Genomic DNA, 111,776 nt, shown 5'->3' with positions numbered 1-111,776 from the left:
TACGAAGTTCGATTACAGTAAATTTTAAAAAATACACTCTTTGAGCTTATTTGGTGTGCCCTCAATTTCTAAAATTTAACGTAATGTTTTTACAACTTATTGCTTGACTTTATATAGTTAGTCTTTCTAAATTAATTGAAGTCTTCATAAAGCCTTATCGATTCCCATTTCCTATACACGACCTCAAAGGGCCCAACATACTCAAAACAGATTCAACTAAGGATATGAAGCGGACCAGTTTTTTGTACGGTCTAAAAAAGACCTAAAGAACCTACGATCTCTCCTTCATAATCTACTATAAAAAAATAGTAGTGAGTAATCCACCGTCGTGGTTTACTCACTACTAATCTTAGTATGTTTTTTATATATGGTTTTATAATTTTTAAGTTGATTTAATAACTTTTGTACTACGCTCAGCTGATTGTTTTCCAAGGCGGAGGTCGCTTTTAAAGCCTCGCGGTTGTGAGGGCTTTTTCAGCTCAATCGGCTGGGCTCTGTCTATTTCGCTGTGCTCATAGTCAGAGCAAGCTACGCCGATTGCCCTATATACCGCTTTGGAAAATAATAAGCTGAGCTACGTTGAGTATTCCGACGAAAGTAAAGCAATATAATCAGGTTAAAACTGCTAAACGGAATTTAAAGACTTCGGAGTCGACCGAGGTTTTCTCATGACCAGTCAATCAATCGAACCCCCAAGTTGGTAAAAAATAGGAAACATCCCCCACTTTACTCCACTATTCAGAAACGTTGATTTATAAAGGATTACACGATGTTGGTGGTTAAGTTGAGGGATTTTTTGATGAAAAAAGGAAAAAAAGTGGTAGAAAGTGGTGGGGTGTGGTAGACTAAAGTTAACTTAGAAAGGGGAGGTCTCGGTCATGCTAATTGGAGAATTTCAACATAATATTGATACCAAAGGCAGACTGATTATGCCCGCTAAGTTTCGTTCAGAGTTAGGACAACAATTTGTCATAACTCGAGGTTTGGACGGATGCTTATTTGGTTATCCAATGGAAAGTTGGATAGCCCTACAAGAGAAATTAAAGCAATTACCGTTAGCCAAAAAAGATGCCCGTAAATTTACTCGATTTTTCTATTCGGCTGCCACTGAAGTAGAAATTGATAAGCAAGGGCGCGTAAATATACCACAGAATTTAATTGACTTTGCTAAGATCGATAAGGAATGTCGCGTGATCGGCGTATCGGACCGAATTGAGATTTGGAGTAGCGATCAATGGGATTCATTTGCAGAAGAAGCTGAAGAAGATTTTGAAGCAATTGCAGAAGAGATGATAGATTTTGGATTTTAATCAATGGGGTGAACAAGGTGCAATTTGAGCACGAAACAGTTTTGTTAAGAGAAACCATAGATGGACTAGAGATTAATCCTAATGGAGTTTATGTTGATTGCACGCTTGGTGGTGCAGGACATGCACAATATATACTTTCACAATTAAGTGACAAGGGAAAATTGTATGCATTTGACCAAGATATTAATGCTATTAATAACGCTAAAGAAGTTTTAAAAGAAGAGTATGCACAAGGAAAAGTTGTATTTATTCATAGTAACTTTAGAAATTTAAAAGAGGAATTGGCTAACTTGTCAATTCGTTATGTTGATGGAATTTACTATGATTTGGGTGTTTCATCACCTCAATTAGATCATGCAGATAGGGGATTTAGTTATCATCAAGAAGCAAAATTAGATATGAGAATGGATCAGTCGCAAGAATTGTCAGCTTACGAAGTGGTTAATTATTGGTCATATGAACAATTAGTTAAAATCATCTTCCGTTATGGAGAAGAAAAATTTGCTAAACGTATTGTAAGGTCGATTGAACAAACTCGTGAGAAGAAACCGATTGAATATACAACTGAACTTGCTGAAATAGTAAAATTAGCAATTCCAGCAGCTACAAGACGTACTGGTGGACACCCAGCTAAGAAAACTTTCCAAGCTATTAGAATTGCTGTAAATGACGAATTAGGTTCAATTGAAGAATCCTTAGAGCAGGCGTTAGACCTTTTAAAAGTTGGGGGTAGATTATCTGTTATTTCTTTCCACTCACTTGAAGACCGTTTGGTTAAACAAATGTTTAAGCAAGTAAGTACACCACCAGAAACGCCAAATAATTTACCGTTATTACCAGAGCAAATGAAACCAGCATATCGCTTAGTAAATCGCAAACCAATCCTAGCATCGAATGAGGAATTAGAGCATAATAATCGTTCGAGAAGTGCAAAATTAAGAATTATCGAAAGACAAATTATCAACGAATAAAGCAATCAGATTGAAATACATTGATTATATTAAAGTAATGAAATTAGACTATGATAGGGAGGGACAAATGTGGCCGAAAGAGTAAAAAACTTTGAAGTAGATTATTCTAAAAAGTACGACCAAGCAGTATCTGAACAAGTCGGTAAATATGAAACGAGTATTGCAACTCAAAGTTTACCTGCACAAGGGGGTCAACATTACCAGACAACCAGTCCAGATACATATGCCGCTTTGTCTCGTAACCAATCAAATCGTTTGGTATTAACTGCTTTAGAACAATGTTATTTAGTCGGGATTGCAGCGATTGTAATTTGTTTGACTATTTGTAATTTAGTGATACAGTATAAAGATAATCAGCTTGCTGCAGCAACTTATGAGTATCAAACTAAAACGTCAGAAGTTAGCAATCAAACAGATTTGCTCTTGACGGAATTAGCTGCTAAGTATGATTACAACACAATTAAACAAATTGCCATGGATAATGGTATGACATTGCAGAAATCACAAGTAAGGAATGTTGGTGAATGAGAAAGTTTAAAACGAATTCAGACACGCGTAAAAATGTGACAACATTAGCGTTTTTATCCCTAGCTGTGGGGGTTTTACTTATCTTAAGATTCGGCCAGTTAATGATTAATAAGACTGTAAATAATATTGACTTAGTTGAGTATGGTCAAAATAATGATATGGGAAGTAGTATTACAGAAGCAAGGCGTGGGACCATTTTTGATCAGAATGGGCAGCCGATTGCTATGGATACTACTTCTTATTCTATGTATGCAGTATTAAATAGTAGTTGGGACGATAATGAGGTAGTTGATACAGATTATACGGCAAGAGTCTTGTCAAACTATCTTGACTTAACTCAAGATGAAATTTTAACTATTTTATTAAATCCAGACGCAAATCAAGTTGAATTTGGTGAAGCAGGTAAGAATATTACACCGGACACTAAAACATTGATTGACAATGAGAATTTACCCGGTATAAAATTTGATAGTCAAGTTAAGCGACAATATGTAAATGATTATTTCGCCTCACACTTAATTGGTTATGCTGTTACAGAATTTGATGAGGAACTTAATACCACTGTCCTAAAAGGACAAATCGGGATTGAGAGTGGCTTAGATGGTAGATTAAGTGGCATTGATCAATATAAAACTAACTTAGATAATAATATACAAGCAGACTATTTATCAGGTGATGATGTTTATTTAACCCTTGATTCGAGATTGCAAAACTTTATGGAAGATTTGTTAGATATTAATTATAAACGTTATCAACCTGAAGAAGTTAGTGCATATCTAGTCGAAGTCGAAACGGGTCGCTTACTAACGGCAGCCCAGAGACCGAGCTTTAATCTCAATACACGAGAAGGGATTGAACAGAAGTGGACAAATATGCTGGTTGAAGAAGCTTTTGAACCAGGCTCCACTATCAAAATATTAACCCTCGCAACATCTTATGACTTAGGGCTTTATCAACCAGGCGAAACATTCATGTCGGGTGAAGTAGCGGTTTATGATCAAATTGTTCGAGATTATAACTTGTATGGATGGGGAGAAATTACGTTTGATGAAGGTCTCTCGCGTTCTAGTAACGTTGGCGTTGTTAAACTAGTTGAGAGAATGGGCGAAGACAAATGGGTTCAGGTATTAGAAGAACTTGGATTTGGAAAGTCGACTCAATCTGGTTTGCCTAACGAAACAGAGGGTAGTTTACAATTTGATAACCCAGTTTCGAAAATAATGTCGAGTTTTGGGCAAGGATTTGCTGCTAGCCCTATTCAATTGCTTCAAGCATATACAACTATTGGAAATGATGGTAAGCAAATGAAGATTCAATATATTGATCGAATGAAAAGTAGTCAGAATACTTTTGAAAGTGAAGTACTTGGTCAGCCAATAACAGAAGAAGCTGCTGATCACGTTTTAGGTCTAATGGTGAATACAGTAGAAGAGAGTTACGGTACGGCGCAAGACTTTAAAAATCAAACGGTTAATATTGCTGCTAAAACAGGTACCGCACAAATTGCCGATCCTAATGGAAATGGTTATTTAACTGGAGATTACGATTATTATTTCTCAGTTGTCGCTTTTTTCCCCGCGGAGGATCCGGAATTTATGTTATATATCAGTATGAAACAACCAAACAATCCACAAGGAAGAACAGGCTCGCAAATTTTATCGGAAATTTTCCATCCATTTGTTGAGAATGTCATGATTAATCAATAGAAAGAAGGCAAACAATGGAAGTAGGAGAATTACTCAGTGTGTTAGTGGACGTTCAAATTTTTGGAACAGATTATTCAACACTTGAATTATCATCCATTGTCAATGACACACGTAAAGTTACAGAAAACGGTAGTTTTATTGCAATTAAGGGTGAAAATTTTGACGGGCATGATGCATTAGATGATGTTATTAAAGCAGGAGCAAAGTTATTAATCGTTGAAAAACTTCCAGAAAATTGGAAAGAATTAGATGCGATGTTTGTAAAAGTAACGTCTACGTATCGTGCTCAAGCAGTTTTAGCAAGTAAGTTTTTTAATATGCCATCTGAAAGCTTGAACTTAGTTGCAGTAACGGGTACTAATGGAAAAACAACTACCAGCACAATGATTAGTGATTTACTGAATGCACTCGGTCATAAAACTGGACTAATCGGAACGATACATTATAAGGTCGATGAAACTTACTATCCAGCTGTAAACACAACACCAAATGCGTTGGAATTACAAAGACTGTATAATGAAATGCTTATAGCAGGATGTAAGGATGCTATTATTGAAGCCTCTTCCCATGCATTATCTTTAGGGAGAATTTGGTATAGTGATATTGATTGTGCAATCTTTACCAACTTAACTCGTGAGCATTTAGATTTCCACAAAACGATGGATAATTATGCTTATGCTAAGAGCTTATTATTTGCACAGTTAGGACAACAATTTCATAATGGTAAACCACGTTTAGCAATTATTAATTTAGACGATCCATATCATGAAGTGATGAGCCAAGCAACTGGAGCTAACATTGTTAACTATAGTTTAAAAAATTCGAATGCGACGGTTTTTGCAGATAATATTACAAATTACCGTGGTGCTACGAGTTTCCAATTATATTATAAAGGCCAAACATATTCAGTAACGCTACCAATGTTGGGAGAGTATAATGTTTCAAATTACTTAGCTGCCTTTTTATGTATGACCGTTTATTATGGATATGATGTCGCAGCTGTTTTAACAGCGACAGAACAATTTCACGGAGTAGCTGGACGTATGCAATCAATTAACGAAGGACAAAATTTTACCGCAATAGTAGATTTTGCGCATACACCCGATGCATTAGAACGTGTATTAAGTGAATTGTCTGAACGTAAACAAGGGAAATTAATTGTTTTAACAGGCCACAGTGGAGGGAATCGAGATAGTGGGGCACGACCAGAAATTGGCGACTTACTCTTTAAGTATGCCGATGAAATTGTGTTTACTGCGGACAATCCACGTTATGAATCAATAGATAAAATCGTAAGTGAATTAGTTCAGCAACATGACGAAAAAACGTTTATCACAATCGCTAAACGAGAAGAAGCAATCGCTTATGCTGTTGAAACTGCACAAACAGATGATATTATTCTTTTTGCTGGTAAAGGCGGCGAGGCTTACCAAGTGATTGAAGATCAATATGTTCCATATAATGAAGTTGAGGTTGTTAGAGAAGCAATAAAAAATTCTTTATCGAAATAGTGATTAGGTTAAAATAAGGAGAAGAAACATGGAGATATTAGTTCCTTTCTCAGTAAGTTTTGCACTTACTGTTACAATTATGCCATTTTTTATTGGCTACTTTAATTATAAAAAAATTGGCCAGACAACACGTGAAGAAGGCCCGTTATGGCACGAAGTTAAAACAGGTACACCTACAATGGGAGGAACAGTTTTTGTATTCTCAATTATTGTAACGCTGTTGTTATCTGCCTGGTTTATGAACATTTCAGACCCTAGTATTTGGATGATGTTATTAAGTTTCTTATTATTTGGTGGAATCGGATTTCTTGATGATTTTATCAGTATCTTTAAAAAACAAAATGAAGGTTTGACGTCTAAACAGAAATTTTTTGCTCAATTAGTTTTTTCTGTTGTCGTTATAGGCTTAGGTATTTTGTTAGGTGAACAATATGCGATTCCTTTATTTGGGATGAATATTACAAATCCAATCATCATTATTTTATTCGCATTATTCTGGATAACGGGTTTTTCAAATGCGGTAAACTTAACGGATGGATTAGATGGTTTAGCAGGTGGATTGAATATTATTGCATATGGTGCGTATTTCTATTTGGCCCTTCAGACTGGCCAAGAGGCAATTGCATTAATTTGTTTGATAGTAGTAGGTGCATTATTAGGATTTTTATTCTATAATAAGAAGCCTGCAAAAATTTTCATGGGTGATGTTGGTTCACTAGCACTAGGTGCTGGCTTGGCGGTTATATCTTTAATGATTAATAACCCTTGGAGTTTAGTCATAATCGGTTTAGTATTCGTACTTGAAACTGCTAGTGTGATGATCCAAGTTGCTGTCTTTAAAAAGACTGGTAAAAGAGTATTTAAAATGAGTCCAGTACATCATCATTTTGAAATGAGCGGATGGTCAGAAAGTAAAGTAGTATTCGTATTCTGGACTGTTGGTATCATAGCCGCATTACTATATTTTGCTTTAGCTGGCGTACTTTAGTAAAAAGAGGTCTTAATCATGCTAAAAAATATTGATTTAACAAACCAAAAAGTTCTTATTTTAGGTTATGCAATGACTGGTAAAAGTGTTGCAGAATTTCTATTAGAACAAGGTGCAAACATTACAATTAATGACCGAGGGGATCTTAGCAAAGACCCGTCGGTTACTTTACTTTTATCGCAAGGTGCAAAAATTGTCTCGAATGGACATCCAATCGAATTGTTAGATGAAGGATTTGACTTCATTGTTAAGAACCCTGGGATACCTTATTCGTTGCCAATTATTCAAAAGGCACTTGAAAGAAAACTACCAATATATACTGATGTCGAATTAGCTTCATGGTTCAGTGAGGCGCCAATTATTGGTGTAACAGGAAGTAATGGTAAGACGACTACTACGAGTCTAATCTACCAGTTACTTTCAAATCGTTCAAAAGGACAAGCTTATCTAGCGGGAAACATAGGTATACCTAGTCTAGAAGTAGCCAAAAAAGCTCAAATGGACGATGATGTGATTATTGAATTATCGAGCTTCCAATTAATGGGGATAGAGAAATTTAAAGCTAAGATTGCAGTTATATGTAATATCTTTGAAGCACACTTAGATTACCATGGTAGTCGAGAAGAATATATCAAAGCTAAATTAAATCTAGTCAAAAATCTAACTTCTGAAGATCAAATCGTATATAATTATGATCAGCAAGAGTTTCAAACCTGGTTAGCAAATACTGAAGCTGAGCGAGTGCCTTTTGCAGTAGATCAAGTTGATGAATTCGTTCAGAAGAATGGTGCTTATGTCATTGATAGTGCTATTTACTTTAAAGGTGAAAAAGTGGCGGAGGTAACGGATATTCAAATTCCGGGTAAACATAATGTTGAGAATGCCTTAGCAGCGATAGCGGTCGCAAAACTTAAAAATGTATCAAATGAATCGATTAAACAGAGCTTACATCAGTTCCAAGGAGTTGCGTATCGAATTCAGCCTATAGGCCAGTCGCAAGGTCGTAGCTTCTTTAATGACTCTAAAGCGACCAATATTACAGCTACAATTACAGCCTTAAAAAGCTTTAATCAATCCATTGTTTTTGTAGGTGGGGGCTTAGATAGAGGTAACGAATTTGATGAGTTAATACCCTATTTAAAACAGGTGAGAACTGCGTATTTATATGGCGAAACGAAACATAAAATGAAAAATGCGTTCGAGCTTGCTGGTGTGAGTCAAGTTGAATTATTTGATACTCTTGACGAAGCAACTACTGCGGCATACCGTGCAGCTGAAAGCGATGAAACGGTCTTACTATCACCAAGTTGCGCTAGTTGGGATCAGTTTAAAACCTTTGAAGAAAGAGGAAAAGTATTTACTGATCTTATTCAACGATTAATTATTGAAGAACCTTATCAAGAAAAATAAAGGGTGGAAATAATGAAAGAAATTAAAAGAATTGTACTTTCAGGTGGAGGTACAGGTGGACATATTTATCCTGCACTAGCTCTTTATCGTACAATTCAACAAAAGTATCCGAATGTTGAATGTTTATACATCGGAACAGAAAAGGGTTTAGAATCTACAATTGTTCCGAAAGCAGGTTTAAATTTCAATAGTATTGAAATTCAAGGTCTAAAGAGAAGTCTATCATTAGACAACTTTAAATCGTTATGGCTAATGTTGACAAGTACAAGTAAAGCTAAGAAAATACTTAAAGACTTCAAACCAGATGTCGTAGTAGGTACGGGAGGCTATGTGTGCGCACCAGTACTATATGCTGCTTCAAAATTAAATATTCCAACATTAATTCACGAACAAAATAGTGTGGCTGGAGTTACTAATAAATTTTTAAGTCGCTCGGTTGATGTTATTGCCACATGTTTCCCAGAAGTAGAGAAAGATTTTAGTAAGTTTGCAGACAAAGTACGTTATACGGGAAATCCTCGAGGACAAGAAGTTATTCAAAGCCAAGCGGATCCAGAAATTTTACGAACACAATTTGAATTGGATCCAACTAAAGCAACTGTATTGGTTTTTGGTGGTAGCCGAGGTGCGCCAGCTATAAACCAAGCAGCTTTAGAGGCGATGAAACTGTGGCAAGCGATTGATTACCAAATAATTGTCGCAACCGGAGAAATTCATTATCAAGAGTTTATTGATCAACTAAAAGCAAATTCGCAACAAATTCCAGCCAATATTAAAGTTGTTCCTTATATTGAGAATATGCCTGCTGTCTTCCAAGCGATTGATTTAGTGATTTGTCGAAGTGGTGCAACTACTTTAACGGAATTGACAGCACTAGGACTTCCTAGTATATTAATTCCTAGTCCGTTTGTAACAAATAATCACCAAGAGCATAATGCTTTGTCGTTAGTAAATAACGGAGCTGCTAAAATGATTAAACAAAATGAACTGACTGCAGAACACTTAGTTAAGCAAGTGAATGCAATCATTACAAATGCTGAGAAGTTATCAGCGATGAAAGAATCAGCACTTGAATTAGGAATTAGAGACGCGTCAGATCGAATCATTAATGAGTTGGAAGCAATTATTTAAGATTACTTCAACATAATCAGTGAGTGTTAAGGAGGTGACAACATGGGGAATTACCGAATTGATACAGAAATGCTTAAGAAAAATTACCAAAGGCAACATCGAACAATATCTGAAAGAAGCGAACAGCCATCCACTATACCGATGGGAAATTATCGGATTGATGCCAATGGAAAACCTATTATTCCATCAAATATTAATCTTTCAGAGGATTCTGATTTAGATAATAATGATTATTTTGATAATGTAGATAATGTGCATCAAACACATAGTGCTCAAAACGCCTCGAACATTTATCATCTTAATGATTATCAAACTTATACCAATTCGTCAGCAAGGTACTATGATGAACCTACAGAAAGCATTAGAAATTATGAACCAATGCAAGATTATGCTTCTCAAAGAAATTATCGAATGGATACGCGCACTAACTGGCAAAAATTTAATCAAAGATTACAAGCTACTGTCAGTCCTGTTGGTAATAATAAAAGTATTCAAAGATTACCAAGAGGGATTATAAAGTTAACGTCGATATTCTTTTTGATTTACATGGTCATGTTAATTTCTGGCTGGCAACTTTTACCCTTCAATAAGGTTAACCAAGTTGTCATCACTGGAAATAACTATGTAACGAGTGAGGCAATTGAAAATTCAGCGAGAATCCGTGCAGCAGACACAGTCGAAGATGTCATTAGCCAGAAGCGTGCAATCGAGGCAAAAATAATCGAAGAAAATCCAATCATTGAGAGTATCATTATAACGCGAGATAATTGGATGCGATTAGAGTTAAAAGTTACAGAGCATCAAGTTGTCGCCAAGGTTGAAAAAGACGGTCAGTATATACCCATTATGACTAATGGCGAATTACTAGATGATGAAACCACAGTCATCACGATGACAGAAGATGCGTTAAATACTTTACCGACTTTAAGTGGTTTTAGTCGTAAAGGTAAATTAATTGAATTAACAACCATTTTGAGACAAGTCGATCCAGAGATTCTTAGGAACATCTCGACGATTAGTTTGTCAAATGATCCTCAAAAGCCAAGCGGAATTATTGTTAATATGAAAGATGGAAACAAAGTTAGAGCCGTAATTTCAACATTTGCTCAAAAAGTCAACTTTTATCCTGAAATGGTTCAACAAATTGGCGATCAAATTGGTACAATAAATCTTGAAGTAGGAGCTTACTTCATACCAGAACAGAGTAATACTAATAGTGTGAACTTAAACATTAATTAAGATAAAAGCAAAATAGTAATTGATAAAGAAATATGATTTTTCTTCTTTTAAAATCAAGTTTATGCTACTATATTAGTTGAGACATAAGTAGAAATTAGAAAATGCTCCTTAAATTAGCAAATTAAGAAGGGGGTTAAAACCTGAATGAGAAACCAAGAAATTTTTGTGAGTTTAGATATCGGGACAACTTCCATTAAAGTCGTTGTAGCGGAATATATTAACGGAAATGTCAATATTATTGGTGTTGGAAATGAAAAGTCACGTGGATTAAGCCGCGGTGTAATTGTCGATATTGATGAGACAGTGTATTCAATTCAACAAGCCATATCTCAAGCTGAACGTAAAGCTGGGGTTAAAATCAATGAAGTGGTGGTAGGCATACCGAGTAATAAATTAGCGATTGAATCATGCCATGGTATGATTGCAGTTGCTAGTGAAAATAGAGAGATTACTGCAAGGGATGTTGATAATGTTATATCAGCAGCTAAAGTTCGTTCAGTTCCACCTGAACGCGAAGTAATTAGTATTATTCCAGAAGAATTTATCGTTGACGGTTTTACTGGTATTCGTGATCCTAGAGGTATGATTGGCGTAAGACTAGAGTTATATGCAAGTTTATTAACGGGTCCTCGTACAATTATCCATAACATTAAACGTTGTGTAGAAAAAGCGGGCTTAAAGATTAATGAACTTGTATTACAACCACAAGCGATTGCGACAGTAGCTTTATCGCCAGATGAGCGTGAATTTGGTACTGTAATTATCGATATGGGTGGAGGCCAAACAAGTGCTTCAATTATTTATGACAACCAATTGAAGTATTCATTTGTAGATCAAGAAGGTGGCGATTTCGTCACTAAAGATATTTCGGTTATTTTAAATACATCACTTGATAGTGCTGAAAGAATCAAACGTGAATACGGTTATGCTGTATCAAGCCAAACTTCTTCAGAAGAGTATTTCCCAGTTGAAACGGTGGGCCAGAAAGAACCAGTTCGTGTTGACGAGAAATATCTATCAGAAATTATTGAAGCACGTTTAGTTCAAATTTTTGAAACTATCCATGAAGACTTAGGAGCTGTTGATGCATTAGATTTACCAGGAGGCTTTGTTTTAACTGGTGGAGCAGCATCATTACCAGGTGTCCTAGAATTAGCACAACAGTATTTCGGTGAGCAAGTACGTGTTTACATTCCAACACAAATGGGCATGAGAAATCCAATCTATACAACTAGTATGGGAATGATTGAATATGTAGCTGGCTTAGACGATATTCATCGTATTGCACAAGGAACGTACAACCGTACAACACCTTTAACACAAGCGTCTACTGTTGTTTCAAGAGAACGTACTGAAGCGCCACGAGGTTTCGCCACAACACCTTATGGTGGAGACAATCGTGGTTCAAAAGCACGTAATGTGACTGAAAGACCTGTTAAACAGACAGAACAATACAATTACAGTTCATTTGAACAAGCTGGTTCATCAATGGAAGACGATTCAATGTATTTTGAAGATTATCAAGAAGATTCATACATACCTGAACAAATCGTTAAAGAAAAAGAACCTAAAGCGAATGGTTTGATTGCTAGAATACGAGCATTTTTTGCTACGTTTTTTGATTAAGAAAGATTAATCTTTACACAGGAGGAATTCACAGAATGGAATTATCATTTGATTCAAATACAAATGCACAAGGAGCCGTAATTAAAGTTATCGGTGTTGGTGGTGCAGGTGGTAACGCCGTAAACCGTATGATTGCTGAAGAAGTACAAGGTGTAGAATTCATTTCAGCGAACACTGATACACAAGCATTACATGGTTCAAACGCAGAAGTAAAAATTCAATTAGGACCAAAAGTTACTAAAGGTTTAGGAGCAGGATCATTACCAGAAATTGGTGAGAAAGCTGCGGAAGAAAGTGAAGAGCAAATTAGACAAGCTTTAGAAGGTGCTGATTTAATCTTTATCACTGCTGGTATGGGTGGCGGAACTGGTACAGGAGCTGCACCAGTTGTTGCAAAAATTGCTAAAGACTTAGGCGCGTTAACAATTGGTGTTGTGACACGTCCGTTTACTTTTGAAGGTCCAAAACGTGGACGTTTCGCAGCGGAAGGTTTACAAAAGTTAAAGGAAAATGTTGATACTTTAGTAACAATCGCCAACAACCGTTTATTAGAAATCGTTGATCGTAAGACGCCAATGTTAGAAGCTTTTAGCGAAGCTGATAATGTATTACGTCAAGGTGTTCAAGGTATTTCAGATTTAATAACTTCTCCTGGTTATGTAAACTTGGACTTTGCTGACGTTAAGACAGTTATGAAAGATCAAGGAACAGCTTTAATGGGTATCGGTACAGCGTCAGGTGAAAACCGTACAGCTGAAGCGACTAAGAAAGCTATCTCTTCACCATTACTTGAAGTATCAATCGATGGTGCAGAACAAATTATCTTAAACATCACTGGTGGGGCTGACTTAAGCTTATACGAAGCACAAGATGCAAGTGAAGTTATTGCTGCTGCTTCAAGCTCTGATGTGAACATTTTATTAGGTACATCTATTAATGAAAGCCTAGGCGATGAAGTGCATGTAACAGTTATTGCAACTGGAATTGCTTCAGAAAAAGCTGAAAGAGTTAAAACACCAGCTCGTCAACCACGTTCAAGCTTCAGTCAAGCATCAGAAACAAGTACTAAAGCTAATAATGTACAAGCTGAATCAGTACAAGAGCCAGTTCAACGCCAAACACGTGAACCAGAAAGAGATTTATTTAGTAACTGGGATATTAAACGTGAAGATAATCAACGTGATGTTTCAGAAACAGATAAACCTCAACGTACTTTCCAACGCTCGTCAAATGATGTACCAAGTCGTCAGTCTGATAGCGTAGAAAATGATGAGTTAGACACTCCGCCGTTTTTCCGTAAAAGAAATCGTAACTAATTAACTAGTAAAGTTAAGTGTTATTTATATTAAATCATTGTGAGGAAGCCATTTTTGGTTTCCTCTTTTTAGATATTTGTAGTAAAATAGTAGAGTGTAATGAAAGTTACAGAACTTAGAGATAAGATAGATTACAGTATAGGTGAGAAACCTTAAGATTGGAGTGACCAATGATTATTTTATTAATAAGGTTAGTCGATTCAGTATTCAATATTTACAGTATGGTTTTAGTTATCTATGCCTTACTTTCTTGGTTGCCTGGCGCATATGAAAGCCAGTTGGGCCAAATTATTATCAAAATTAGTAAACCCTATTTAGACTTTTTTGATCGATATATACCGCCGATAGGTGGAATTAGCATCAATGTCATGATTGCTATTTTCGTATTACAACTAATTCGTAACGGTGTAATGGGCTTATTGTTTAGACTTTTCTAAAAACGGGGTTTTAGGAGGTTGTATGATGAATGAAGAAGTGTATCAGCATTACCGTAAGGAAGAGCAGCCTTTTATAGATCAAGTTTATGGCTGGATGCAACAAGTCGAAAATCGTTACTCGCCTTATTTAAGTGTATTTTTAACGCCGAGGCAAGCAATGATTGTTGAGCAATTAATCGGTGACAGTGAAACGATTCTATTGCAATTGTTTGGTGGATATGAAGGCGCTGAAAGAAAACGGGCTTTACTTTATCCAGCATACTATGAACCTAATCATGATGATTATGAAACTTCTGCGTTACAAATTGTTTTTCCAGCTAAATTTGCCAATATCTCACATGGTAAGATATTAGGTACGCTAATTGGAGCGGGAATTGACCGCGAACGAATTGGCGATATTATAACAGATGGAGATTCATGGCATGTTATTGTAGATTTTGGAGTGAAAGAATACTTCAAACAAAACGTTACCAAAATAGGCAATGTAGGTGTTAGATTAGAGGACTTAGATTTCGCTGATTTGCTCGAATCAAGCGAAACATGGGAGACTCGAACAGTCATCGCGAGTTCATTACGACTTGACACACTGCTTGCAAAAGTCTATAATTTTTCAAGACAGCGTGCGAAAGATTCGGTCTCTTCAGGGATGGTTAAAGTTAATTTCATGGAAATGGACCGCAGTGATGTGACAATTGGAGAAAACGATATTGTTTCATTGCGCAAATCAGGCAGATTCTGGATTGAAAGTATTGACGGCACGACAAAAAAAGACAACTATCGATTAACAGTAAATGTATTACAAGTGTAATACGATTGAATACCAAACATGGTATGTTATTCATAAAGATAAATGGAAGGACGTGTAATTGTGGGCATCACACCAAATGAAATCCTGAGTAAAGAATTTGAATCTAAATTTAGAGGATATGACATCGATCAAGTTAATGATTTTCTTGATATTGTACGCGTAGATTACGAGAAAGCATTAGAGAAAAACGATGAATTTAAACGTAAATTAGCAGATTCTGAGGAGAAGTTAGAGTACTTCGCTCAATTACAAGATTCATTAAATAGTTCAATTATGGTAGCACAAGATGCTGCTGAAAGATTGAAACAAAATGCAAGAAAAGAAGCAGAACTTATTTTATTTGAAGCTGAAAGAGAAGCTGACCGTATTGTCAGTGATGCATCAGATCAAGCAAAACGTATTTACAATGAAAACGAAGAATTAAAACGCAATAGTGGTATTTACCGCCAACGTTTAACTCAAATTATCGAGTCTCATTTAGCAATGATTCAAGAAAAAGAGTTCGTAGAATTATTTGATAGTGAATTTGCTGATAATTTTGTCTATCCAAAAGCTATTGAAAAAGAAGAAACAGTTTTAGAAGAACTTGAAGAAGTTTTGGAAGAACCAACGGTAGATGAAGTTAATTTACAAGAAACATTAGAATTCAGAGATTCATTATTAGGCAATCAAGAAGACTTAGCACAGTCATTAACTAAAGAAGAAGCAGTTTCTGAAGTGAGTCCAGAAGAAATGCCGGTTGAACCAACTGAACCACCAATGGAAAGTGTCTTAGGACAAACAATTCGTATAGACTTACCGAAATAAGTAGCAGAACAACTTAATTTAACTATATTTATAGCGAATCAAGGGCGGTGAGAGCTTGATATTCCCTGGTTATGTTAAGATCATCTGTGTAATCGCGCAATGAATAAAGTAGTTGTGGCCGCTTAAAGAGCGTTATCATGAAAGAGTGATAGTTTTTTTTAAAACTATAAGCTGGGTGGTACCACGTTTAGACGTCCCTTCAATTTGAAGGGCGTTTTTTTATTTATATATATAATATTAATATGTAGGTTAAATAGAGATGGGAGAAAAACATGAAATTAAAAGATACACTTAATCTTGGTCAAACAGATTTCGCAATGCGCGCAAATTTACCGACTAAAGAAGCAACCATGCAAGCAGAATGGGAAGCAGCAGATTTATATAACAAAATTCAAGAAAAGAATGCAGGACGTCCGACTTATATTCTTCATGATGGACCACCGTACGCAAATGGTGCATTACATATGGGACATGCTTTAAATAAAGTAACAAAAGACTTTATTGTTCGTTACAAGTCAATGGCTGGGTTCCGTTCACCTTATGTCCCAGGTTGGGATACTCATGGTTTACCAATTGAATCAGCTTTAACTAAAAATGAAGGAGTTGACCGTAAACAATTCTCAATAGTTGAATTTAGACGTATGTGTGAAGAATATGCATTGAGACAAGTAGACGGTCAGAAAACGAGCTTTAAGCGTTTAGGCGTTACGGGTGAGTGGGATAATCCTTATTTAACATTAAAACCAGAATATGAAGCGGCACAAATTCGTGTCTTTGGACAAATGGCTGAAAAAGGTTATATCTATAAAGGTTTAAAACCAATTTATTGGTCACCATCTAGTGAATCATCGTTAGCTGAAGCTGAAGTAGAGTACCATGATATTACTTCTCCATCTATCTATGTAGCGTTTAAAGTAAAAGATGGTAAAGATGTTGTTCCAAATAATGTTGAATTTATTATCTGGACAACAACTCCTTGGACTTTAGCAGCTAACTTGGGTATTTCAGTTGATCCAAATGCAAAATATGTAGAAGTTGTGGCTAATGACCGTCATTTTATCGTAGCAGCGGATTTACTAGCAAACGTTGCGAAAGATGTAGAATGGGAAAGCTACGAAGTTGTAAATGAGTATCAAGGTGCTCAATTTGACCGTTTAACCGCGCAACATCCATTCTATGACCGTGAATCGTTATTAATGGTTGGCGACCACGTAACGATGGATACAGGTACAGGTTTAGTACATACGGCACCTGGTCATGGTGAGGATGACTACTTAATCGGGTTACAATACGGTTTAGATATTTTATCACCGCTTGATAACCGTGGACACTTTACTTCTGAAGCGCCTGGTCTTGAAGGAATGTTCTATTTAAAAGGTAACAAAGTCATTATTGAAATGTTAATTAATAGTGGTCACTTATTAGCTCAAGGTAAAATCAAACATAGCTACCCACATGACTGGAGAACGAAACAACCAGTTATTTATCGTGCAACACCACAATGGTTTGCATCAATTGATAAATTCCGTAAAGAGTTATTAGAATCAGTTGAAAACGATGTAGAGTGGTTCCATCCATCGGGTGAACGTCGTATTTACAATATGATTCGTGACCGTGGCGACTGGGTAATTTCTCGCCAAAGAGTTTGGGGTGTTCCATTACCAATTTTCTATGCAGAAAGTGGCGAACCAATTTTATCATCTGAAACAATTAATCACGTAGCTGATTTGTTTGAGGAACATGGTTCAAATATTTGGTTTGAGCGTGAACCTAAAGATTTATTACCAGAGGGCTATACTCATCCAGGAAGTCCAAATGGAGAGTTTACGAAAGAAAACGATATTATGGATGTTTGGTTCGATTCAGGTACATCACACGCTGGTGTCTTGAGAACGCGTGACGATTTATCGTTCCCAGCTGATTTATACTTAGAAGGATCAGACCAATACCGTGGTTGGTTTAACTCAAGTTTCACTACGTCAGTAGCTGTTAATGGAGAACCTCCATATAAAGGCGTACTTTCTCAAGGTTTCGTAATGGATGGAAAAGGCCAAAAGATGAGTAAATCAATTGGAAATGTTATTCTTCCCGAAGAAATTATGGAAGAACTTGGAGCAGATATTATTCGTTTATGGGTTTCAAGTGTAGACTATGAAAACGATGTTCGTGTATCAAAAGATATTTTGAAACAAGTATCTGAAACATACCGTAAAATCCGTAATACAATTCGTTTCATGTTATCGAACATTTCAGATATTAATCCTGCCACTGATTTAATTCCAGAAAATGAATTACGTTTAGTTGACCAATATATGTTGGCTAAGTTTAGAGTTTTAACCAATGATTTATTAGCTGCTTATGACGAATTTGATTATTCAACTATTTATAAAAAAGTTATTAACTTTATTACCGTTGACTTATCAGCATTCTATTTAGACTTTGCTAAAGACGTGGTTTATATCGAAGCAAAAGCTTCATACGAAAGACGTGCGATGCAAACAGTTATCTACGCAATTTTACGTGATTTAATTCCGTTATTAACGCCAATTCTATTGCATACAATGGAAGAAGCATGGAATGTATTACCGGGAGTTGAAGGTTATGTTCAATTAGCCGACATGCCAAAAGCTACAGATGTTACTGAAGCGAAAGCAACAATCGAGCAATGGCAACAATTCTTTGAAGTTAAAGATGTTGTGAATAAAGCATTGGAAGAAGCTAAGAATAATGAAGCTCAACCAATTAAGAAATCATTTGAAGCGAGTGTAACACTTTACGCACCAACAGAGGCTCAAGCAGCCTTAAACGCTTTATCTGACCATTTGGAGCAATTACTCATTGTGTCTAAATTTGAGATGAAAGATAATTCTGAAGTTCCAGCAGATGCACTAACAGTCAATGAATTTTCAGTAGTAGTAAATCCAGCACCAGGTCATGTATGTGATCGTTGTCGTGCTGTCAAAGAAGAAGTTGGCGCGATTGAAGCAGCGCCTGAGTTATGTAGTCGTTGCTATGAAATTGTAGCCGCCAATTTTCCAGAGTATTTTACTCAAGAAGACGCGTAAATGTTAAAATATCGTACATAGTAAAAGAACGGGTCATCACAATTAGTTGTGAGAAACCTGTTCTTTTTTAGTGTTAAATTGTTTTTTTAGTAGGGAAATATAAAAGTAATGAAGAGCTATCCTGTCAGAATATTGGTAGGATTTGCTTATTTATTGGAATTGAACATGATTTGGTAAGTTGATTATTCACGCTTTCTGAGCGATTAGCTCGTTTGTAACTAGATACTAATTTATTAATTAATTGTTACCGATATTGATGAAAGATGAAAAATTTATGGGTGCTATTCTGAGCGGTATACGTCTTGGATAGTTTAAAATAAAACGGATGCAATTAAATAACTACGTGATAATAATAATGAAAAAGAAACCAACTTGTGTTACCATTGCATTATAATGTTTCGGAACGCAATTGTTAGTCACATAATTATTTAACAAGGAGATCAAAAAATGGATTATAAAAAATGTTCGTTAAAATTGCTGCTTTCCATCTTTACATGTCTGTTTCTTTCTGTTTCTATTTATGGTACACATGTTTATGCAAATGAAGGTTTAGTAGAGTACAGTGTCACGATTTATGAAAATTCACCTTCGAGTGGACATGTTGTTTTGGATGAAAACGGGAAATTACTTAGCTATACTCATGAGAGTTTCGTAGATAAAGGTGAAAGCACGATAACACCTTTCGGTCAACAATTTTTCGCTTTTGGACATTGGACGTATGGTTCCGATAAAATAAACTATGGTTGGGGTAAAATAATGAGTTTTTCAAATTTCAAACATAATACAAAGACACATTCTGCCACCGCTCGAGTAGGAACTGCCCAAAAGGTTACTGTACAACCTGGTGGTTATTATGCTTATGCTGAAGTTGTAGGAGATGTAAATTATAAAGCAGAAGCTTTCTATAATTATTGGTAAAATAAACATTGTTCTTTCAGCAATAAAAACCTTGTATTAAATAGCAAACATTCTAATGCAATTAAAAACCGATTAAATAATTGCGTTTATTGTATTTTTTTAGTTACTCTGAACTTAATAATCTTTTTTAAGAGTGTACAGTTGCTTGAATGAATTGAAATTTCACGCAATGCACTACAATTATGTTTAACGTTGGAGGGGTCTATGGTTGGTAAGGTCGTTAAGAAACTAATACCGGTGTTATTTATTGTGATATCTTTTTTAGGTGGTTTAGTTTTAGAGCAAGAATATGTGAATGATAAATTGTTAGAGGCTTATGATTTGGCTGATAGTTTTACGCAATTATACTTTCCTGAAAGTATTTATCGTCAATCAGATCAAAAGGTTCTAGATAATTTAGTTGAATCTGCTAGAACGATGGATTTAAATCTAGTTTTTAGGACTTCAAATATGGGAGCTACAATCCTAAGTGGAGGTGTTGTTGATTACACTCAGAATATTGAACACGTTAAATTTTACCCAATGATAAATAATGGAACATCCAATTTTACTAGGCAGGCCGATTTATTACAGAATGCTAATGCGCTACAAGATGAATTAATCTTCTCAATAAATGAATTTAGTTTGCTTGATGATCTTTACACAACATCCATTTTTGTGGAACATTCGAACCAAGAAGAGCTTCAAAACTTTATAAATACATTCCTAAATTTAAGTGGGCATTCTTTTCAATCTATTCAGTACGATGACTATATCATAAATGAGTCTCAGAAAACTGAACCGCTCATCGGAAGAAGTGTCAACGAATTTAATATATTACTCTTGAGTTTTATTTTTGTTATTCTGTATACGTTGTTATGGTTATTAAATGCGTTAACAAAAATAAGGTTGTATATAGCCGAAGGTTTTTCTTCAATTCAATTGTTTTACTTGCTTTGTGTAAAACCCTTTTTTTCATCTTTCTGTATAATAACCCTGATAATGAGTATCCTTTTTAGGATTGTTTTATTTAAGTATTTATTGATAAACATTGGTATTGTGTGTGCCTATTATATTATTTCGTTTGCTTTCATAGTTGCGATATATTCTATTAGCTGGAAAAGAAAAAGAAGTCTTTATTTTGAAACGCGTTTTTTTCTTAGCGTCATTCACTGTCTGAAATTCATCGTTTTTGGAGTAGCTGTTACGATTTTTATTCCATTAGGTAACTATTTAGCCATGGATTTTCAAACTGCAAAGACGGATTCACTTTCCAATGAATATGGTGTATTCTTTCCGATGTATATAGGAAATGATTATCAGAATCTCGTTCTTAATGGTATTACTGCTCATATAGTAGAAGATACCGAACTTTATCGTAAACTTGAAAAGGAGGGAATGTTACTGATAGACAGTCAATCTTATCGGTATAATCCTGATTCAATCAATCAAATGATTACGGTTAATCCCAATTATTTGGAAAAATTTTCTATCGTAAGTAGCGAGGATAAACCGATTCAAATTGCTACCGAAGATACAAATAAGATATTATTAATTCCCGAAAGAAACTTGACTTACTTGCAGAGCTATCGTGATTACTACTCCGTGATATTTGAATCAAATGAAATTGACTTTTATATAATGAAAGATGGTCAGACTTTTCCTACACTTAATCCTATGGATCCACAAATTGATGACCCTAATTTAGTCATGATACAAACTCAAGGAAATAGTATATCTTACCAAAGGCAGTTTATTACTGGAGGAGGCTTTGAAGATCCAGTTAAGGTAAAAATTGATATAGATGTTGCACAGACTTACTCAGCACTAAAACCTTACTTGACAAAGAGCAAACTAGCCGATAACTTAACATCGTTAGCAACACTTTCCCAGGTAAAAAAGATGATGTTTGAGATAACGCTTGGCAATTTATTCTTTAATTTAGCAGCAGCTGTGACGGTAGGTTTGTTATTTGTGTTGATGATACTGTGCACTTTGATACTTTACTTCCAAATTCATTACAAAAAACTAATGTTATTAAGAATTGAAGGAACGTCGAAGTATCGAGTCTATCGTTCTTTATATGTATCACTTATTTGTCAATATACGCTTGGCAGTCTAATTCTATTAAAACTGTCACCTTCCATTACAACAATTATAATGCTGACTTTATTCTTGATGATTGAATTGACTTTACTACATATTATTCTTCGCATGCTTGAAACAAATTATCTCAGCAAATATTTAAAGGGGGAATGAAATGTTAGAGATAAATAATTTAGTTAAAAGTTTCCACAATAACGATATATTCAGTAATTTTAACTTCTTTGTAGAAAAAGGGGAGTTTGTTGTGATTAAAGGAAAGAGCGGATCAGGTAAATCGGTACTTTTAAATATTCTTGGTTTGTTAGATAGTTTTGAAGGTGGAAGTTATAAGTTAGATGGCATTGAGTCTAAGGCCCCCAATCACAAACAATCACTATTAATGAGAAGAAATCTTTTTTCGTATGTTTTTCAGGAAAGTGGATTATTAGTAGATGAATCGATCGAAAAAAATTTACAAATCCCGCTTATTTATAAGAAGTTATCGAAGAAATCGCAAAGAGAGTATATGGAGGATGTGATGGAAAAAGTTAATCTATCATGCTCCCTAGCAACCCCTATCTACCAATTGTCCGGTGGGGAGCGTCAGCGTGTAGCTATGGGGAAGGCACTCTTAAAAGATACACCTATTATATTAGCAGATGAACCGACGGGATCATTAGATTCAGAAAACAGCCTCATTATCAAAAAATTACTTGATAATGAACACTCTAATAAAAAAACGGTGATTCTTGTGACTCATGAGGAAGAACTCTTTGATGATAGAAATTATCGATTTGTGCAACTAGAAGAGAGTATCTTAACTTAAACTATTGAAAAATTAGCAAACAAAAAAATCATATATCCTGTGGCTCAATCTTATCAAAAGGGTGGTGCTATGTACTGCCTACTCGATTGCATTACCACAAAATAATATGGACATAGCAAATAGACAAGACCTCGCAATCGAATTGTCGCGAGGTCTTGTCTATTTGGATTGTTACTTGGACCATCAGTTCTTAAAGAGAAAGTTTAAGCGATGAACTTGCCGATCAGAATGCATCGCTCTTTGTTAATCGGAAATTTCCAGTAATTTATCACGCATATTTTCCAACTCTAATTGAGCAGTGGCACGTTTAGATGCCCCTTTAATTTGGAGGGCGTTTTTTATAGTATAAGGTTTTATAAGTTTTAAGTTGATTTATCAAGGTTTGTGCTTCGCTCAGCTTATTGTTTTCCAATGCGGTTGTCGCTTTCAAAGCCGTCACTGACGTTCGTGCTTTTCCAGTTCAATCGGCTAGGCTAAAATAAAGAATTCGCTATACTCATAGTCAGAGCAAGCGATTCTATTAGTAGCGATGGATTGTCCTTGATACCGCTTTGGAAAATAAGTCGCTGAGCTACGCATAGTATAGCTGTATTATCGAGCTAAAACAGCTAAAAGTAATTTAAAAAGCCTCGGACTAGTCCGAGGTTTTCTCAAAATTAAGATGTTTAACAGTTTCGCGTTCGATTAATTGATGTGGAATTACAATCCTCATTCCACTCACTGGTTGATCCTGATGTTTTAATTGATTAATTAAAGCTAATGTACCTCGTTGTCCAAGTTCATGAATCGCAATATCAATGCTCGTCAAATAAGGATGCATTAAAGTGGCAAAGATGGAATTATTGAAGCTGATTAATGAAATATCGTCAGGTACTTTATAACCATGTAATTCAGTCAACTGCAGGACACGCAATGCAAAGATATCATCAATGACTACGATAGCAGTAGCCTGACTCTCTTTTAAACTATCTCCAAATGTCATATAATCGTCTGGCCCAAGCAACTCAATTGCTGGAAAAGTTTTTAAGCCAGCTAACATTAAAGCCTTCTGATAACCGAAATATCTTTCGAAATACAAAATTTCATCAGCCGTGTTAGTCACGAATAATATTCTTTTATGTCCATTTTCAATCAAATGTTCAGTTGCTTGCTTCCCAAGTAACTGATTATCGTTATCTACATACGAAACAACTTCTTCTTGATCATAAGGTTGTCCGACAAGAATAAAGTTAATATTATGAGTCGTTAAATAATCAATAATTGGATCAGATCGATCCGAGTAAAGTAGGATAAAACCATCCACTTGTCTTTGTAAATGCATTTGCTTAACATTCTCAAGTAAATTATCAAAATTTCTGGCTGAGGCAATTGCAGTGGCCATTCCATGTTTTAAAGCCTCTTCATTGATTGCTTCAATAATTTCTAAATAGAAAGGATTTCCAATTTTTTCTTTTGAGTTAAGAGGGGGAAGGATAACACCAATCGCATTTGCGGAACCCTTGCCTAAATTTTGAGCGGTTTTATTGGGCACATAGCCCATTTCTTCCATAACTTTGCGAACTTTTCTTTTGGTATTCTCTGAAATACTATGGTGATCATTGATAACTCTTGAGACAGTTGAAGTAGCTACACCAGCTTTTTTAGCAACGTCTTTAACTGTGACCATATGCTTATTCCTCCTTGTTTTTACCTATATAAAATAATTTGTTCAATAAAATGCGCTTATTTGTATGATTATAACATAGTTCTTTTTAATGGTATGCAAAAACAGCAAATAAATGCGCAAGTGTTATTCTGATAATAAATGCAACCGGTTGCATGTCAATGGTGCTGATATTATGTACTCTACTAATTATACGTGTAATCACTGAAATGTTATTAAAAGGGTTTACAAAATATTATAGACAGACTATAATGTGATTTAGCGAAACCGATTGCGCAATTTTATGGAAATATAGGAGGAAGTATTTTGAAAAAGATATTTAATTTCGAATTTTGGCAAAAGTTTGGAAAGGCTTTAATGGTTGTTATTGCAGTAATGCCAGCAGCCGGCTTAATGATTAGTATCGGAAAGACAATTCCGTTAATTAATCAAGATTTAGCCATGTTAGCTACAACAGGTGGTGTTATTGAGAATATAGGTTGGGCAATTATTGGAAATTTGCATTTATTATTTGCTTTAGCTATTGGTGGAAGTTGGGCTAAAGAGCGTGCAGGAGGAGCTTTTGCCGCTGGGATTGCGTTTGTCTTAATTAACCGTATTACTGGTTCAGTGTTTGGTGTCACAAGTGAAATGTTAAGTGATGCAGAAGCATTTACTCATACGGTATTCGGAACGAAGATTATGGTGGATGGTTTCTTCACAAGTGTTTTAGAAGCGCCTGCACTTAACATGGGAGTATTTGTAGGGATTATCGCAGGTTTTGTTGGCGCAATGGCTTACAACAAGTATTATAATTTCCGTAAACTTCCAGACGCGCTTTCGTTTTTTAATGGTAAACGATTTGTACCATTCGTGGTAATTCTGTGGTCAACTGTTATCTCACTCTTATTAGCAGCATTCTGGCCTTATGTTCAAGCGGGAATTAATAATTTTGGATTATGGATAGCTCAATCGCAAGAAACAGCTCCAGTTTTAGCACCATTTCTTTATGGTACTTTAGAACGTCTGTTACTGCCATTTGGTTTACATCACATGTTAACCATCCCAATCAACTATACTCAATTAGGCGGAACTTATACAATTCTTTCTGGTGCACAGGCTGGCACACAAGTTTTTGGTCAAGATCCGTTATGGTTAGCTTGGGCTACTGATTTAGTTAACTTACGTGGTGTTGATTCGGCTCAATATGAATTTGTACTAAATAACTGGGTACCAGCACGTTTTAAAGTTGGACAAATGATTGGTGCCTCTGGAATTTTAATGGGTCTTGCTTACGCAATGTATAAAAATGTAGATAAAGATAAACTATCGGCTTACAAGTCAATGTATATTTCTGCAGCTTTAGCTGTATTCTTGACGGGTGTAACAGAACCACTAGAATTTATGTTTATGTTCGCGGCAGTGCCATTATACATTGTTTATGCTGTTATTCAAGGTCTTGCATTTGCGATGGCAGATATATTACCATTACGTTTACATTCTTTTGGTAATATTGAATTATTAACTCGAACGCCTATTACTGTGAAAGCTGGCTTAACAGCTGATTTGATTTATTTTGTGATTGTAGTCATTGTATTTGCAGTTTTAACTTATTTCATCGCTAACTTTATGATTCGCAAATTCAATTATGCAACCCCAGGACGTAATGGGAATTATGAGTCAGACACAACTACTGAAGTAAGTGCTACACCGGGTGTGACTAATTCACAAGCTGCAGCGATTATTGGCTTGTTAGGTGGTAAACAGAATATTGTAGATGTAGATGCGTGTATGACACGTTTACGTGTCACAGTCAAGGATAATTCAAGTGTTGCCTTAGAACAAGATTGGAAGCGCCAAGGCGCGATGGGTTTACTTGTTAAAGACAAAGGCGTTCAAGCAATTTATGGACCGAAGGCCGACGTCTTAAAGTCAGATATTCAAGATTTGCTAGATTCTGGAGTAGAATTACCAGCATACTCTGACTTAGAAGCAATCGAAGACATTCCAGTATCTAAGGTAACTACTTCAACTGATTTACTGTTAAGTGTTGCTGAGGGTGAAGTTATTTCAATTGAACAAGTAAACGATCCTGTTTTTGCAGGGAAAATGATGGGGGAGGGATTTGCAGTTGAACCAACGAGCAAATTTGTTTATTCACCAGTAGCAGGGGAAGTCGTATCGGTATTCCCATCAAAGCATGCGATTGGTTTAAAGACTACAGCAGGTGTTGAAGTACTTGTGCATATGGGCTTGAATACAGTAGAATTAAAAACAGAGGCCTTTAAATTGAACGTAAAAGAAGGTCAAAAAGTTAATGCAGGTGAATTACTTGCTGAGATGAACTTGTCGGCAGTAAAAGCAGAAGGTAAAGAAACGACAATTGTGGTTGTCATCACGAATAGCGATCAACTAAAATCATTTGAAGTATCGAACAAAGGTATCCAAGCTGCTAAAGCTGTAATCGGACAATTTGAAAGCTAAGAAACATTAAACAGGAAAGCTAGGATGAAGAATTCCTAGCTTTTTGAATTAGAAAGGAGAAAAAATGGCGAAAGTAATGACGTTAAATACACATAGTTGGATGGAAACAGAAACGGAACTTAAATTTGAACAATTAGTCAGCGCACTTGTTAAGGCAGATTATGATGTTATAGCGCTACAAGAAGTTAATCAATTACTCGATTCGAAACCAGCGGAACTTGATGAATACTTTCAGGCTTTGACTGATCAACGAGTGATTCACCAAGATAATTTCGCATATTGTTTGATTAAAGAATTAAAGGCTCATGGACTGAACTATTATTGGTCATGGACGGCTAGTCATATAGGTTATGATAAATACGCTGAAGGATCAGCAATATTTTCTAAAGCACCCATTAAGCCTCATTCCTTGCTGGTTTCATTGGAAAAAGATTTTTCAGACTACCATACACGTCAAATATTAATTGGTGAAACCAAACTAATGAATCAAACGGTTCGTGTTGTAAGTGGTCATTATTCATGGTGGGTAGAGGATAGGGCTTCTGGTTTCGCTTTTGAATGGGATAACACTTTAAAATATTTAGCAAAAGGTTCAACACCTATTATTTTGATGGGGGATTTGAATAACGCAGCTGACATCGAAGGCGAAGGGTATGCTTATGTTAAGCAGACAGCACCTGATTTGCAAGATGCATTTACAATAGCAGAAACTACTGACGGTCAATTTACCGTCGAGAACAGTATCGATGGCTGGGAAGGGAATAATCAACAATTAAGAATCGATTATATCTTGCTATCGAATGAGTTTAAGGTCAAACGTTACCGTGTTATCTTTGATGGACGGTTAAGTCCCGTTATTAGTGACCATTTTGGTGTAGAAGCTGAAATTTATTAGAATAAACTTGAATATATGATTAAAAGAGTCGGTTTTATGGGATAATCATAAAACCGACTCTTTATTAATATATGACTACTTTTCCATTTGCATCGCTTTTTGTTGGTCTGATATTTCTAATAATTTATCACGCAATTGATTTTCCATGCTCTCCAATTCTAACTGAGCAGCAGCACGTTGTTGACGTCCTTCTTGCTGAATTTTTAATGTTTCTTCAATTGTTTGAATTAAATTAGATTGAGTTTTCTGCAATGTCACTAAGTCAATCACACCACGTTCAGATTCACGAGCTGTATCGATAGCGCTTTGTTTCAACATTTCTGAGTTTTTTGTTAAAAGGTTATTCGTTGTTTCAGATACTTGTCTTTGCGAAATGGCAGCATTTTGTTGACGTAGTAAAGTTAAAGCAATTGTAATCTGATTCTCCCAAAGGGGAATGGCAGTGTGTACAGATACTTGTATCTTCTCAGCTAAGGCTTGGTTCGTATTCTGAATCATTCTTATTTGAGGAGCTTGTTGGATAGTCATTTGACGAGTTAAACGTAGGTCGTGCGTCCGTTTGTCTAAACGATCTAAAAATTGATTTAAGTCACTTACAACTTGTACATCCATCTGGCTATTAGTTTCCCTTGCTTTTTCAATTGCTTTAGGAATAATATCTGATTGCATTTCTTGCATTTTTAATTCACCTGCTGCAATGTAGATATTCAAAGCCTCGAAATAATCTTTGTTTTTTTGATAAAGTTGCTCTAACATCATATTATCGTTCAACAATTCGTTTTTCTCTCTTTCCAAACGAATCACAACTTTATCCATTTGGCTACCGATTTGTTGATATTTCATTTGAGTTTCAGTAATTGAAGATTTTACTTTGCCAAATAGCCGCTTGAATACATTAGGTTCAGCAGATAAATCTTTAGGATTTGAACTCTCCAGCATCTGCATTAAATCAGTTAATACATCACCGATTTCTCCAGTATCTTTTAATTGTACGGTCGCTAGCATATTATGCGAAAACTCACTCAATTTCTTTTGAGCATTAGATCCATAGGCAATAACTGCAGACATTTTAGTTTCATCAATTTGATTCGCTAAGTCACGAGCTTGTTTTTGACGATGTTCTGGTAATCGGTCGATTAACTTTTCCGTAGTGACTGCACGTTGAGCTAAGATTGCAGCATCAGCTAAATCTGATTGCAAGGTATTTGTCTCATTGTTAATTTGCTCATCAAAAGGATTTGAGAGCAGCTCATTGAATTCAGGACTCATCCGAGCATCTAATTCAGCGAAAATATCTAGCGAAGTATCTTTGTTATCAGTCATAATGTCCTCCTTGTTAAATGTCATTATTATCGTCCAACCAATCATTACTTTCCTTAAGTATATCACTTACAGTATCCGCTATGGAATCAGAATCCTGTCCTTGGTTCATATTCTGACGGGCAGCTTTACGTGAAAGATTACGATTAGCTAATTTAATCTCATCTTGCATCTCTTTATACGTTTCTTCATGGAATAATACATATTCATCCGTGATTTGTTCGCAGATTTGTTCAATGGTTTGAGCACTGCGTTCCAAAATCAAGTAAGTTTGTTTGTTTTTGGCGACATGACCATTAATTTCATTATATTTTTGAATCAAATCTTCTAACGAAGGTAAGAATTTATACAGAAATTGACTTGCTTGAGTGAAACGAGTAGGCTCTTCAACAATGTCTTTAAAGAAGTTTTGTAAGACTTCAATTGTATTGTAACGAACTTCAATTGCACGGAGTTTAGCAGTCTGGTTAACTCCTGATTCAATGGATTTGATTTGATCGCGTGCAACGGCCATTTGAGAACGGAAGTATTCAATCTCTGAGTCGTTTAATCCTTGATCGTAATAATGTTGGATTTTATCTTTATTAGTAAAAGCTTGAGGGAAATTGTTAAATGTAACATTTCCACTGCGCAGGTTTTTATACGCTTTGAAAAATAACATCATCACACCAACGGCAATTGACGAAGCAATTACTAAGATTGCAGTTACTATAGTGGGTTCAAATGATAAACCATAACCACCTTGGTAAATAGTAAAAGATGTTAAAAAGATAAAAGTGATGCCAATATAATAGATTATTTTTAGCAATGGGTAATGAAACGACTCTTGTAACTTATTAAAAATCAACGTTAATAAGAAGCTATTTAATATGATGCTTAAGACGATTGATATGACATAAGTTGGTAAAAATGTAATATGTAAAAAGTCAATTCCAAAAATTAACAGAGCCACCGCAATAAAAATTAAAACGCCGAGACTTAATTGGATTTTCTTTTTATATTTAGGTGTTAGGTTTTTACCGTTGATTAAACGGTGGGCATAAATGCCGCTAATAATTAAAACTAGTATGCAAAAAAATGCATATCCAAAAGATAACATAAGTATTTCCTCCTTAAAATTGAGTTTATTGCTTTACAATAATAGATTACCATAAGTTAGAATCTATCATATCGGACTTGAGGCTTATCTCTGATTTTTCTTTTTGATAACAATTTTATAAAAGAATCGAGACTAAAGACGGATTAAGTTATAATGAAGATGCTTATACAATAGAATTGATACATAAATGATAAATAAGAGGAGTATAATAAGATGAATGTTGAGAATAAAGATATAAATTTTTTACAAGATGATAGAATGGTTTCGAGTGAATTAATTTTTGACGGCGCAATTTTGAGACTCTATCATAATCAACTCAAGTTAGATAGTGGTCAGATTGTTTCTAGAGAATTATTACACCATCAACCAGCAGCTGCAATACTTGCTGTAACATCAGAGAATAAAATCTTACTCGTTAAACAGTACCGTCCAGCCATTGTTGAAGAAATTTATGAAGTGCCAGCTGGAATTTTAGATTACCATGATTCAGCAACTGAAGTAGCCGAAGTCGGCGCGCTTCGAGAGCTAGAAGAAGAGACGGGTTATCAAGCAAAACGTATTGAAAAAATTGCGAGCTTTTATGTAACGCCAGGTTATCTTAATGAAGAAATTACGTTGTTTCATGCGTCAGAGTTGGTGAAAGTTGACAATCCATTACCTCAGGATGCAGATGAAGATGTAACTGTATATGAATTCACGAAAGCAGAAATTAAAACGATGATGGCAAAAGGTGAGATTAAGGATTTAAAAACACTTTATGCTTTACAAATCTGGTTAAACCAGTAAACTTGCTAAAGTAATATCGGAAAGGAGTAAATATAAAATGGATTTCCGAACAAAAAAGCTAAAAAAACAAAGTGACTATAATCAATATTTGGATTATGAACACGAAACAACAAGAGAGAACTCTATTGAAAATAGTGGAATAGAAAATTATTCAGAAGAGTATAATCAAAATGGGATGGATAATGATAATTGGAATGAATCTCCTGAATATATCCAAGATAATCAAGAATATACAGTAGGGTACCAAGAGTTCGACCAACCGTCAAACTACTATGATGAGGAAAACTATTATAGTCACCCTTCAAGTGATGATCATTTACAAGACGAATTGAATGATACTTATTCATATGAAGACAAAGAAGAAATTTATCCATCAAGAAGTGAATACTTTAAACAGCAATCAGATGAGATGATTACAGAAAATGAAAGTGAAATGTTTGATGAATTGGAAAAAGCCCCAATAGATGGTAAACGAGCAAAGTATAGTGCAAAAATCGACCGTTTTTTAACAAACGGAATCATTGTCGTGGGTGTATTATTAATAGCAATTTTATTGATTGCGTTTTTGGTATAAATAATTTAAAAGATTTAAGGAGAGAAGTATGAAAATTGGAATTATTGGAGCGATGGAAGAAGAGATTCGCTATTTAAAAGAGGTTATCCAAAACCAAGAAGTACAAAACTTTTATGGTTATGAATTCACGAGTGGAAGCCTGGGTGTCCACGATGTAGTGCTTGTATTATCAGGGATTGGTAAAGTAAATGCCACAGTTAGTGCAATGCTCTTAAAAGAGAAGTTTGAAGTAGAAGCAATGATTAATACGGGATCAGCTGGCGCAATTGATTCAGCATTAAAAGTAGGAGACTTAGTGATTGCTCATTCTTTAGTACATCACGATGTGGATGTAACAGGATTTGGATATGAACCAGGTCAAATGGCTGGTATGCCTAATGTTTATTACCCGAATACAGAATTATTAAGAATTGCACAAGCAGCTTGTCGAGAAATCGATATTGAACCGATTGTAGGACAAATTGCTAGTGGTGATCAGTTCATTAATTCGAAAGAGAAAATTAATGAAATTGCCACAACTTTCCCAACGGTAAGAGCTGCGGAAATGGAATCTGCAGCAATTGCGCAAACGGCCTACGTGTTAGGTGTTCCATTTGTTATTATTCGCGCTATTTCAGATAGTGCAGATTCAGAAGCAAGTATTTCATTTGATCAATTCATTTTATTTGCGGGTAAGATGTCGGCTTCATTAGTTACGAAGTTTATTGAAGCAATTCCAGCGGACTTAAAACTATAATTATTAAAATATGATTAAAAAGGTTGACAAAAAACACTTGATATCTTATTATTATCTTAAATAAAAAAGTGATTAATGTTTTGAGATAATTTAAGACAAAGAGATAGGGCACTATTTTGACAGAGAGTTTGCGTTAGCTGAAAAGCAAATCTAAATAGCCTATGAAGACACAGCTTAAAGATAAACTATTTTTCACCGTTTGCCACGTTATCGCTACAGTTATTAATAGTAACTGATTGAGATAGTCTTTGTGAAAAGACTATGAATAAAGGTGGAACCACGTTTAAGCGTCCTTTAATCCTAATTGGATTGAAGGACGCCTTTTTTGGTTTTATCTAAGTAGGTCGACTGATGTTGTTGTTAGGCAAATAAGAATAAAAATTATTAAAGTGAGGGAATTGTTATGAAAAAAATGGTAAAATTCTTAGTAAGTTTAATGGTATTGTTAATGGTCGCTCCAAACACTGTAAATGCTCAAGCTAATCAAGTAATTGATCGTGAGAAAGAAGTTGTTATTGGGTTTGATGATACCTTTGCACCGTTTGGGTTTAAAAACGAAGAAGGCGAACACGTTGGTTTTGATTTGGACTTAGCAGCTGAAATTTTTGAACGCATGGATGTTGAGTTTAAATTTCAACCAATTGATTGGAGTATGAAAGAAACAGAATTAAACACAGGGAATATTGATATGATTTGGAATGGTTACTCAATTACTCCTGAAAGAGAAGAAGTTGTTTTATTCTCAGCACCGTATATTGAAAACCGTCAAATTATTATTGTTCCTGTAGATAGCGAAGTCGTAAGTAAAGTAGATTTAGCTGGTAAAGTATTAGCTACTCAAGAACAATCTGCTTCATTAGAGGCTATCTTAGCAGATGAAGAGTTTGTTCAAACATTAGGTAGTGATCCAGTAACTTATGCGACATTTATTGAAGTATTTAGTGATTTGAACAATGGTCGCGTTGATGCAATTGTTGTAGATGAAACATTAGCTAGCTATTTCTTAGAACAAAATGGATCAGCAGCAGACTACAGAATTTTAGAAGATAATTTTGGCGAAGAAGAATATGGCGTTGGGTTCCGTAAAGTTGATGAGGAATTTGTAAAAGAATTCAATGAAACATTAGCTGAAATCATCGAAGATGGAACATTTAAAGAAATTAAAGCAAACTGGTTCACTGAAATCGAATCAGAAGAAGAATAATAATCGCAAAAAAGGAAGTGCAACATGATGGAATCACTGACAATGCTGGAGCCACTATTGGAAGGATTTAAGACAACAATTTTATTTTTTATACTTACTTTAGTTGGAAGTATACCTTTAGGGCTTATATTAGCTTTGATCGAGCAAAAGTTACCCAAATGGTTAGGGAGCATTATCAGAGTGTATGTCTATCTGTTTAGAGGCACACCATTATTATTACAAATGATGTTTGTCTTTTTCGGTTTGCCCTTTGTCGGAATTGTGTTAGGACGATTTGAATCAGCATTATTTACATTAATTATTAATTATGCTGCTTATTTCGTTGAAATTTTCCGAGGTGGTTTAAATGCTATACCCAATGCTCAATATGAGGCTTTGAAAGTATTGTCAATTGATCGTTTTACTGGCTTACGCAAAGTGATTTTACCCCAACTGTGGAAAATTGTGATGCCATCAGTCGGAAACGAAGTCATTAGTTTAATTAAAGACACGTCATTAATTTATATTCTAGGTTTAGACGAGCTATTAAAAACTGGTCGTACATTGGCTAATCAAAGCGCTAGCTTATTGCCGTTTGTGTACGTTGGTGTGATCTATCTAGTATTTACGGGAATTACTACATTTATTCTGAATAAAATTGAACAAAAGATTGAAGATTAGGAGGAGACCTGATGAGTTTAAAAGTAGAAGGTATATCAAAAAAATTTGGGTCAAATTTAATCATTGATAATTATGATTTCGAAGTGACCCCGGAACAAATTACGATTGTTTTAGGAGAGTCAGGTAGTGGTAAAACAACACTGCTTAGAATGATTAATAATTTAGAAAAAGTCGATCAAGGTTCAATTTCAATAGATGGTGTTCTTTTAGTAGAAGATGGTGTATATAAATCGTCTAATGATGTTAAAGCATACCAACACAGAATTGGTTTAGTATTTCAAGATTATCAGTTGTTTCCTAATTTAAGTGTTTTAGAAAATTTATTATTAGCACCATTATCAAATAAAATGGGAAGTCGTGAGGAGCTGATTGTTAAAGCTAAAGAATTGCTTAATCAAATGGGCTTACCGGATAAAGAGTTAATGAAGCCTAGACAATTATCTGGGGGGCAAAAACAAAGAGTATCCATTGCAAGAGCAATGATGATGAATCCGAGTATTCTATGTTTTGATGAACCAACTTCAGCTTTAGACGAACAAACCGTGGCTAAAGTTGCAGATTTAATTTTGCAGTTGCAAGCTCAAGGTATGATGATTTTAATTATTACACATGACAGAACATTAGTGGAGTTATTAGGCAGTCGAGCCCAAGTAATTGAATCAACAAGTTTCTTAAATTAGTATCAAATAATACACCTCTTACTTGCTATGTCGGTATGAGGTGTATTTATTTATAAAATGATAAAAATAACACTTGAAATACTAGCAGGTTTCGTTATAATAGTAGGAGTGTAAAATAATGCAGCGAAAAAAAAGAAAGCGCGTCAACAGTCTAACGCCTTATGAAAAGGTCAATCAGTAACTGCGGCTGCAAAAGCGAAAGTTGAAGTTAAACTGCACGCATTCGGTTTTTTTAACTATTATTTTACTCCATAAAACATATTATTGGAGGAATCTTAATGTCAAGATATACAGGTCCATCATGGAAATTATCACGTCGTCTAGGTATTTCATTAACAGAAACAGGTAAGGAATTAGCAAAACGCCCATTCCCACCAGGACAACATGGTAACCAACGTAAAAAACTTTCTGAGTATGCTTTACAATTACAAGAAAAACAAAAATTACGTCACATGTACGGAATGAACGAACGTCAATTCGCTACTTTGTTTAATAAAGCTGGTAAAATTAAAGAAGGTAAACACGGTGAGAACTTCATGGTTATTCTAGAAACTCGTTTAGATAACTTAGTTTACCGTTTAGGTTTTGCGACTACTCGTCGTCAAGCTCGTCAATTAGTTAACCACGGTCACATTACTGTCGATGGTAAACGTGTTGATATTCCATCTTATTTAGTTCAACCTGAACAAGTAATTGGTTTACGTGAATCTTCTCGTGACATTGCTATCGTTAAAGAAGCATTAGAAAACATGGTAACTCGTTTAGAGTTCGTTTCTTACGATGAAACAGCAATGGAAGGAAAAATGACTCGCTTACCTCAAAGAAGTGAATTAAACGCAGAAGTAGATGAAGCTCTAGTCGTTGAATACTACAACAAATTAGGCTAATCACTAAATTAATGCTATCGCAACAGGTAGGAATCTCTAGGTTCTTACCTGTTTTCTTATGACTTAATCATAAGTGAATTAGTATTAAAAATAGTGATAAGTCAAATTGCTCATCGTTGTTGGATGGATGGAATCCTTATAAAATAAAGAAAAATAATGTTAATAATACACTGTTTCGCTTTAATTAAACCACTTGTAATGCTATAATATAGAGTGATTAATTACGGATTAAATTCATCTACTGCCAATTAAGATAATTACGATGGAACAGAGGAGCGAACTAGAATGCAATTGAGATTTACTGACATACTATTTATTATAGTCGTCATTGTTCTGGTTATTTACGGAGTAATTTATTATTTCAAAACCCAGCGCAATAAAGACATTAGAGAATTGGAAGAACGCAAAGACAAAATGATGGCAATTTCAATTGCTGATCAATTATATACGTTGAAGAACATGAATTTATCAGGTCAAACTAAGCGTAGATATGAAAGTTTAGTTGCGACTTGGCAGACCATTACAAACTTTCAATTCACTGAAATCGAATCTGCTTTAGTTGGTTCAGAACAATTCCTTGAGCAAATGAACTTAGTCAAAGCTCAAAAAGCTGTCCATCAAGCAAGAGAAATTCTTGATGAAACAGAGGTTCAAGTGAATGAGTTACACGAACAACTAACAGAATTATTATCTGTGGATGAAGCAAACCAAGAGCGTAATGAACAATTATTAGAGAGATACAATACAGCCCGTAAAAGCATTATGAACCAAAGTTTTGATTATGGTCCTGCTATTGAAACTTTAGAGAAAAACATTCAGTATTTAGAGTTGAACTTTACGAAGTATAACGAATATACAACGAATGGAGATCACCTTGAAGCGCAAGACATGTTAGATACAATTGAATCTGATATGACGAGCCTAGAGGAAATTCTTGAAAAGATTCCAAACATGTATGACAAAATCAAAAATGATTATGAAGATTCATTAGCTGACTTGCGTGAAGGCTACCAACGTATGTTAGAGAGCCGTTATAATTTTGAGAATATTAATGTGCCTGAAGAGATTGATGAAATTCAGGAACAATTAAATAATGCTAAACAAGAAATTAAAAACGCAGACTTAGCTGATGCAAAAACTTTAATGGATAAAGCTGATCGAGAAATTAATTCTTTATATGATTTATTAGAATCAGAAGTTGCAGCTAAAGAATTTGTTAATAAAAACGTAAGTCAATTACGCGATCAAATAAAAAAAGTTGAAGAAAATAATCGTTATGCGGGAATTGAAGTTGATCGTATTGCACAGAGTTATATTCTACACAATAGTGAGTTAGATCAAGTTAAAGAATTAACAGATCAGATTCGTATTGAAGCAAATAAATTCCGTGATTTATCAACAGAAATTAACGAACATAATGCCATCTATACTAAAATTGAATCAGTAATCAAGAAACTACAAAAACGATTTGATGAGATTGATGATAAACAACGTAAGTTAGTTGAGAATTTGTCTGATTTAACAGTTAGAGAAAAAGAAATCAAAAGTAACTTAGATTTATATGAATTAGATTTAAGAAACATCAAACGTAAAGTTGAGAAATATCACTTACCAGGTTTAAGTGAAGATTACTACGCTAAGTTCTACCAAGTGACGGATGAAATTGAAAGCTTATCGAAACAATTAAACCGTGTTAGAATTGACATGAGTGAAATTGAACATACAGCAGAGCAATTAGAAACTCATTTAGATCAACTTGAAACTTTAACAGAAGATATTATTGATAGTGCTATGTTAACAGAATATATGATTCAACATAGTAATCGATTCCGTTATGATTACCCTGAAATGGATCAAGCGATTAAGGAAGCGCAATATTTATTCCATCGCGAATTCCGCTATCAAGAAAGTTTAGCTATAATTGAGAAAGCATTACGTCGTGTTGACCAAGATGGTCCTACACAAGTAAGACGTATGTATCATCAAGAAAAACAAGCTAGAATTTATTAATATTTATAGATAGAAGACAGAAGCGGCTTAGCCTTTCTGTCTTTTGTTCTGTAAATAGGAACTAAGACATTAGGTAATAAAGACACATCAATTAACAGTAAAGACAAGGTGAGTAGGGAGATTTTCAAGTTACTCTACATGAGTGAATTCAACTCTAGAATAGTTTAATTCACTTCGCTATAATGACTAAGCAGATAGATTGAGTTTTTAAAATAAAGGAGTCCAATCATGTTTTATTTCGATAATAGTGCAACAACACAACCCTCTGAAACAGTAATGAAAGTAGTGCAAGAAGTTGCTATAAATTATTTTGCTAACCCGTCAAGTATTCATTTTATGGGTGAAAAATCTAAAGCTTTATTAAACAGTGCAAGACAACAAGTAGCAGAACTTTTAGATTATAAAGAAAGTGAAATTTATTTTACTTCTAGTGGAACTGAAGCAAATAATTGGGTTTTTCAAGCTGTTTTACCTGCTTTAGGATCACTGCATTCTGAAAGGAAAAAAGTTATTATTTCAAGTATTGAGCATCCTTCAATTACTGCTCAAATTGAAATGATTGAACGTATGGGCTATATCGTTGAATTAGCTCCAGTTGATGAAGATGGAGTGTTAGACTTAAAATCATTAGCACAATTAATAACCAAAGATGTATTAATCCTTTCAACAATGTCCGTTAATAATGAAGTGGGAAGTATTCAACCCCTCGATGCGATCGCGGAACTACTTAAAGACTTTCCACAAATAGTGTGGCACGTCGATGGTATTCAAAGTGTCACAACACAATTCGAGAATATGTTAAATAAACGAATTGATTTGTTAAGTTTATCTAGTCATAAATTTCATTCTGTTCGAGGTGTTGGTATACTAGCTAAGCGCCAGAAAGTTGATTCAGAACCTATGTTGTATGGTGGAGGTCAAGAAGCAGGTCTAAGAAGTAGTACTGAAAACTTACCAGCTATTGTAGCAACTGCCAAAGCATTACGTTTATCGAAAGAATCGCAAGAGATTGTTAAACCTAAACTAAAATTGTACCGTGAAAAAATTTGTCAGTCATTAACTAGTCAAAAATGGCAGGTTTACGCAGAACAAACAGGAAGCGAACATATTATTTGTGCAGCACTAGAAAGAGTTCCTGGAGAAGTGTTAGTGCATGCTTTAGCAGAAAAATCCGTTATTGTTTCGACAACAAGTGCTTGCTCAAGTCGCAAACATCAAGCGCACCATACTTTAAAAGCAATGAATATTCCAGAAGCAATATCTACCTCAGCTATAAGAATTAGTATGTCGCATACTACAACCGATGAAGATGTTACAGCTTTAATAAATGCAATCGAAGTTGTGTCGCAAAAATTTAATAAGTAATTAAGGAGAAAACTATGTCTCAAAAACAAATATTAATTCACTATGGTGAATTATCTACTAAGGGTAAAAATCGAAAAATGTTTCAAAATAAGATGGCAGATCAAATCCGTCATAAAACGAAAGACATTGAAAAAGTTAAAGTTTTACCTCATCACGACTTTATGCATGTGAAATGGGATCATGCAAGTTACGAAACGATCATCGATGTATTGAAGGATGTACCAGGTATTGCACGTTTTGAACCTACTTATCGTGTTGAGAAAACAATGGAAGCAATTTATGCAAAAGGTATTGAATTGTTTGAAGCACAAACATTTGAAGAAAATGCTTCTTTTAAAGTAGTAGCAAAACGATCTGATCGTACATTTGAATTAGATTCGATGATGATTCAAAGAGAAGTTGGTCATGTAATCGGTGAACGCTTCCCTGAGTTGCACGTCGAAATGAAAAAAGCTACCTATAAATTAACAGTAAGTATTCAACGTGATGCTGCCTATTTGAGTCTAATTTCTGTTCAAGGTATGGGTGGATTACCTTATGGATCAAGTGGTAAAGGAATGTTAATGTTATCAGGAGGCTTTGATTCTCCAATCGCAGGCTATCAAATGATTAAACGCGGTTTAGAAATAGAAGCAGTGCACTTTAGTAGTCCACCCTATACGAGCCCACAAGCATTAGAAAAGGCCAAAAAATTAACGGCAGTACTATCGCGTTATGGAACACCAATTAAATTCCATAATGTTCCTTTTGCAAAAATCCAAGAAGAAATTAAAGAGCACATACATGAAGATTTCTCAATGACTGTGATGCGTCGTATAATGTTACGTATTATGGATCAATTATTGGTAAAAAATAAAGCAATGGCAATTGTTAACGGAGAATCATTAGGTCAAGTAGCTTCCCAAACACTACAGAGCATGAGTGTTATTAATGAAGTGACGACTACTCCAATTTTAAGACCATTAATAGCAGTAGATAAAAATGAAATTATTGCAATCGCAGAGAAAATTGGAACGTATGATATTTCGAATGAACCTTATGAAGATTGTTGTACAGTGTTTGCTCCGAAGAAACCAAAAACGAAACCTAAGTTACATACAATTCAAGAAATGGAAGCAGCTTTAAATATTGAGGATTTAGTAGCTGATGCAGTCATGAATACAGAAATCATGACAATCGATGAATTTTATTTAAAAGAACAACTAGCGGAATTTGACAGTTTACTGTAATTAATTATTTATCAGTAAGCATTCAATTATGTGTTCGAATCTTTCAATGTTATACTATACTTAATAAGTAGAAAGATGAAGGGAAGATGCATAATGCAAGTAAAATTTGATGGTAATCCATTAGAAGTTCAAGGTGTTCAACCAAAAGTTGGAGAAAAAGCACCTAATGCCAAATTAGTTAACGCCAAAGGAGAAACAGTTGAATTAGCTGACTTCTTAGGTAAAGTTACAATTATTAGTGTAATTCCTAACGTTTTGACTCGTACATGTGAATTACAAACAAAACGCTTTGATGAAGTAACAAGTGATAAAGATATTCAATATGTAACTGTAGGTAGAAATACTGTTGAAGAGTTTAATCAGTGGAATTCAGATAACGAATTAAATGTTACAACATTAACGGATGCTGAGGGAGAATTTGGTAAGGCTTATGGCTTAGATATTGATTTAGACGGTAATGCCTTATTAACTCGTGCTGTATTTGTAGTTGATTCTGAAGGAACAATTCAGTATGTTGAAATTGTCGATGAAGTTGTTAACGAACCAGACTATAAACCAGCATTGGAAATAGCTGAAAAACTATAAGACACGTAGAATAATTTTAAGTAGCGATGGTACCAATTTACGGTATTATCGCTACTTTTTCATAGTATATAGAATTATAAATTTTATGTTGGTTTACCAAGCTTTGTAATTCACTTAGCTTATTGCCTTTTCAAGGAGTGGGTCACCTTCAAAGCCTCATTTGTGATCGTGAAGTTCGTGCTTTTTCAGATCAATCGACTAGGCTCTGTCTACTTCGCTGTGCTCAGATTAAGAGCAAGCTACGCCGCTTACCCTTTGTACCGCTCTGGAAAACAAGTCGCTGAACTATGCGTAGCTATTCAAAGAAAGTATCGCTGTAATATCAAATTAAAACTACTAAATGAAAATTAATGGCCTCGGATTCGACCGAGGCTTTATGATAGTATAAGGGTTTATTGCTTTAGAGATACTTAAACTATTTGCTACTATTACCTTATTTATTTTCAAGGGCAGTGTTCAAACCTAAATGGATTAAGAAGATAGATAACAATTAACTATAAATGTTTTATTCAGTAAATAAAACAAAGTTGTCTCGAAATTATCTTGAAGTTATCCGATTATGATACATGGAAGTTAAAGTTGAGATTTTTTGTTGTTAGTCTGTTTTCATTATATAATAAAATATGGAAGAAAATGAGGAGGGAAGACGATGGAAGAAAAAATCAAGCTGTTTCGTGAACAATTAGCTGACAGTCAAAAGATTGCATTCTTTGGTGGGGCTGGAGTATCTACAGCAAGCGGTATACCGGATTTTCGTTCGGCTACAGGACTTTACATGGAAGATACTCATCGTAAATATTCTGCGGAGGAGATTATTTCAAATCATTTTTTTGTGAAACATCCTAAAGAATTTTTTGAATTTTATTCAGAAAAGCTAATTTATCCAGAAGCCGAACCGAACTTGGCCCATAATTTTCTAGTTAATATTGAACAAGAAGGAAAAGAAGTAACAGTTATTACACAGAATATAGATGGGTTACATCAAACTGCAGGAAGTACAATCGTTCATGAATTACACGGAACGGTTTTAGATAATTATTGTTTAGAATGTCATCGTGTGTATTCGTTGGATGATCTAAAAATTGACGAAGAAGGTATTCCTCGTTGTCCTTTTGATCAAGGAGTAGTCAGACCTGATATTGTCTTATATGGAGAAAATTTAAAAAATGAGACAATTGAATCCTCAATTAAAGCAATAGAAGAAGCTGACATGCTAATTGTCGCTGGAACATCTCTCATAGTATACCCAGCAGCAGGGCTTATTAATTATTTCAAAGGAAAGTATTTGGTTGTTGTGAATAAAACAAGGCTACATACATATTTACCTAATGCCTTGATTTTCGAAGCTGAAATGAATGAAGTGTTCTCACAGGTAAGGTGATGAAACTATAATGATTAATTTATTGGAATACTATCAAGGAAGCGGTGAAAATTACACCACAGAAGAAATTGCCCAAGCATTATTAGGCAGCGTCTTAGTAAACGAAACACCAGAAGGTCTAACAAGTGGCATCATTGTTGAGACAGAAGCATATCTTGGGCTTGAGGACGAAGCTGCTCATAGCTACAATGGGCGTAATACGCCTCGTATCCAAGCTATGTTTGGTAAGCCAGGCACTTTATATGTGCATCAAATGCATCGACATATATTAGTTAACATTGTGACACAACCTAAAGGTGTTCCACAAGGGGTATTGATTCGTGCATTAGAACCACTAGAGGGTCTTGAGTTAATGACGGAGCGACGTAAAAAAACAGGACATGAGTTATCGAATGGTCCGGGAAAACTCAGCCAAGCCATGGGCATTTCGATGGACTACAATTTAGAACATATATTAGATTCCAGATTATCTATTGAACCAAACAAGAGAGTAATTCCAATTAAAATCCAAAGTTCGCCAAGAATTGGCATTAAAAACAAAGGAAAATGGACAGATGCAGCACTTAGATTTTATGTAAAAGGTAATCCATTTGTTTCTCGTTTCAAAGGTGAAATATCAGAAACATTCGGTTGGAAAAGCTGCCGATTATAATTGTAAATTTTTTTTGTAGCTACTTGTTTAAAAGGCAATGATTTGCTAAACTGAGATTAATCTATCAAGGATAACTTGATATAATAATATGCGATGAAGAGAAGAGTAGTTAATAATATACAGAGAGAAAGTATTTGGTGAAAGCTTTCATAATTAACGAAAGTAACTCGGAGCTTGAAGTGTGAAATTTAGTAATGCTTCACGGAGTAAAACTTCGTTAACAATGTATGAGAAGAAAATAATACTTTCTAAAATTAGGTGGTACCACGTTGATGAAACGTCCTATGTTAAGCATAGGGCGTTTTATTTTGGTGAAAATCACTTAATTGCTTAATAAAACTACTAGGAATCGCAATGAAAGGAAGCGAGAATATGAAGAGAGAAGAAATGCCTACGAAATATAATCCGCAGGCAGTTGAAGCAGGTCGTTACGAAAAATGGTTAGATGATGGTGTGTTCAAACCATCAGGCAATCCAGAAGCAGAACCTTATTCGATTGTAATTCCACCACCAAACGTAACTGGTAAATTACACTTAGGACATGCTTGGGACGTAACCTTGCAAGATATGATTATTAGACAAAAACGTATGCAAGGATTCGATACGCTATGGTTACCAGGTATGGACCATGCGGGAATTGCGACACAAGCAAAAGTTGAGGAGAAATTAGCAACCCAAGGAATTAGTCGTTATGACTTAGGTCGCGAAAAATTTGTTCAACAAGTTTGGGATTGGAAAGAAGAGTATGCAAGTACAATACGTGAACAATGGTCAAAAATGGGTGTTTCCGTTGACTATTCTCGCGAACGTTTTACGCTGGATACTGGTTTAAATAAAGCAGTTAATAAAGTCTTTGTTGATCTATATAACAAAGGTTTAATCTATCGTGGAGAATATATTATTAACTGGGATCCTAAAGCTCAAACAGCATTATCGGATATCGAAGTTATTCATAAAGATGTTAAAGGTGCGTTTTATCATATTAATTACCCTGTAGTTGGAAGTGATGAAGTAGTCGAAATTGCGACCACTCGTCCTGAAACAATGCTAGGTGATACTGCAATAGCTGTTCATCCAGAAGATGAAAGATATCAACACTTAATTGGTAAAACGGTTATGTTACCATTAATGAATCGTGAAATTCCGGTCGTTGCAGATGAATATGTTGATCGTGAATTTGGAACAGGTGTTGTGAAAATCACGCCGGCGCATGATCCTAATGACTTTGAAGTGGGGAATCGTCATGACTTACCTCGATTAAACGTTATGAACTTAGATGGATCAATGAATAAAAATGCAGGCAAATACGCTGATTTAGACCGATTTGAAGCTAGAAAACAAGTGATTGCTGATCTGAAAGAAATTGACTTATTAGTTAAAATTGAAGAGATGGATCATAGTGTTGGTCATTCTGAAAGAAGTGGCGCTGTAGTAGAGCCTTTTTTATCTACTCAATGGTTTGTTAAAATGCAACCACTAGCTGAGAAGACAATTAATAACCAATCTAGTGAAGATGCTGTTGAATTTTTCCCGCCACGTTTCAATAATACTTTCTTAACTTGGATGGAGAATATTCATGACTGGGTTATCTCGCGTCAATTATGGTGGGGACATCAAATTCCAGCTTGGTATCATAAAGAAACAGGCGAAGTTTATGTTGGTGAAACTGCTCCAGAAAACGAAGAAGACTGGCAAAGAGATCCAGATGTTTTAGACACATGGTTTTCATCTGCTTTATGGCCTTTTTCAACAATGGGTTGGCCTGAAGAATCTGCAGATTTTGATCGCTACTTCCCAACAAGCACTTTAGTAACAGGTTACGACATATTAACGTTCTGGGTAAGTCGCATGATTTTCCAAAGTTTAGAATTTACTGGTAAACGTCCATTCCAAAACGTTTTAATTCACGGATTGATACGTGATGCTGAGGGGCGTAAGATGAGCAAATCATTAGGTAACGGCATTGACCCAATGGATGTTATCGATGAATTCGGAGTAGACGCTTTAAGATGGTTCTTAGCAAATGGTTCTGCACCAGGCCAAGACGTTCGATATAGTGAAGAAAAACTAAGTTCAGCTTGGAATTTCATTAACAAAATATGGAATGCAAGTCGCTATGTTTTAATGAATGTAGGAGACTTAACGATTGATCAAATCGAGATAGGCGAAGACCAAACGATTGCTGACCAATGGATTCTTGCTCGTTTACAAACTACAATTGAATCGGTAACACGTTTATTTGATAAGTTTGAATTTGGTGAAGCCGGACGTATTCTATATCACTTTATTTGGGATGATTACTGTGACTGGTATATTGAAATGACTAAAGAAAGTCTACAAGATGAGACATCAGACAATAAGACTACTAAAAGTATTTTGATTTATGTATTGGATCAATTCTTGCGCTTGTTGCACCCAATTATGCCATTTGTTACGGAAGAAATTTGGCAACAATTACTTAGCGAAAAATCTTCATTAGTTATTGCTGACTACCCTGTAGTAAATGATGCGTACATCAAGCCTGAAGCTGTCACAGCAATGAATCAATTGATTGAAGTTATTCGTGGCGTACGTACGATTCGTAATGAAATGAATACACCGTTGTCAAAAGCGGTTGATTTATTCATCAAAGCAAATAACGAGGAAGTTGTGGAGTTATTAAAAGCTAACCAAGCTTATATTGAACGTTTCTGTAACCCAGAAAACCTCGTAATTTCAATGGATCCAGAGACACCTCAAGAAGTAGTTTCTCAAACATTATCATTCGCACAAATTTTAATGCCTCTAGAAGGATTAATTAAAATTGAAGATGAGATTAAACGATTAGAACAAGAACAAATAAAATTAAATAAAGAAGTAGACCGGATCGATAAGAAGCTTGCGAATCAAGGATTTGTTAGCAAGGCTCCTGAAAAAGTTGTGGAGGAAGAACGCGCTAAACGTGAAGACTATGTTAGTCAGTTGAACGCAGTAACTGAAAGAATCGCACAGCTCGAAACGCTGCTATAATATTTTAAAATTTGACCTCAAGTAATTTTTTACTTGAGGTTTGCAATGGAAACTTTTTGCATTAAACACACTAAGTGTATTATATCTGTGGCAACACGAAGGAGAACGAAAGCAGTTGAAATTTATAAATGTTAACGAAGCCATTGAATGGCTAAACGCTCAAAGAAGTACGGGTCAAGGAAATAGTGTTGAGAGAGTTAAGGTAGCATTAGCTTTTATTGACAATCCACACATTGGTCTCCCTGCTATCCATATTACTGGAACAAATGGAAAAGGGTCGACGACTGCCTTTTTAAGAGAATTATTACTAAGTCAAGGTTTACAAGTAGGAACCTTTACATCACCTCATATTATGACCTTTAAAGAACGTTTTACATTTAATGGTGAACTTATTTCAGATGAAGATTTATTGTTTGTAATTGAAGAAATGGTTCAAATTAATGATTATATGGAACAAACAGAATTTGGACGTTTAGTTTTCTTTGAGTTATATACTGTTATGATGGCGATTTATTTTAATATGAAGAAGCCTGATGTATGTTTAGTAGAAGTAGGTATTGGTGGTCGAAGAGATTGTACGAGTGTAGTGAATGCACAGTTAGCAATTATTACAACCATAGGTTTAGATCATGGTGATAAACTAGGCAATACAGTTGAAGAAGTAGCTGAAGAAAAATCAGGTCTTATTAAGCCAAATAGTTTAGTTGTAACAGGTTTGATAGACGAAGGGCCATTGACAGTAATTGAGAATTATGCGAAAGAAATGAATTCAGAAATTTACCGTTATCAAATTGAGTATGGTATGTCAGATATTCTAAACCATTTAGATCAAGGTTCAACATTTAACTTTTGGCAAACTTCAACTGAAGCTGAAGAAACGCAACAAAATAATTTTGCGATAGGTATGTTAGGTTTACACCAAGTCCAAAATGCTACGGTAGCTTTACAAGCATTTGAACTATGGATGCGCCATATTGAACAACCAATTGACTGGGTTATTGCTAAACCTGCTCTTCAGAAAACAAATTGGATAGCTCGCATGGAAAGAATTCATGAAGAGCCATTTGTTTATATTGATGGGGCACATAATGTTGCAGGTTTAAATGCACTTAAACAGCTAGTGACAGAATATTTCCCTCATAAAGAAATACATATCTTATATGCAGGACTAGATTCTAAAAATCAAGCTGCTCAATTACCTTTGTTGTCTACATTCGAGAGTAGTAGTTTAGCTGTAACAGAATTTGAGCATCCTAATGCTATGTCACTTGAACAATTCAAAGAATTAGTATTAAGTGAAGCGACTCATCTGCAACAACCTGTTCAATTCGTTGAAAATTGGCCAGAATATATTACAGACTTTATTTTCACAAAGAATGCAGATCAGATGTTACTAGTAACGGGTTCTCTATACTTTGTTTCGGCTATTCGTCAACATATTGTTAAAGAATTTCAAAAGATTTCAAATTAAAAAGTGATTTTTGCCTCTTTTTTACGTATTTATATATGAATACAAAAAGGAGGCTATTTTTATGTCAAAAATTCAACAATCATTTATTCGTGAGGTACCAAAAGATGCTCAGCCTAGAGAACGCTTATTAAATTATGGTGAAAAAGCATTGGCAACACACGAGCTATTGGCCATTATTTTAAGAACAGGCACAAAAGAAGAGAATGTTTTACAACTAGCATCTCGATTTATACAATCTTTTGAGAGTTTGTACGAACTTAAGCAGGCAAGTATTGATGAGTTGCAAAAGATTAAAGGCATTGGTCCTATAAAGTCACTCGAATTAAAAGCGGCAATAGAATTAGGGGCGCGCATTAATGCCAGTGATTTACCTAAATTTGGTCATATCACATCCACTCGGTCAGCAGGTCAAAGACTTCTACAAGAAATGTCTGATTTGCAGCAAGAGCATTTAATTGTTCTATTCTTAAACACTAAAAATGAGGTAATAAAGCAGAAAACCATTTTTATGGGAACGGTTAACAGTAGTGTTGCCCATCCTAGAGAGATTTTTAAAGAGGCTGTCAAGTATCCGACAGCGCGTTTGATTATCGCACACAATCATCCATCAGGAGATACAGAGCCGTCGTCTGCTGATTTGTTTTTCACGAAGCGCATGATTGCGTGTGGAGAATTAATGGGAATCGAAATCTTGGATCATTTGATAATTGGCCAAAATAAATATTTAAGTTTACGAGAAAGTTCTAAAATCTTTGATGAATAATAATGTAAAATATACCTTGCAATTTAATGGGAGTTAATCAGTTTTATTAAAATTAGATTACAAGATATGAGCTGTGCGAAGCGGTTTCTTAGGAAATGTGAAGACCGCTTGTGAAAGGATGCACTTAAACTAACGGGGCAGGATAGTTGAGGAATGATTATAATTATACGTAAATACTTCACTTAGCGAGTGCTATTGTTCGAATTAGCAGTCGCTTTTTTATTATAAAAATAAAAATATAATAAGAACTCATTCCACCAATGGAGGAGATCAGTATTACAAAGGTAGCTTCAATAAATAATGTAAATTATACATTGAAATATGTAATAGATATATTGAATTATGTAATTTATATGTTACAATAAGTGTAGGAGGTGTTCGAAAGGAGTGAAAAACAATCTTAAAGTCGCTCGGGTTCAAGTGGACTTAACACAGCAACAGTTAGCCGAAAAAGTAGGTGTTACTCGGCAAACTATCAGCTTAATTGAAAAAGGGAACTATAATCCAACTTTAAAGCTTTGTCTTAAAATTTGTTATGCAGTCAACAAAACATTAAACGATGTATTTTGGATAGAAAGGGGCGAATTTAGCAATGAAGATACAAAGAATAAATGATGAACGGCTTGCGATTAAAAATTTAAAAATTATGCGTACTGGCTATACGCTTCAAACACTCGGAATCATTGCCATTCTCGGATATAACTTTATTACGAATGGAATAGATGGTGTCTTTGAGAATCCATTATGGATTGTATTTATCGCTTCAACAATCGTATTAGCATTTATGTCCTTCGGCAAAGATGATGAACGTCTAACATTGAGAAATCTGCAAATAACGCGGATTGCATACGCTATTCAGGTCATTGGATTCGTGATTATATTAGGAAATGAGTATGCTGCTGGAGGTATAGAGCAGGCACGTGAAAATCCGATATGGATTCTCTTTACAGTTGCAACGATGATATTGATTTTCATGCGAATGAATATCGATGTCGCCTACGAAACTGACCAAAAATCAGAATCAGCAAAGAAGGGGTTAGTGACTTCACTTATCGCAGTAACGCTAATTAGTATTACAATAGGAGTTATCACAGCTATCAGTGATGGACACACTGCAATGGACGGCGTTATAACAGCGTTAGTTTTCTTAGTATGTGGCTTTTTTCCATTCTTTTTCTTATACACTTTGAGGAAAGAAAAAAATGAAGGTTAGTGAATGTAATGTTTAAATATAGAGGTTGTGCAGAAAGTAAATCTAAAAAACTGTTCGTTCTGCTCTTCAACAAAAGGGTGCTTTAGTTAAATAACAATGAATAAAAATCAGCCTGTATCTTATGTTACTATTAAGTAATTTAAGATACAGGTTTTACTATTTTTGAAATAATTACCTTTCACTTCAAATACATGTATTCAAAGTGAAAGTATTGATTTAAATGATTCTTTTGTAATTTACTCTTGATAAAATGTAGAGCCGTCGTCTGCTGATTTGTTTTTCACGAAGCGCATGATTGCGTGTGGAGAATTAATGGGAATCGAAATCTTGGATCATTTGATAATTGGCCAAAATGAATATTTAAGTTTACGAGAAAGTTCTAAAATCTTTGATGAATAATAATGTAAAATATACCTTGCAATTTAATGGGAGTTAATCAGTTTTATTAAAATTAGATTACAAGATATGAGCTGTGCGAAGCGGTTTCTTAGGAAATGTGAAGACCGCTTACATCGTGGCTAATAAAGTATAAAAGCGTTATTATATTTAAATAGAAGTTAAGAAAGTGGTTGCAATTTTAATAGAGTATGTTATTATATAATTATGTTTTTGTAAGAGGTAAGAAAGATTGTTTTTGTAACATCCGCTTCGTACCAGTTAGCAAGAATATAAAATTAAAAAGTGCTTTTGGGCACGAGGAGGATTTCTATTCATGGAACAAGGAACAGTAAAATGGTTTAACTCAGAAAAAGGTTTTGGATTTATCGAGCGTGAAGGCGAAGCAGACGTGTTTGTACACTTCTCAGCTATTCAAGGCGACGGCTTCAAAACTTTAGAAGAAGGTCAAGCAGTTACATTTGAAGTTGAAGATGGCGCACGTGGCCCTCAAGCAGCTAACGTAGAAAAAGCTTAATCTTATTTTATGAAATTCAACCGGAGATTATTCTTCGGTTTTTTTTTATTTTTAGAATAATTATTAAAAGAAATCCTATAGAACAACACATCATGAAACCAATGAATGTTGGAATTTCATTAAGAACCATTCTACAGGTAGCTTTTTGCTATCTACTTTTGCTATAATATTTTAACGAGTGTTAAACACACAATATAAATAAGTAAGGAGATCGAAGTGTAGTGGGATTGTTTAGTAAGCAACGATTAGGAATAGATTTAGGAACTGCTAATACAATTATCTATATAGATAATAAGGGAATTGCACTTCGAGAACCATCGATAGTTGCTAGGAATATTAAGACAGGTGAAGTAGTAGCATATGGGAAAGAGGCGGCTAAATTAGTTGGCCGAACATCAGATACTTATGAAACGATTCGACCGATTAGAGATGGTGTTATTGCAGATTTTTCCTTAACGAAACAAATGTTAGCTCATTTTATCAAACAAGCTGTTTTGAGATCTTTATCAAGACCAGAAGTAGTTATTTGCGTACCGAGTAGTATTTCGAAAGTTGAAAGACGTGCTGTTATTGATGCGATCAAAGATTTAGGTATTCATCGTGCAATGATTGTTGAAGAACCTTTTGCAGCAGCTTTAGGCGCAAATTTAGCGATTGAAGAACCTAGAGGTAAAATGGTTGTTGACATCGGAGGCGGAACAACAGATATTGCAACAATTTCTTATGGTGAAATTGTCAATGGTAGCAGTTCGCGTGCCGGAGGAAGTTTAATGAATGAAACGATAATGGCGTATGTACGCAATCATTATCAATTAGCGGTGGGAGATTACACAGCTGAAACAATAAAAATAGTATTGGGTAATGCTATGTTTACCGAACAGGATACCTCGGATAAACTAAAAGTCAGAGGACGTAATATTGCGACGGGTGTTCCAGATGAAAAGTATGTTGAAGCGAGCATTGTTGCAGAAGCGGTTGATGAAGTCATTCAAATGATCGTGACGAGTATCAAGCAAGTGTTGGAACAAACACCACCCGAATTATCAGCTGATATCATCGAAAATGGTATAGTCTTAACCGGTGGTGGATCTTTACTGAAGCGTCTTCCAGAGCGTCTTCATGACGAAATAGGGATTCCAGTCAATCTAGCGAGTGTTCCGCTTGATAGTGCGGCGATTGGCGCTGGAAAGATGTTAAAGCAGTTAGACATCCAATCAAAAATTGCAGAAAAAAAAGCTCGTTAGTAGAAAGAGGATCGTGAATGTTTAATAATAAAAAATTAATTGGAATTTTAATAGCGAGTATCGCCATCGTTTCGTTAGTCTCATACTCGTTATTCAGTAGTACATCTAATCTTGTAACGACATCAGTCAATGAGGCGTCATCTTGGGCTGGGAGAATTTTTTCTGAACCAGTCAATATGGTTGTGAGATTTGTTAATTCAGTCGATAACTTAGTGAATACTTTTGAAGAAAATCAATATTTGAAACAACGTATTGATCAAGTCAATGAAATGCAAGTAAGAATCGCAGATTTAGAAGTTGAAAATGAGAAAATGAGACAAGAACTAAATCTAACCGAAACTTTAAGTGAATTTGAGCCATTAAGTGCAACCGTCATTTCTCGTAGCCCAGATCAATGGATGGAGACATTAGTGATTAATGTTGGATCAAATGATGGTGTACGTAAAGATTTAGCGGTTATGTCAGGCAACGGATTAATTGGTCGTGTTATTGAGGTAACACCTAATAGTTCCAAAGTGTTACTCTTAACTTCAGAACAGTCGAATGAAGGTGTTGTTTCGGCACGTGTACAAACAGAATCTGGAACATCAGCAAACGGAATTGTGAGCAGTTATGATCCGAAAACTAAAAATTATATTATGACACAAGTTGACCCTGATGCTGAAATTAAAGCTGGAGACATGGTCATAACATCAGGTTTAGGTGGCGTGACACCAAGTACGTTATTAATCGGTGAAGTAGCTTCGGCGCAAATGGATGATTATGGATTGTTCCAAACGGTTAATATTCTACCAGCAGGCGAAATGACGGATATTCGTTTTGTCACAGTAATTCTTGTAGGAGAACGGAGTGAAGTGAGTGAAGATTAGTCGAGATCGTAAAGCAAGATGGCTAATCCCGCTTCTTTTATTCATTGGAATAATTGTGGATGCTGCTTTACCCGCAATTTTCCCTGGAGCTTTTATCGGTTCTAGCCAGATTATTATCTCCCATTTAACATTATTTTATATTGTGACGTTTAGTTTTTATTTAAGAGACACGCATATTTTATTTTATGCTTTTATCTTTGGTTTAGTATATGAATCATATATCGGCACAGTACTAGGTGTTTATGCAACGATATATTTACTGATTGCCTATTTCGTTATTAAAATAAGAAAATACTTTCCTAAGAAAGCTTTTGTTAATTTTATGTTGTTCGTTGTAGCTGTATCATTAGTAGATTTTTTTGTTTATGTATTTTACTTTGAATTAGGTTTTACTAATGTATATTTAACGACATTCCTTGTGAATCGCTTAGGACCTACCTTAATTTTTAATGTAGTGCTTGCTTTCTTACTTTACTTACCAACGAAACAAATACTTAGTTGGCTAGGATTTGATGAATATATCATTTTCTAAAAGTAAGAGATATATGAGAGGGAAGTTGCTAAAAAAATATTTTCTAATCTTTTTCTTAAAAAACTATTGACAGATGATTTGGATTTGGTGTAAACTCATATCAAGTTAATAAATCAAGTCGAAGATTAAGAAAGTAAATTATTTATTTGCTCACAGCGAGGTAGGACAGAGTGGAAGCCTACTGAGGAATAATAATTGAAACGCACTTAGGAGACTAGTTGGTGAATGGAGTAGCCGACTTCGCTGTCTGAGCGTTAACAAAAAGAGGGAATGAAGCCATTAATAGTGGTGGAGTTAACTAGAGTGGTACCGCGGAATAACCCGTCTCTATGTTCAGTGAACATAGAGACGGGTTTTTTTATCACAATTTTTTGTTGAAAGTACAGGTAGTTTTTAACGAATGACATGTCACAGTAAACTTAATAGAAAATTAAATTTTTTTGGAGGATTAATTATGAGATTATATCAAAAAGTTTTATTGGCAGGAATGGCTTTATTATCGTTAAATGTTGCAGCACAAACAACTTCAGCAAAAACTTTAGATGAGATTAAAGAAGCAGGAAAAATCGTTTTAGGGACGAATGCGGAGTATCCACCGTTTGAATGGGTAGAAATGGTCGATGGTGAACAAGAATATTTAGGTATTGATCTTGATTTAGCCCGTATGATTGCTGATGAAATTGGTGTTGAATTAGTTGTTAGCGACCAAGCGTTTAATGCATTAATACCTGCTATACAAGCAGGGAAAATTGATATGGCAATTGCAAGTATGTCATATACAGAAGAACGAGCAGAGCAAGTAGATTTTTCAGAAGTTTATTTTGAAACGAAAAACTTATTCGCGGTACCAGTTGATAAAGTTGGTAACTATACGTCGCTTGAAGATTTTGCTAGTGTAAAAATTGGCGTATTAAAAGCTTCGGTTCAAGAACAGATGATTAAAGAGCAATACCCGGATACTGAAATAGTGTCAATGAATAAAAATGGTGATTTAATTGAAAGTTTAAAATCAGGTCGAATTGATGCAGTCTTGATGGATAATGTTGTTATTTATCAATATGAAACTTTAAATTCAGATAGCATTGCAGTAGTTGGTGAATTAGCTTTAGAAGATGGTTCATTTGGGAACGCAGTAGCTCTTGAAAAAGGCAATGCTGAATTAAAAGCGATTATTGATCAAATCATACTAGAAGCTATTGAAACCGACGAGTTAAGTAAGATTGTTGATAAAAACATTGAGTTATCAACTAAATCACAAGACTAAGGCAAAGTAGAGGAGAAATATAATGAAAAAATTTCTAAAATTAGTCTTCGTTTTAAGCACTTTATTATTCGTAGCGTTGCCACTTGAAAATGTATCAGCAAAAACTTTAGAAGAAATTAAAGAATCAGGCAAAATAGTAATGGGAACTAATGCCGAGTATCCACCTTTCGAGTGGGTGAAAATGAAAGATGGCGAACAAGATTTTGTTGGAATTGATTTTGATTTAGCTCAACTGATTGCTGATGAAATTGGTGTTGAATTAGAAATTAGTGAACATGCTTTTAACGCTCTTATACCTACTGTTCAAAGTGGCAAAATAGATATGGTGATTGCAGGCATGTCTTATACGGATGAGAGAGCTGAACAAGTAGATTTCTCATCAACTTACTACTCAACTGTGAACCAATTTGTAGTCGCAAGCGATCAAGTAGAGCAATACAAAGAATTAGCTGATTTTTCAGATGTTAAAATAGGTGTGCTAAAGGCATCGGTCCAAGAGCAATTAATCGCGAAGCAATTTCCGGATTCTGATTATGTAGCAATGAATAAGAATGGAGACTTAATTGAAGCTCTCAAAGCTGGAAAAGTTGAGGCAGTTTTCATGGACAATATTGTCATTGCGGATTTTGTTTATCAAAACGAAGGCTTAATCGAAGCAGTCCAAGGTGTTGAAATTGAAGGTGGATCTTTTGATAAGGCAATTGCTTTATCAAAAGGGAACGAAGAATTACTTGAAGTAATTAACAAAGTGGTTGAAGAAGCCGTAAAGTCAGGAAAAATGGAAGAGATTGTTCAAAAAAATATTGAGTTAGTTAGACAAGAAAATTAAAATAATAATTGCTTGTTTTTTCTAAATTCGCTATGATAACAATTAGAAATGTATGAAAAAGAAAGAGGTAATAATATGAAAAAAATGATGACAAAGTTAGCGGTAATCTTTGCTTTAATTCTAATGGTCGTACCAATGAATTTAGCATCTGCTAAAACATTAGAGCAAATTAAAGAAGAAGGTAAATTAGTAGTGGGTACAAGTGCTGACTATCCTCCTTTTGAATGGGTAATTCTAGATGAGAACGGCGACTCTAAAATTGTTGGGATTGATGTTGATATAGCTCAATTAATTGCTGATGAAATCGGAGTAGAATTAGTTATGGAAGATATGCCATTTGATTCTTTAATCCCATCTGTAATTTCTGGAAGAATTGATATGACAATTGCAGGTATGACTTATACTGAAGAACGTGCAAAACAAATCGACTTCTCAGAACAATATCACCAATCTGTAAGTAACTTTGTTGTGCTTGCTGGTGAAGAAGGTAAATATACTAAAGTTGAAGACTTTGATGGTTTAAAAATTGGTGTTCAAAAAGGAACTGTTCAAGAGCAAATGGTAACTGAAAACTTACCAAATGCAGAAGTAGTTTCAATGCAAAAAACGGGACTTTTAATTGAAGCGTTAAAAACTAACAAAGTTGATGCAATCTTCATTGATGACATTGTAACAATTGAATTTGTTGCAGTGAATGAAGGACAAATTGCAGTTGTTGCGGATGTTGTATTTGAAAACCCTGAACAAGGTAAAGCAATCGCATTAGCTAAAGACAACAAAGAATTACTAGAGTTAGTCAATAAAGTTGTTTTAGAAGCTATTGAATCTGGTAAAATCACAGAATTTATCGAAGCAAATGTTTCTTTACAAGCTTCATCTAATGAAGAATCTGACGAAGAAGGTTCAGATGAAGAAACAGCTGAGGAATCTGAAGAAGATTCAGAATAATCATACTGAACTAAAGAAATCTGATTGGTTGTCACGACTGATCAGATTTTTTTATAGTTTAAGGGGTTATAAGTTTTATGTTGAATTATCAAGCTTTATACTACGTTCAGCTGATTGTTTTCCAAGGCGGAGGTCGCTTTCAAAGCCTCACTGACGTTCGTGCTTTTCCAGCTCAATCGGCTAGGGTGTGTCTAATTCGCTGCGCTCAAAGTCACACCAAGCTACGCCGATTGCCCTTTGTACCGCTATGGAAAACAATTAGCTGATCTACGTTAAATATTCCAACAAAAGTAAAACGATATAATCAATTTATGTTGCTAAACAGAATTTAAAATCCTTGGACTTGTCCGAGGTTTTTTTATTTTTATATTATTTCGTAAAAAATGATTGACTCATGTTTAGCGATTTGGTAATATATTAGTGTTGTATTTGTGTAGCACCACGACTACAACCGCACATCTTAAGTTAATAAGTATTGGAGACAATCACTTAAAGTGGCGAGTCTAAGTGTAGAGTTCATAAGAACTTGAAAAATCTAAAATAGGAGGTGCTTGAATGTACGCAATTATTAAAACTGGCGGAAAACAAGTAAAAGTTGAAGTAGGTCAAACAATCTTTGTTGAGAAACTTGACGTTGAAGAAGGCGCAAAAGTTACTTTTGATGAGGTTGTTTTAGTAGGTGGCGAGGAAACTAAAGTGGGAACACCATTAGTAGAAGGCGCAACTGTTGAAGCTACTGTAGAAAAACAAGGTCGCGATAAGAAAGTTGTAACGTTTAGATATAGACGTCGTAAAGACTCTCATCGCAAACAAGGACACCGTCAACCATATACTAAATTAACAATCGATGCTATCAACGCATAATCATGATTAAAATAAAAGTATTTAAAGACGAGAAAAATTTGATTAAACAAATTGAATTAACAGGACATGCTGGTTATGCAGACTCAGGCTATGATATAGTTTGTGCAGCAGTTTCTAGCCAAGTTATTTCAGTTGAAAATTCTTTACATCAATTACTTAATATAGCTGTTGAGACCGAAGTTAATGAAGTCGAAGGCGGTTATTTAAAATTGACGATGCCAGTGGTATCAGATGAGAAATTGAGCGAAAATGGTCAACTATTGTTGAATCACTTAGTCTTTGCATTACAAGTTCTATCACAGAACTATTCTGAATTTATAAAAATTCAAGAAAAAACATTTAATTAAACCTTAAGGAGGTGCTTGTCAATGTTGAAATTAAGTTTACAATTATTCGCTACTAAAAAAGGTGGAGGTTCGACTCAAAACGGTCGTGACTCAATCGCTAAACGTTTAGGCGCGAAAGCAGCAGACGGCCAAACAATTCACTCAGGTACAATTATTTACCGCCAACGTGGTACTAAAATCCATGCTGGAAATAACGTAGGTCGCGGTGGCGACGATACATTATTCGCTTTAGTGGATGGTGTTGTACGTTTTGAACGTAAAGGTAAAAATAAAAAACAAGTGAGTGTCTACCCAGTAGCGCAAGAAGCTTAATTTGTTATTATTTTAAAAAGAAAAGCAGTGTTAAACAATTTTTGTTTAACGCTGTTTTTTTGCATTATAAGGGATTATAAGTTTTATGTTGATTTACCAACTAATACTTCATTCAGCTCATTGTTTATCCAAGGAGGTGGTTGCTTTCGAGCTTCATTGGTGATCGCGACATTCGTGTTATTCTAGATCGGTAGGCTGAACTCTAACTAAATCGATGTGTTCAAAATCATAGTAAGTTATATCGAAAGTCTATTTAGGAAGAGTTTAAGTATTGTTATAACTTTTTATATTATATATACAAAGTTAAATGTTCTCATAATTTGAAATTTCAAGCGAAATAATTTTACAATACGCATTTAACTTGATACTCTAAAGGTAGTATATTAAGAAAGGGGTTTCAAAATGATAAAATTAAATGCCTTTCCAACTATAGAGTTGGAGAAAGACGATCAGATTTTTATAACAATCGCACTAGAACTACATTCGACTTCTGTAAGTTCGGATCAAGATAAGATTCAGTTAAACAATTTGCTAGATGATGCCAAGAAACGTGTCAAAGAAGAATTAGATAAAGACTTAGCCAAAAAATTACTATTACAAATTGATGAAGCGAGAAAACATGATATTGAGCTCATAACATATCGTGGTGGTTTAGCGTTATATATTACACAGGATGAAATTTATTATTATCATTTAGGAATACCGGTATCAAACTTGCTTAATGTTTCAAAGGCGCCAAACCTAACGCCTTTAATTGAAAACTATCAATACTCTAATCAGTATTTCGTTTTGGTATTAAACCGTGAGAATATTCGTTTGTTTGAAGGGGATACAACTTCAGTTAAAGAAATTTCTTTAGATGATGATGCGCCTAAGACTTTAGAAATTGCACTAGGAACTGAAAAAACTGGTGGGAATTCAGCCAGCGTGTCAGCTGGTGGTGGTGAAAGTGCAATGCATGGACATACTGAAACGAGTAAGGAAAAAGAAATTGATCGCGAGAATTACTTTAGAATTGTTGATAAGTTTATTCATGAAAATTACACTGCAGTAAGGGACTTGCCTTTAATTCTATTTGCATTAGTTGACAATCAAGCCGTATTTAGAAAAATTTCTAAGAGTAAATTTTTATTACCAGAGGGAATTGAAGAGTCTGGAGCAAATGTAAATTTAAATCAAGTGCAGGATAAAGCGATTAAGAAAAATGCAGAGATAATCGCTAAGCAAAAAGAAGTTGTGTTTAGCCGCTTTAGAGAAACAACTACTAAATATCGAATTGATAATCAATTAAATGATTTAGCTATGAGTGCGACTGAAGGACGAATTGATGAATTGATTGTGAACAAAGGTTATCGTCAAAGAGGAATTATTACTGACCAAGGAGAGTATGAAGAAGTTGACCATGATTTTGTTAAGCGTTTAATTACGAAGGTCATTGCTGCTAAAGGAAAAGTATTTATTGTAGATCAGGACGAGATGCCAGTAGGTATTAATTTATCTGCCAGATTGAGATATTAATTTGATTAAAGCTCTAACCATTTAATCTGGTTAGGGCTTTTTCACGAAAACTATAACCTATGATTATAGTATCAGTTGTTTTTTTTATGGACTTCGAAGAGATAATAGCGTTTAGATATTAATAAAACATAAAAATCATGTTATACTAGGGGTATTAACTAATATAAATGAAATGGGGAAATGGATTAATGTCTAAGATTATGGCGATCAACGCTGGTAGTTCAAGTTTAAAATTCCAAATTATCGTAATGCCGGAGGAAGAAGTTCTTTCAATTGGTTTAGTGGAGCGTATTGGATTACCAGGCTCACGTTTGGAAATTGAATACGGTGATGATCAAGAATTTGAATTAGTAGAAGATATTCCAACACACGACCGTGCAGTTGAGTTATTATTCGAACATTTAGGTTCATTAAAAGTTATCGAAAACTTCGATGAAATTGCAGGTGTAGGACATCGTGTAGTTGCTGGTGGGGAAATCTTTAAAGATTCTGCATTAGTTACTGACGAAGTAATCCAACAAGTAGACGATTTAGGTGAATTTGCACCATTACATAACTATGCTGAAGCTACAGTTATGCGTGCGTTTAAAGAACGTTTACCTGAAGTGCCAATGGCAGCAATTTTCGATACTTCATTCCATACAACGATGCCGGCTGTGAACTATGTATACAGCTTACCATATGAGTACTATGAAGATTTTGCAGCACGTAAATATGGCGCACACGGAACAAGCCACCGTTATGTTGCTAATCGTGCAGCTGAAATGTTAGGTAAACCAGTTGAAGAATTAAAAATCATTACTTGTCACTTAGGTAATGGTGGTTCAATTACTGCTGTTGAATACGGTAAATCAATTGACACTTCAATGGGCTTCACTCCTTTAGCAGGAATCACAATGGGAACTCGTACTGGTGATATCGATGCATCATTAATTCCATTCTTGATGAAAAAATTAAACATTACAAATGTTCAAGAAATTATTGATATCTTCAACAAGAAATCAGGATTATTAGGAATTTCAGGCGTATCAAGTGATATGCGTGACGTTGAATCTGCAGCAGAAGAAGGTAATGAACGTGCTCAATTAGCATTAGATATCTTCTACAACCGTGTTCAAAAATACATTGGTCAGTACGTTGCTTTAATGAACGGTGTTGACGCTATTGTATTTACAGCTGGTATCGGTGAAAACTCTGCCATTACTCGTAAAATCATCATGGATGGTTTAACATTCTTTGGTGGTACAATCGACGAAGTGAAAAACGATACACGTAAAGAAGCAATTGTTTCGACTGATGATTCTACAGTTGCAATTCTTAACGTTCCAACTAACGAAGAAGTTGAGATTGCACGTGAAGTAATCCGTTTATCTAAATAATTTCTTTCTAAATGCCTACATATAGAATATGTAGGTTTTTTTTTGTATACTTATTATGATAGTAGTTACAGAAGGGAAGCGGTCTAATGAATAGAACGATAATGGACGATCAAGCAATTGCGCGTACTTTAAAACGAATTGCACATGAAATTTTAGAGCGAAACGAGGAAATTGACAAAGTTGTTTTAGTAGGGATTAAAACACGTGGGGAGTTTCTAGCTGAACGAATCTCTGAGAAAATTCAAGAGATTGAAGGTTTAACGGTCCCTACTGAAGTCTTAGACATTACATTCTATCGTGATGATTTAACAATCAAGGAACAATTACTGGATCCAAAAGTTGAAAAACCAAATTTTAAATTAGATTTGGATAAAAAAACAGTTATCATCGTTGATGATGTTTTTTATACTGGCAGAACAGTCAGGGCAGCAATGGATGCTATTTTAACAGAAGCACGACCTGATAGTATTCAATTGGCTATTTTGATTGATAGGGGACATCGTGAATTGCCAATTAGAGCGGACTACGTTGGGAAAAATATACCAACAGCTAAATCAGAAAGAATTGCAGTAAATATTCAAGAAGTAGATAACAAAGAAATGGTAGAAATATTAAACTAAAATAAGCGGGTTAGCCCTAGCAAGAGAAAAATCTCTTGTTGGAGTCTAACCCGTTTAGTTTATAGTTATTTTAATAGAGAATACATCATAAAAGAAAGAATCCCCGTTAAGAGTAACGAGACTATCATCCATATGTATATAAATGTCATGACGCCAATCAAATTTAAAACAAAGCCAAGCAGTCCCATCAATAAGAATGTTAAAGAGAAGAGTTTAATCAAGCGTGGATTATTTAAATTTAATAATTCTATTAAACTATTTCTGTAAATATAGAGGTATGCTGAGATGATAATCATCATGGAAGGAAAAGCATACATTAGTACTTGTAATATCATAATAGTCCTCCCGAATTTTATTTTTCTTAAGGATATCATAACATAATTTTAATTAATTATGGATTAAATAGGATTACTTTCTGGTAACATTATTATTATTTGTTTTAAGACACAAAAAAATGCTGGCGTAAAGCCAGCAAAAAAAGATATCCGATGGTGCCGTCTGAGTATATATTTTGTTTGAACCCGCATTAAAAGCAGGTGGGCTCCACAAAAGTATTTTCTGACTTCCAAATGAAAAGGCATGCCATAGTTACTCATGACAGGATCCCGATATATAAATAAAAATGTTCGGTCAACACAGTGCATATACAACGCACACCCCAGATATATTTTCCTTATACAAAGTATAGCATATCTTTCATTGAATGCAAGTATTTGAACTTTTATTATTGTTTAAAAGTTGCCAGTAAAAGGTTGGTAAGGCTACCAAGTAGTATGGAATGTTAAGATTGTTGGCGAATATTCTGATAGAATTGGTTTAAAGCAGCTTCGTACTTGCCAGTTGGTTCTGCTTGAAAATATTCTCGGTTTTTTAAGTTATCGGGTAGATATTGTTGTTTAACCCAATGGCCAGGATAACTATGTGGGTATTGGTAACCTACACTACGATTTAGTTTCTTTGCGCCTAGGTAGTGACCATCTTTGATATGATCTGGAACCGGCCCGCCTTTTCCAGATCGTACATCTTGCATTGCATCATTAAAAGCGCGATAAGTTGTATTAGATTTAGGGCTGAGTGCTAATTCTGAAACAGCATAGGCTAGCGGAATTGCCGCTTCTGGTAAGCCTACTTTTTCGGCGGCTTGAACAGCAGCCACAGTTCTTTCAGTAGCGGCTGGATTACCTAAGCCAATGTCTTCGTATGCAATAATTAATAATCGACGACAAGCGATGATTAGTTCGCCGGCTTCCATTAAAATTGCTAAATAATATAAAGCGGCATTAACATCACTTCCACGAATTGACTTCTGTAGGGCAGAAATTACATCATAGTGTGCATCACCATCTTTGTCGTGGGTTAACCTCTTTCTTTGCAAACATTCTTCAGCAATCTCTTTGGTGATGACAATCTTGCCTTCATCATTTGCTGCAGTAGATAGAATTGCTAATTCTAAAGCGTTAAGAGCACTTCGTATATCACCATTTGTTACACTGGCAAAATGAGTTAAGACGTCTTGTGGGATTTCTATACTGAGTTTGCCTAGTCCGTTTGTTTCATCCTTAATGGCTCTTTCTAAACCTAGTAGCATATCTTCTTGAATTAAAGGTTTCACTTCAAATATTTGAACACGACTTCGAATGGCTGGGCTGATTGAAATATATGGGTTTTCTGTTGTAGCTCCAATTAAAATAATGCGTCCATTCTCTAAATGGGGTAATAAGAAGTCTTGTTTTACTTTATTTAAACGATGCACCTCATCTAATAATAAAATAACTGTGCCAGACATTTTGGCTTCTTCTACAACTATTTCTAGATCTTTTTTCGAATCTGTTGCAGCATTTAATATGCGAAATGCATATTTTGTGCTTCCGGCTATGGCGCTTGCAATACTTGTTTTTCCAGTACCAGGTGGGCCGTATAAGATCATTGATGCTAAACGTTTAGCATCAACCATACGTCTGATTATTTTTCCAGGACCAACAAGATGTTGTTGACCTAATACGTTATCTATATTTGTAGGGCGCATTCTATAAGCTAAAGGTTGTTGCAATTTTACACCTCCAAGTTTCAAATATGTAATCACATAATACTAAAGAAATCTTATTAAAACAAATCGCTTAAAGAATTTAGAACACTATGATAAATTAAGTGTAAATAAAATTATTTTGATAAAAAAGTAAACGTTCTATGAAATCAGTACAAGCTTTAAAAATACTAAATTTCAATAAAAATCTGTATTTCAAATACAGAATAAAGTATAATGTAATATAATAAATATTTTTGTAGAATAATGTGTATTAAATTTAATGCAATTTTATATAGGTGCATGCCTAAGTTATTCAATAGAAGGGAGAGAATGTTATCGGACAAACGAAAGAATTTAGCATTGATGCTTGGTTTAGGAAATACTTAATCTTACTGTTAAGTGTGGCCACATTAATATATGCGCTATTTATGCCGGATGTCTCAAGTATGCTGTCAGATTATTGGAGATTGTTAACGCATCAAACATATTTGATGCACGATTTTTTTGAAATTGGAGGTATTTCTGCGACATTTTTAAATGTGAGTTTTCATTTTTTGATTGCTTTTTTACTTATGAAAGAGCGTGAAACATTCCGTTATAATGGTTTACAAATAGCGGCTATCGGGATATTTGTTGGACATGCGTTTTTCGGCTCACATCCTTTAAATTTTTTACCGATTATTTTTGGAATTTGGCTCTATGTAAGATATACAGAGCAAAATTTTTCTCGAAATGCTTCAATTTGTTTATTCTCTGCCTCTAATGGACCCATTGTTTCGTTTATTTTATTTAATAATGGCTTCAGTTTCAAATCGTTCATGCTTGCCATGGTATTTGCAATTACAATTGGTTTTATTGCGGTCCCATTAGCGGAACATATGATTAAATTTCACCAAGGTTTTACACTTTATAACTTTGGATTCACTGCAGGTATCATTGCGATGTTCGCAGTCCTTTTCTTTCCTATGTTGAATTATGAAGTTAAAGCAGTGACTTATATAAGTGATCATGCACACACTTATGCTTTAATATATGTTATGTTGATTTTAATGCTGTTAATAGTTCTGGCGGTAGTTGGTCATAAAAGCACGCCGCATTATCGGGAAGAATACTCGCGTTTAATCGATAGTGCAGGGCGTGTACCAGCGGATTTCGTCACACGTTTTGGTTATGGTGTATCAGCGATGAACATGTTTTTAAATGGTAGTATTTATTTGGCTTTAATTTTATTAACTAATTTTCCAATCAATGGATCGGTAATTGGAGGATTAATCTCTGTAATTGCCTTTAGTGCATTTGGTAAGCATCCACGTAACGCTCTTCCGATTGCGGTAGGAGTTGCTTTAGCAATCTTATTAAGTGGGGGAGATTTTCAATCCCAAACGTTTTTACTACCACTATTATTCGGCACGAGTTTAGCACCAATTGCGGGGCAATTTGGATTTGTGTATGGGATTCTAGCTGGATTCTTGCATTATCATTTAGTTAATAGCGTTTTTGTGCTACACTTAGGTATGAACTTATACAATAATGGGTTTTCTAGCGGCTTTGTAGCAGCATTTTTAGTTCCACTTTTGGAATTATTACCTGATTCATGGGTTCGTAAGTGATTATTTTAAAGGAGTCTTATAAATGAAAATAATTGACGAGCAAGATAAAGCAAAACGTATCTTGAAGGAATTAGCTGGTTATTATTTTGATAATGGTATCTGTAATTTTGATATCAATGTAGAATTTAATTCAAAGGCTTTAACAATCACCATAGCTGGTGATATTGAAGAGGAACCTAAATCGTTTAAATCATTAATGAAAGATTTGTCTTTACCCCGTCAGATTGATATTGATGAATATTACAATGCTTTGTTAGGAAGTCATACTCATTATCATGATGATTATAGTTTATTGGGTGAAGCGATTGATGAAGTAGAAGGTAAATTTGAAGGCCAACGCTTAACCATCAAACTTGTAAGAAAGCAATAATCTTGAAACTAAGCTCCTATATAGGAGCTTTTTTGAAATAGATAAATCAGACAGCACTTGCTAAAGGCGTCGTTACCCAAATCTACAAATACCAGTATAGGTAATTGATTTTCGTTCATAACACTTTAATTGTGTAAGCAATAAACGAATCTAACGATTGAATGGATAAGATTCACTCATTGATCACTCTTTTTTTTAAAATATCATTTATGTCTTTCAAGTTGTTCAAATGAATGTTATAATGAATGAGTTAGATTTTTGAAATCTTAAAATTGAATTATTTTAGGAAAAGTTTAGATACAATTATAAGTAAATCATGTATAATATATCAGTGTGATTATGTAATAAAGGAGGATTTAAATGATATATTTAGATTATGCAGCGACAACCCCGGTAAGAGATGAAGTTGTCCAGACGATTCAAGAAGCATTAATCGAGTCATTTGGCAATCCTTCCAGTACTTATCGAATCGGTAAGTCAACTAAATATTTATTAACACAAGCTAGAAAAAGCCTAGCCAATTTATTAAATGTAAGTGAACACGATATATTCTTTACGAGTGGGGCAACCGAAAGTAATAATTGGGCGATTCGTTCACAAGCTGAATTAGCTCGCAAGTTAGGCAAAGGAAACCACATTATCGTGAGTGCGATTGAGCATCCGTCAGTTATGGAAACACTTGTCTTTCTTGAACAAGAAGGCTTTGAAATAACGTATATACACCCTAATTCAGATGGAGAAGTGACTGCCGCAGCCTTTGTAAAAGCAACTAAAGACCAAACAATTGGTTGGATAGCAATGGCAGTCAATAATGAAGTAGGTTCAATTCTACCAGTCTTTGAACTAGGAGAATTAGCTCGAGAGAAATCATTATGGTTTCATGTTGATGCAGTCCAAGCTTTAGGACACTTAGATTGGGATTATTCTGAATTAGCGTGTACAAGTTTTGTTGGGTCTGGTCATAAGTTTTATGCTCCTAAAGGAATTGGCTTTATGGTCTATCAACCTTGGGATAAACAAATGAAACTTACTCCTCTAATTTTCGGTGGAGGGCAAGAAGCAAATAAACGCTCCGGAACTGAAAATGTTCCTTATGTTCTTGGGATGGTTAGAGCGTTAGAGCTGCTAGCGGAAGAAAAAAATAGTATTCTCGAACATCACAATGATTTACAGAATTATCTATATGATCAATTCAATCAGCATCAGATTGTCTTTGAAAGAAATGGTAATCCCAAAGCCAAGGTGCCTTATATCCACAATATTTGGTTAAAAGACCTTATGGCCAGTCAGTTATTAATTTTAATGGACTTAGCTGGGATTTACATTTCAGCAGGGAGTGCTTGTTCAGCAGGTAGTCTTACTGATAGCAAAATACTTAAAGCATATTATCCAGAAACACCAGAACGTTGGAGCCAAAGCATTAGACTTTCTTTTGGTAAGGAATCAACAAAGGCGGATATTGATAAATTTATTATTCAAATTAAAAAGTTTATTGAGAGGAAATGATTTAAATGGCATTTGCAAAAACAGCAGTTTTAAAAGGATTCGACAGAACATTTAGTGTTAGCCCTGAATGTAAACCGTATACTCTAAGAGATAATGGTTTTTCTGAAACAAAAGGTGGCAATTTCCAATATAAACGCTCATTAGATACTGAGCACCGTAACGGTTTAGTTTTAAAAGTAACTGTAGATAAAGAATTGACTGGCGTGAAAATTTCAACAGTTAACAATAAAGGATTATCGGCAGTTGATGTGACTAAATTGGAAAACAATGCAATGGTTTTAGAAAAAATCAACTTTATTTTTGATGGTTTCGTTGATAGAAGCGTCTTATTAGAAGTGAAATAGTGTGAGTTTAACGGAAAACGGACAATGCTAAATCAGAGTGCTTAAGCTGGTTTAGACTGTTCGTTTTTCAAATGTTAACCGTAAGTATTAAAGGAAAGGAAACAAAATGACAGATAATAGCAATATTAGAGTAGTAATTGGTATGAGTGGTGGCGTTGATTCGTCCGTAGCAGCATTACTCTTAAAAGAACAAGGATATGATGTAGTAGGTCTTTTTATGAAAAATTGGGATGACACGGATGAGAATGGCTATTGTACAGCAACAGAAGACTATAAGGATGTGGCTTTAGTTGCGGAACAGATTGGCATTCCATACTATTCTGTCAATTTTGAAAAAGAATATTGGAACCGAGTGTTTGAATATTTCTTAGAAGAATATCGTAAAGGGCGTACGCCTAATCCAGACGTGATGTGTAATAAAGAAGTTAAATTTAAAGCCTTTTTAGATTATGCAATGGACTTAGGTGCGGATTATGTCGCAATGGGTCACTATGCACAAGTGACTAAAGACGAAGATGGTACAGTCCATTTATTGAGAGGTGTCGACAATAATAAAGACCAAACTTACTTCTTAAACCAATTATCACAAGAACAATTACAGAAAAGTCTTTTCCCATTGGGACATATGGAAAAAAGCGAAGTGCGTGCAATTGCTGAAAAAGCAGGCTTAGCGACAGCGAAGAAAAAAGATTCAACAGGCATTTGTTTTATTGGTGAAAGAAATTTCAATGAATTTCTTTCAAATTATTTACCAAACCGTCCAGGCCGTATGATGACTTTAGATGGTGAGGACAAAGGTGCGCATGCAGGTTTAATGTATTACACAATTGGACAACGCCAAGGTTTAGGTATTGGTGGCGGAGGCGAATCAAATGATCCATGGTTTGTTATTGGTAAAGATATTGAAACACAAACTTTATATGTAGGACAAGGATTCCATCATCCAGATTTATATGCTGATTACTTAGAAGCTTCAGATATTCATTTTACAAGTGACGTACCAAAAGCTAAAGAATTTACATGTACCGCGAAATTCCGCTATCGTCAAAAAGACACAGAAGTTAAGGTTGTCTTAGATGAAACTGGCACAAAAGCTACAGTATACTTTGCTGAACCAGTACGTGCAATTACACCAGGCCAAGCGGTCGTTTTCTATGATGGCGAAGAATGTTTAGGTGGCGGTTTAATTGACGCTGCATACTCAGGAGAAATTAAACGTCAGTACGTATAATTTATTCTCAAATAACCTAGTCTAAGAACTTAAACTTCTTAGGCTAGGTTATTTATTTGATTAGAGTCATTGTTTATGATGTTTGAAAATACTAGTTATACGATGTTCAGTGGCGTTTTTAATTTTAGATTCAGCTAATTTTAGAACTTTAATTGTTTTGGTTAATTGAACATGAGCGGGGTGGCCAGGTTTAAATCTTACGACGGCTTTCTCGGATTTAGTAAGTAGTGTTGTAACTTGCTCCAAACTTGTAGTTAATTGTTCTTTACTATACTTGATATGATTTTCATCGTTTAGAAGTACTGCTTTTGCAATATTGAGTGCTTCAATACGATTAATTAATAAAGAGTATTGCGAACTATCTTTCAGAAATTTTGGAAGCACTTGTACACATAAATTAATCTGAGTATCCATCAGCTCAGTTATTTCATCGGGGTTAGGCTGCGTAAACATAACTGATCCTCCTTTATATAAAAAAACTTTGTTTTTATATTATGCCATAGATTTCGATTTTGTCTAAATGTTTCAGGTTAATTGGTGATATGCTATAATTGAATTTAGCAAAAATGGAGGTGGAAGTGATCGAACGAAATCAACAAGCTGAGGAAGTCATCGTTGGTGAAGTCTCAGCAATATTCTTTGAAAACCCCTCAAACTTTTATAAAGTCATGTTAGTGCAAGTTGACTCTGATGAGACGAGTTTATTACTTAGTGATGAGATTGTGTGTACGGGTCAATTTATGTCTATCCACTTAGATACTCCGTATGAATTTTTCGGTAAATTAACAACTCATCCGAAATATGGCGAACAATTTACAGTTACTCGCTATCAACAAAAAGCACCTACGAGTGAGAATGGTTTGATAGAGTATCTATCGAGTGACCGTTTTTCAGGAATTGGTAAAGTATTAGCGCAAAGAATTGTCGAAAAATTAGGGCTAAATGCAATAGATGTTATTATTACAGATGAGAATAGTTTGAAGAATATTACAGGAATGACTAAGGCGAAACGCACAAGTTTACGTAATGCTTTACTACAACATCAAGGAACCGAACGCGTCATTATGCAATTAACTGACTGGGGCTTTGGACCTAAAATTGCCGAAAAAATTTATAACATTTATCGTAGTGACGCTATTGAAAGAATTAAAGAAAATCCTTATGAACTGATTGAAAAAGTAGAAGGCATAGGATTTCAAAAAGCTGACCAATTAGCTGAACAATTAGGCTTTGAAGCCTTGGCAGTCGAACGTTTAGCAGCGGGGATTGTAACAGCAGTTACAGAAACCTGTATGAGTAATGGTGATACGTATGTTAGTGAAGAGGATGCCTTGCAACAAGCCCAAAGACTGTTGGAAAGTAGTAGACGTCAATTAATTGAAACAGATTTAATGCAAGAGGCATTGGATAAAACAATTCTAGACCAAATGCTGTATCGAGTTGATTCAGGATTGATGGTTCCGAGTCTTTATCAAGCTGAATTCGGAATAGTTGCGCGTGTTAAGCAATATTTATCTACTGAAATGGTTGAACGATTTGAAGAATCTTTAATTGATGAGAAAATTCAAGAAGTCGTTGAAATAACCGGTATCAGTTATGACGCAACGCAACGTGAAGCTCTTAAATTGGCGATATCCTCGCCGATGTCGATTGTAACAGGTGGACCAGGAACGGGGAAAACGACACTGGTTAAAGGCGTTATTCAATTACATGCTTTACTTCATGACTATCAAATTGAGGATGTTAAAAAGAATTCAGACTTAGATCCAATCGCTCTAGCAGCTCCAACAGGACGAGCAGCTAAACGTATGCAAGAAATGACAGGCCTAGATGCTTCTACCATTCACCGTTTGATTGGCTACACACGTGAAAGTTCAGTGGAAGAATTTTATGCCAATCAAATAGAAGCCAATCTTTTAATTGTAGATGAGATGTCGATGGTTGATACTTGGTTAATGAATTGGTTGATGCAATCGATTCCGAGTCATACCCAAGTAGTCTTCGTAGGTGATAAAGATCAGTTGCCATCGGTGGGTCCAGGTAAAGTTTTTAGTGATTTAATTGAATCAACGGCAATTCCTACCATTTCACTTACCAAAATATATCGACAAGGACAAGATAGTTCCATTATTCAGTTAGCCCATGAAATACGTGAAGGGCAATTACCAGCTAATTTCTTGGAAAAACAAACAGACCGTTCATTTATTCAGTGTTCAGCTAATCAAGTAGCTGATGTTGTCCATCAAATTGTTGGGAATGCAATCAAAAAAGGTTTTGATGCGAACAACTTACAAGTATTGGCACCCATGTATAAAGGTCCCGCTGGAATAAATGCCTTAAATCAGATGTTGCAAGAATTGATGAATCCTCCTTCAAGTAAAAAAAGAGAAATCATACATTTTGAAAAAAAACTACGTGTGGGAGACAAAGTTTTACAGTTAGTGAATAACGCTGAAGAAGGCGTATATAATGGAGATATTGGAAAAATTGAGGGGATATATTTTGGAAAAGAAACTGAATCGCGTTCGGACGAAATTGTGATTAGTTTTGAAGATGATAAGGAATTGATATACAAAAAAAGTGATCTAGATCAAGTCACATTAGCTTACTGTTGTTCGATTCATAAATCACAAGGTAGTGAGTATCCGCTTGTGATATTACCTTTGGTAGATACTTATTCACGTATGTTGCGGAAAGATTTATTATATACCGCGATTACTCGTGCGCAGAAAAGTTTGGTAATGGTGGGGAACCCGCAAAGTTTTAACCTTGCTGTGACTCAGAAGCAGACGCCACGCCAAACGTTTTTAAGCGACACCTTAAGATTGGTTTTAGCTAATTCAACAAAAGCAACTGAAAGACTAGAACAATCAAATCCAGTTGAAGAATCATTAGAAATAACTAATTCTGAATCAATCACAAATGAAACTAAAATTCTAGAGGATGATGTAGCATCTAGTGAATTGTTAGAAAATCAAGCAATTGAAAATGAAACAATGATTGAAATAGATTTACCTAAAAAAACCATTTTAACTATGGAAAATATTTGGGAAATTGATCCAATGATCGGCATGGAAAATTTATCTCCCTATGACTTTATGAAATAAAAGCACACCTCTCGGCGTAAGCTGAGAGTTTTTTTTCGTAATATAAGGGTTTATAAGATTTATCAAGCTTTGTACTACTCTCAGCATATTGTTTATCCAAGGCGGTGGTCGCTTTCAAAGCCTCACTGACGTTCGTGCTTTTCCAGCTCAATCGGCTAGGCTCTGTCTACTTCGTTTTCTTTATTAATAGTCAGAGCAAGCTACGCCGATTGCCCAGTATCTGTATCGATACCGCTTTGGAAAACAAGTCGCTGAGCTACGTTAAGTATTCCAGCAAAAGTAAAGCGATATAATCAAGTTAAAACTGCTAAAAGGAATTTAAAGTCCTCGGAATCGTCCGAGGTTCTCTTATAGAATGGAAGGAATTTAGTTCTAATGTGTCGACTCAAAATCTGAGTTAGCACATTAGCATGCATGCGAATCAAGAAAGTGATAGAGTTGGTAAATAAAATGATAGGAATTGGAGATGTTCTTAAATTTACCTACTAACGGCAATTTGGAAAAAATGCTTCCTATCGAAAAAATTTAAAAAGTTGGCTTCTTTTTCCAAAGAAGTTATTCTATTTCAGAGCACTATAAGGTAATTTAATAATAGAAAAGTTAATTTTCTTAACAATTCCTGAAAAATCTTGGTTGAAAAATCAAACTTTGTTACTACAGAGTACTCCTAACTCATTTTGATAATATATATTCAAACCAAAGCAGTTGAGCGATTATTAATTGCAGTTTTATTTCAACCATCATTTTGAATACAAAGCAAATAGCCCCGAACTCACATGACTGGGTTCAGGGGCTATTATAAACTTATCCAATATATATAGTCCAACTAGTCTCTAACTATCTGCTCACCATTATACCCCAAGCGTTTGTAAACATCGAGGTGGTCCTTCATAATTCGGATGAATTGTTTCAGCTTTCTTTATTGAACCGTTGCAAGAGGACGAGCACCTTAATCGCGATAGCAGACTTCCCCTGGCGTCGTGCACAGGCGCCGCAATTGAATAATTCCTTTTAGAAAGATCCTCAATACTGATTGCTTAACGAGCTACCACGCAATAACAAGCCTCTTCTTGCATTAAAGGTAGAAATAAAATTCACTTAGACCTAAAGTCAAATCAGCTTCAATTGAAGTTAAATCTTCGCCGTCTACTTGGCCTCGGATCGACTTATTTAGTCTGATTTGAATATTTTGCCCAGTGTAGCGACTTGTATAAGGCGACTCATGTTGAGTTTGAGTTACTAAGATGCGTGGAAGCAAATCGATCACACCTTTAGCTGTGATGTCATGGACAGCTAAAATGGAAATTTCAGCTTTGTCAGGTTCGCATAAATTATCCAAGCGAATGCCGCCACCGAAAAAGGGGTTGTTCATAATAGATAATAGATTACAATTTTGAATTTGAATCGGTTTATTATCTACTAGTAATTCCACATCAAAGCTTTTGATTTTGTTTAAGGTTGTAAATATTGCAAAGAAATAGGTCAAGCTACCCAAGCCCAATTTTTTAAGGAAATTGCCAAAGGGTAATCTTGAAGCCGCATAATTAGTTTCAGCATCAAAGCCAAAGCCCATACTATTTAATATGACCCCAGAGGACTGGGTGACACTTTCCTCATAAGTAAAGATGGGGATTTTTACTGCTGTTCGTGCATAAATCATTGTTTCGATAATTTCGCGAATAGACTTATTATTCTGCCATGCGCGATTAAAGTCGTTACCTGTTCCTGCTGGTATATAGGTAAGGGGGATATTCAAATTACTTTGATGGAGTGCATTCACCACTTCATGCAACGTTCCATCTCCACCAATTACTAATAATTTATGTGTGTAAGGTTTGTGTCCGCGCATCACGATACTTTGTGCTAATGAATAAGCATGCGTGGCGTAATCCGTGTAGTAGGTCAAATAATCGACATTAAAACCCGTCAGAATTTGTTGAGCTTCAAATAATACTTTCTTTCCTTTTCCACCACCAGATTCTCGATGGCAAATGATATGTACTCTTCCCGTCATAATATTCCTCAATCTTTTTCTCTTGTCTTTGTATCTATTATACTGAAATAATCTCAGATACGAAAGCCTCGATAGTTTTTTGAATAGGCATAATAGCTAATTAATTGTTTTAACAGGCAACCTCTTTATTAATTCGTATTCTGACTTTAATAGATAATTGCTAAATATGCTCACGTTGCCTATAATAACAAATAAGACATTTTAAAGGGGACTAAAAATTAATGACATATAAAATGCTTGTATTAGATATTGATGATACATTATTAAACAGTCAGCACGAAATTTCGCCTAAAACGTTTAAACGTTTAATTGAGTTTCAAGAAGCAGGGAATTACTTGGTTTTAGCAAGTGGTCGACCAACAGCATCTATGTTTGAAACTGCCGATTTGTTGAAATTAAACCATTTTAATTCACATATTATTTCGTTTAATGGTGCGGTTGTCAGTGCTGTAGCTAGTCGCACTGAAATATTTAGTCAAAGAATGGATGTAGATGAGCAACAAGAAGTCATTGATTTTATACAAGCCAATGACTTAGCGGTAATTGCATATACTGAAGATGGTATTAAGGTAGATCGTGAAAATGAATATAGCCATATTGAAGGTGAATTAACAGGCTTACCGTGGGAATATGATGAAGCGTACTTTAAATCGATTACACAACCTCAACTAAAATTTATTGGGGTGGGAGATCCAACAATTTGTAAACAACTGGAGCAAGATTTAGGTGGACGTTATGGCAAGCAAACAAACGCAGTCACATCGAAACCTTATTTCTTGGAGTTCATGCATGAAGCTTCATCGAAAGGTAGTTCCTTAGAACGATTATGTGAACATTTAGGTATTGATATTTCACAAACAATTGCTTGTGGTGATGGCAACAATGATCTGACAATGATTGAAACTGCTGGATTAGGTGTTGCGATGGGCAATGCTACTGAAACATTAAAAAAAGCAGCGGATTACATCACAGCTAGTAATGATGAAGATGGTATTGTGCAAGTCATTGATAAATTCTTTTAGAATTTAGTCAGGTACAGCCATGAAATTAATATGGTCAGTAAGTCACTTACAATATTGACAACACTATTATCAAAACCAGGGAGCCCCTTGATGCGCTTAAATTGTGAAGCAGTTGCGCTATCAGGTAGGGCTTCTGTTTCTTTGTTCGTTTCTAAGTCTAAATAGACAACTTGTACAGTTAGGCCTAATATACTGTCGATTAATGAACAAAGCCCACCTAACAACAATAAAGGCAACCACATATTTAGTGTCACTTCATCTGTAAACAATACAGCTAAAGTGACAATAAAAGCAGACCCCCAAAAGCTTGCAAACAAACCTAAAGGTGTGACACCGCCTGATTTACCTGTGGCCATTTGTTTACCAGTTATGAGTGAGCGAGGTTTCTTAGAGCTTAAAACGCCAATTTCTGATGCCCAGGTATCAGCGGTTGAACCAGCGATAGCTACAACAAGCAAATAATAATAGACTGAATTAGTTGAGTTGCTATAAACTATCAAACAAAGCAAAGCTAAAAGACTATTCGCTAATACTTGATAAGCAGAACGTCCAGAATGCTCACTAGTAGGTGAAGATATTTGGTTAGGGCTTTTCAATTTCATCAACAAACTGCCTTTTTCAATAACAGTAGAGGAAACTAATAACATTATAAGTAAAATCCAGCTAGCAAATCCGCCCAAATACATAAATAGAAAGCCAACAATACAAGCTGTTGTGGCTCCGTATTTGGTTAAACTTTTAAACTTAAAGGCCGAATAAGTGGCAAGCGCATTAATTAATAAACTGATGAATAACATAGGACACCTCGTAATTTGAATTCTTAAGCATTATATCAAAAAGAATGATAATACAAAATAGTACAAAAACTGCCATGGTATATTGACTTTTAGGTTCAATATTCTATATAATGTACAGTGATTGAGGCCATATCTAAACGATTTAGAGACGATTTCATAAGGTGAAAGAAATCGATGTTCAAGATGCTCCCTCAAGTTGAAAACTATTCGAAAGATTAGCGTATCATCGGCGTTAACGATATGATAAGAAATAAGGACAAGAGTCGTTATATGTAAGGTGGTACCGCGAAAATCGCCCTTACTTATAACGGCTCTTTTAATTTTTTTATGATTTAAAATAAGAGGAGAAGATAGAATGAAGCAATTAAATAGTGCACAAGTAAGACAAATGTGGTTAGACTTTTTTGAAGAGAAAGAACATTTAATTTTACCGAGTGCATCTTTAGTACCTGTCAATGACCCAACTTTATTATGGATTAACTCAGGTGTAGCAACTTTAAAGAAATATTTCGACGGTACTGAGGTGCCCGAAAATCCTCGTTTAGCTAACTCTCAAAAGAGTATTCGAACGAACGATATTGAGAATGTTGGTTATACAGCGCGTCACCATACGATGTTTGAAATGTTAGGGAACTTTTCAATTGGTGATTATAATAAAGTTGAGGCTATTCCAATGGCTTGGGAATTTTTAACAGGTGAAAAATGGTTAAATTTTGATCCGGAATTGCTTTATGTAACGTACTATCCTGAAGATAATGAAACTAAAGAAATTTGGGAGAATATTGATGGTTTTGATCCTACACACTTAGTAGCTGAAGAAGGAAACTTCTGGGATATCGGTGCTGGCCCTTGTGGACCTAACACAGAAATCTTTTACGATCGTGGAGAAGCTTATAACGATCTGCCAGAAGGTGATCCAGAAAACTATCCTGGAGGGGAAAACGAGCGTTGGTTAGAAATTTGGAACTTAGTGTTCTCTGAATTTAACCACTTACCAGATGGTACTTATCAACCACTACCAAACAAGAACGTTGATACGGGTATGGGTCTTGAACGTGTAGTATCAGTTATTCAAGATACACCGACTAACTTCGAAACAGACTTGTTCATGCCAATTATTAAAGCGATTGAAACTTATGCTAACGGAGTAGAATTCGAAACAGCAGAAGCATTAAAAGTGAGTTTTAAAGTAATTGCTGACCATGTGCGTGCCGTATCTTTTGCGATTAGTGACGGTGCTTTGCCATCTAATGAAGGTCGCGGCTATATCCTAAGACGTTTAATTCGTCGTAGCGTGATGCATGGACGTAAATTAGGCATTAAAGGTGCTTTCATGAGTAAATTGGTTCCGGTAATTGCAGAGATTATGGGCGACTTCTATCACGAATTAAGACAGAATATGGCGTTCGTTCAACAAGTAATTTTAAATGAAGAAGATCGTTTCCATGAAACAATTGAAGCTGGCGAAACGCATTTAATGGATATCATTGCTGAATTAAAGTCAGCGGGCAAAAATGAAATCACTGGACCACAAGCTTTCCAACTATATGATACGTTTGGCTTCCCATTAGAATTAACTGAAGAAATTGCTCAAGACAATAACTTTACGGTTGATGCGGCTGGTTTTGATGTTGAAATGGAAGCGCAAAGAGAAAGAGCGCGCTCTGCACGTTCACAAGAAGAAAGTATGTCTGTTCAATCAGCGGTATTACAGACAATTGATTTTGATTTCGAATTTGTTGGTTATGAACAATTATCAACTAATGGCACAATTAAAGCGATTGTTATCAATGATGAATTACACGACCAATTACCAGCACGTTCTGAAGGATGGGTATTCTTTAACCGTTCACCATTTTATGCTGAAATGGGTGGGCAAGTTGCAGATAACGGCGCGATATTTGACGGACCAGATATGTTGGCTGAAGTATTAGATGTTAAGAAAGCACCTAATGGTCAATTTATGCATAAATTGAGAACATTAGAGATGCCATTGAACATTAATCAGTCTTATACACTAACAGTTGATCGTCAGGCGCGTATTAAAACAAATCAAAACCATACGGCAACTCACTTATTACATAAAGCATTGAAAGTTGTCTTGGGTGATCATGCTAATCAAGCAGGGTCATATGTTGGGCCAGATCGTCTACGTTTTGACTTCTCGCACTTTGGTAAAGTGACGGATGAAGAATTAAAACAAATCGCAAGTATTGTCAATTACTATATTGAGAACGCGGTGGATGTAGATATTACTGAAATGTCGATTGATGATGCGAAAGCTTTAGGCGCTATGGCATTGTTTGGTGAAAAATATGGCGATGTTGTACGTGTTGTCAATATTGCGAATGAATCCATTGAGCTATGTGGTGGGACTCACGTTACCAACACAAATGAAATCGGTACATTTAAGTTAATTAGTGAATCAGGTATAGGTGCAGGTATCCGTCGTATTGAAGCGTTAACGGGTCAAGCAGCAATAGCTGATTACCAAGCTAAAGAACAATTACTGACAGATGTTCAAGCTCAACTAAAAGTTCAACAGTTAGATCAATTAGCACATCGAATTGAATTGATGCAAGAAGAATTGAAAGCAACTCATTCTAAAGTAGAATCTTTATCAGCAAAAATAATGCAACAAGAATCAGACAATCTATTTAATGATGTTCAAACTGCATCAGACATTACATTTATCGGTCTGAAATTAGATAACCAGAATATGGATGGTTTACGTAATCTAGGTGATGTTTGGCGTCAAAAAGCAGCGTCGAATGTATTAGTTTTAGCAGCTGCTCAAGATGATAAAGCAAACTTAATGGTATTGGTTGATGATGAAACAGTGGCTAAAGGGCTAAAAGCAGGAGATTTAATTAAACCACTGGCTAAACAAATTGGTGGTGGCGGTGGTGGTCGTCCACAAATGGCTCAAGCCGGAGGTAAAAATCCAGCGGGTATCGATCAAATGTTAAGTGAAATTGCGACAGAAATTACAAACTTAATGAATTAATTCTCAGAATAAGAGTTTTAAATCAATAAAAGTTTCATTTCTTGGTCAACTAATGTAAAATGTGACTATAAGAAAGGGTCGGTGAAAGACATGCAATCATTAGATGAAACAATATTATTCAAATTAGATGATTTAAATAAACGCACCGTGCGAGAAACTTTAGAAATAGTTTATACTGCACTGGAAGAAAAAGGTTATGAGCCAATCAACCAAATAGTTGGTTACTTATTATCTGGTGATCCAGCTTATATTCCGCGTCACAATGATGCACGTAATTTAATTCGTCGTCATGAACGTGATGAAATAGTAGAAAAATTAGTCGAATTTTATTTGACTCAGAAAGAGAGCTAACATTGAATTATCAAAGAACAATGGGATTGGATGTAGGTTCGAGAACTGTTGGTGTAGCCGTCAGTGACTTGATGGGTTGGACTGCTCAAGGCGTTGAAACTATCCGCATCAATGAAGATGAAGGAGATTTCGGATTTGATCGCTTGTTAGTATTAATCAAAGAACAGTCAGTTAATAAGGTAATTATTGGCTTGCCTAAAAATATGAATAATTCTATTGGACCGCGAGCAGAAGCGTCACTGGCTTATGGTGAGAAATTACAAGAATTATTACCAGAAATTGAGATTGCCTATCAAGACGAGCGTTTAACAACTGCTCAAGCTGAGAAGATGTTAATTACAGAAGGCGATGTTTCACGTAAGAAACGTAAGCAAGTTATTGATAAACTTGCCGCAGTAATTATTTTACAAAATTATTTAAATACTAAAAATTAAACAATAGGAGGCTATATTATGGTTCACAATCACGACCACGATCACAATCATGACCACGATCACGAATATATTACAATTTTAGACGAAGAGGGGAACGAGTCTTTATATGAGATTCTATTCACTTTTGAATCTGAAGATTTTAACAAGAGTTATGTATTAGTTTATCCAGCAGGTACAGTTGAAGATGAAGATGTAGAATTACAAGCTTTTTCATACATAGAGACTGAAGAAGGTAATGCTGGTGCTTTACAACCAATTGAAACCGAAGAAGAATGGGATATGGTTGAAGAAGTATTGAATACATTCCTAGCAGACGAAGACTAATAAAAAAGATAGTATCTATCGGACAATCACACTTTTGCGATTAACGCGAAAGTGTGATGTTTTTGTAACATGCAATATGTAGCCAACATAGATGAAGTCTGATATAATGCTAGCATTATTAGTCTTGTTAGTTAAAGGAGGAGTTATGGCTAAATTTGATTGGAAAAAAATTCGTGAACAAGCGAAAACGAAAGAGACTTACCAAGTCAAAGAAAAAATGTGGACGAACCGTATCGTCAAAATCATAATTATCACCTTTCTGACAATCGTAATCGTTGGGAGCTTAGGCAGTTATTTTTATATTAATCATGCGTTAGGACCTGTTGATGATAAAAATGAACAAACTGTTGAGGTAACTGTGCCAATTGGTAGTACGACAGACGATATTGCGGCAATTTTAAAAGAAAATGCTTTAGTTAATAATCAATTTATTTTTGAAGTGTATATGAAATTGCAGAATGTGGGTGAACTTCAAGCCGGTCATTATGAATTTTCAAAAGCGATGAACGTAGATGGGATTATTGCTCAACTTAAAGCAGGTGGGGAACCAATTTTCGAAGATGTTGATACAACAATTACTGTTATTGAAGGAACAACTTTAGAACAGATTGGTGAATTAATTGAAGAAAAAACACCTTATACATCAGAAGAATTTATGACTTTGGTTAATGATGAAACATTTATCAAAGGCTTATCAGAGAAGTTTCCAACATTGTTAGCTGGCTTACTCGATATTGAAGGATTGAAATATCCACTTGAAGGCTACTTATTCCCAGCAACTTATGATTATTTAGCGGGTATGACTTTGGAAGATTTAGTTACCCAGATGGTATCAACGATGAACTTGGAGTTCCAAGCGATTCGAGAAGATTTAGATAATACTTGGTTATCATTCCATCAGGTCTTAACGTTAGCATCCATAGTTGAACGTGAAGGTATTACTAATGAAGATAGAGCGCTCATAGCCGGTGTTTTCTTAAACCGTATTGATGTGGGCATGCCACTTCAAAGTGATATCACAGTGCTTTATGCATTGGGAGAACACAAAGAGTTAGTTACGCTAGAAGATTTAGAAGTTGATTCACCATATAATCTTTATATGTATACAGGGCTAGCACCTGGTCCATATAATAGTCCAAGTATGTCTTCGATAATGGCAACAATTTATCCAACATACTCAGAGTATTACTATTTTGTCGCTGATTTAGATACACAGGAAATTTATTATTCATCTAATATTGATGATCATAATGCTTTAGTTGAGCAATATGTAAATCCATATTTCGAGAGTGATGAATCACAAGCAGAAAGTGAAGAACCTGTGGACGAAGTAACAGAATAAACATTTAATATATGATAAGTTGGCTTAAAAGCAAGTCCCTCCTAAGAAGTGACTGTTGCTAAGCCAACTTCGATTTGTGTAAAGAAACAATTAAACAAGATATAGTATAGGAAGTGTAAAAGTGTCAAAAAAACCGATTATCATTGGAGTAACTGGTGGCTCAGGTAGTGGGAAAACTAGTGTCAGCAATAAAATTTTAAAGCATTTCGGTAACATGAATGTCATGTTACTACAACAAGATTATTACTATAAAGATCAATCACATTTAACATTCGAAGAACGTTTGAATACTAACTATGATCATCCATTAGCGTTTGATACAGAGTTATTCTACCAACATATAAATGACCTTTTAGAAGGTAAATCCATTGAAAAACCTGTTTATGATTATGCTAAACATACAAGAAGCGATGAAGTTGTTATAGAGCATTCACGAGAAGTTATTATCATTGAAGGAATTTTAATTCTAGAAGATAAACGTTTACGTGATTTAATGGATATCAAAGTTTATGTTGACACCGACGATGATATTCGCTTGGCACGAAGAATTCAACGTGATGTTATTGAACGCGGACGCTCAGTTGAATCTGTCATTGAGCAATACGTTAACGTTGTAAAACCAATGTTCCACCAGTTTATTGAGCCTACAAAGCGCTATGCAGACATCATCGTACCTGAGGGTGGTTATAATCAAGTCGCAATTGACTTACTAACCACTAAAATTGGAACGATCATCGGTTTGGAAAAATAGACTACATTTTATATAAATATAAAATATTATATTGAAATCCTTGCAATAAAATGATATCTTAATTTTGTTGTTTTACGAAAAGGGGGTTAGGAGAAAATTATGGAAGAAAAAGTTTATCCAATGACTTTAGAGGGAAAAGCTAAATTAGAAGCTGAACTCGAAGATTTAAAAGTTAACAAAAGAAAAGAAATTGTAGAACGTATTAAAGTTGCTCGTAGTTTTGGTGATTTATCTGAAAACTCAGAATATGAATCAGCAAAAGATGAGCAAGCATTCGTTGAAGGTCGTATTTCGACTTTAGAAACAATGATTCGTTTTGCGGAAATTATTAACGATTCTGATGTTGATGAAAACATTGTTTCATTAGGTCGTAAGATTACTTTTGTGGAATTACCAGATGGTGATGAGGAAACTTACAAAATTGTTGGTAGTGCAGAAGCTGATCCATTAGATGCTAAAATTTCTAATGACTCACCAATCGCTAAAGCTTTATTAAATAAATCAGTTGGCGATGTTGTTTCAATCGAAACGCCTGGTGGAGCCTTTGATGTTAAGATTACAAAAGTAGAAAAAGCATAATGTTAGTTAAACGTTCTTGTTCTTGGGGTAACCTAAGGTCAAGAGCGTTTTTTTGTATTTTAAGAAGTTAGAAAATTTTTAGTTGAGTTACCAAGCTTTGTACTTCGCTCAGCTAATTGTTTATCCAAGGCGATGGTCGCTTTCAAAGCCTCACGGTTGTTCGTGCTTTTCCAGCTCAATCGGCTAGGATGTGTCTAATTCGCTGCGCTCAAAGTCGCACCAAGCTACGCCGATTACCCTTTGTACCGCTCTGGAAAACAAGTCATTGAGCTACGTTAAATATTTTAACAAAAGTAAAGCGATATACTCAAGTTAATACTGCTAAACGGAATTTAAAGGCTTCGGACAAAGTACGAGGTTTTTTTATAATATAAGGTCTATGAGTTTTATGCTGATTTATCAAGCTTTGTACTTCGCTCATCTTGTTGTTTATCCAAGACGGTGGTCGCCCTCAAAGCCTCAGATTCTTCTGAGAGTTACTTAAGCTCATTTGAAGAAGCAAATCTAAATGCAATGTGAAACAAACAACAATCTAGCTATTGGAAATTAAGGTAAATAACACGATTTTAAGAGCAGAATGTATATCAATGGCTACTTATTCTAATTTCTCTTATGTAGCATTTACAACCAGTATATTTTTTGATTTTAGAGATAATGAATTGAAAGTCATAAAATAAGGATAATGTATCATATTTTGATAGGATTATGATAAAATTAAAGCAAGGACTTAATAAAATTTTAACTTTGGTACTTTAGGCGGATGCTCTTAGAACTAGAGCTTGGCATGATAGAGTAAAATGTATATAGAGTGAAAAGAGGCGTCAGATGATTAATTTTTTGAAGAATAATATATTTATTGTAATTGGTGTCAGTTTGACTTTGATTGCATTTGAAATATTCACAACAATGCAAAATGTTGCGATTCTAGGAATTGGTATTCTATTTCTTGTCTCAACATCGTGGGTGAAACAGTCGTTTGTTAAACGATTTCTTTTCATTATTGGCTTTTTTTTCATACTATTATCGCTATTATTAACGAAATCAATTTGGTTATTGTTAGTAGCAATCTTGTTAATTATACTGTTATATCGAACACCAGAGGGAAATGAATTTTTCTTTTTCGGTGAATCTGTCTTACATCCGTTTCAAACAAAAGAACAGTATCATGGTATCCAACTGGTTCAACCTCAAAGTGGGCAACGTTCTTTACTTAAAAATCAGTCACTATTTGACTCTAGGGAAGAGAATAAAAATGTTTATGAATGGGATGATATCAACTTAGCTTATATTGGAGGTAACTCGATTATCGATCTCGGTAACACCATCTTACCAGCAGGAGAAAATATTGTTATGATTCGGAAACTTTTTGGACGAACACGTGTGATTATTCCCAAAGATATTGGTTTGCGGTTAAATATTAGCGCAGTTTCTGGACAAGTTGTGTTTGAATCGCAACAATATTTATTGAGAGGCGATAATTTTCAGTGGACGAGTCCTGCTTATTCAGATTCAGATCGCAAATTAAAAGTGATCATTTCAATTGTTACCGGAGATATCGAGGTGATTTTACTGTGAATTTACGTTTGTGGTTTCGTTTATTTTTAAACCAAGTCTTTATAAGTATTTCTTTCGTAGTCGTTATCATATTAATTATTGTCAGGCCATTAGCTATCTTACCTCTGGATGAGTTATTATTTAGGACAGTTTTCAGACTACCATTTATACTTGTTTTATTAGCTTTTATAGTAGCAAGCTCAGCGGTCTATGCAGTTTATATTGCGTTTTCTTTAAATGAACCTTATGAACAAATACGCGCTAAAATTAATTGGCTCTTACTCGGAAAGTATAAACACAGTATATTCAACCAAGAAGTAAATCAACGTAGTTGGTATGATAATGACAAAATATTATCCAACGACATCAATCGTATACGCGAAAGATTAGTGCAATTATCCGCTGATTTACAAGAATTTACCGCTGCACCTGTTTTTGTTGGCGAAGACACCAAAGAAGAGATTATCGAAAAAGAACGCTCGAGAATTGCACGCGAACTCCATGATTCAGTTAGTCAGCAATTGTTTGCGGCCATGATGATGTTATCAGCGATTAACGAAACAATCGATGGTCAATTATCAGAACCAGTCAAAAAACAATTGATTAAAGTTGAAGAAGTTATCGGTAATGCGCAAACGGAAATGCGTGCATTACTGTTACACTTAAGACCAGTGGCATTAGAAGACCGCTCCTTAAAACAAGGCATTACCAATCTGTTGGAAGAGTTGTATTCGAAAGTGTCATTAGAATTAAAATGGGAATTGATGGAAACGACTTTAGACAGTGGGATTGAGGACCATTTATTTAGAATTGTTCAAGAAGCAGTTTCCAATACGCTAAGACACGCCAAAGCAAATAAATTAGAAGTTTACCTCAATCAAACTCAAGATAGTGTGACACTCAAAATTGTTGATGATGGCGTAGGCTTTGAAAGTAACCAACCAGATAAAGTGGGGAGTTACGGCTTAAGAAACATGCGAGAACGTGTCGTGGGTCTGGGCGGCACATTTAAGATTGTCAGCATTAAACAGCAAGGAACGATCGTAGATATAAGTATTCCAGTATAAACTTAAAAGATAGGATGTCGATTATGATAAAAGTATTACTAGTAGATGATCATGAAATGGTAAGATTGGGTGTTTCATCCTATTTGATGGTTCAACCTGATATTGAAGTAGTAGGTGAAGCTGAAAATGGTTTGCAAGGCTACACTAAAGCGTTGGAATTACAGCCTGACATTATATTAATGGACTTGGTAATGGATGTAATGGATGGTATTGAAGCGACACAAAAGATAATGACAGACTGGCCAGAAGCCAAAATAATTATCGTCACTTCGTTTTTAGATGACGAGAAAGTATACCCAGCGATTGAAGCGGGCGCATCCAGTTACATTCTTAAAACATCATCAGCAAAAGAAATAGCCGATGCAATTCGTTCGACTCATGCGGGGAATAATGTGATAGAAGCAGAAGTAACGAACAAAATATTAGAACGTGATGCAAAAGAAAAAGAGCATCATTTACATGATGATTTAACTAGCCGTGAGCTAGAGGTATTATTATTGATTGCCAAAGGTTATGCTAACCAAGAAATAGCGGATGAATTGTTTATTACATTAAAAACGGTTAAAACGCATGTTTCAAATATTCTGTCTAAATTAGAAGTCGTTGACCGAACTCAAGCAACAATCTATGCTTTTCAAAACGAACTAATGAAATAGTGGGACATATTTTGAAAGGGTATAATAATTATTCATGTTTTCTATGACTTTGACGGACTATCTTTTTAATAAGTTTAATGTATAATATGTTAGAAACCTTTATTGAGAGGAGAACAAAAATGAAATTAACTGTAGATAAGCAAGCTGCTGCATGGTTTAAAGAAGAAGTTGGTATCCGAGAGGGTGCAGGTATTCGAATTAAAGCTAAAATTTATGGTGGTAGTCCAGTACGTGAGGGCTTCGGTTTAGCAATTGATCCAATTGAACCGCTTAATCCAATCGTAACTTATAAAGCAGATAATGGTGTTTTATTCTTTATTGAGGATACAGATGAGTGGTTTTTTGATGGACATGATTTGAATATTACATTGAATGAACATGCTGAACCACATTATGTTTATCTTAAAGATGGGGTTGCAATTAACTAAATGTAACGAGGTTCGGAGGAAATATTATGACAAGTTATTCTAACAATAAAACAAAAGATTTGGTAAGGATTAGTCTGTTTATGGCGATCATTATCCTTCAATCTTGGGTACCTTTTTTAGGTAACATCACGATTCCGCTATATCCATTGGCTATTACATTTATACATGTAACGGTCATTGTAGCTACTTTGTACCTAGGCACTAAGGCTGGTGTTATTGTAGGTGGAGTATGGGGTGTGAATAGTTTAATACGTGCTTACGTGATGCCGACATCGCCAATGTACATTTATGTATTTAACTCACCTTTTGTGACGATATTACCGAGAATGTTGATGCCATTAATTGTTGGCTTTATTTCTCACAAAATACTAAGCAAATCGGTTTCGTTTAAAGTCAATGCAGCCATTTCTGGTGTGTTAGGCAGCTTATTAAATACGGTGCTAGTTCTAGGTTCTATTGTTGTATTTAGAAGAGAACAATACTTATCTATTCAAGATGCTTCGATGGAAACATTATGGAGTATTCTAAGTGGTATTGTGATTGCGAATGGTATACCCGAAATGATTTTAGCAGGTATCTTAGTTCCCGTTATTTTAATTGCGCTTAAGGGCGTTAATGGTGAAAGAAAATAATCAAATTAAAAAGCACAAGCTTGAGTAAAAACTCGAGCCTGTGCTTTTTTCTTATACTAGGTTATTTTTTACTAATGCTTCTGCAATTTGAACGGAGTTTGTGGCAGCACCTTTTCGGATGTTATCTGCTACAACATAAATATTAATTCCATTCTCAAGTGACTCATCACGGCGTATACGTCCAACAAAGACTTCGTCCTTTCCAGTAGCTTCTGATTGAAGCGGGTACTTCTGATTGGCGTTATCATCGACTACGACAATTCCAGGATATTTAGCAAAATCTTCTCTTACAGTGTCTAAATCAAATTCTTTTTCCAATTCAATATTGATGCTGACACCATGCGAGTTTTTAATTGGGACACGTACTGTTGTTGCCGTTACTCTTAATTCAGGCATTTCAAGTATTTTGCGTGTTTCTTCAATCATTTTGATTTCTTCTTTTGTATAGCCATTATCTAAGAAAACATCAATTTGTGGAATAACCGTATCATTAATCGGATAAGGGAAATTATTCGTTGTGTTGTTCTCTAAGTCAGCTAGACCTTTTTGACCAGCGCCTGAAACAGCTTGATAAGTACTATAAACAACACGTTTAATTCCGTATGGTTTTAGTGCTGCTAAAGGTACAACAGATTGAATTGTCGAACAGTTTGGATTCGCAATAATTTTAGAACCATTGGCCAAAGCATTTGAATTCACTTCTGGCACTACTAATGGTACCTTTGGATCCATACGCCAAGCTGAACTGTTATCAATCACAATAACGCCATTGTCAGCAGCGAAAGGAGCATAGTGTGTAGAAGTTTCGCCACCAGCAGAGAAAATCGCAATATCGATTGGGGCTTTTAATGAATCCTCTTTTAATTCTTGAATGGTGATGGCTTCACCTTTAAAATCGATAGTTTGACCTGCTGAACGAGCAGAAGCAAAAAGACTTAAGTTTTCAATTGGAAAATCTCTTTCCTCGAGAACTTGAATAATTTTACGACCTACAACACCAGTTGCGCCACAAACGGCTAAGTTATATTGTTTTGACATTGGATATAAAACTCCTTTCGATAAATCTTATTATCGTTAACCCTAAAGATTTCAGTTGGAAATGTCAAGTGATTATTTCATTAAAAATTAATAATGTTTTGTAAAATTAGTAATAAATGTTATTAATTCAGTGTTTTTAAATGGGAATAATATTAGAAAAAAATTCAGTTGATTGACAAAGCGAAAAATGATTGTTATGCTAGTTCCAGATTGAAAAAATAAATAAATGGTTTTTGGGCGAGGCGCGATTGACAAGAGTACAAACTAGGTTTGGAAAGGGGATATCGCCGAAACGAGCAATCGTTGGGGGCTGATCATAATAGGTCTGTCACTGTTGTAATTAACTGCCCTGTTAATTACGAAGAGCAAGCAAATACCGGGCAAAGAATTTTACACTTGATGATAAATTGACAGCTATTGGAGCTAGTCTTTTAAGAAGTGAGACCCCGGACCCTTTGTTCGAGGTCTCTTTTTGTATATTTTGGAAAGAAAGAATACTATATTGAGGAGCAACAAGATGCGCTTAGAAAAATATCAAAACGTTCAAGATGGACGATTAAAACATGCTGGTCATGATTACTTAGAATTGGCAGAAACTTATGGCACACCCTTATATATTTTTGATGAAGCGAGTTTCCGCGAACGCGTCAAAGGTTACCAACAAGCAATGGAGACTCCATATTTCGAGACAGAAGTTCTATATGCATCAAAAGCTCTTTTGACTAAAGCGATTGCTCGTTTAATTTCAGAATTAGGCATCGGGCAAGACGTTGTGAGTGCTGGGGAAATTTTTACTGGCATTCATAATGGTGTCAATCCAGAAAAGATGTATTTCCATGGTAATAATAAATTGAATCAAGAAATTCGTTATGCGATTGAGAATAATGTTGGAACAATTGTGATTGATAATCGTATGGAAGTAGAACGTGTGAATCAAATCGCTGGAGAAATAGGCAAGAAACAACGCGTTTTACTACGATTGAATCCAGGAGTTGAAGCTCATACGCATGAGTATATTATGACGGCGAATTTAGATTCAAAATTTGGTGAGAGTGTCTTCGATGAAGCCATTGACACGGTTATTCAACGTTTAGCAACGGCTGAGAACTTAAATTTCGCAGGTTTCCATAGTCACATCGGAAGTCAAATATTTGAAGAAGCTTCTTTCTACAAAGCTGCTACTGAACTATTAACTTTTTCGGCAGCGGTGCAGAATAAGTTGGGAATAAAGATTGAGGAAATAAACTTTGGTGGTGGATTCGGTGTTTATTATACTGAAACAGATCAACCATTTAATGTTGTGGATTTCTTACCAAATTTCATTGAACATGTTCATGCAGAAGCAGTTAAGCTTGAAATTAATTTAAAGAAAGTGACGATTGAGCCGGGACGTTCATTAGTTAATGCTTCAGGTAGCACTTTGTATGAAATTGGTGACTTGAAACATACAGCAGGTGGAAAAGATTATGCCTTTATCGATGGTAGTATGAATGACAATATTCGACCAGCCTTGTATCAGGCAGAGTATGAAGCAATGGTAGTGAATAAAGCGGAATTTCCTGCAGAAAAAACCTATACGATTGCTGGAAAAGCTTGTGAGAGTGGCGATAAAATTATTGAAAATATTGAGTTGCCAGAATTGACTACCGGAGATTTATTGTTAGTTAATGGAACTGGTGCTTATAATTATTCAATGGCAAGCAACTATAATCGCATCCCACGACCGGCAATGATTCATGTTAATGAGGATAAACATTATATAACGGTTAAACGCGAAAGTTTCGAAGAAATGATGATGAGAGAAATTTAAGGATATAAAATTAGGAGGAAAATTATTATGCATATTTATGAAGGATCAGCGGTTGCGCTAGTAACACCATTTGATGAAAGAACGAATGAAATAGATTGGACAGCATTTGAAGAGTTACTTGATTTTCATTTAGATAATTTAACCGATGCTTTGGTTATTACGGGAACAACAGGTGAAAGTTCAACTTTAACTGATGGGGAACAAATAGAATTAATTAAATTTGCGGTAGACTATGTTGATGGCCGAGTACCGATTATTGCAGGAACAGGTATTAACGATACTGCTCACTCAATTAAATTAAGCCAACAGGCAGAAATGGTCGGAGCAGATGCCTTATTAATTGTTACACCTTATTATAATAAAACCTCAACACGTGGTATGTTGATTCATTTTAAAACAATTGCTGACTCAGTGAATATCCCAATCATTCTATACCATGTTCCAGGCCGAACCGGGGCTGTATTAACAGTTGATCAAGTGGTTGAATTAGCAAATCACCCAAATATCGTCGCAATTAAAGATGCGACTGGAGATTTAGAGTATACGCGTGAATTACGCGAGCGACTACCAGAAGAATTCGCGATTTATTCAGGGAATGATGATATCAACTTAGAAATGCTTAAATTAGGCGTTAATGGTTTTATTTCTGTGACGGCCAATGTTTTACCACGTGAACTACATCAACAATATGAATTATTCGCGAATGGTCAATTGGATGAAGCAGAGGCTTTAACAGAAAGATTAGCAGGTATTAATGAAGCATTGTTCTTAGAAACAAATCCAATTCCTGTAAAATATTTGGTTCATGAAATGGGTTATATCCAGAATAGTTACCGACTACCACTAATTGAACCAAGTGAAGAAGTAAAAACAGAATTGGCTCAATACGACACATTAGTGAGTGACTATAAAAAAGCTTAAGCTTTTTAATAAAGGGGGAGATAAGCTTGAGAATACTATTAGTAGGTGCAAGCGGTGCGATGGGTCAATCAGTCGTTCGATTTGTTGAACAAACGACTGATCAAGTAACGGTTGCATTACAGGACAAAGAGAGTAACGAAGAGAGTTATGAGGTTTTTACTACGTTTGAAGCAATGAGCCAATATTTAACAGAAAATCCTGAAGCAGCAGATGTTATCATTGATTTTTCTTCACCGAAAATTACCGATGACGTTTTAAAAATTGCTGAAAAACACCAAACTCCTTTGATGTTGGCGACAACCGGTCAAACTGAAGAACAGGAACAACTGATTAAAGCTGCAGCAAAAAATATTGCGATTGTCGATACTCATAACACGAGCATTGGTGTTAATGTGATGCAAGCGCTCGTAGCGCAAATGACAAAAATGTTGTATCCATTAGGATACGATATTGAAGTAATTGAAAAACATCACCGTTATAAGAAAGATTCACCAAGTGGAACAGCTAAGATGATTTTAAAAGCTGCACAAGATAGTATCGATGAGACGACGACTGTCTTAAATGGTAGAGACGGAGTTGACTACGAACGCCCTCATAGTGAGATTGGTGTACATGCGATTAGAGGCGGCGATATTGTAGGGGAACATACGATTTTATTTGCGAATAATCAAGAAACACTAGAGTTAACTCATCGTGCTGGTACAAAAGATTTATTTGTTCGTGGCGCTTTACAAGCAGCGCGTTTTCTAGTAAATGCGGAGCCAGGTTTATATGACATGCATGATGTAATAGGTTAATCATAAAAAATTCCCCTACAAATTGAAGTAGGGGATTGTTTTTTTATAATATTAGAGATTATAAGTTTAGTAGTATTTGTGTTTCACTCACCGTAGTGACAGCTTAACTAAAGTAGCGAAATATAGTAAACAACACGGCTAAACAAAATTTGAAGTATTCTCAGATTTGTGTAAATAAATTAATCGACACCTTTAATATCCCGAACTATAGATTATAACCTAAAAGATAATATGGTTTATAAAATTCATTAAATGAAAATTCAAGCGCAAAAATAATTAAAACAAGGATAAGATTATTTGACCTTATTTGATATTATAATCAAAACGTGTTATAATAAAAGTCCTACGGGGATGTCATGGTTTCGACAGGTATTGTCGAGCTGTTGATGCGCCAGCAAGGCAGCGACTTGCTAAAAACGCTACAGTTAAATATAACTGCAAACAAAACAAACAACAATTTCGCTTTAGCAGCCTAAGAACTGCGGGTGAAGATCAGTCTGGCATCACCCATGTGCTCAGGTCCTGGTCTCAAATTAAGTGGGTTACGATTTAACTTTCCGTCTGCAAGTTAGATAAGAGATTACCAGACTCGCGACAATCGATGCCCGTTGGTCGGCTAGATTAGAGCTAAACTTTAAATGGACTCAACTATTGGCGTAGATTTGATAGTGGCGAGATATTTGGACAGGGGTTCGACTCCCCTCATCTCCATAATATAAAACACAGAAGGCTCTATAAGCTCCCAAAGCTTATAGAGCCTTTTTTATTTTGTCTAAATGGTAGTCATGGCATTCAATTTGGCATTCATTTTATGAACTAGTAAATTGTTTAACCGAGTTTGAAAGGCACTTCGTTTTTGATTCCATAAATAAAGCAAAATCTTCAGCAGTTTCAAGTTTTCTTTTTTTGGTGACGTGTGTGTAAATGTTCATGGTGGTTTGAATATCCGAATGACCTAAACGGTCTTTTACCACTTCCATAGGCACAACAGCTTCAAATAATAAAGAGGTGCTAGTGTGTCTTAGATCATGTACGGTTATTTGTAGCAAACCAGCTTTAATTTGAACTTGTCGCATGTTGTTTCTTAATTGGCTGGAAGTTATATGTTTATTAGTTGAATCAGCAGGGAACACTAATTGCTTGCTCTCTCTAAATCCATTAAAGAAGCATAGATAATTAAGTTTACCTAAAGTATAATAAAAGTAAGAAATTAATAAAACAGAGGTGAATCTGTGAAAGTAAAGAAGTTTTATCGGACTCAACGTGAAGTTGCATCTGTAATTAATGAAATTGTTGATGACTATTGGGTAGATAATCTAACAGATGAAGAGTTAGAAAAAAATGTAACAATGATTTACCAAAATAATCAAGATAAGATTATAAAAAATAACGATTATACTACCATAATAAAACAGCAATGCGGTAAAAATCGCTTAGCTATCGTATCTAAAATTATTGACGTTAATACTGAGGAGATAACCACACCATGACAGATAAAGTATATTCAACATCTTTAACAGGTGCTGGCTTTAGATTTTTTGAATTTAAATTAATAGTTAATCTAGTAGAAGAAGGATTAACGGATGAAGAAATAAGGGAAAAAGTCTTTGAAGAAAACTTATTTCAACAAAAAGCATCGAGTACGACTAGAAGTTTTCCATATATATTAAAACGAGCAAGAACATTAGACGATCAATTACGAAAATATGTCTTAGAAGAATCAAATCAAATGGCTAAACAAATTAACTTTTATGCCATTATGAAAACAGACTTATTGTTCTATGAATTTATAGATGAAATTATAAAAATCAAACTTCAGAATAGCGATTTGATTTATGAGAAAAAAGATATCAATATTTTTTTTAATGAAAAGGCAGATCACAATGAGAAGCTAGCTAATTGGAGTGAGTCAACGCTTAAACGCTTAAAAAGCTCATACAATCGTCTTTTGTTAGAAATAGGTTATTTAAGTAAGTTAAGCTCAACAGATTTAATTCTAATTCAACTGGATGATTTGTTGCGAGATTATCTAGTGAAAATTGGTGACAAAAAATATGTTGAAGCTATGGAAGGATAGACTTTATGAAAAACATAGATAGAAGATTAGATCTAATCAAAGATAAAATTCATGAAGAGACTTTCATTGACGGTCGAGGGCTTGGAAATGAACTTAGCTTTTATATCTTTGATTACGATCCAAAAGATGAGTTAAAAGTAAGGGATCATGTGAACTATCTTATCAAAGATTACTTCAAGGCACCGCATCATAATCGACGGATTATTGAATTTAATCTGTACGACATGTTTTTAGAAATTGCAAAAGAAAAAAACATCTACGATCAAATTTTTAAAATGGAAGAAAAAGAAGGCAAAGAATTTCTCTATCGGGCATTAACCACTTTCGCAAGGCCCGAAATATTTTTAGATAAAATTAAAAATGAAATTGGTGATTATAACGTTCTGTTTATAACAGGAGTTGGTCAAATCTATCCAATTGTTCGAACACATAACATCTTAAACAATCTTCAAGACATATTGGAAGATAAAACACCTGTTATCTTATTTTACCCAGGTCAATATAGTGAACAAGATTTACAATTATTTGATAGATTAGAACCAGAAAATTACTATCGTGCATTTCGATTAATCGATGACTTTAAGGAGGAATTGTTTTGATAATAAAAGATATGTTTTTAAAGGATATAAATCGTGATATTCGTGGTGTCGTTAAAGTACAACAAAGAGATGAAGAGATTGTCTACCAAGAATTGGATGAATATGTAGTAACTAAAGAATTGATAAAGCATTTTTCACGTTTTTATGAAAATTACGCACGAAGTGTCGATCAACCAACAGATAAAATGGGTGTTTGGATTAGTGGATTCTTCGGTTCCGGTAAATCTCACTTCCTGAAAATTTTGTCATATTTATTAAATAATCAACCCGTACTTGGTAAAAAACCTGTTGACTTTTTTGAAGAGAAAATAAATGATCCAATGGTTTATGCTTTAATGGAAAAAGCAGCGTCTGTGGAGGCAGACACCATTTTATTTAATATTGATGCAAAGAGTAATACGAGCTATACAAGTAGAGATGCAATTCTACGTGTTTTCAAAAAAGTATTTGACGAGCATAGAGGCTATTATGGTGATAACACAGCTATTTCAAGAATGGAAAAATTCTTGGATGATGAAGGGAACTTTGAAGCATTCAAGGAAAAATATGAAGGACTGGCTAATGAATCTTGGGTAGGAAATCAAAGTAACTTCTATTTTAGAGGAGAAGAGATTATTCAATCTCTTGCTCATGCCTCGAATATGTCAGTAGACGGTGCTAGAAATTGGTACGAGAGAGTGGATCAAGCAGATGACCTTACCATCGAATCATTTGCGCAGGAAGTGAAAGAATTCGTTGATAGCAAAGATAATAATTTCCATCTAGTATTTTTAGTTGACGAAATTGGTCAATACATAGGCGACAATCGAAGCTTAATGTTGAACTTGCAAACTGTTGTGGAAAGTTTAGGCGCAACTTCATTAGGTAAAGTTTGGGTTCTTGTGACGTCACAAGAAAGTATCGATGATGTTATCAAAGTAAAAGGGGATGACTTTTCGAGAATTCAAGGTCGATTTGATACAAGACTTTCTTTATCATCGACTTCCGCAGATGAAGTCATTAAGAAAAGAATTTTAGATAAAAAACCAGCAGTTACTGAACGACTACAAGCAGTATATCCGGAACAAGGTCCAATTTTAAATAATCTAATTAGTTTCAGAGACACGCCAGGAAATTATAGAGGATATAATGATGGAGTAGAGTTTGCACAAGATTATCCATTTGTACCCTACCAATTTAAGTTATTACAAAATATCTTTGAGCAAGTAAGAAAACATGGTTCTTCAGGAAAGCATCTTTCTGAAGGGGAGCGTTCACTTTTATCGGCTTATCAAGAAGCAGCACAGCAATATGGAAATGAACAAGAAGGGGCACTCATTCCACTTTACGCATTCTATAATACGATGAGTGAATTTTTAAATCCTACAATCACTCGAGTGATTAATAGTGCAGCAAACAATCCAAACTTAGCTGACGATGAATTCCACTTGAATCTTCTAAAAGTACTCTTTATGATTAAATATATCGAAGAAATTCCTGGAAACATTGATAATATAGCTACTTTAATGCTAACGAATGTGAACGAAGATAAAACAGTACTTAAACAAAAGCTGACGGAATCTTTAAACAAACTTCGACAAGAACGCTTAATTCAAAAGAATGGTGAAAATTTTATCTTCTTAACCGATGAGGAACAAGACATTAACCGTGAAATCCAAAGCATTTCAATAGATGAAATGGAAATTATTCAGTCACTCTCTGAGTATTTATTTGAAGATGTTTTTCCAGAGAAAAAATTCCGATTCTCAAATCACTACCATTTCGATTTTAATGAAATACTCGACACAGTAAAGCATGGTAGACAAACAGCTAGCATCAACTTATCTGTTTTATCAGCTATTTCATCAAGTGACGTAGAAGATCAAGAATTACAAATGGACTCGATGAATTCAAGAGATTTAATTGTTCGATTAGGCGGAGACGCTTCTTACATTGAGGAAATGGAAGAAGTTCTGAAGATTGAAAAATATCGTATGCGTCGCAATGTAAATGATTTATCTGAGACAAAACAAAACATACTAAATAATAAGCAGGCAGAGGTACGTGAACGTCGACGTCGAGTAAGAGATTTACTGGAAAAAGCCGTGAAAGAAGCAGATTTCTATGCGAATGGTCAAAAACTTACAACAAATGGTTCGACAGCTCGCGAGCGTATCAATAATGGCTTATCTTATCTTGTTGAGAATACCTATTATAAATTAAGTTTGGTGAAAGACCATATCAACAGTGAACGAGACTTAAAACTAAAAATCACTTCGAATGAAGGAGCTTTATCGCTTGAAATGGATGACTCTACTTATCCAAATAGAGCTGCTATGAATGAGATTGAACAGTACATTGAATTACAAACTCAAATGAGCAAACAAATTACTGTGAAATTCATTTATGATCATTTCGGAGCAGTTCCATTCGGTTGGAAATCATTAGATATTTCAGGTATGTTAGTGGATTTATTAAAAGATGAAAAGATCCGCTTACGATACAATACCGTTTATTTAAATACGCAAGAGTCTCATAAAGAGTTAATGGATGTCTTTACGAACAATATAGAAAGTGCGAAAGGCATTATTCTTAAACGTGAAAAAGTGGATAGTGCCTTAATATCCAAAGTAAGACGTATCGCAAGAAGCTTGTTCGATACAGTCAGTTTACCACAAGATGAAGATGGTATGATGTTAGGTATTCAAGATTTAATCAATGACAAAATATCTAAAATTAATGATTACAAACAAATGTACACGAATAAAAAATATCCAGGATTTAGTTTATTAGAAAAAGGAACCCAACTCTTTGACCAATTCAACAATCGATTAGACAACCTCACTTACTTTAATAAATTAGTTGAGATGGAAGAGCAATTGATTCAGTGGGAAGAAGATTTTGAGTATATTAAAGGCTTTTATGGTTCTAATCAAAAAAATCTTTTCGATGATGGTTTGGAGATACTGAATCGTTATGAAGAGAATCAATCATTCTTTGAGAATGAAGCGAACGAGACGATTGACAACAGTGTGCGAGAGTTAGAGAAAATTATAAAGAATCCTATTCCTTACTCAGAAATCAGAAAAATTCCTGAATTCAGAGATAACTTTAACGAAACATTTGATGATATTTTAGAAGAGCGACAAAATAAAGCAAAAGAAAGAATTCAAGATGATTATAATCGTATGAAACAATACAGCAAGCAAGAGGGAATTTCTGACCAAACAGTAGAAAAAATTAACAGTACTTGGACGAATTATTTAAGTCAAATTGAGGGTACCAGTGATATTCACCGAGTAGATGCTTTGACGGTTTATAGTAATGATGCGAAAGAAAAATATGAAAGAACAATCCAACGAGAAGTATACGCGCATTATCAGAATAATAACGGAAATGAAGACACTTCATCAACTGTTGTGGATCCTAAACCAGTTCAAAAGGTAAGAATTACAAGTCTTGTAAAACCAGCTAGAATAGAGAATGAGCAAGATATTGCTAATTACTTGAATAAACTGTCACGAGAATTGAAACAAAGAATTCAAATGCATCAGATTATTGAAATAATAGATTAGAAGGGTGATTTCATGAATCAAGGAAAATTAAAAACATTTGCAGTTGAAGCGCGAAGAGAGCTACTTGAAAAAGTAGCTCTTCAAGCTAGAAAAATTGGTGTGACAGAAGATAGCATAAACGAAGCTACAGTAGAAAGTTCGGATGCATTAATTATTAATGGACAACATTTATCAAAAGAAGAGAGAGTTCAAAGAAACAAGTTAATTCGCCGAATTGAAGAAACCAGTTTTGAACAGGTAATGGAGGAAGCAGCTTATACTTGGTTCAACCGGTTTGTGGCTTTACGCTTTATGGAGGTCAATGATTACTTACCAACAAGAGTTCGTGTTTTATCTTCTTTAGATGGTGGAAATGAACCAGATATGATGAAGGAAGCTTTGTCTCTTGGTCTTGACGTTGATACAGAAAAAGTCTATGAAATGAAATTGAATAATCAAGATGATGAACTGTTTAAATACTTAATCATTGCACACTGTAATGATTTAAATGATTATTTACCATTCATGTTTGGTACAATTGAAGATTATACTGAAATCCTCTTCCCAGAAGGTTTATTAAATACGGATTCATTTGTACGAAAAATGACAAACACTGAAGTATTCCCTGAGGATGATTGGTATGAAGTAGAAATTATTGGTTGGTTGTATCAGTATTATATTTCGGAAGAAAAAGACCAAATATTTACTGATTTGAAAAAAAATATAAAAATTACTCAAGATACATTACCAGCAGCAACCCAAATTTTCACACCTAACTGGATAGTTAGATATTTAGTTGAAAACTCATTAGGTAAGGTATGGATGGAAAGTAATCCTGATAGTAATCTAAAGGATAACTGGAGATATTATCTTCCTGATGTAGAGCAAAGTGTTGAGACGTTATCAATTCTGAATGATATTAAGTACCAAAATGCAACACCAGAAGAAATCACTATTTTCGACCCATCTTGTGGAAGCGGTCATATTTTAATATATGCATTTGATCTCTTATATGATTTTTATATAGAAAAAGGTTACCTTTCTAGAGAAATTCCGACTTTAATTCTTATGAATAATATATACGGACTAGATATAGATAATAGAGCTGCACAACTAGCTTCATTTGCATTAATGATGAAGGCACGGGAGAAAGACTCAAGGATATTTAGAAAGCAGCTGACGCCTAATATCTATTCTATTGAAGAAAGTAACTGGCTAACGGATGATTTAATTGAAAAGATTTCCAATAACGATTCTGAAGTCAAACAAGATTTAACATTATTGAAAAATACATTTATTGACGCTAAAGAATATGGTTCGCTTTTAAAAATTGAGCCAATTAATGAAGTAAAAATATTTAATAGTTTAGATAAATACTTATCCAAAGACTCAAATCTATTTGAATTTGACGAAAAAGATTTAGTTAGAGAAAATCTTCCTAAATTGGTGAATCAAGCAAGTCTGTTAAGCAAGAAATATGATGTTGCTTGTACTAACCCTCCTTATATGGGCCGTAGTAGCATGAATACCCAAGTAACTAAGTTTCTTGATAAAAATTTCAAGAATACTAAGTCAGATTTATTTGCTGCATTCATGGAACGTAATTTCGGCTTTATAAAAGAAAATGGATTTAATAGTATTGTAACTATGCAGTCATGGATGTTTTTATCCAGTTACGAAAAACTAAGAATTAAATTATTAAACAACAAAACAATCTATTCATTATTACATATGGATAATATGGTGATGGGTATTGCATTTGGTACGTCGGCTACAATTTTTAGAAACCACCATCTAAACGAATACATTGGAAACTATTCAGAAGTTAAAAATGTAGATATAAAAGATGGGAGACCTATTGAGTTTCCAGTAATTAGAAATAGAAATAATAATATCTCAGCCAAAGAGTTCATTCAATTACCAGGAAATCCTATTTCCTATTGGGCGAGTGATAATTTAATAAGTAATTTTCTAGAAGGAGATAGACTTGTTGATTTAATCACGCCAAAGCAAGGATTAGCGACTGCTGATAATAATCGATTTTTAAGATTGTGGTGGGAAACGAATTATAATCAAATAAAATTTAATACAAAATCTGTGGACGAGTCGAAAAACAGTGGTTATAAATGGGTGCCTTATAATAAAGGCGGTAAGAGACGTCAATGGTATGGAAACTATGACTATTTGATAAACTGGGAGAATGACGGAGAAGAAATTAGAAATTTTACTGATAGTAAGGGAAAACAACGTTCAGTGGTTAGAAGTCCGCAATATTATTTTAAAGAGGCAATTACATGGTCAGACATTACTAGTGGAAAATTTGCTATTCGGTATAGAGAACCAGGTAGTATTCATGATGTAAAAGGTATGTCCGCATTCTCAGAAGATAAATCTTTATTGAAGTATATTTTAGGAATTACTTCAACAAAAATTGCGGATTATATATTTGATATGATAAACCCTACAATTAGTTTACAGATAGGTAACTTTAGTAGCTTTCCAGTGATGATTGAAGAAAAATATAAAGATGAAGTAATTGATTTGGTAGAACAAGCAATAAAAATGGCTAAATTTGATTGGGATAGTTTTGAAACTTCATGGGATTTTAAAATGAATCCTTTAATAACTTTATTAAAAACTAACAGAAATGAAGCTACACATAATAGTCGTAAAGTTGAAGATGTTTACTATAGTTATAAAAACAAAACGAATAATCTTTTTGAAGATTTAAAGAAAATAGAAACAGATTTAAACCGAGATTTTATTGAAATCTATGATCTCCATGATGATGTCAGGTCAAAGGTCAGTGATCGAGATATCACCGTTGCTAAAATATATGATGAAGCAAAAGATATATCTGCTGAAATCAAAGGTAATCAGTATGTATTAACCAAAAAAGATGTGATTCAACAGTTTATTTCTTACGCAATAGGCTGTATGTTCGGCCGTTATTCATTAGACGAAGAAGGTTTAATTTATGCTGGTGGAGAGTTTGATGCTTCTAGATATGAGACATATGATGTGGTTGAAGATAATATTATCCCGATAACTTCGGATGTTTATTTAGAAGATGATTTAGTGAACCGCTTTGTAGAGTTTGTTGAAACGGTTTATAGCAAAGAAACGCTAGAAGAAAACCTTAACTTTATTGCTGAAGCATTGGGTCAGAAAAAGAATGAAACAGCTAGAGATACTATTCATAGTTACTTCTTAAAAGATTTCTTTAAAGACCATGCGAAAATGTACAGTGTGACTGGTAGTGGAAGACGACCAATTTATTGGAAATTCACTTCTGGTAAAGAGAATGCATTTAACTGCTTTATCTATATGCATCGTTATGACAAAACAACGATTTCTCGTATCCGTACGGAATACTTACATGATGTTCAACAACGATTAGAAACAAGAAAAGTTGATTTGGATCAAATAATAAATAGTGACGCAAGTGCCACAGAATTGAACAAAGCAAGAAAAGAAATGAAAACTGTGGAAAAACAGTTAGCTGAATTAATCGCTTATGATGAAAAGTTACGTCATATGGCTGATCAACAAATTGAAATTGACTTAAATGATGGGTTTAACGTCAATTATCCGAAATTCAAAGGATTAGTTGAAAAAGTATAGTTAGCAAGGAAAGGTTAGTGTAGGGATGGATCTTAATCAAATCGAATCCACATTACAAAAAATGTTGGATAAACCACTTGAAAGTTATGAAAAACGACGAATTATTTTTTGGGAAGATCAACAAGAGGAATTCAACGATGATTGGGATTCTATCGAATTAAAGGATGTTAAATTTCAAGAATTAACCAATGATAACCAATTCTATGTAAAACATCTATTAGAGGCCGAAGATTTAGATTCGAGTTATTTAATTTACTCGAATCTAGATTTACAGTCTGAAGATAATTGGTTACTCGACATGGTTCTTTATACGCAAACATTTAAAGCCAGTCGAATTGATTTAATCATGAATGAATTACAAATAGATAGTACTTTACGTCCAACGATGGAAAGATATGCGGTATTCTTTGACAATAAAGTCCGGTACCGAAAGTTTAAAAGTTATTTAGGAGTAATAGAGTCTACAGCTGCTATCGAACTACGGATGATTAGTGCTTTATGTAATTTAGATATTCCAAGTTTTGAGAGAGCTTTAAGAATCATCTTGATAGAGTCCTTAGAAGATGATAATAAGTATTTAGAGGCTATCAGAAAGTTTTTCGATATCGATCGATTCTGGGAATTGGTGGGCAGTCACTATGATTATACTCGAGAAGAGAAGTCATTAAAGACACTCTTCATGCATCTAACCATCTCTGCTCTAAGTTTCCAAATGGACGAAGAATATTTAGCGTTGTTAGAAAACTTTATTGCATTAAGTCATACAGGGGACTGCTATATTCTTATTGACCATTGGATGCAGAATCAAGTAGATGCGTCGAAGTTTGAAGAGTATGCTCGACAAATAGAGAAGGAAATTCAATTACAAGAAATTATTCAAGAACTACCGCTTGAGAAATATGAAAATGTAGATATTTTTCCAATAATTGATCAAGAAATTATCCTTCATATAGCTAATGCTCTTTTAAAAGACTTAGAAGATTTTGATAAATACTTGACGATTATTGAAAATAGACGTTCGAGATATTACTTTGAAAAGTATGAGACTATTTACGACACTTTATTCTATACAATTAAAATTCTAGAGTTCAGAAAAGGGTTTGACCAAGGCATACCTCAGGGTAGAGCAGAAGATATTTTCAATGGGTATGTAAAATCTTATTATCTGATGGATAATTACTATCGTAAATTTTACTTGGCTTATGATAAGAGCGAAAAATATGAGTTTGTAAACAAGCTTCAAGAAAAAGTCGAATACCTCTATACACACTGGTTTATTGGTGAATTGGGCGCAAATTGGTCTCAAGCTGTTCGGACAGATTTAGTTGAGGACTGGAAACTTCCAGGTATGAAAAAACAACAATATTTCTACAGGGAACATGTTTCATCTCGAGTTTCAAAAGGTGAACGTATTTTTGTCATTATTTCGGATGCAATGCGTTATGAAATCGCAACGGATTTAGTGGAGCGGTTAAACACTGAAACAATCGGTTCAACTGAAATCGAACCGATGCTAGGCATTGTACCTTCCATTACCAAGTTAGGTATGGCTGCTTTATTGCCGTATCGTTCTTTAGATATTGATTCTTCAGGGAAAGTAATGGTAGATGAGGAGCCAATAGAAGGCTATGGTGCTCGTAAGAAGTTCATAGAGAATAAAATAGAGAATAGTCTTGTTTATAAATACTCAGACTATATGGCATTAAATAAGTCTAAAAAATCCGAAACGTTTAAAGGACTTAATTTGATTTACATCTATCATGATACGATTGATGGTATAGGTGACAATGCGGCTACAGAAAACCGAGTGTTTGATGCAGCAGACAGCTCAGTTTCTGAGTTGTTTGATTTAATTAATTCAATTCGAAATGACTTGAGTGGAACAAATATATATGTGACTACTGATCACGGTTTCTTGTATCAAAGAAGTCCTTTAGATGAAAGTGAGAAAATTGCGAAAGAGTTAGATAAACCTGTCGAATCTTCGAGACGATATGCATTATCCAATAAAGAACAAGAACTAAATGGTCAAATCCGTATAAATGTCGGGACCGTTTTAAATAATGAGAATGACTTACAGTTATACATTCCGAATGGATCGATTCGCAATCGAATTCAAGGTCCAGGGGCGAACTTTGTACATGGGGGAGCAAGTCTACAAGAAATTGTCATCCCTCTAATTACATTCAAAAATAGAAGAGCAACCCAAAAAGGGGTAGAGACAGTTGAAAAAGTGAATGTAGAATTAACGAGTCGCACCCGCTCAATTACCAATAAACTATTTACACTACAATTCTTCCAAAGTGAAAAAGTGAAGAACAAAAACATTGCACGAACGGTAAATATTTATATGGAAGATGAGAATGGCAACATCATTTCAAATATTGAAACCATTATTGCGAATAAAATAAATGAAAATTCAGAAGAGCGTATGTTTAGTAAACAGTTTGCCTTAGAAACCATGGAATTTGACCGTAAGAAAGATTACTTCTTGGTAATTAAAGATACGGAAACTGATCAATATACAGCCAAGATTCCATTCAAAATTAATTTAGGTATCGTCAATGATTTCTTTTAAGAATGAGGTGTAAGGTTGGAAAAAGCATCACTAGATTTAGATGATAAGTTGAATGAACATTTTGCTGGTCGGGTCGTGAGAAAAGACCTGACCCAGCTGATTAAAGAAGGAGCTAATGTCCCAACATTTGTGTTGGAGTATTTATTAGGGATGTTTGCGGCGACTGATGATGAAGATAGTATACAAGAAGGTGTGAATCGAGTGAAAAATATCCTTTCTGAAAACTATGTTCGTCCAGATGAAGCTGAAAGAATTAAATCGCGAATTAGAGAACAAGGACAGTACACCGTCATTGATAAAATTACTGTACGCCTAAATTCGAAAAAAGATGTTTATGAATCAGAGTTCTCAAACCTTGGTTTAAAAGGTGTTTCAATGGCCTCTTCTTACGTAAAGGAATATGACAAACTTTTAGCTGGTGGAATTTGGTGCATGATTAAACTAGATTATTATTTTGATGAAGAAGTAAAAGATAATAATCCATTTATCATCTCGAATTTACAGCCCATTCAAATGCCGAATATGGATATGGATGAAATATTTAAAGGGCGTGACCACTTTACAAAAGAAGAGTGGATTGATGTATTGATCCGATCGATTGGTATGGAGCCTACTCAGTTAGAAGAACGCGTAAAATGGCACCTTCTCTTGAGGTTAGTTCCTTTGATTGAAAACAACTACAATTTAGTTGAGTTAGGGCCTAGAGGGACGGGTAAATCACATGTGTATAAAGAATTATCACCCAACTCGATCTTAGTCTCTGGAGGACAAACAACTGTAGCGAATTTATTTTATAACATGTCGACAAGACAAGTAGGTTTAGTAGGGTTATGGGATACAGTTACTTTTGACGAAGTCGCAGGGATTAATTTTAAAGATAAAGATGGCGTTCAAATTATGAAAGATTATATGGCTTCTGGATCTTTTAGTCGTGGGAAAGAAGAAAAAGCTGCTTCTGCATCTATGGTCTTTGTAGGGAATATTAATCAGAGTGTCGATTCATTGGTTAAAACTTCTCATTTATTTGCGCCATTTCCAGATGCGATGCGAAATGATGCGGCCTTCTTTGATCGCATTCATTATTACTTACCAGGATGGGAAATACCTAAATACCGTCCGACATTCTTTACGGATCGCTTTGGATTTATTGCGGATTACCTAGCAGAATTTATGCGTGAAATGCGTAAGCGTTCATTTGCTGATGCGATTGATCAATATTTCTATTTAGGAAATAATTTAAATCAACGAGACACGATTGGTGTTCGGAAAACGGTATCTGGCTTACTAAAGTTAATTTATCCGCATGGTAAATTTACGAAGGAAGAAGTAGAAGAAGTTCTGGAGTACGCTTTAGAAGGTCGTCGAAGAGTCAAAGAGCAATTGAAAAAAATTGGAGGCATGGAATTTTACGATGTCATGTTCTCTTATATCGATAAGGAAACGACAGAAGAGCACTATACTTCTGTTCCTGAACAAGGTGGCGGCAAATTGATTCCAGAAGGCATGAATAAGCCTGGTCACGTCTATGTAGCAGGAAGAAGTAGCTCTAGTATGATTGGAGTCTATAAGTTAGAGAATCAAGTTGTGGGCGGTACAGGGAAGTATGAAAAATCTGGTGTAGGAAGTGATCGAGAAGCCAGAGAAAGTTTAGATACCGCATTCCGTTACTTTACGGCTAATATTAAAAGTATTAGTAGTTCTATAAGTGTCAAAACAAAGGATTATTTAATGCATATTGAAGATTTGCAAGGGATTGGTTTAACGGAAGAATTAGCTGTAGCAGAATTAATTGGTTTAAGCTCAGCTGCTTTAGATCGTCCACTTCAAGAAAGTTTAGTGGTGATAGGGAACATGACGATGGGTGGCACGATCTCTAAAGTGCCCGAATTTGCGAATACCTTGCAAGTCTGTGTAGATGCAGGTGCCAAACGAGTCTTATTACCTTCATCTTCTGTGCAAGATTTACAAACTGTCCCATCTGATTTATTAGTCAAAATCCAACCGATATTCTACTCTGATCCAATTGATGCAGTTTATAAAGCATTGGGTGTGGATTAGTAAGTGTTATTTACGTAATTATACTGAACTTAATCGAGACACAGGATAATCACGATTAAGTTCAGTATAAATTTTTAAAAAAATGTAAGCGGTATATATTAGCTGCATGAGAGTGAGGAGATGTACCAATGGATCCAATCTTATTTATATTTATGGTTCTTATTGTACTAGTCGGAAGTTATATAGTTTTACAGAAATCAAAAAATAAATCAGTTAATGAACACACACCAAAACAAGAGACTAATAACGTATTGGCTATTTCGAATGATTCCACAAATGAGTTACAAGTTCAATTTAATATGTTGTCGGAGATTCGAGAAATTGATGAATCAAGACTTGTAGAGATTAAAAACAGTAAACTGCTTGCACATGTAAATAATCTCTTGCCGGAAGCTTTTAAGACTGCAACTACTGTAGGCAATGCTGTTCAAGGTAGTACTAAAACTCTGTATGAAGCGATTCTTCCAGCTGGAAAACAGCTTGCAAAGTCTAAAAACACTGAAGGCGCCTTTAGAGGATTTACAATGGGAAAGAAAGGAATAGACGGATCAGCTGAATTCTTACCCGTAAATAATGTATCTAACGTTGCTGCAAATGTAGCTTCATCAGCAATGAATGTAGGCTCAATGGTAGTCGGTCAATATTATATGCACCAAATCAACACTGAACTAGAATCAATTAGTTCAGATATTTCTCAGATAATGGATTTTCAAAATAATGAATATAAGAGTAAAGTTTTTGCGTTAGTTACTAAAGTCAAAAAAATGTCCTCATTTCAAACAGAAATACTTGAAAATGAAGAGTTGAGAAAATCCGAAATATCGAACTTGAATCGACTTGAACAACAATGTATAGAATTATTAGGCCAAGCAAACTTAACAATTGCAGACTACTCAAAGAAAATGGATATGGGTATTAAAGGATATGAAGAACAATTGGTTGGTGTTCAATACTGGGTTGTTTATCAAGAGACTCTATTGGAAGTATTATATCTTATTGCAGATTTGAAATATGCACTTTACTTAGGTACTGTGTCCAGAGATCAATGTAACTCCTTATTATCAACTTATGGAAAACAAGTGAAAGATGTGAAAATTGGATTACAGAACTGGCATTTAGAACAAATGGAAAAGTATGGTATCAATCTTGAAGAAGGTTATAGAGAACGTTATGGAGTCGATGGTATTCTTCATAAAGTACCGGGAATGATAAGGAAAGAGTTAAATTATCGTCCAGTATCTAAAGATGTCGTAGAAATTATCACTAAGCACCTTACTACAGCAGATAAACGTCGGAATGTATCTACAAAAGAGGTCTTTGATGAGAATGTCAAATTAATAGGAAAAGAAGGAAAAATATATTATTTACCTGCAGACGGTATATGATCATTCAGTTAATAACTATAAGTTTTAAAAAAAATACAAAGTATACAGAAGAATAATGTTAGAATAAAGGTGAGATGACGACTAATATGAAACCGAAAATTATGGACGAAATGTCAACATCTGATTGAGAAGATTTAATTTTGAAAGCGATTATAAATTCTTTAAATGACATAGGTGGAATTGCAGAACGAAAGGATATTAAACGTGATATATACGAAAATTCTAAACTGATTCCTGAAGATTATATAGAGTATTTGAGACAGTCCAAAAAAACAGGAGCAAAATATAAACCGTTCAATTATCATTTTAATTTTGCAATTAAATATCTGATGCTAGCGGATTTTGTACGGTACCCAAAGAAAGGTGAGGTTGAACTTACAGAAAAAGGTAGGAAAGTAGATTTAGATACCTTCGATCCTGTAACTGAAGTACGTGTCTTGTCTGAGCCAGCAATGAAAGAAGAGTCAAAGAAAAGAAAAACTAAGAAGCAAATAACTGAAACTGTGGAAATAAAACCTGAAGAAGAAGTGTTAGATTCAGAAGGAATAGAAGACGTCTGGAGAGCTGAACTTAATGAAGCACTCAAGAAGATGTCTCCTGATAAGTTTGAGATGTTTGCTAGAGGTCTAATGAAACGAATGGGTATAGAGTTAGATAAGGAAATTGGAATCCAAACGACAGCTGATGGAGGTCTTGATGGATTTGGGTACATAACTGCCGATGATTTTAGAACAACTCGAGTTGCACTACAAGCTAAACGTTGGGAAGGCAAAGTAAGCTCTCCTGAAATCGATAAATTTCGCGGTGCTATGGATAAATATAATGCTGAATATGGTATTTTTATAACAACCTCGGACTATACAAGGTCTGCAATTGAAGCATCAAGAGTTGGAACACGAGTTATTACTCTGATTAATGGTGATGATATTTGTGACTTAGTAGCTAAGTACGAATTTTATGTCACTCCTGTAACTACATATGAGTTGAGCGATTTTTATTTTGAAGAAGAATAACTAATAAATAATTTATAAAGAAGTTTAAAATTTAATAGTGTAAAAATAAATAGGAGGACATTACTTGGAAATAAAGCTGTCAAAAATTCGAATCGCCAACTACAAATGTTATGAACGTATAGAGGTCGATTTAAAAAATGAGTTATTATTAATAGGATCAAATAATGTTGGTAAAACTGCTTTCTTGGAAGCAATAAAAATCGCTTTTTCAAAAAATTCATTAGTTACAAAGGAAGAGGTTTATTTTAAAGAAGGTGAAGAAGTACCTCAAGATAGAAAAATAATTATAGATGTATTAATAGAACCTATCGAAGACGAATTTTCCGACCAATGGTTTGAGTTATTTGGTGACCTTATTATTAACGAACCAGAATCTGTAGCATTGAGAACTATATTTTCTCATAATGAATTGAAAGAAGAATATAAACAAGAAAATAAGGCACTCAACTATTGGCCAGAATTTAATGATTTTTTAGATTTCGAAGAGTATAAATCTTCCAATGTATCAAATCTGATCTTTGATTCAATTCCTGTTTTTTATCTTGATGCAAAAAGAGATATCAACGATGATTTACAAAAGAAATATTCTTATTGGGGTAGATTAGTTGGTGATATTAAATTCAAAAGTGACAAAAGAAACCAATTAGAACAAGAACTATATGATTTAAATATTGATATTGTTAATAACAGTGATGTTTTAGAACATGTTTCAAAAAAACTAAAAGATATTAGTTCTGTAACAGGTAGTGAAAATAATTCTGTTCAAATAAATGCCATTTCCGAGAAGATAACAGATATTGGCAGAGGGATGGATATAAAGATAAAAAGTGAAGGGTCTGAATCAATTTCAATTTCTAAACAAGGTATGGGTACAAGGAGCTGGGCTACCTTTCTAGCTTTTTCATCGTACTTAGAGTGGAAAAATCTGCAAATGATTAAAGAAGAACTTCCATTTTATCCAATATTATTATTAGAAGAGCCAGAAGCTCATTTACACCCTCAGGCACAGCGAAGAATATACCACCAAATTATAGATTTAGAGGGACAGAAAGTAGTTAGTACTCATTCAAATATTATTGCTACACAAACAGATATAGAGAGTGTTTTATATGTATCCAAAAAATCATCTTATAGTAATATTGACTATATTGACTTTTCTGGTGTTAACAAAAAAGATAAGTATAAAATAGAGAGAGAAGTTTTATATTCAAGGGGCGAATTAATTTTTTCTGACTGTTTAATTCTATGTGAAGGTATTACTGAAGAGAGATTATTGCCTGCATATTTCGAAAAATATTTCGGAGTACCATACTATGAATATGGTATTAATATTGTATCTGTAGATGGATATAAAAATTATGTACCATTTTTACAATTTGCAAAATCATTAAATATAGATACTTTTATTTTTAGTGATGGAGAAGAATTTGCTATTAAGAAAGTGAAAAACGATTATAGATATGTACATGGTAAAGGCGATAGAAGTACAGAGTTTGAAGAAGTAATATCTAAATATATTACTTTTATTCCAGATGGTTTAGATACTGAGAAATATCTCGTAGAGCATTATGAACTAGAATTATTCACTACATTAATTGATGAAATTGAAGGGAAAGAAGATTTTATTAGCAGTTACCAATCTGGAGATAAAGATCACAACGAGAGCGAGAAAGTATTAAAATATCTTTCGAAAAACAAGTCTATATATTCTAAAAAACTCGCCGATTATATTGAACAACAAGTAGATTTTGAGATTTTAGAGCCATATAATGAATTCTTTAGGAAATTAAATGATTTTAAAAAATATATATAGATGAAAAGAGGAAAGTAATGATTGAGTTGTCAGAAAAACAACAAGAAATTGTAGATTATATAGATGGACCATTACTAGTAACTGCTGGCCCTGGGAGTGGGAAAACCAGAGTATTAACTGAAAAAATAGTAAGTATTTTAAATAAGAGAAAAGGAAGAGTTTTAGCACTTACTTTTAGTAATAAGGCAGCTGAAGAAATTAATGAGCGAATAGAAGACCATGTAGAAGATATTTCAAGAGTCAAAATAAGCACTATTCATAGCTTTTGCTTGGAAATTTTAAAAGATAATAGCCACACTATTGGTCTGCCAAGCAATATGTCAATCATTGAAAGTTCTAATGATCAAAAAATAATTTTATTAGAAGCTCTAACTAACATTGGTGTAAAACTATCTGATAGTAAAGAATTAGCTAATATATTGGGGAAAATAAGTGATTACAAATCAAAATTCAAAACTCCTCAATCACTAGTAAACGAAGAAGATACAGAATTTATAAGTATTTATGATAGTTACAATAAATTAATGAATCAAAATAGATTATTAGACTTTGATGATATACTATTTTATAGTTATAAGATTTTAAGTGAAAACAATAAAGTATCTAAAAATATATCTAGATTATACAAATATTTTCTAGTTGATGAAGCTCAAGATTTAAATGATACTCAATATAAGATAATTAAAAAAATGCTCGCTAACGGCCATAACAATATCATGTTTGTTGGAGATGAAGCACAATCTATATATGGTTTTAATGGTTCTAATAGCTTAATAATGACAAAATTTTTTGTTGAAGATTTTTCTCCAAAAATTTTTAAATTAACGGAAAACTATAGATCAGCTAAAAGAATTATAGAAGCAGCCCAAAGATTAAAACCAACATCGGAATCAACCTCTAAATATCCAATAGAAGGGGTATTCGAAGTAAAATCGTTTCAAGATGAGAAAGATGAAGGAGATTGGATTGTTGAGATGATTGAAGATTTGATTAATCAAGACAAAGAATATCCTTCTGAGATAGCGGTCATTGGCAGAAATAGATACTTATTTGAAAACGTTAAAACATATCTCAATGATAAAGATATAGACTATAATGAAGGGATGTCTGGACTAAAATTAGAATGCGAAACAGAAGAAATGAGACTATTTAATCTAGGCATTAAAATAATTTCTAATCCTTATGATGAATTTCATTATGCTGAAATTAATGAATTATTGAATCGAAAAGGTGATCCTTTTTATAATCGCTACGATGAAGAAATAATTAATAATCCAGTAAATAACAATCCTAATATTTCTTCTCAGTTTTTTTCATTAATCATTTACGCGTGGAAAGAAATATTTAAAGATGACAAAAAATATGGTCGAGTTTTAGATAACCTATACAATAGTATTCTCACTCTTGAATTTGAAGAAAATCTCAAATACCTTATTATTAATGATATAGAATTTCTGAAAAAACAATGGACAAAATATTGTGCTGAAACATCGATTGACAATAGAAGTTTAAATATGTTTAAAAATTTTATTGCTTTAGGTAAGTCAAAGGAAACGTCCCTAGAAGGGGTTAGTCTTATAACAGTTCATGGTTCAAAAGGTTTAGAATTTAATAATGTTTTTATAATTGGAGTGACTAAGGGAACCTTCCCAGATTATAGGGCAAAAACAGAAGAGCAGTTAACTGAAGAAAAAAATAATATGTTTGTAGCAATTACAAGAGCCAAACGAAGATGTTATATAACTTATCCTTTAGAAAAAATGATGCCTTGGGGAAGTTCAAAAAAACAACTACCTTCTCAATTTATTACGTTATTAACACAATAGGAATTTTTGGAGGAAAATTAAGAGAAACATTAGAACTTTTGCAATTGGTGAACTAGCTTAAAGTTGTAATAGTTATTAGAAGAAAGAAAATTTGAGTAACTATGTGAAAAGATTGAGTTTCAAATAAAATTTAAAAATCTAATGAACCGCTTGGAAAACGTTGAATTAACGTTTGAACAATACTTTTATCATAAAACATAGGCGTATGCGCGAATATTTAGTCCAAACCATTACCAAAACCATTACTATAGCACTATAAACGTTGATGTGAAGGGGCTTGGTTGAGCCCCCTCATCTCCATACTAAACTATTGAAACAATAAGTGTTCAATAGGAATCACTGAAGAGTATATTTAAATCTTTCAAAACTCAACTACTATTTACATAGTTGAGTTTTGAAAGATTTTTATTATGGCCATAATTAAAGCTGTGTTATAAAATTAATAATCTTTTACTAATTATTAGTTCATCTGTCATTATTTGATTATTCCGCGCTCTCAGGACCACCAATATCCATATCGAGTCCACCAGGCCAACCGTTAAATTCACGTAATAACCAAACTAAATCCGCACATCGGGTCCACCTATCCATGGATCAAGTCCGCTTT

General features: G+C 34.6%; 92 protein-coding genes, 2 other RNA genes, 2 pseudogenes, 1 riboswitch and 3 other annotated features. Of the genes and pseudogenes, 86 read left to right on the top strand and 10 right to left on the bottom strand.

Features of this window, described 5'->3' with window-relative positions:
- The first annotated feature begins 878 nt into the window (after positions 1-878).
- From mraZ to GF867_RS08155, 18 genes are all read left to right on the top strand, one after another.
- Positions 879-1,310 carry a division/cell wall cluster transcriptional repressor MraZ gene (gene mraZ / locus GF867_RS08240; RefSeq protein WP_153832625.1) on the top strand — a complete coding sequence of 144 codons (432 nt, stop codon included), beginning with the start codon at positions 879-881 and terminating at the stop codon, positions 1,308-1,310.
- Between the two features lie 17 nt (positions 1,311-1,327).
- Complete coding sequence (rsmH, locus tag GF867_RS08235) at positions 1,328-2,281, top strand: 16S rRNA (cytosine(1402)-N(4))-methyltransferase RsmH (RefSeq protein ID WP_375774007.1); 954 nt, start codon at positions 1,328-1,330, stop codon at positions 2,279-2,281.
- Between the two features lie 69 nt (positions 2,282-2,350).
- Positions 2,351-2,809 (top strand): hypothetical protein, encoded by a 459-nt coding sequence (locus GF867_RS08230; protein WP_153832624.1) that lies wholly within the window; start codon positions 2,351-2,353, stop codon positions 2,807-2,809.
- Positions 2,806-4,515, top strand: coding sequence for a peptidoglycan D,D-transpeptidase FtsI family protein (locus GF867_RS08225; RefSeq protein ID WP_153832623.1), 1,710 nt, complete (start codon positions 2,806-2,808; stop codon positions 4,513-4,515). The genes GF867_RS08230 and GF867_RS08225 overlap by 4 nt, the downstream gene beginning before the upstream one ends.
- A gap of 14 nt (positions 4,516-4,529) precedes the next feature.
- Complete coding sequence (locus GF867_RS08220) at positions 4,530-6,026, top strand: UDP-N-acetylmuramoyl-L-alanyl-D-glutamate--2,6-diaminopimelate ligase (protein ID WP_153832622.1); 1,497 nt, start codon at positions 4,530-4,532, stop codon at positions 6,024-6,026.
- 28 nt (positions 6,027-6,054) lie between these two features.
- Positions 6,055-7,014, top strand: a complete 960-nt coding sequence (gene mraY / locus GF867_RS08215) for a phospho-N-acetylmuramoyl-pentapeptide-transferase (RefSeq protein WP_153832621.1) — start codon at positions 6,055-6,057, stop codon at positions 7,012-7,014.
- 18 nt (positions 7,015-7,032) lie between these two features.
- A complete protein-coding gene (gene murD, locus GF867_RS08210; RefSeq protein ID WP_153832620.1) occupies positions 7,033-8,424 on the top strand; it encodes a UDP-N-acetylmuramoyl-L-alanine--D-glutamate ligase in 1,392 nt (463 codons plus the stop codon).
- 12 nt (positions 8,425-8,436) lie between these two features.
- A complete protein-coding gene (murG, locus tag GF867_RS08205) occupies positions 8,437-9,555 on the top strand; it encodes an undecaprenyldiphospho-muramoylpentapeptide beta-N-acetylglucosaminyltransferase (RefSeq protein ID WP_153832619.1) in 1,119 nt (372 codons plus the stop codon).
- A gap of 42 nt (positions 9,556-9,597) precedes the next feature.
- Positions 9,598-10,794 carry a cell division protein FtsQ/DivIB gene (locus tag GF867_RS08200; RefSeq protein ID WP_153832618.1) on the top strand — a complete coding sequence of 399 codons (1,197 nt, stop codon included), beginning with the start codon at positions 9,598-9,600 and terminating at the stop codon, positions 10,792-10,794.
- A 144-nt stretch (positions 10,795-10,938) separates the two neighbouring features.
- The gene (ftsA, locus tag GF867_RS08195; protein ID WP_153832617.1) at positions 10,939-12,420 is read left to right on the top strand and encodes a cell division protein FtsA; all 1,482 of its coding nucleotides are present in this window, start codon (positions 10,939-10,941) and stop codon (positions 12,418-12,420) included.
- Positions 12,421-12,455: 35 nt separating this feature from the next.
- On the top strand, positions 12,456-13,736 hold the full coding sequence (ftsZ, locus tag GF867_RS08190; protein WP_153832616.1) for a cell division protein FtsZ: 1,281 nt from the start codon (positions 12,456-12,458) through the stop codon (positions 13,734-13,736).
- A gap of 170 nt (positions 13,737-13,906) precedes the next feature.
- Positions 13,907-14,173, top strand: coding sequence for a YggT family protein (locus GF867_RS08185; RefSeq protein WP_153832615.1), 267 nt, complete (start codon positions 13,907-13,909; stop codon positions 14,171-14,173).
- A gap of 25 nt (positions 14,174-14,198) precedes the next feature.
- The gene (locus GF867_RS08180; protein WP_153832614.1) at positions 14,199-14,981 is read left to right on the top strand and encodes a YlmH family RNA-binding protein; all 783 of its coding nucleotides are present in this window, start codon (positions 14,199-14,201) and stop codon (positions 14,979-14,981) included.
- A 60-nt stretch (positions 14,982-15,041) separates the two neighbouring features.
- On the top strand, positions 15,042-15,788 hold the full coding sequence (locus GF867_RS08175; protein ID WP_172973988.1) for a DivIVA domain-containing protein: 747 nt from the start codon (positions 15,042-15,044) through the stop codon (positions 15,786-15,788).
- Positions 15,789-16,060: 272 nt separating this feature from the next.
- A complete protein-coding gene (ileS, locus tag GF867_RS08170; protein ID WP_153832612.1) occupies positions 16,061-18,853 on the top strand; it encodes an isoleucine--tRNA ligase in 2,793 nt (930 codons plus the stop codon).
- A 447-nt stretch (positions 18,854-19,300) separates the two neighbouring features.
- The gene (locus tag GF867_RS08165) at positions 19,301-19,771 is read left to right on the top strand and encodes a lactococcin 972 family bacteriocin (RefSeq protein ID WP_153832611.1); all 471 of its coding nucleotides are present in this window, start codon (positions 19,301-19,303) and stop codon (positions 19,769-19,771) included.
- 204 nt (positions 19,772-19,975) lie between these two features.
- Complete coding sequence (locus GF867_RS08160) at positions 19,976-22,009, top strand: bacteriocin-associated integral membrane family protein (RefSeq protein ID WP_153832610.1); 2,034 nt, start codon at positions 19,976-19,978, stop codon at positions 22,007-22,009.
- Position 22,010: 1 nt separating this feature from the next.
- Complete coding sequence (locus GF867_RS08155; protein WP_153832609.1) at positions 22,011-22,661, top strand: ATP-binding cassette domain-containing protein; 651 nt, start codon at positions 22,011-22,013, stop codon at positions 22,659-22,661.
- Positions 22,662-23,295: 634 nt separating this feature from the next.
- Here the strand turns inward: GF867_RS08155 and GF867_RS08150 are convergent.
- Positions 23,296-24,336: pseudogene (locus GF867_RS08150) on the bottom strand (LacI family DNA-binding transcriptional regulator); the annotation flags it as partial.
- Positions 24,337-24,630: 294 nt separating this feature from the next.
- Between GF867_RS08150 and GF867_RS08145 the strand changes: the two are divergent.
- A complete protein-coding gene (locus tag GF867_RS08145) occupies positions 24,631-26,787 on the top strand; it encodes a PTS transporter subunit IIBC (protein WP_153832607.1) in 2,157 nt (718 codons plus the stop codon).
- 64 nt (positions 26,788-26,851) lie between these two features.
- Positions 26,852-27,682, top strand: coding sequence for an endonuclease/exonuclease/phosphatase family protein (locus tag GF867_RS08140; protein ID WP_253940783.1), 831 nt, complete (start codon positions 26,852-26,854; stop codon positions 27,680-27,682).
- Positions 27,683-27,757: 75 nt separating this feature from the next.
- Here GF867_RS08140 and GF867_RS08135 read toward each other — a convergent pair whose 3' ends face one another.
- The gene (locus tag GF867_RS08135) at positions 27,758-29,005 is read right to left on the bottom strand and encodes a toxic anion resistance protein (protein WP_153832606.1); all 1,248 of its coding nucleotides are present in this window, start codon (positions 29,003-29,005) and stop codon (positions 27,758-27,760) included.
- A 13-nt stretch (positions 29,006-29,018) separates the two neighbouring features.
- Positions 29,019-30,101: a 5-bromo-4-chloroindolyl phosphate hydrolysis family protein gene (locus tag GF867_RS08130; RefSeq protein ID WP_153832605.1), complete on the bottom strand. Its 1,083-nt coding sequence runs from the start codon at positions 30,099-30,101 to the stop codon at positions 29,019-29,021.
- 213 nt (positions 30,102-30,314) lie between these two features.
- Between GF867_RS08130 and GF867_RS08125 the strand changes: the two genes are divergently transcribed.
- From GF867_RS08125 to pyrR, 32 genes and pseudogenes are all read left to right on the top strand, one after another.
- Positions 30,315-30,887: an NUDIX hydrolase gene (locus GF867_RS08125; protein ID WP_153832604.1), complete on the top strand. Its 573-nt coding sequence runs from the start codon at positions 30,315-30,317 to the stop codon at positions 30,885-30,887.
- A gap of 37 nt (positions 30,888-30,924) precedes the next feature.
- On the top strand, positions 30,925-31,461 hold the full coding sequence (locus tag GF867_RS08120; protein ID WP_153832603.1) for a hypothetical protein: 537 nt from the start codon (positions 30,925-30,927) through the stop codon (positions 31,459-31,461).
- Positions 31,462-31,489: 28 nt separating this feature from the next.
- Positions 31,490-32,197 (top strand): 5'-methylthioadenosine/adenosylhomocysteine nucleosidase, encoded by a 708-nt coding sequence (locus GF867_RS08115; protein ID WP_153832602.1) that lies wholly within the window; start codon positions 31,490-31,492, stop codon positions 32,195-32,197.
- 403 nt (positions 32,198-32,600) lie between these two features.
- Entirely contained in the window at positions 32,601-33,401 is an 801-nt protein-coding gene (locus GF867_RS08110; protein WP_153832601.1) for an amino acid ABC transporter substrate-binding protein, read from the top strand.
- Positions 33,402-33,425: 24 nt separating this feature from the next.
- Complete coding sequence (locus GF867_RS08105) at positions 33,426-34,061, top strand: amino acid ABC transporter permease (protein ID WP_153832600.1); 636 nt, start codon at positions 33,426-33,428, stop codon at positions 34,059-34,061.
- A gap of 11 nt (positions 34,062-34,072) precedes the next feature.
- On the top strand, positions 34,073-34,741 hold the full coding sequence (locus GF867_RS08100; RefSeq protein ID WP_153832599.1) for an amino acid ABC transporter ATP-binding protein: 669 nt from the start codon (positions 34,073-34,075) through the stop codon (positions 34,739-34,741).
- Between the two features lie 278 nt (positions 34,742-35,019).
- On the top strand, positions 35,020-35,628 hold the full coding sequence (gene rpsD / locus GF867_RS08095) for a 30S ribosomal protein S4 (protein ID WP_153832598.1): 609 nt from the start codon (positions 35,020-35,022) through the stop codon (positions 35,626-35,628).
- Between the two features lie 285 nt (positions 35,629-35,913).
- Complete coding sequence (locus GF867_RS08090) at positions 35,914-37,638, top strand: septation ring formation regulator EzrA (protein WP_153832597.1); 1,725 nt, start codon at positions 35,914-35,916, stop codon at positions 37,636-37,638.
- Between the two features lie 228 nt (positions 37,639-37,866).
- Positions 37,867-39,003 carry a cysteine desulfurase family protein gene (locus GF867_RS08085; RefSeq protein ID WP_153832596.1) on the top strand — a complete coding sequence of 379 codons (1,137 nt, stop codon included), beginning with the start codon at positions 37,867-37,869 and terminating at the stop codon, positions 39,001-39,003.
- Positions 39,004-39,017: 14 nt separating this feature from the next.
- On the top strand, positions 39,018-40,232 hold the full coding sequence (gene thiI / locus GF867_RS08080; RefSeq protein ID WP_153832595.1) for a tRNA uracil 4-sulfurtransferase ThiI: 1,215 nt from the start codon (positions 39,018-39,020) through the stop codon (positions 40,230-40,232).
- Positions 40,233-40,325: 93 nt separating this feature from the next.
- Positions 40,326-40,817, top strand: coding sequence for a thiol peroxidase (locus GF867_RS08075; RefSeq protein WP_153832594.1), 492 nt, complete (start codon positions 40,326-40,328; stop codon positions 40,815-40,817).
- Between the two features lie 649 nt (positions 40,818-41,466).
- A complete protein-coding gene (locus GF867_RS08070) occupies positions 41,467-42,198 on the top strand; it encodes an NAD-dependent protein deacylase (protein WP_153832593.1) in 732 nt (243 codons plus the stop codon).
- A 10-nt stretch (positions 42,199-42,208) separates the two neighbouring features.
- Positions 42,209-42,850: a DNA-3-methyladenine glycosylase gene (locus GF867_RS08065; RefSeq protein ID WP_153832592.1), complete on the top strand. Its 642-nt coding sequence runs from the start codon at positions 42,209-42,211 to the stop codon at positions 42,848-42,850.
- A gap of 84 nt (positions 42,851-42,934) precedes the next feature.
- Positions 42,935-43,138 (top strand) — a binding site (T-box leader).
- An 84-nt stretch (positions 43,139-43,222) separates the two neighbouring features.
- On the top strand, positions 43,223-45,859 hold the full coding sequence (locus GF867_RS08060) for a valine--tRNA ligase (protein WP_153832591.1): 2,637 nt from the start codon (positions 43,223-43,225) through the stop codon (positions 45,857-45,859).
- A 115-nt stretch (positions 45,860-45,974) separates the two neighbouring features.
- Positions 45,975-47,330: a bifunctional folylpolyglutamate synthase/dihydrofolate synthase gene (locus GF867_RS08055; protein ID WP_172972600.1), complete on the top strand. Its 1,356-nt coding sequence runs from the start codon at positions 45,975-45,977 to the stop codon at positions 47,328-47,330.
- Between the two features lie 61 nt (positions 47,331-47,391).
- Positions 47,392-48,093, top strand: coding sequence for a RadC family protein (gene radC / locus GF867_RS08050; RefSeq protein WP_153832589.1), 702 nt, complete (start codon positions 47,392-47,394; stop codon positions 48,091-48,093).
- 387 nt (positions 48,094-48,480) lie between these two features.
- Positions 48,481-48,708 (top strand): helix-turn-helix transcriptional regulator, encoded by a 228-nt coding sequence (locus GF867_RS08045; protein WP_366927797.1) that lies wholly within the window; start codon positions 48,481-48,483, stop codon positions 48,706-48,708.
- Complete coding sequence (locus GF867_RS08040) at positions 48,686-49,306, top strand: hypothetical protein (protein WP_153832588.1); 621 nt, start codon at positions 48,686-48,688, stop codon at positions 49,304-49,306. The genes GF867_RS08045 and GF867_RS08040 overlap by 23 nt, the downstream gene beginning before the upstream one ends.
- Before the next feature lie 249 nt (positions 49,307-49,555).
- Positions 49,556-49,705: pseudogene (locus tag GF867_RS08035) on the top strand (JAB domain-containing protein); the annotation flags it as partial.
- 313 nt (positions 49,706-50,018) lie between these two features.
- Entirely contained in the window at positions 50,019-50,219 is a 201-nt protein-coding gene (locus tag GF867_RS08030) for a cold-shock protein (RefSeq protein ID WP_153832586.1), read from the top strand.
- 221 nt (positions 50,220-50,440) lie between these two features.
- Positions 50,441-51,463 carry a rod shape-determining protein gene (locus GF867_RS08025; protein WP_311453832.1) on the top strand — a complete coding sequence of 341 codons (1,023 nt, stop codon included), beginning with the start codon at positions 50,441-50,443 and terminating at the stop codon, positions 51,461-51,463.
- A 17-nt stretch (positions 51,464-51,480) separates the two neighbouring features.
- On the top strand, positions 51,481-52,332 hold the full coding sequence (gene mreC, locus GF867_RS08020; RefSeq protein ID WP_153832585.1) for a rod shape-determining protein MreC: 852 nt from the start codon (positions 51,481-51,483) through the stop codon (positions 52,330-52,332).
- On the top strand, positions 52,322-52,864 hold the full coding sequence (gene mreD / locus GF867_RS08015) for a rod shape-determining protein MreD (protein ID WP_343030428.1): 543 nt from the start codon (positions 52,322-52,324) through the stop codon (positions 52,862-52,864). Before mreC ends, mreD begins: the two co-directional genes overlap by 11 nt.
- Positions 52,865-52,976: 112 nt before the next feature.
- Positions 52,977-53,196: a binding site (T-box leader), on the top strand.
- 122 nt (positions 53,197-53,318) lie between these two features.
- Positions 53,319-54,128 (top strand): transporter substrate-binding domain-containing protein, encoded by an 810-nt coding sequence (locus GF867_RS08010; protein ID WP_172973987.1) that lies wholly within the window; start codon positions 53,319-53,321, stop codon positions 54,126-54,128.
- Positions 54,129-54,150: 22 nt separating this feature from the next.
- Positions 54,151-54,957, top strand: coding sequence for a transporter substrate-binding domain-containing protein (locus tag GF867_RS08005; protein WP_153832583.1), 807 nt, complete (start codon positions 54,151-54,153; stop codon positions 54,955-54,957).
- Positions 54,958-55,032: 75 nt separating this feature from the next.
- Positions 55,033-55,905, top strand: a complete 873-nt coding sequence (locus GF867_RS08000) for a transporter substrate-binding domain-containing protein (RefSeq protein WP_172973986.1) — start codon at positions 55,033-55,035, stop codon at positions 55,903-55,905.
- Between the two features lie 439 nt (positions 55,906-56,344).
- Positions 56,345-56,420, top strand: a sequence feature (ribosomal protein L21 leader region).
- A gap of 40 nt (positions 56,421-56,460) precedes the next feature.
- Complete coding sequence (rplU, locus tag GF867_RS07995) at positions 56,461-56,769, top strand: 50S ribosomal protein L21 (RefSeq protein WP_153832581.1); 309 nt, start codon at positions 56,461-56,463, stop codon at positions 56,767-56,769.
- Between the two features lie 2 nt (positions 56,770-56,771).
- The gene (locus GF867_RS07990; RefSeq protein WP_153832580.1) at positions 56,772-57,116 is read left to right on the top strand and encodes a ribosomal-processing cysteine protease Prp; all 345 of its coding nucleotides are present in this window, start codon (positions 56,772-56,774) and stop codon (positions 57,114-57,116) included.
- Positions 57,117-57,137: 21 nt separating this feature from the next.
- Positions 57,138-57,428, top strand: coding sequence for a 50S ribosomal protein L27 (gene rpmA, locus GF867_RS07985; protein ID WP_153832579.1), 291 nt, complete (start codon positions 57,138-57,140; stop codon positions 57,426-57,428).
- Positions 57,429-57,830: 402 nt separating this feature from the next.
- Positions 57,831-58,946 carry a baeRF6 domain-containing protein gene (locus GF867_RS07980; RefSeq protein WP_153832578.1) on the top strand — a complete coding sequence of 372 codons (1,116 nt, stop codon included), beginning with the start codon at positions 57,831-57,833 and terminating at the stop codon, positions 58,944-58,946.
- Positions 58,947-59,134: 188 nt separating this feature from the next.
- Positions 59,135-60,325, top strand: a complete 1,191-nt coding sequence (locus GF867_RS07975; RefSeq protein WP_153832577.1) for an acetate/propionate family kinase — start codon at positions 59,135-59,137, stop codon at positions 60,323-60,325.
- Between the two features lie 86 nt (positions 60,326-60,411).
- Positions 60,412-60,945: a bifunctional pyr operon transcriptional regulator/uracil phosphoribosyltransferase PyrR gene (gene pyrR, locus GF867_RS07970; RefSeq protein ID WP_153832576.1), complete on the top strand. Its 534-nt coding sequence runs from the start codon at positions 60,412-60,414 to the stop codon at positions 60,943-60,945.
- Between the two features lie 478 nt (positions 60,946-61,423).
- On the opposite strand, the gene ssrS is transcribed toward pyrR, so the two are convergent.
- Together ssrS and GF867_RS07960 are read right to left on the bottom strand one after the other, a co-directional pair.
- Positions 61,424-61,613, bottom strand: a non-coding RNA gene (gene ssrS, locus GF867_RS07965) — 6S RNA.
- 113 nt (positions 61,614-61,726) lie between these two features.
- Positions 61,727-62,995, bottom strand: coding sequence for a replication-associated recombination protein A (locus tag GF867_RS07960; protein WP_153832575.1), 1,269 nt, complete (start codon positions 62,993-62,995; stop codon positions 61,727-61,729).
- A 422-nt stretch (positions 62,996-63,417) separates the two neighbouring features.
- Between GF867_RS07960 and GF867_RS07955 the strand changes: the two genes are divergently transcribed.
- The 5 genes from GF867_RS07955 to mnmA all read left to right on the top strand — a co-directional run bounded on the left by GF867_RS07955 (position 63,418) and on the right by mnmA (position 68,032).
- Positions 63,418-64,581, top strand: coding sequence for a DUF1576 domain-containing protein (locus tag GF867_RS07955; protein ID WP_172973985.1), 1,164 nt, complete (start codon positions 63,418-63,420; stop codon positions 64,579-64,581).
- A 22-nt stretch (positions 64,582-64,603) separates the two neighbouring features.
- Positions 64,604-64,951, top strand: coding sequence for a hypothetical protein (locus GF867_RS07950; protein ID WP_153832573.1), 348 nt, complete (start codon positions 64,604-64,606; stop codon positions 64,949-64,951).
- 360 nt (positions 64,952-65,311) lie between these two features.
- On the top strand, positions 65,312-66,457 hold the full coding sequence (locus tag GF867_RS07945) for a cysteine desulfurase family protein (protein ID WP_153832572.1): 1,146 nt from the start codon (positions 65,312-65,314) through the stop codon (positions 66,455-66,457).
- Between the two features lie 5 nt (positions 66,458-66,462).
- A complete protein-coding gene (locus GF867_RS07940; RefSeq protein WP_153832571.1) occupies positions 66,463-66,801 on the top strand; it encodes a cysteine desulfurase in 339 nt (112 codons plus the stop codon).
- 106 nt (positions 66,802-66,907) lie between these two features.
- Entirely contained in the window at positions 66,908-68,032 is a 1,125-nt protein-coding gene (mnmA, locus tag GF867_RS07935; protein ID WP_153832570.1) for a tRNA 2-thiouridine(34) synthase MnmA, read from the top strand.
- A 66-nt stretch (positions 68,033-68,098) separates the two neighbouring features.
- Here the strand turns inward: mnmA and GF867_RS07930 are convergent, their stop codons facing one another.
- The gene (locus tag GF867_RS07930; protein ID WP_153832569.1) at positions 68,099-68,485 is read right to left on the bottom strand and encodes a hypothetical protein; all 387 of its coding nucleotides are present in this window, start codon (positions 68,483-68,485) and stop codon (positions 68,099-68,101) included.
- A gap of 125 nt (positions 68,486-68,610) precedes the next feature.
- Here GF867_RS07930 and recD2 point away from each other — a divergent pair, with 125 nt between their 5' ends.
- The gene (recD2, locus tag GF867_RS07925; protein ID WP_366927796.1) at positions 68,611-71,139 is read left to right on the top strand and encodes an SF1B family DNA helicase RecD2; all 2,529 of its coding nucleotides are present in this window, start codon (positions 68,611-68,613) and stop codon (positions 71,137-71,139) included.
- A 1,075-nt stretch (positions 71,140-72,214) separates the two neighbouring features.
- Here the strand turns inward: recD2 and GF867_RS07920 are convergent.
- Positions 72,215-73,153: a diacylglycerol/lipid kinase family protein gene (locus GF867_RS07920; protein ID WP_153832568.1), complete on the bottom strand. Its 939-nt coding sequence runs from the start codon at positions 73,151-73,153 to the stop codon at positions 72,215-72,217.
- Between the two features lie 221 nt (positions 73,154-73,374).
- Here GF867_RS07920 and GF867_RS07915 point away from each other — a divergent pair, with 221 nt between their 5' ends.
- The gene (locus GF867_RS07915; RefSeq protein ID WP_153832567.1) at positions 73,375-74,175 is read left to right on the top strand and encodes a Cof-type HAD-IIB family hydrolase; all 801 of its coding nucleotides are present in this window, start codon (positions 73,375-73,377) and stop codon (positions 74,173-74,175) included.
- On the opposite strand, the gene GF867_RS07910 is transcribed toward GF867_RS07915, so the two are convergent.
- Complete coding sequence (locus GF867_RS07910) at positions 74,172-74,972, bottom strand: DUF92 domain-containing protein (RefSeq protein ID WP_153832566.1); 801 nt, start codon at positions 74,970-74,972, stop codon at positions 74,172-74,174. The genes GF867_RS07915 and GF867_RS07910 overlap by 4 nt on opposite strands.
- Before the next feature lie 355 nt (positions 74,973-75,327).
- Between GF867_RS07910 and alaS the strand changes: the two genes are divergently transcribed.
- From alaS to GF867_RS07850, 12 genes are all read left to right on the top strand, one after another.
- On the top strand, positions 75,328-77,979 hold the full coding sequence (alaS, locus tag GF867_RS07905; RefSeq protein WP_153832565.1) for an alanine--tRNA ligase: 2,652 nt from the start codon (positions 75,328-75,330) through the stop codon (positions 77,977-77,979).
- 90 nt (positions 77,980-78,069) lie between these two features.
- Entirely contained in the window at positions 78,070-78,330 is a 261-nt protein-coding gene (locus GF867_RS07900) for an IreB family regulatory phosphoprotein (RefSeq protein ID WP_153832628.1), read from the top strand.
- 20 nt (positions 78,331-78,350) lie between these two features.
- A complete protein-coding gene (ruvX, locus tag GF867_RS07895; protein WP_153832627.1) occupies positions 78,351-78,764 on the top strand; it encodes a Holliday junction resolvase RuvX in 414 nt (137 codons plus the stop codon).
- Positions 78,765-78,782: 18 nt separating this feature from the next.
- Positions 78,783-79,088 carry a DUF1292 domain-containing protein gene (locus GF867_RS07890; RefSeq protein WP_153832564.1) on the top strand — a complete coding sequence of 102 codons (306 nt, stop codon included), beginning with the start codon at positions 78,783-78,785 and terminating at the stop codon, positions 79,086-79,088.
- 145 nt (positions 79,089-79,233) lie between these two features.
- Positions 79,234-80,430, top strand: coding sequence for an endolytic transglycosylase MltG (gene mltG / locus GF867_RS07885; RefSeq protein WP_153832563.1), 1,197 nt, complete (start codon positions 79,234-79,236; stop codon positions 80,428-80,430).
- 121 nt (positions 80,431-80,551) lie between these two features.
- Positions 80,552-81,181 (top strand): uridine kinase, encoded by a 630-nt coding sequence (gene udk / locus GF867_RS07880; protein ID WP_311453820.1) that lies wholly within the window; start codon positions 80,552-80,554, stop codon positions 81,179-81,181.
- Between the two features lie 99 nt (positions 81,182-81,280).
- Positions 81,281-81,760 (top strand): transcription elongation factor GreA, encoded by a 480-nt coding sequence (gene greA, locus GF867_RS07875; RefSeq protein WP_153832562.1) that lies wholly within the window; start codon positions 81,281-81,283, stop codon positions 81,758-81,760.
- An 825-nt stretch (positions 81,761-82,585) separates the two neighbouring features.
- The gene (gene liaF, locus GF867_RS07870) at positions 82,586-83,335 is read left to right on the top strand and encodes a cell wall-active antibiotics response protein LiaF (RefSeq protein ID WP_153832561.1); all 750 of its coding nucleotides are present in this window, start codon (positions 82,586-82,588) and stop codon (positions 83,333-83,335) included.
- Positions 83,332-84,381, top strand: coding sequence for a sensor histidine kinase (locus tag GF867_RS07865; RefSeq protein ID WP_366927795.1), 1,050 nt, complete (start codon positions 83,332-83,334; stop codon positions 84,379-84,381). Before liaF ends, GF867_RS07865 begins: the two co-directional genes overlap by 4 nt.
- 23 nt (positions 84,382-84,404) lie before the next feature.
- Positions 84,405-85,037 carry a response regulator transcription factor gene (locus GF867_RS07860; RefSeq protein WP_153832560.1) on the top strand — a complete coding sequence of 211 codons (633 nt, stop codon included), beginning with the start codon at positions 84,405-84,407 and terminating at the stop codon, positions 85,035-85,037.
- A gap of 119 nt (positions 85,038-85,156) precedes the next feature.
- Positions 85,157-85,465, top strand: coding sequence for a HesB/YadR/YfhF family protein (locus tag GF867_RS07855; RefSeq protein ID WP_153832559.1), 309 nt, complete (start codon positions 85,157-85,159; stop codon positions 85,463-85,465).
- Between the two features lie 26 nt (positions 85,466-85,491).
- Positions 85,492-86,097, top strand: a complete 606-nt coding sequence (locus GF867_RS07850) for an ECF transporter S component (protein ID WP_153832558.1) — start codon at positions 85,492-85,494, stop codon at positions 86,095-86,097.
- Positions 86,098-86,148: 51 nt separating this feature from the next.
- Here GF867_RS07850 and GF867_RS07845 read toward each other — a convergent pair whose 3' ends face one another.
- Entirely contained in the window at positions 86,149-87,135 is a 987-nt protein-coding gene (locus tag GF867_RS07845; RefSeq protein WP_153832557.1) for an aspartate-semialdehyde dehydrogenase, read from the bottom strand.
- Between the two features lie 229 nt (positions 87,136-87,364).
- Positions 87,365-87,512, top strand: a riboswitch (Lysine riboswitch).
- Between the two features lie 140 nt (positions 87,513-87,652).
- On the opposite strand from GF867_RS07845, the gene lysA reads away from it, so the two are divergent.
- From lysA to ssrA, 4 genes are all read left to right on the top strand, one after another.
- A complete protein-coding gene (gene lysA / locus GF867_RS07840) occupies positions 87,653-88,945 on the top strand; it encodes a diaminopimelate decarboxylase (RefSeq protein ID WP_153832556.1) in 1,293 nt (430 codons plus the stop codon).
- A 27-nt stretch (positions 88,946-88,972) separates the two neighbouring features.
- Complete coding sequence (gene dapA, locus GF867_RS07835) at positions 88,973-89,866, top strand: 4-hydroxy-tetrahydrodipicolinate synthase (RefSeq protein WP_153832555.1); 894 nt, start codon at positions 88,973-88,975, stop codon at positions 89,864-89,866.
- A gap of 26 nt (positions 89,867-89,892) precedes the next feature.
- A complete protein-coding gene (dapB, locus tag GF867_RS07830) occupies positions 89,893-90,663 on the top strand; it encodes a 4-hydroxy-tetrahydrodipicolinate reductase (protein WP_153832554.1) in 771 nt (256 codons plus the stop codon).
- Positions 90,664-91,010: 347 nt separating this feature from the next.
- Positions 91,011-91,377: a transfer-messenger RNA gene (gene ssrA / locus GF867_RS07825) on the top strand.
- Between the two features lie 95 nt (positions 91,378-91,472).
- On the opposite strand, the gene GF867_RS07820 is transcribed toward ssrA, so the two are convergent.
- The gene (locus GF867_RS07820; RefSeq protein WP_153832553.1) at positions 91,473-91,925 is read right to left on the bottom strand and encodes a tyrosine-type recombinase/integrase; all 453 of its coding nucleotides are present in this window, start codon (positions 91,923-91,925) and stop codon (positions 91,473-91,475) included.
- Between GF867_RS07820 and GF867_RS07815 the strand changes: the two genes are divergently transcribed.
- The 11 genes from GF867_RS07815 to GF867_RS07765 all read left to right on the top strand — a co-directional run bounded on the left by GF867_RS07815 (position 91,896) and on the right by GF867_RS07765 (position 111,169).
- The gene (locus GF867_RS07815) at positions 91,896-92,153 is read left to right on the top strand and encodes a TIGR04540 family protein (RefSeq protein ID WP_216650280.1); all 258 of its coding nucleotides are present in this window, start codon (positions 91,896-91,898) and stop codon (positions 92,151-92,153) included. The genes GF867_RS07820 and GF867_RS07815 overlap by 30 nt on opposite strands.
- Positions 92,150-92,740: a DUF1819 family protein gene (locus GF867_RS07810; protein ID WP_153832552.1), complete on the top strand. Its 591-nt coding sequence runs from the start codon at positions 92,150-92,152 to the stop codon at positions 92,738-92,740. Before GF867_RS07815 ends, GF867_RS07810 begins: the two co-directional genes overlap by 4 nt.
- 5 nt (positions 92,741-92,745) lie before the next feature.
- A complete protein-coding gene (locus GF867_RS07805; protein WP_153832551.1) occupies positions 92,746-93,339 on the top strand; it encodes a DUF1788 domain-containing protein in 594 nt (197 codons plus the stop codon).
- Positions 93,336-96,893 (top strand): BREX system P-loop protein BrxC, encoded by a 3,558-nt coding sequence (gene brxC, locus GF867_RS07800; RefSeq protein ID WP_153832550.1) that lies wholly within the window; start codon positions 93,336-93,338, stop codon positions 96,891-96,893. Before GF867_RS07805 ends, brxC begins: the two co-directional genes overlap by 4 nt.
- A gap of 12 nt (positions 96,894-96,905) precedes the next feature.
- Positions 96,906-100,496: a BREX-1 system adenine-specific DNA-methyltransferase PglX gene (gene pglX / locus GF867_RS07795; protein ID WP_153832549.1), complete on the top strand. Its 3,591-nt coding sequence runs from the start codon at positions 96,906-96,908 to the stop codon at positions 100,494-100,496.
- Positions 100,497-100,521: 25 nt separating this feature from the next.
- Positions 100,522-103,074: a BREX-1 system phosphatase PglZ type A gene (gene pglZ / locus GF867_RS07790; protein WP_153832548.1), complete on the top strand. Its 2,553-nt coding sequence runs from the start codon at positions 100,522-100,524 to the stop codon at positions 103,072-103,074.
- A gap of 15 nt (positions 103,075-103,089) precedes the next feature.
- Positions 103,090-105,132 (top strand): protease Lon-related BREX system protein BrxL, encoded by a 2,043-nt coding sequence (gene brxL / locus GF867_RS07785; protein WP_153832547.1) that lies wholly within the window; start codon positions 103,090-103,092, stop codon positions 105,130-105,132.
- 128 nt (positions 105,133-105,260) lie between these two features.
- A complete protein-coding gene (locus tag GF867_RS07780) occupies positions 105,261-106,517 on the top strand; it encodes a hypothetical protein (RefSeq protein WP_153832546.1) in 1,257 nt (418 codons plus the stop codon).
- A gap of 140 nt (positions 106,518-106,657) precedes the next feature.
- Positions 106,658-107,530, top strand: coding sequence for a restriction endonuclease (locus tag GF867_RS07775; RefSeq protein ID WP_153832545.1), 873 nt, complete (start codon positions 106,658-106,660; stop codon positions 107,528-107,530).
- Between the two features lie 64 nt (positions 107,531-107,594).
- A complete protein-coding gene (locus GF867_RS07770; RefSeq protein ID WP_153832544.1) occupies positions 107,595-109,343 on the top strand; it encodes an ATP-dependent nuclease in 1,749 nt (582 codons plus the stop codon).
- Positions 109,344-109,360: 17 nt separating this feature from the next.
- The gene (locus tag GF867_RS07765) at positions 109,361-111,169 is read left to right on the top strand and encodes an ATP-dependent helicase (RefSeq protein ID WP_153832543.1); all 1,809 of its coding nucleotides are present in this window, start codon (positions 109,361-109,363) and stop codon (positions 111,167-111,169) included.
- The last annotated feature ends 607 nt before the right edge of the window (positions 111,170-111,776 follow it).

The organism is Fundicoccus ignavus (assembly GCF_009659375.1).
In the GTDB taxonomy this organism is placed as follows: Bacteria; Bacillota; Bacilli; order Lactobacillales; family Aerococcaceae; genus Fundicoccus; species Fundicoccus ignavus.
Note: the sequence above shows the minus strand (reverse complement) of the source record. Positions and strands in the feature narration are given on the sequence as shown.

What these genes read in the sequence shown, in the direction of transcription:
- GF867_RS07805 (WP_153832551.1), top strand. Translation starts at nt 92,746, where the DNA reads ATGAAAAACATAGATAGAAGATTAGATCTAATCAAAGATAAAATTCAT.
- GF867_RS07855 (WP_153832559.1), top strand. Translation starts at nt 85,157, where the DNA reads ATGAAATTAACTGTAGATAAGCAAGCTGCTGCATGGTTTAAAGAAGAA.
- GF867_RS08040 (WP_153832588.1), top strand. Translation starts at nt 48,686, where the DNA reads ATGAAGATACAAAGAATAAATGATGAACGGCTTGCGATTAAAAATTTA.
- GF867_RS08120 (WP_153832603.1), top strand. Translation starts at nt 30,925, where the DNA reads ATGGATTTCCGAACAAAAAAGCTAAAAAAACAAAGTGACTATAATCAA.
- GF867_RS08100 (WP_153832599.1), top strand. Translation starts at nt 34,073, where the DNA reads ATGAGTTTAAAAGTAGAAGGTATATCAAAAAAATTTGGGTCAAATTTA.
- GF867_RS07780 (WP_153832546.1), top strand. Translation starts at nt 105,261, where the DNA reads ATGGATCCAATCTTATTTATATTTATGGTTCTTATTGTACTAGTCGGA.
- GF867_RS08165 (WP_153832611.1), top strand. Translation starts at nt 19,301, where the DNA reads ATGGATTATAAAAAATGTTCGTTAAAATTGCTGCTTTCCATCTTTACA.
- thiI (WP_153832595.1), top strand. Translation starts at nt 39,018, where the DNA reads ATGTCTCAAAAACAAATATTAATTCACTATGGTGAATTATCTACTAAG.
- GF867_RS07850 (WP_153832558.1), top strand. Translation starts at nt 85,492, where the DNA reads ATGACAAGTTATTCTAACAATAAAACAAAAGATTTGGTAAGGATTAGT.
- mraY (WP_153832621.1), top strand. Translation starts at nt 6,055, where the DNA reads ATGGAGATATTAGTTCCTTTCTCAGTAAGTTTTGCACTTACTGTTACA.
- pglZ (WP_153832548.1), top strand. Translation starts at nt 100,522, where the DNA reads ATGGATCTTAATCAAATCGAATCCACATTACAAAAAATGTTGGATAAA.
- GF867_RS07810 (WP_153832552.1), top strand. Translation starts at nt 92,150, where the DNA reads ATGACAGATAAAGTATATTCAACATCTTTAACAGGTGCTGGCTTTAGA.
- pyrR (WP_153832576.1), top strand. Translation starts at nt 60,412, where the DNA reads ATGAATAGAACGATAATGGACGATCAAGCAATTGCGCGTACTTTAAAA.
- GF867_RS08090 (WP_153832597.1), top strand. Translation starts at nt 35,914, where the DNA reads ATGCAATTGAGATTTACTGACATACTATTTATTATAGTCGTCATTGTT.
- rpmA (WP_153832579.1), top strand. Translation starts at nt 57,138, where the DNA reads ATGTTGAAATTAAGTTTACAATTATTCGCTACTAAAAAAGGTGGAGGT.
- ftsA (WP_153832617.1), top strand. Translation starts at nt 10,939, where the DNA reads ATGAGAAACCAAGAAATTTTTGTGAGTTTAGATATCGGGACAACTTCC.
- radC (WP_153832589.1), top strand. Translation starts at nt 47,392, where the DNA reads ATGTCAAAAATTCAACAATCATTTATTCGTGAGGTACCAAAAGATGCT.
- GF867_RS08155 (WP_153832609.1), top strand. Translation starts at nt 22,011, where the DNA reads ATGTTAGAGATAAATAATTTAGTTAAAAGTTTCCACAATAACGATATA.
- GF867_RS08060 (WP_153832591.1), top strand. Translation starts at nt 43,223, where the DNA reads ATGAAGAGAGAAGAAATGCCTACGAAATATAATCCGCAGGCAGTTGAA.
- GF867_RS08185 (WP_153832615.1), top strand. Translation starts at nt 13,907, where the DNA reads ATGATTATTTTATTAATAAGGTTAGTCGATTCAGTATTCAATATTTAC.
- greA (WP_153832562.1), top strand. Translation starts at nt 81,281, where the DNA reads ATGGAAGAAAAAGTTTATCCAATGACTTTAGAGGGAAAAGCTAAATTA.
- GF867_RS07910 (WP_153832566.1), bottom strand. Translation starts at nt 74,972, where the DNA reads ATGTTATTCATCAGTTTATTAATTAATGCGCTTGCCACTTATTCGGCC.
- GF867_RS08010 (WP_172973987.1), top strand. Translation starts at nt 53,319, where the DNA reads ATGAGATTATATCAAAAAGTTTTATTGGCAGGAATGGCTTTATTATCG.
- liaF (WP_153832561.1), top strand. Translation starts at nt 82,586, where the DNA reads ATGATTAATTTTTTGAAGAATAATATATTTATTGTAATTGGTGTCAGT.
- GF867_RS08220 (WP_153832622.1), top strand. Translation starts at nt 4,530, where the DNA reads ATGGAAGTAGGAGAATTACTCAGTGTGTTAGTGGACGTTCAAATTTTT.
- GF867_RS07845 (WP_153832557.1), bottom strand. Translation starts at nt 87,135, where the DNA reads ATGTCAAAACAATATAACTTAGCCGTTTGTGGCGCAACTGGTGTTGTA.
- dapA (WP_153832555.1), top strand. Translation starts at nt 88,973, where the DNA reads ATGCATATTTATGAAGGATCAGCGGTTGCGCTAGTAACACCATTTGAT.
- GF867_RS07940 (WP_153832571.1), top strand. Translation starts at nt 66,463, where the DNA reads ATGGCATTTGCAAAAACAGCAGTTTTAAAAGGATTCGACAGAACATTT.
- GF867_RS08005 (WP_153832583.1), top strand. Translation starts at nt 54,151, where the DNA reads ATGAAAAAATTTCTAAAATTAGTCTTCGTTTTAAGCACTTTATTATTC.
- GF867_RS07890 (WP_153832564.1), top strand. Translation starts at nt 78,783, where the DNA reads ATGGTTCACAATCACGACCACGATCACAATCATGACCACGATCACGAA.
- GF867_RS08140 (WP_253940783.1), top strand. Translation starts at nt 26,852, where the DNA reads ATGGCGAAAGTAATGACGTTAAATACACATAGTTGGATGGAAACAGAA.
- GF867_RS08130 (WP_153832605.1), bottom strand. Translation starts at nt 30,101, where the DNA reads ATGTTATCTTTTGGATATGCATTTTTTTGCATACTAGTTTTAATTATT.
- rpsD (WP_153832598.1), top strand. Translation starts at nt 35,020, where the DNA reads ATGTCAAGATATACAGGTCCATCATGGAAATTATCACGTCGTCTAGGT.
- mnmA (WP_153832570.1), top strand. Translation starts at nt 66,908, where the DNA reads ATGACAGATAATAGCAATATTAGAGTAGTAATTGGTATGAGTGGTGGC.
- GF867_RS07975 (WP_153832577.1), top strand. Translation starts at nt 59,135, where the DNA reads ATGTCTAAGATTATGGCGATCAACGCTGGTAGTTCAAGTTTAAAATTC.
- GF867_RS08000 (WP_172973986.1), top strand. Translation starts at nt 55,033, where the DNA reads ATGAAAAAAATGATGACAAAGTTAGCGGTAATCTTTGCTTTAATTCTA.
- GF867_RS07860 (WP_153832560.1), top strand. Translation starts at nt 84,405, where the DNA reads ATGATAAAAGTATTACTAGTAGATGATCATGAAATGGTAAGATTGGGT.
- GF867_RS08075 (WP_153832594.1), top strand. Translation starts at nt 40,326, where the DNA reads ATGCAAGTAAAATTTGATGGTAATCCATTAGAAGTTCAAGGTGTTCAA.
- GF867_RS07920 (WP_153832568.1), bottom strand. Translation starts at nt 73,153, where the DNA reads ATGACGGGAAGAGTACATATCATTTGCCATCGAGAATCTGGTGGTGGA.
- GF867_RS08110 (WP_153832601.1), top strand. Translation starts at nt 32,601, where the DNA reads ATGAAAAAAATGGTAAAATTCTTAGTAAGTTTAATGGTATTGTTAATG.
- ruvX (WP_153832627.1), top strand. Translation starts at nt 78,351, where the DNA reads ATGGGATTGGATGTAGGTTCGAGAACTGTTGGTGTAGCCGTCAGTGAC.
- ileS (WP_153832612.1), top strand. Translation starts at nt 16,061, where the DNA reads ATGAAATTAAAAGATACACTTAATCTTGGTCAAACAGATTTCGCAATG.
- GF867_RS08160 (WP_153832610.1), top strand. Translation starts at nt 19,976, where the DNA reads ATGGTTGGTAAGGTCGTTAAGAAACTAATACCGGTGTTATTTATTGTG.
- rplU (WP_153832581.1), top strand. Translation starts at nt 56,461, where the DNA reads ATGTACGCAATTATTAAAACTGGCGGAAAACAAGTAAAAGTTGAAGTA.
- GF867_RS07915 (WP_153832567.1), top strand. Translation starts at nt 73,375, where the DNA reads ATGACATATAAAATGCTTGTATTAGATATTGATGATACATTATTAAAC.
- GF867_RS07765 (WP_153832543.1), top strand. Translation starts at nt 109,361, where the DNA reads ATGATTGAGTTGTCAGAAAAACAACAAGAAATTGTAGATTATATAGAT.
- mreC (WP_153832585.1), top strand. Translation starts at nt 51,481, where the DNA reads ATGTTTAATAATAAAAAATTAATTGGAATTTTAATAGCGAGTATCGCC.
- GF867_RS08135 (WP_153832606.1), bottom strand. Translation starts at nt 29,005, where the DNA reads ATGACTGATAACAAAGATACTTCGCTAGATATTTTCGCTGAATTAGAT.
- GF867_RS07945 (WP_153832572.1), top strand. Translation starts at nt 65,312, where the DNA reads ATGATATATTTAGATTATGCAGCGACAACCCCGGTAAGAGATGAAGTT.
- GF867_RS07990 (WP_153832580.1), top strand. Translation starts at nt 56,772, where the DNA reads ATGATTAAAATAAAAGTATTTAAAGACGAGAAAAATTTGATTAAACAA.
- GF867_RS08105 (WP_153832600.1), top strand. Translation starts at nt 33,426, where the DNA reads ATGATGGAATCACTGACAATGCTGGAGCCACTATTGGAAGGATTTAAG.
- GF867_RS07980 (WP_153832578.1), top strand. Translation starts at nt 57,831, where the DNA reads ATGATAAAATTAAATGCCTTTCCAACTATAGAGTTGGAGAAAGACGAT.
- GF867_RS07930 (WP_153832569.1), bottom strand. Translation starts at nt 68,485, where the DNA reads ATGTTTACGCAGCCTAACCCCGATGAAATAACTGAGCTGATGGATACT.
- murG (WP_153832619.1), top strand. Translation starts at nt 8,437, where the DNA reads ATGAAAGAAATTAAAAGAATTGTACTTTCAGGTGGAGGTACAGGTGGA.
- GF867_RS08200 (WP_153832618.1), top strand. Translation starts at nt 9,598, where the DNA reads ATGGGGAATTACCGAATTGATACAGAAATGCTTAAGAAAAATTACCAA.
- GF867_RS08115 (WP_153832602.1), top strand. Translation starts at nt 31,490, where the DNA reads ATGAAAATTGGAATTATTGGAGCGATGGAAGAAGAGATTCGCTATTTA.
- GF867_RS08085 (WP_153832596.1), top strand. Translation starts at nt 37,867, where the DNA reads ATGTTTTATTTCGATAATAGTGCAACAACACAACCCTCTGAAACAGTA.
- GF867_RS07950 (WP_153832573.1), top strand. Translation starts at nt 64,604, where the DNA reads ATGAAAATAATTGACGAGCAAGATAAAGCAAAACGTATCTTGAAGGAA.
- murD (WP_153832620.1), top strand. Translation starts at nt 7,033, where the DNA reads ATGCTAAAAAATATTGATTTAACAAACCAAAAAGTTCTTATTTTAGGT.
- GF867_RS08070 (WP_153832593.1), top strand. Translation starts at nt 41,467, where the DNA reads ATGGAAGAAAAAATCAAGCTGTTTCGTGAACAATTAGCTGACAGTCAA.
- GF867_RS08065 (WP_153832592.1), top strand. Translation starts at nt 42,209, where the DNA reads ATGATTAATTTATTGGAATACTATCAAGGAAGCGGTGAAAATTACACC.
- GF867_RS08180 (WP_153832614.1), top strand. Translation starts at nt 14,199, where the DNA reads ATGAATGAAGAAGTGTATCAGCATTACCGTAAGGAAGAGCAGCCTTTT.
- GF867_RS08030 (WP_153832586.1), top strand. Translation starts at nt 50,019, where the DNA reads ATGGAACAAGGAACAGTAAAATGGTTTAACTCAGAAAAAGGTTTTGGA.
- lysA (WP_153832556.1), top strand. Translation starts at nt 87,653, where the DNA reads ATGCGCTTAGAAAAATATCAAAACGTTCAAGATGGACGATTAAAACAT.
- GF867_RS08125 (WP_153832604.1), top strand. Translation starts at nt 30,315, where the DNA reads ATGAATGTTGAGAATAAAGATATAAATTTTTTACAAGATGATAGAATG.
- ftsZ (WP_153832616.1), top strand. Translation starts at nt 12,456, where the DNA reads ATGGAATTATCATTTGATTCAAATACAAATGCACAAGGAGCCGTAATT.
- GF867_RS07955 (WP_172973985.1), top strand. Translation starts at nt 63,418, where the DNA reads ATGCTGTCAGATTATTGGAGATTGTTAACGCATCAAACATATTTGATG.
- GF867_RS08225 (WP_153832623.1), top strand. Translation starts at nt 2,806, where the DNA reads ATGAGAAAGTTTAAAACGAATTCAGACACGCGTAAAAATGTGACAACA.
- mraZ (WP_153832625.1), top strand. Translation starts at nt 879, where the DNA reads ATGCTAATTGGAGAATTTCAACATAATATTGATACCAAAGGCAGACTG.
- GF867_RS07900 (WP_153832628.1), top strand. Translation starts at nt 78,070, where the DNA reads ATGCAATCATTAGATGAAACAATATTATTCAAATTAGATGATTTAAAT.
- alaS (WP_153832565.1), top strand. Translation starts at nt 75,328, where the DNA reads ATGAAGCAATTAAATAGTGCACAAGTAAGACAAATGTGGTTAGACTTT.
- mltG (WP_153832563.1), top strand. Translation starts at nt 79,234, where the DNA reads ATGGCTAAATTTGATTGGAAAAAAATTCGTGAACAAGCGAAAACGAAA.
- pglX (WP_153832549.1), top strand. Translation starts at nt 96,906, where the DNA reads ATGAATCAAGGAAAATTAAAAACATTTGCAGTTGAAGCGCGAAGAGAG.